Consider the following 114,189-nt stretch of genomic DNA (forward strand, 5'->3'; position numbering starts at 1 on the left):
ACAGCACGTGCAGCGTGAGGAGAAACCCGTGACCGAGCGCGTCGTACTCGCCTATTCCGGCGGTCTGGACACCTCCGTCGCCATCGGCTGGATCGCCGAGGAGACGGGCGCCGAGGTCATCGCCGTCGCGGTGGACGTCGGCCAGGGCGGCGAGGACCTGGACGTCATCCGCAAGCGCGCCCTCGCCTGCGGTGCCGTCGAGGCCGAAGTGGCCGACGCCAAGGACGAGTTCGCCGACGAGTACTGCCTCCCGGCGATCAAGGCCAACGCCCTCTACATGGACCGCTACCCGCTGGTCTCGGCCCTCTCCCGGCCGGTGATCGTCAAGCACCTGGTCGCCGCCGCCGAGAAGCACGGCGCCACCACCGTCGCCCACGGCTGCACCGGCAAGGGCAACGACCAGGTCCGCTTCGAGGCCGGCATCGCCGCCCTCGCCCCCGACCTGAAGTGCATCGCCCCGGTCCGCGACTACGCGATGACCCGGGACAAGGCGATCGCCTTCTGCGAGGCCGAGCAGCTCCCGATCGCCACCACCAGGAAGTCCCCGTACTCCGTCGACCAGAACGTCTTCGGACGCGCCGTCGAGACGGGCTTCCTGGAGGACATCTGGAACGCCCCGATCGAGGACATCTACGAGTACACCGCCGACCCTGCGGCACCCCGCGAGTCCGACGAGGTGATCATCACCTTCGAGGAGGGCGTCCCGGTGGCGATCGACGGCGGGCCGGTCACCGTCCTGCAGGCGATCCAGCAGCTCAACGAGCGCGCCGGCGCCCAGGGCATCGGCCGGATCGACATGGTCGAGGACCGTCTCGTCGGCATCAAGTCCCGCGAGGTGTACGAGGCTCCCGGCGCGATCGCCCTGATCACCGCACACCAGGAGCTGGAGAACGTCACCGTCGAGCGCGAACTCGCCCGCTACAAGCGCCAGGTCGAGCAGCGCTGGGGCGAACTCGTCTACGACGGCCAGTGGTTCTCCCCGCTCAAGCGCGCCCTGGACGGCTTCATCGACGAGGCCGGCCGGCACGTGAGCGGTGACATCCGGATGATCCTGCACGGTGGCCGCGCGGTCGTCACCGGCCGCCGCTCGGCCGAGTCCCTGTACGACTTCAGCCTGGCGACGTACGACACGGGCGACACCTTCGACCAGTCCGCGGCCAAGGGCTTCATCGACATCCACAGCCTGTCCTCGAAGATCGCCGCCCGGCGCGATCTGCGGGCATAGCCTGACGCACACCTCGCCCGACCGACCCACTTCCCTAGGAGCAGCGCAAGTGAGCAGCAACAGCGGTGACGTACGGCTCTGGGGCGGCCGTTTCGCCGACGGGCCCGCCGAGGCCCTGGCGAAGCTGTCCGCGTCCGTCCACTTCGACTGGCGGCTCGCGCCGTACGACATCGCCGGTTCGCGTGCCCACGCGCGCGTGCTGCACCAGGCCGGCCTCCTCACCGAGGACGAGCTGCAGCGCATGATCGCCGGGCTGGACCGGCTGGAGGCCGACGTCGCGTCCGGTGACTTCGTGGGCACCATCGCCGACGAGGACGTGCACACCGCCCTGGAACGCGGCCTGCTGGAGCGCCTCGGCCCCGACCTCGGCGGCAAACTCCGCGCCGGCCGGTCCCGCAACGACCAGGTCGCGACCCTCTTCCGCATGTACCTGCGCGACCACGCCCGGACGATCGGCGGCCTGATCGCCGACCTCCAGGACGCCCTGATCGGCCTCGCCGAGGCCCACCCGGACGTCGCGATGCCGGGCCGCACCCACCTCCAGCACGCCCAGCCGGTGCTCTTCGCCCACCATGTCCTCGCCCACGTCCAGTCCCTGTCCCGGGACGCCGAGCGCCTGCGTCAGTGGGACGAGCGCACGGCCGTCTCCCCGTACGGCTCCGGGGCCCTCGCGGGCAGCAGCCTGGGCCTGGACCCGGAGGCCGTCGCCCGGGACCTCGGCTTCGAGCACGGCAGCGCCGGCAACTCCATCGACGGCACGGCCTCCCGGGACTTCGTGGCGGAGTTCGCCTTCATCACCGCGATGATCGGCGTGAACCTGTCCCGGATCGCCGAGGAGATCATCATCTGGAACACGAAGGAGTTCTCCTTCGTGACCCTGCACGACGCGTTCTCCACCGGCTCGTCGATCATGCCGCAGAAGAAGAACCCGGACATCGCCGAGCTGGCGCGCGGCAAGTCGGGCCGCCTGATCGGCAACCTGACCGGCCTGCTGGCGACCCTCAAGGCCCTGCCGCTGGCCTACAACCGCGACCTCCAGGAGGACAAGGAGCCGGTCTTCGACTCCTGCGACCAGCTGGAGGTCCTGCTCCCCGCCTTCACCGGCATGATCGCCACCCTCACGGTCAACCGCGAGCGCATGGAGGAACTGGCCCCGGCCGGCTTCTCGCTCGCCACCGACATCGCCGAGTGGCTGGTCAAGCAGGGCGTGCCGTTCCGCGTGGCCCACGAGGTCGCGGGGGAGTGCGTCAAGGTCGCCGAGTCCGAGGGCAAGGAACTGGACGACCTCACGGACGAGCAGTTCGCGAAGATCTCCGCCCACCTCACCCCCGAGGTCCGGTCCGTCCTCAACGTCCCGGGCGCCCTCGCATCCCGGAACGGCCGCGGCGGTACGGCACCCAGCGCGGTCGCCGTACAGCTGGCGGAGGTGAAGGCCGACGTGGCGGTCCAGCACGAGTGGGCACAAGCCAAGAAGAAGAGCTGAGCCGCGGCGCCCCTGAAAGGGGCGCCGGGAACTGCGCGACAAGCCAGCACGCACCCGCACCCGCACATGTACCGCACGACCCGTGCTGTGGGGCGGACCCGAAGGGCATCCCGGGTTACGTTGGTCGGAAACCGTACCGGAGCCGACCGAACGGAAGCCGCGATGCCCTTCTCCCGCCTCGCAACAGCAACCACGCCGACCTGCCACATCGGCCTCGGCCTGGCCGCGGTGGGTCGCCCCGGCTACATCAACCTCGGCCGCGAAGAAGACCTCGGAGACAACCGCAGCGCGGACGCACTGCGTACCCGAACCCACGAACTCCTCGACGCCGCCTACGCCCAGGGCGTCCGCTACTTCGACGTGGCCCGCTCCTACGGCCGTTCGGAGGAATTCCTCGCCGACTGGCTGAACGCCCGCCCCGACATCGACGACGTGGTCGTCGGCAGCAAGTGGGGCTACACCTACACCGCCGGCTGGTCGGCGGACGCCGAGACGCACGAGGTCAAGGACCACAGCCTCGCCGCGTACGAGCGGCAGCGCGCCGAGACCGACGCCGTGCTCGGCGACCGGCTCGACCTCTACCAGATCCACTCGGTGACCCCGGACAGCCCGGCCCTCACCGACAAGGAGCTGCACGCCCGGCTCGCCGAGGCCGCCGCCCAGGGCCTGACCATCGGCCTCTCCACCAGCGGCCCCGCCCAGGCTGACGCGATCCGCGCCGCACTCCAGGTGACGGCCGACGGCGAGCCCCTCTTCCGTACCGTCCAGTCGACGTACAACGTACTGGAGACCTCGGCGGCCCCCGCGCTGGCCGAGGCGCACGACGCCGGGCTCACCGTGATCGTCAAGGAGGGCCTGGCCAACGGCCGGCTGGCCGCACCGCACGCCCCGGAGATGCTCGAGGCCGTCGCCGAGGAGACCGGCCTCGGCTGCGACGCGGTGGCCCTCGCCTGGATCCTGCGCCAGCCCTGGGCCGGCGTCGTCCTGTCGGGCGCGGCGACGGTCACCCAGCTCGTCTCCAACCTCCACGCGCCCGCCGTCGACCTCGACGCGGACCAGATGACCCGCCTCGCCACGCTCGCCGAGGACCCGCACGCCTACTGGGAGCGGCGCGGACAGCTGCCCTGGCACTGACGTCACTCGCGCCGACCGGTGGGTTTGAGTCACCCGTGCCCAGTGTGAGACAAAGTTGTCTCACCTGGGCTATCTTTGTCTCATGGCTCTCGACCGTGACCAGGTACTGCGCAGCGCGGCCGCCCTGCTGACCCGCAAATCCACCGCGACCATGGACGAGGTCGCCAAGGCCGCCGGGATCAGCCGCGCCACGCTGCACCGCCACTTCGCCGGGCGCGACGCTCTCGTGCGGGCGCTGGAGGCACTCGGCATCGAGGAGTGCGAGGCGGCGCTGGATGCGGCCCGCCTGGACGAGGGCCCGGGGAGCGAGGCCGTTCGCCGCCTGGTCCGTGCCATCGAACCCTCGGCCGGACTGCTCGCCTTCCTCTACACCGAGAACCAGCTGTTCGAGGGCGAGGAGCAGAACCAGGGCTGGGCCCGCATCGACGAACGCCTGACGGCCCTGTTCCGGCGCGGTCAGGAGAGCGGCGAGTTCCGCATCGACCTCACCCCCGCCTGGCTCACCGAGGCGCTGTACGGCCTGCTGGCCTCCGGTGCCTGGGCGGTGGCGGAGGGCCGGGTGGCCACGAAGGACTTCACCTACATGATCGTCGAGCTGCTGCTCGGCGGCGTACGACGTACGAACGCGGACGTACGAACGCGTAAGAAGAGAGAGGAATCATGACCAGCACCCTGCAGCCGGCCGCGACGACGGAGGCGGTGAGGCGCCCGGGCCGCTGGCTCGCGCTCTCCGTCCTCGTCCTGGCCGTGCTGCTGGTGGCCGTCGACGCCACCGTCCTCGGCCTGGCGACCCCTTACATCAGTGAAGACCTGAACCCCTCGGGCACCCAGCTCCTGTGGATCGGTGACGTCTACTCCTTCGTCATCGCCGGTCTGCTGGTCTCCATGGGCAGCCTCGGCGACCGCATCGGCCGCAAGCGGATCCTGCTCGGCGGTGCCACGGCGTTCGGCGCGATATCGGTCCTCAACGCCTACGCCACCACACCGGAGTTGATGATCCTGGCGCGGGCGCTGCTCGGTGTCGCGGGCGCGACCCTGATGCCCGCCACCCTCGCCCTGATCCGCAACCTCTTCCACGACCCGCGCGAGCGCAGCCTCGCCGTGGGCATCTGGGGCGCCACCGCCTCCGCCGGCACGGCCGTCGGCCCGATCGCCGGCGGATTCCTCCTCGAACACTTCTGGTGGGGCTCGGTCTTCCTGATCAACCTGCCGGTGATGGCGGTCCTGGTCCTGGTCGGGATCCGCACCCTGCCCGAGTCCCGCAACCCGAACCCCGGCCCGTGGGACCTGATCAGCGTCGTGCTGTCGCTGGTCGGCATGATCGGCGTCGTCTACGCGGTCAAGGAGGCCGCCGCACACGGCTTCACCTGGCCGGCGCTCGCCACGGCGCTGCTGGGCGCGACGGCCCTCTACGGCTTCGTCCACGGCCAGCTCACCATGCCGACCCCGCTGCTGGACATGCGGCTGTTCCGGTGCCGCGGCTTCAGCGGGGCGGTGCTGGCCGACCTGCTGACCGTGCTCGGCATGTCCGGCCTGGTGTTCTTCCTCTCCCAGTACCTGCAACTCGTCCAGGGCCGGCGCCCGTTCGAGGCGGGCCTGGCCGAACTGCCCGCCGCGGTCGGCGCAGTGGCGGCGGGCCTGGTCGCGGGCCGCGCGGCCCGCCGCTTCTCGGTCCGCGCCGTGGTCTCCGGCGGCCTCGCGGCGGTCGGCCTGGCCCTGGCCGTGCTGACGGCACTCGGCCGGTCCACCGGCTACCCCGTCCTCGGCGCCGCGCTCCTGGTCGTGGGCATCGGCGCGGGCTTCTCCTTCACCGTCACCGCCGACGTGATCCTCTCCAGCGTGCCCAAGGAACAGGCGGGCGCCGCCTCGGCGGTCTCCGAGACGGCGTACGAACTGGGCGCGGCCCTCGGTATCGCCCTGCTCGGCTCCATCGTCACGGGCGCTTACCGCGACTTCACCGGCCCGGCCGGCACCCCGGCCCAGGCGCACGAATCACTGGGCGCGGCGGTGGAGGCGGCGACAAAGATGCCCCCGCACACTGCGGAGGCACTCCTGACCGCGTCCCGGGACTCCTTCCTCCACGGCCTGCACCTGGCATCGGGCGCGGGAGCGGCGGTCCTGCTGGGAACGGCGGTGGCGGCGTGGTTCTTGCTGAAGGGACAGAACCTGGAAAGCGCCGGGTGAGTGAAGCGCCCCGAAGGGGCGCGGGGAACTGCGCGAGAAGCGATCACTCACCCGCACACGAATAACCGGCCGAACTGCCGGCGGCGCTACGCGGCCTTGGCCTTCGTCGCGTACATATCGACGTACTCCTGCCCCGACAGCCGCATGACCTCGGCCATCACGGAGTCGGTGACGGCCCGCAGCACGTACCGGTCCCGGTCCATGCCCTCGTAGCGGGAGAACTCCATCGCCTCACCGAACCGCACGGTCACGCGGCCGGGCCGCGGCATCCCCGCCCCGCCCGGCTGCAGCTTGTCCGTGCCGATCATCGCGAAGGGGACCACGGGCGCGCCCGTCATCAGCGTGAGGCGGGCGATGCCCGTACGGCCACGGTAGAGGCGGCCGTCGGGAGAGCGCGTGCCCTCCGGGTAGATGCCGAAGATCTTGCCTTCTTCGAGGATGCGCCGCCCGGTCATCAGCGCCGCCACACCACCGCGCCCGCCGTCCCGGTCCACCGGGATCATGCCGACACCCGTGAAGAACCACGCCATCAGCCGCCCCTTGAGGCTCTTGCCGGTGACGTACTCGTCCTTGCCGATGAAGAAGACCTGCCGGTCGCACACGAGCGGAAGGATCATCGAGTCGATGAACGTGAGGTGATTGCCGGCCAGGATCACCGGGCCGTCGCCGGGGATGTGCTCCACGCCCTCCACCTGTGGGCGGAACATCAGGCGCATGATCGGTCCGAGCACTGCCTTGATGAGCGCGAAGCGGGACAACGGGGCCTCCGATGTCGAGGGTCGATATGAGTCTGTGCAGGTGAGGACATTACTCGCGGCCCCGGGCCCGGCGCACATCGGGTACGGCCGGTTCACCGAGGTCTTACGAACTGTTGACGCGGGTTTACCTGCGGTGACGTCCTGGGGACGCCCCGTAACACCGCTGCGACGGTGTGACGGAGATCGCGCGAACCCTCACCCACTCGGCTGCCCGGTCCCCGCCGCCGATGCGACGGGCCGTCACCACGCGCCCCTCACCGGACATTCGACGTCACCCGGGCGTTCCGTCCGGGGACTCCCTTCGGTCATGTGCACGCACCTACGATCGGCGCGACTCAAGAGCGGACGGCAGGAGGGCGCTGATGGGCAGCGACCAGGCGAACGAGAAGACGCAGGGCACCACCGGGCGGCGGGCGATCCTCGGCGCGGCGGTGTTCGGGGTGAGCGGAGCGGCCCTCGGGCTGCCGGGCGCGGCCGAGGCCGCCGAGACCCGCCCGGCCGGGCCGGGCGGACGGGGCCTGAAGAGCCTGCCGGTGCCGACGATCATCGGTCACCGCGGCGCCAGCGGCTACCGCCCGGAGCACACCTTCGGCTCGTACGACCTGGCCCTGGACCTCGGCGCCGACGTCGTCGAGGCCGGCGACCTGGTGCCCACCAAGGACGGCCATCTGGTCTGCCGGCACGAACCGGAGATCGGCGGCACCACGGACGTCGCCGCGCACCCGGAGTTCGCCGACCGCAAGACCACCAAGATGCTGGACGGGGTCGCCACCACCGGCTGGTTCACCGAGGACTTCACCCTCGCCGAGCTGAAGACCCTGCGCGCGGTCGAGCGCATCCCGGCCAACCGGCCGCACAACACCCTCTACAACGGGCGCTGGGAGATACCCACGTTCGAAGAGGTCCTGAAGTGGCAGGACGAGCAGACCCGCGAGCGCGGCAGGCAGGTCTGGATCTACCCCGAGACCAAGCACCCCACCTACTTCCGCAAGCTGGGCCTCGGCCTGGAGGAGCGGGTCGCGAAGCTGCTGCGCAAGTACGGCAAGGACGGCCGGAACTCGCCCGTCATCCTGCAGTCCTTCGAGCCCACCAGCATCCAGAAGCTGAACCAGCTGGTCGACAACCCGCTCGTCGTGCTGCTCTCCTCGGCGGACAGCCGCCCCTACGACTTCGTCGAGGCGGGCGACCCGCGCACGGTCGCCGACCTGATCACGCCCAAGGGTCTGCGGGAGATCGCCGGCTATGCCCAGGGCATCGGCCCGACCCTGGACCTGGTCATCCCCAAGAACGCGGACGGCACCCTCGGCAAGCCGACGACCCTGGTCTCCGACGCGCACAAGGTGGGCCTGATCCTGCACCCCTACACCATGCGCAACGAGAACCCCTTCCTCCCGGCCGAGTACCGCAAGGGCAGCGCGGCCGACGGCTACGGCGCCCCCTTCGGCGCCTTCAAGACGTACTTCGCGACCGGTATCGACGGCGTCTTCACCGACAACGCCGACACCGGCCTGCTCGCCCGCGCCGACTTCCTGGGCGGCTGACGCCGTCAACTCACAGCACCATTGCCACCCCCGTTCGGGGTGACTCGCGCCGCCCCGGAAACCTGCTCCCGGGGCGGTGCGTCGTTCTGCATATGACGCACGACTTGGTAGCCGCCCTCGGCCCGCTGCTCACCGCCGAGGCCTCGGCCGAGGCATATGCCGCCGGGAGCGAGCCGGGCGACCTGGAGCAGGCCGTCTGGCTCCGCCTGCTGGAGCGGCTGGAGACCGAAGGGCCGCCGCCGGACCCGCAGGGCTGGCTGCGCAGGGCCGTCCGCGCCGAGGCCCGCCGGAGCCGCCGTACCACCCGCCGGGAACGCCCGTACGGCGCCGAGCCGGCCGACGACGCCCGCACCGACCCGGAGAGTCACGTCCTCACGGCCGCCCGGCACCGCGCGCTGCGCGAGGCGGTGCGCCGGCTGCCCGGCCGCTGCCCCCGGCTGATCGAGGCCCTGCTGTCCCCGAAGGACCTGACATACCGGGAGATCGCGGGGGAGTTGGGTATCTCACAGGGCAGTCTCGGCCCGGAACGCTCCAGATGTCTGGGATGTCTGCGTCGATTGCTCGCGCCGGAGGTTGCGGCCCGCGAAGTGCGGGGATAGGAGTGAGGGACGACAGGTGATCAGGTGAGCGGGAGGCGTGCGCACATGGGCATGAGCGTGACCATCTCGGCGGCGACCGAGCAGGACGCGGAGCAGATCTTCAGGCTTCAGTACCTGTGCTTCCAGAGCGAGGCGGCGCTGTACGGCAACTACCGCATCGACCCGCTCGTCCAGACCCTGGACTCCGTCCGCCAGGAGGTCGTCTCCGACTGCGTCTTCGTCGCCCGGCTCGGCGAGGAGGTGGTCGGCTCGGTGCGCGGCAAGCTCGCCGAGGACGGCGCGGCCGCCATCGGCACGCTCTGCGTCCACCCCCGCCTGCAGGGCCACGGCATCGGCGCGCGGCTGCTGCGCGCGGCCGAGGCGGCACTGGCGGCGGAGCGTGGCGCCACCCGCTTCCGCCTCTTCACCGGCCACCGCAGCGAGGGCAACCTCCGCCTCTACCGCCGCTCCGGCTACGAGACGGTGGGCAGGTCCAAGGGCGCGGACGGGGTCGAGATGATCATCCTGGAGAAGCAGGCGGGGACGTACGCGGCTACGGCTTGACGGCGTTCCGCGCCTTGCGCAACCAGTACATCGCGGAGACCGGCAGCAGCACCGGGATGAAGATGTAGCCGGCCCCGTAGTACGACCACACGGTCGCGTCCGGGAACGCCGACCGGTCGACCAGGGTCCAGGTACCGACGATCAGCACACCCGCGAGCTCGGCGGCGCAGCACACCAACGCCGCCCGCCGAGCGGTCTCCCCGCCCCGGATCAGGGTGTACGTGATGAATCCGTACACCAGGCCCGCCACCGCCGACAGCGCATAGGCGAGCGGTGCCCGGTCGAACTCCGTGGAGATCTGGTACGCCGACCGCGACACCGCGCCGACCACCATCACTCCGTAGAACCAGACGAGCAGCATGCCCGGCCCGCTGATCAACCGGGTCGGCTTCTCCTCCACCGCCGTCATCTCAGCCTCCCCAGATGTCGAAGAGCCGCACTTCCAGTACGGCCAGCACCACTCCGCCGGCGGCGACCGTCACCGAGCCCCACTTGGTCCGCTCGGCCAGGGACATGAACCCCGCCGCCGGAACGCACGCGAACGCGCCCAGCAGATACGCCACGAAGATCGTCGTGCCCTGTGCCGGCTTCTCGCCCCGCGCCAGCTGCACGATCCCGACCACCAGCTGGACCACGGCCAGCAGCGACACCACGGCCATGCCGATGAAGTGCCAGTCCTTGGTCGGCTGGTCCCGGTAGGCGGCCCAGCCGCACCAGGCGGCGAGCAGGAGCGCGGCGACTCCGGTCACCAGCGTCAGGGCATTGAGCATGCGGTGACCTTATTACGGCCGAAACGGGCGCACGTCCCCGACCCCGCCCGTGGGCCATGGGGTCTAGACCACACCGTAGGGTCGAGGCATGACGATCCACGCGCACGCCCTCCTGTTCGACAACGACGGCACCCTCGTCTCCTCCCTCGACTCCGTCGAGCGCTGCTGGACCCGCTGGGCCCGGGAGTACGGGATCACCGCCGAGGAGTTCGGGCGCGTGGCACTGCACGGGCGGCCCGCCGCCGAGATAGTCGCCGACCTGCTGCCCGCCCACCTGGTCCCCGAGGCGGTCGCCCGGGTCGAGCAGCTGGAGGTGGACGACGTACCCGGCGGAGGCGTACGGCTGCTGCCCGGCACCCGTGACTTCCTGGACTCCCTGCCGGCCGACCGCTGGGCCGTCGTCACCTCCGCCACCCGGCGACTCGCCGAGGCCCGGCTGGACGCCGTCGGTATCCTGCCCAAGACGCTCGTCACCTCCGACGACATCACGCGCGGCAAGCCCGACCCCGAGCCCTATCTGCTCGCCGCCCGGCAGCTCGGCGTCGACCCGGCCCACTGTGTCGTCTTCGAGGACGCCCCGGCCGGGCTCCAGGCGGGCCGCGCCGCCGGAATGACCACGGTGGCGTTGGCCACAACCCATCGCGCCGAGGAACTCGACGCCGACCTCGTGGTGACGGACCTGTCGGCCTTGTCGGCACTGGTCACCGACGGGGGCGTGGAGATCTCCGTCCGCCGCTGAGTGCCCGGTCCCCACTGTCCGCCGCTGTCCACCATCCGGACAACGGCGGCCGGTCAGGACCATACGTCTGCTTTACTGATCGCATGACCACGACGAGCTGCCGCACCCTTGCGACCGAGGCGACCATGACGCCCGGTGCTCGTTGTATGTGTCGCCTGATGTGTCGAATGTGCGCCTTCTAGAGGGCCCCCGCATCAGCTGAGCCTCGCGCCCCGAAGCGAGAGCCGTGGCATGTCCGTGCGCCGCATCCCGTACGAGACACAACTCCACTCTCCATGCCTGAAACCGCATGCACCCGTGCCCGGGCACACCCACGCCCGCGCACTCGACAGTGACGGAAATCCTGTGATCACCACCTCGGGCCTGACGAAAATCTACCGGGCCAACCGCTCCCGCGGCCGTGAGGTCACCGCCCTCGACGGCGTCGATCTGCACGTCCGTGAAGGCGAGGTCTACGGCGTCATCGGCCAGTCCGGCGCCGGCAAGTCCTCCCTCATCCGCTGCGTCAACCTGCTGGAGCGCCCCACCTCCGGCACCGTGACCGTGGCCGGGCAGGACCTCACCGCCCTCGCCGGCCGCGGCCCGCGCGCCGGCAAGGAGCTGCGCCGGGCGCGCAGCCGTATCGGCATGGTCTTCCAGCACTTCAACCTGCTCTCCTCGCGGACCGTCCAGGAAAACGTCGAGCTGCCGCTGGAGATCCTCGGCACGTCCGGCAAGGAACGCTCCCGCAAGGCGCTGGAGCTGCTCGACCTGGTCGGCCTCGCCGACAAGGCCAAGGCCTACCCGGCCCAGCTCTCCGGCGGCCAGAAGCAGCGCGTCGGCATCGCGCGCGCCCTCGCCGGCGACCCCAAGGTGCTGCTCTCCGACGAGGCCACCAGCGCCCTCGACCCCGAGACCACCCGCTCCATCCTCCAGCTGCTGCGCGACCTGAACCGGCAGCTGGGCCTGACCGTCCTGCTCATCACCCATGAGATGGACGTCGTGAAGGCGGTCTGCGACTCCGCCGCCCTCATGGACAAGGGCCGGATCGTGGAGTCCGGCACGGTCAGCGAGCTGCTGGCCACCCCGGGCTCCGAACTGGCCGCAGCGCTGTTCCCGGTGAGCGGCGAGCGCACCGGCGCCGACCGGACCGTCATCGACGTCACCTTCCACGGCGAGGCCGCGACCCAGCCGGTCATCTCCCAGCTCGCGCGCACCTACAACATCGACATCTCGATCCTCGGCGCCGCCATCGACACCGTCGGCGGCCTGCAGATCGGCCGCATGCGCATCGAACTGCCCGGCCGCTACGAGGACAACGTGGTGCCGATCGGGTTCCTGCGCGAACAGGGCCTGCAGATCGACGTCGTGGGCCAGGAGGCTCTGCTGGTGAAGGAAGGTGTCAAGTGACCTGGACCGATTGGTCCGCGATGCAGCCGCTGCTGTCGCAGGCGTGTACCGAGACGTTCCAGATGGTGCTGTGGTCCACCCTGATCGCCGTCGCCGCCGGCCTCCCGCTCGGCATCCTCCTCGTCCTCACCGACCGGGGCGGCCTGCTGCAGAACGTCCTCGCCAACAAGGTGATCGGCCAGATCGTGAACATCGGCCGGTCGATGCCGTTCATCATCCTGATGGTCGCGCTGATGAGCTTCACGCGCTGGGTCACCGGGACGACGATCGGTACGACCGCGGCGATCGTGCCGCTCGCCATCGGCGGCATCCCCTTCTTCGCGCGGCTGGTCGAGACGGCTGTCCGCGAAGTGGACAACGGTCTCGTCGAGGCCGTGCAGTCCATGGGCGGCAACACCTGGACGATCGTCCGCAAGGCCCTCGTCCCCGAGGCCCTGCCCTCCCTGATCGCCTCCACCACCACCACGATCATCGCGCTCATCGGCTACTCCGCGATGGCCGGCACGGTCGGCGGCGGCGGCCTCGGCGACCTCGCCGTCCGCTACGGCTACCAGCGTTTCGAGACCGAGCTGATGTGGATCACCGTCGCCATCCTCGCCGTCGTGATCTCCCTGATCCAGTTCGCCGGCGACTTCGCGGCCCGCTCCCTGTACAGCCGCGGCGGCCGCTCCGGCCCGGCGCCGAAGCTGCGCCTGCTGAAGGCGACGGAGCCTGCGGCGGCCGACGCCGGCAAAACCGCCTGAGCGCCTCTCAAGACTCCCCGTACACCCATACACGGGGTCGCACCACCCTTAAGGAAAGGCACTTTTCGTGCGTAACACCGCCAAGTTCACCACCGCCGTCCTCGCCGCCGGAGCCCTCACCTTCGGGCTGACCGCCTGCGGCTCCGGCAGCTCCTCCGCCTCCCACGACTACAGCGGCCCGCTCGTCGTCGCCGCGAGCCCGACCCCGCACGCCGAGATCCTGAACTTCGTCAAGCAGAACCTGGCGAAGAAGGCGGGCCTCGACCTGGAGGTCAAGGAGTTCACGGACTACATCACGCCGAACACGGCGACCGAGGACGGCTCGGTGGACGCCAACTACTTCCAGAACCAGCCGTACCTGGACGACTTCAACGCCAAGCGCGGCACTCACATCGTGCCCGTCGTCACGGTGCACCTGGAGCCGCTCGGCCTGTACTCCCACAAGGTCAAGAAGGCCGACGCCCTGAAGAGCGGTGCGACCGTCGCCGTCCCGAACGACGCCGTCAACGAGGCCCGCGCCCTGAAGCTGCTCGCCGACAACGGGCTCATCACCCTCAAGTCCGGCGTGGGCAACGAGGCGACCCCGCAGGACATCACCAAGAACCCCAAGAACCTCAAGTTCAAGGAGGTCGAGGCGGCCCAGACCCCGCGCTCCCTGGACGACGTGGACGCCGCCGTGGTCAACGGCAACTACGCCATCTCCGCCGGCCTGAAGCCCGCCAAGGACGCGGTGGTCCTGGAGTCCGCGAAGAACAACCCGTACGGCAACTTCCTCGCCGTGAAGAAGGGCGACGAGAAGGACCCGCGGGTCAAGAAGCTCGCCAAGCTCCTCGTCTCGCCCGAGGTCAAGAAGTTCATCGAGGACAAGTACCAGGGCTCGGTCATCCCGTCGTTCTGAGCCGACTCGCACACTGACGGGGTCCGCTCCCTCACCGGGGGTGGACCCCGTCGTGCGGTTCAGTGGTTCCATGCTGCATGCTGGGCAGTTCAGCAGGCCCTGAAGGTTTTTCAGAAGTTACGGAGCGGCGCATGACTGGCACCTTTCCCAACATCTCCATCAGCACGGAGCGGTTGGTCCTGCGCCCCTTCGAGGACTCCGACATCGAGGCCTTCGCCGAGATGATGAACGACGAAATGGTCACCGCCTGGACCTCGGTCCCCCAGCCCTACACCGAGGCCGACGCCCGGGACTGGATCACCACGCGAGCGCCCGCCGAGCGCGCCGACGGCCGCGGCATCGTGTTCGCCGTCGACGAGTTCCTCACCCAGCGCCTCGTCGGCACCGTCCACCTGAGCAACACCGACTGGCGGGTGCGCTCGGCGGAGATCGCCTACGTCATCGCCCCGTGGGCCCGCGGCGAGGGCTACGCCTCCGAGGCCGCCCTGGCCACCGCGCAGTGGCTGTTCCACGACCGGCAGTTCGAACGCCTGGAGCTGCGCACGGCCGCCGACAACACCGCCTCCCAGCAGGTCGCCCAGAAGATCGGCTGCATCAGCGAGGGCGTCCTGCGGGGCGCCTGGATAGCGCGCAGCAGAACAGCGGACGGCACCTGGGCCGATGTCCGCACCGATGTGATCGTCTGGAGCCTGCTGCCGGAGGACCTGGCCGGGGCCGGCGAGCAGCTGGCCGACACGGGCGGCTTCACCTCGTACTCCGACTGGAACTGAGCCCCTCAGCCTCACCAGGTACGCTCAGGGAGCCCGCTAGGGGCCCGCACCCCTGACGACCTGCGAAGACCTGGAGAGAGACGACGATGGCCGACCGGGTCACGGTGATCGGCTGGGACGGTTCGCCGCTGACCGACGCGGCACGCGCCGCCCTCGGCGCCGCCACGCTCGTGGCGGGCGCGGCCCATCACCTGGCGCTGCCCGAGGTCCCGCCCACCGCCGAACGCGTCCGCCTGGGCAGCGTCGGGCTCGCCGCCCGCCGGATCGCCGCCCACCGCGGCACCGCCGTCGTGTTCGCCGACGGCGACCCCGGTTTCTTCGGCGTCGTACGCACCCTGCGCGCCCCCGAGTTCGGCCTGGAGGTCGAGGTCGTCCCCGCCGTCTCCTCGGTGGCCGCCGCCTTCGCCCGCGCCGGCATGCCCTGGGACGACGCCCAGGTGGTCGTCGCCCACCCGCGCACCCTGCGCCGGGCGGTGAACGTCTGCCGCGCCCACACCAAGGTCGCCGTCCTCACCGCACCCGGCGCCGGACCCGCCGAACTCGGACTCCTGCTGGAAGGCGTCCACCGGACGTTCGTCATCTGCGAGGAACTGGGCACCGAACGCGAACAGGTCACCGTCGTCACCTCCGACAAGGCAGCCGACCACACCTGGCGCGACCCCAACGTCGTCATCGTCATCGGCGGACCCGTGGCAGCCGGTGACGGCGGCGGCTGGATCGCCGGGCGCGACCCGGGCGCCGGCCCGCGCGGCTGGGTGCAGCCCGACGCGTCGTACGGCGCCGGACCCGGAGGCGCTCTCGGCGAGGGCGAGACGGAGCTGCTGCGTGCCGCCCAACTGGCCCGCCTCGGACCCCGGGTCGGGGACCTCGTCTGGGACATCGGCTGCGGCTCCGGCGCGTTCGCCGCCGAGGCCGCGCGCGCCGGAGCGGCCGTCATCGCCGTCGACCGGGACCCGGGGGCCTGCGCCCGGGCCGAGTCCGCCGCGCGCCGGTACGGCGTCCAGCTGCACGTGGTCCAGGGCACCGCCCCGCACGTGCTGGAGAACCTGCCCGAACCGGACGTCGTCCGGGTCGGCGGCGGGGGAGTGGCCGTCGTCTCGGCGGTCGCCGACCGGCGCCCGCAGCGCATCGTCACGCACGCGGCGACCCGCGACGCGGCCGAACTCGTCGGCCGCGACCTGACCGAGCACGGATACCGCGTCGAGTGCGCCCTGCTGCAGTCGGTCGAACTCGACACCCGTGCCTGGACCGAGACCGAGCGCAGCGTCGTTTTCCTGCTGAGCGGCATCCTTCCGGACCGCGCCCCGTGATCCTGTTGTCGTACTGCGCGCGGTAGGCTGGCCGATCGTTGTACCGCACCGGGCGGCCCGGAACTTCGTTCGTCAATGTCCGGAAAGCGCGCCCGTTTTGGGGTGGGTGTGGTATTGCGGAACCGGAGGACGCGCAACGTGGCGCAGTCCACAGCGGGCTGTCGCGGATCATGCTGTCGCGACGGCCGAACGGCCGGGACAATGCCACTGAATGGCTTTGTCGCCTTTTCTGGAGGGTCGTTCGTGCCGCTGGGCACGGACGCTCGTTCTTCACTACGGGCGGTCGGTGCGCCGTTCCGGGTGAGCTGGTCGTAGGAGCACTAAACCGATGGGCGAGGGGTACGCATGACCGACACCGGCCAGGTCCCGGCCGAGGGGCAGCCGGAGAGCGCAGGCATGGTGGAGCAGCCGGGCGTCGCCGCGCACGGTGCGTACACCTACCTCTCCGAGGCACCCGCCGAGGACGAAGACCTGCTGCTGCCGGGTGCCCAGGGCGCGTGGGGCAACGAGGTGCCGCCACCCGCTCCGGAACCGGTCGTCGAGGCCGTCCACGAGCCGGGCCCGCACGAGACGGCCGGCCGTGACAGCGGCTCCGTCGACCTCAGCGGCGTCCGCCTGCCGAACCCGGCCGCGGCCCCCGTGCCGCCCTCGCCGATCCTCTCGGCCCCGCAAGACCAGCCGGCCGCCCCGCAGCCGGCGCGCCGTCCGCTGCACCTCGGCCCGCCGATCCCCGACGCCTCCGCCAGCCCGGTCCGCTCCCTCGCCGACCGCGGCCCGGCCGGAGCGCCGGTACGGCAGCCCGCGCCGCAGCCGACCGGCCCCGAGTACCTCGACGCCCAGCCGCTGCGCGACATCGCGCCGCAGAGCGTGGCCCCCTGGAGTGCGGCGCCCGCCGCCGCGGTGGCCGAGTCCGGCGCACCGGCAGCGGCCGCGGTGGCCCAGGCCGGCCCGCAGGCGTCGGCTGCCGAAACGGTTGACCCGGCCGCCGTCTCCGCGGTCGCCGCCGAGGCCGACCCGTCCGGCGCCGCCCAGGCCGCCGTCGCCCGCCTCGCTCACCAGGCGGCCGCACCGGCACCGGCCACCGCGCAGGTGGTCCACGGCCACGACGGCGTGCAGCCGTTGCACGGCCACGACGGTGTCTACGCGGCTCCTGCGGGCGCGGTGCCCGAAGGCGTTCAGCCGCTTGCCGCGGATCATCGGCCCGAAGGCCCCGAGGGTGTGCGGTCGCCTGTCTCCGGGCAGGGCACTGAGAACGCCCAGCAGCTCTCCGACGAGTCCGGTCAGGAAGTGACCGGTGCGCGGCCGGTGGACGCCACGGCCGCCGTGAACGGTGGCCTCGGCGCCGAGGCCGGTGCCGCCGCGCCCGTGGCCGAGCCGGAGGCCGGCCCGGCCGCCGAGAGCGCCGTGGTGGCGCCCGGCGCCGAGCAGACCGCCGCCGCGGGGGCCGGCGCCAACGATCCGGCTGCGGCCGCCCCGGTGGCCGGCACCGCCCACGCGCCGGAGACGGTGCCGGCGGACCCCGCCGCTCCGGGTGCCGCTGCTGCGGCCCAGGTCCAGGCGGTGCCGGGCGAGCCCGTGCCCGGCCAGGCGCCGGAGGACGCTCGGGCAGCCACCGGCGCCGAGCCGTCCGCGCCGGCTCAGCCCTCGGACCCCGCCCGGCCCGGCGAGGCCCCGGAGCAGGGCGAGGGCACGCTGTTCGCCGACGCCGGGCAGGCCGCATCGACCGCTTCGGTGATGGTCGCCGCACAGGGCGCCGCCGAGACCGCGGACCCCGGTCTCGCGCAGCAGACGCCGGGCGCGGCCCAGTTCGCCGAGGAGGCCGTCCCCGCTCCGGGCGAGGCCGTCGCCCCGGCACAGCCGGACCCGAACAGCCCCGTCCCCGTGGAGCCGCAGCCCGGCACGGTGGAGGAACGGACCTGGGTGACGGAGGGTCAGCCCGCCACCCAGGACGCGTCCGGAACCGTTCAGGAAGCGCTCGCGACCGCACCGGACGCGCCAGAAGCCGTCCAGGACGCGCCCGTGACCGTCCAGGACACGCCCGCCGCGGAGGCCGTACCGGCAGCCTTGCCCGAGCCCGCCATCCCGGCACCGGCCCCGACGCCCACGCCGGAACCGACGGACGCCGTGGCCGCCCAGGCCCCCGACGCCGGACCGGCCCCGGGCGCCGCCGAGGCCCCCGGCACGCCGGAGTCGCAGCCCTACCCGGCTCAGGGCCCACAGCCGGCCGAACCCGTCGCCGCCGAGGCCGTGCCCGGTCCGGCGCAGCCCGTCGTCGTACCCCAGCCCCAGCCGCAGCCCCAGCCCGAGTCGGCCACGCAGGACGCCGTCCACCAGGTCGCTGACGCCCAGGTGGCGAGCGGCCCGGACGCGCCCGCCGACCCGCCGACCCAGCCCCAGCCGCAGCCGCAGGTTCAGCCCGCCGAGGCCGAGGCGGCCGCCGCCGATGCCGTCCAGCAGGGCGCCGCTGCCACTGACGCCGTGACCGGTCCCGGCGCGCCCGCCGGCCCGCAGACGCAGCCCGGCGCGGCCGCCGCACCGGCCGCCGACGGCGTCCCCGCCCAGCCCGTGCCGGGCGCCTCCGTACCGGCCGCCGCCGAGGCCGAGCCCACGTCGGCCGACGCCGCCGACGGCCCCGCGCACCCCGGGACCGCCGAGCCGGCCGAGCCGCTCCCCTCCAACGTGCCGCCGCACCCGGAGCAGCCGCTCGGGCAGTTCGTGCAGGTCGACGGCCAGGTGCCCACGACCCCGCACCTGGCGCCGACCCCGCCGCAGCCTCTCGTCCTCCCCGCCGAGGTCACGCAGGAGCCGGTGGCCACGGTGCCGGCACCCCGCGAGGCGGAGCCCGCACCCGCGGCGGTCCCCGATGTCGTACAGCACGCGGAGGACCTGCAGACCAGGGCCGCCGACCAGGAGGAAGAGAGCACGGCCGCAGTGGCGGAAGCATCCCAGCCCACCGGCCCCGCCGCGCCCGGCTACGCCGACGCCGAGCGCGAGGCCGTCCTGAAGGTCATGCGCGAACGCCGCGACATCCGCAACGGCTTCCGCAGCGACCCCATCCCGCACGAGGTGCTGCTGCGCGTCCTGGAGGCCGCCCACACGGCGCCCTCCGTGGGCCACTCACAGCCCTGGGACTTCGTCGTCATCCGCTCCGCCGAGACCCGTCGGACGATGCACGAACTGGCGATGTGTCAGCGCGAGGCCTACGCCAAGTCGCTGCCGAAGGGCCGGGCCAAGCAGTTCAAGGAACTGAAGATCGAGGCCATCCTCGACACCCCGGTCAACATCGTCGTCACCGCCGACCCCACCCGCGGCGGCCGGCACACCCTCGGCCGTCACACCCAGCCGCAGATGGCGCCCTACTCCTCGGCGCTCGCGGTGGAGAACCTCTGGCTCGCCGCCCGCGCCGAAGGCCTCGGCGTCGGCTGGGTCAGCTTCTTCGACGAGCGGGAGATGGTCCGCGCGCTCGGCCTGCCCGAACACCTGGAGGTCGTCGCCTACCTGTGCGTCGGGTACGTCGACGAGTTCCCGGACGAGCCCGAGCTGATGCAGGCCGGCTGGTCCAAGCGACGCCCCCTGTCCTGGGTGGTGCACGAGGAGACGTACGGCCGCCGCGCCCTGCCCGGAGAGGAACCCCACGACCTGCTTGCCGAGACCGTCGCCCAGATCCGCCCGCTCGACGCCAAGGCCCTCGGTGAGGCCTGGGAGCGCCAGAAGCGCATGACCAAGCCGGCCGGCGCGCTCGGCATGCTGGAGATCATCTCCGCGCAGCTGTCCGGGCTCTCCCGCCAGTGCCCGCCGCCGATCCCGGAGCCCGCCGCCGTCGCCATCTTCGCCGGCGACCACGGCGTCCACGCCCAGGGCGTCACCCCCTGGCCGCAGGAGGTCACCGCCCAGATGGTGGCCAACTTCCTCGGCGGGGGAGCGGTCTGCAACGCCTTCGCGGGCCAGGTCGGCGCCGAGGTGTGCGTCGTGGACGTCGGTGTCGCCGCCGACCTCCCGGCCACCCCCGGCCTGCTGCCCCGCAAGATCCGCGGCGGCACCTCCGACATGACCACCGGCCCCGCGATGACCCGCGAGGAGGCCAAGCAGGCCATCGAGGTCGGCATCGAGACCGCCCGCGACCTGGTGGCGGCCGGCAACAAGGCGCTGCTCACCGGCGAGATGGGCATCGCGAACACCACGGCATCGGCCGCCCTCATCTCGGTCTTCACGGGCGCCGACCCGGCCGAGGTCACCGGCCGCGGCACCGGCATCAACGACGAGACGCTGGCCCGCAAGACCGAGGTCGTCCGCCGCGCCCTGGAACTCCACCAGCCCGACCCGGCCGACCCCATCGGCGTTCTCGCGGCCATCGGCGGCTTCGAGCACGCGGCCATGGTCGGCCTGCTCCTCGGCGGCGCCTCGCTGCGCACGCCGGTGATCCTGGACGGTGTCAGCGCCGGCGCCGCTGCCCTGGTCGCCCGCGCCATCGCCCCCGAGGTGCTGGCGGCCTGCATCGCCGGCCACCGCAGCGCCGAACCCGGCCACGTGGCCGCCCTCAACAAGCTGGGCCTGCGCCCACTGGTCGACCTCGACCTGCGCCTGGGCGAGGGCACGGGCGCCCTGCTGGCGCTTCCGCTGGTGCAGAGCACGGCGAGGGCGATGCACGAGGTGGCGACGTTCGACTCGGCCGGCGTCACCGAGAAGTAGGCGTCACAGGACGGGTGGTCCGGCGTTCAGCTGTCGGACCACCCGTGCCGTCTGCCCTGCACACAGCTAAAATCCGCACGTCAGGGCCGCTCCGAAGGTGCAGCGCGCCCCCATCGCACAGCTGCACGAGGAGCCGCCCCTCATGGCCGAACACCCCGCCTACCCCGTAGGCCTCCGCCTCTTCGGCCGCCGCGTGGTCGTCGTCGGTGCCGGCACGGTGGCCCAGCGCCGTCTCCCGGCACTCATCGCGGCCGGCGCGGACATCGTCGTCGTCTCTCCCGAGGCGACCCCCTCCGTCGAGGCCATGGCGGACGCGGGCGAGATCACCTGGGAGCGGCGCCGCTACATGGACGGCGACCTCGCGAACGCCTGGTACGCCCTCATCGCCACCAGCGACCCCGAGACCAACGCCGCCGCCTCCGCCGAAGCCGAGCGCCACCGCGTCTGGTGCGTGCGCTCGGACGACGCCGACCAGGCGACCGCCTGGACCCCGGCGACCGGTCACAGCGAGGGCGTCACCGTCGCCGTACTCACCACGGAGGCGCGCGGCCGCGATCCCCGGCACACCGCCGCCATCCGGGACGCGGTGGTCGAGGGCCTGCGCGACGGCACCCTGGTGGCACCCCACCACCGCACCCGCACCCCCGGCGTCGCCCTGGTCGGCGGCGGCCCCGGCGACCCCGATCTGATCACGGTCCGCGGCCGCCGGCTGCTCGCCGAGGCGGACGTCGTCATCGCCGACCGGCTCGGCCCCCGCGACCTCCTCGACGAACTCCCGCCGCACGTCGAGGTGATCGACGCGGCGAAGATCCCGTACGGCCGTTTCATGGCCCAGGAGGCCATCAACAACGCGCTCATCGAGCACGCCCAGCAAGGCAAGTCGGTCGTACGGCTCAAGGGCGGCGACCCGTACGTGTTCGGCCGGGGCATGGAGGAGGTCCAGGCGCTCGCCGAGGCCGGCGTCCCCTGCACCGTGGTCCCCGGCATCTCCAGCTCGATCTCGGTGCCGGGCGCGGCCGGCATCCCGGTCACCCACCGGGGCGTGGCGCACGAGTTCACGGTCGTCAGCGGCCATGTCGCCCCGGACGACGAACGCTCGCTGGTCGACTGGCCGGCGCTCGCCAGGCTCACCGGCACCCTCGTGATCCTGATGGGCGTCGACAAGATCGGGAAGATCGCCGAGACCCTCGTCGCGCACGGCAAGTCCCCGCAGACCCCCGTCGCGCTGGTGCAGGAGGGTACGACGGCCGCGCAGCGCCGGGTCGACGCCACCCTCGCCACGGTGGCCGAGACGGTACGGACCGAGGACGTGAAGCCCCCGGCGGTCATCGTCATCGGCGAGGTCGTGAAGGTCGGGCCGGAGCCGGTCGCCCCACCCATGGCTTGATCATGCGTAACCCGGGGTAACCTACCCGTTCCCAGCCGTTGGCAGCACACCCAGGACAAGGCAGTATCACCCTGTGGCCGATCTCATCACCGTCGAGGATCCCGACGACCCGCGCCTGCGCGACTACACAGGCCTGACCGACGTCGAGCTGCGCCGCAAGCGCGAGCCCGCCGAGGGCCTGTTCATCGCCGAGGGCGAGAAGGTCATCCGCAGGGCCAAGGAAGCGGGCTACGAGATGCGCTCCATGCTGCTCTCGGCCAAGTGGATCGACGTCATGCGCGACGTCATCGACGAACTGCCCGCCCCGGTCTACGCCGTGAGCCCTGAGCTCGCCGAGCAGGTCACCGGCTACCACGTGCACCGCGGCGCGCTCGCCTCCATGCAGCGCAAACCGCTGCCCACGGCCGGCGAACTGCTGCGCTCCGCACGCCGGGTCGTGGTCATGGAGTCGGTCAACGACCACACCAACATCGGCGCGATCTTCCGCTCGGCCGCCGCCCTCGGCATGGACGCGGTCCTGCTGTCGCCCGACTGCGCCGACCCGCTGTACCGCCGGAGCGTCAAGGTCTCCATGGGCGCGGTGTTCTCGGTGCCGTACGCCCGTCTGGAGACCTGGCCCAAGGGACTGGAGTCGGTCCGCGAGGCCGGCTTCACCCTGCTCGCGCTCACCCCGGACGACAAGGCCCGCACCCTGGACGAGGCCGCCCCGCACCGCATGGACCGGGTGGCCCTGATGCTCGGCGCCGAGGGCGACGGACTGTCCACGCAGGCCCTGGTCGCCGCCGACGAATGGGTCCGCATCCCGATGTCCCACGGCGTCGACTCGCTCAACGTGGGCGCGGCCGCGGCCGTCGCCTTCTACGCGGTGACCGCCGGCCGCCCGGAGGCCTAGCCTTCCGGGCTGCCGGTCACATCCTGAAGTCCCGGCTCGGTGCCGGCCCGTACCGCTCGGCCACCGGCCGGTCGGCGTCCGCCGACGCATGGCCGGGCTGCGCCTGCCCCTGACGTCGGAGGCCGCCGTCGCCGAGGCCGCGGGCCGGGCCCTGGCAGCCCTGCGCGACCGCGATGCCGAGCGCCACGAGCAGCGTCACCACGACGAACACGAACAGCCGCTGGCGCAGCAGCCGGGGGTTGGCCGGCCGCAGTCCGGTGCCCGTCGTACGCTGCGCCGGACGCCCGGAACCGCCCCGGCCGGCGGGACGGCTTCCGCCACCCGGGCGTGGCCCGGTGCCGCGTGGCGCCGGGGCCGGGCGCGCCGAGCCCGGCCGGGCAGGGGCACCCGCAGCATTGCCACGCGGGGTGTTGCCGGTCCGTGGGGACGCGCCGCCACGCGCCGGCGCACCGCCCCGGGCGTTGGGACCGGCGTGCGGCACCGGCGTGCCGGGCGCGGTGCGCCGCTGGGTGCGCTGCTGCTCGGGGTAGGTGTCGACGAGCCGACCGGTGGGCCGGTCCGCCTCCGCTGCGCGCGGCGCCGGCGGCCGTACGTCGGTCAGGCCCTGCGCCTCGCGGGCGGCGATCTCCTTGAGCCGCAGCGACAGCTGCAGCGTGCTGGGCCGGTCGTCGGGATCCTTCGCCAGACACGCGCGGATCAGCGGGGCGAGCGCGTCCGGTACGCCGTACAGCTGCGGTTCCTCGTGCACCACCCGGTACAGCATCACCTCGGAACTGCCGTGCCCGAAGGGCGAGTCGCCGGTGGAGGCGTAGGCGAGGGTCGCTCCCAGGGAGAAGACGTCCGTCGCCGGGGTGACGGCCGCGCCGCGCACCTGCTCGGGCGCGAGGAAGCCCGGGGAGCCTACCGCCGTACCGACGTGGGTCAGCGTGGAGGCGCCGGTTGCCCAGGCGATGCCGAAGTCGATGATCCGCGGCCCCTTCGGGGACAGCAGGATGTTGGACGGCTTGAGGTCCCGGTGGACGACACCGGCCTCGTGCACCGCGACCAGCCCCTCGGACAGCGCGGCACCGACCGCCGCGGTGTCGGCCGCGCTGAGCGCGCCCTCGTCGGCGACCTTGTCGTGCAGGGAGGGCCCGGGTACGTACTGCGTGGCGAACCAGGGCCGCTCGGCCTCCAGGTCCGCGGCGACCAGCCGGGCCGTGCAGCCGCCCCTGATCCGCCGGGCCGCCGAGACCTCACGGGCGAACCGCGACCGGAACTCCTGGTCCTCCGCCAGATCGGGCCGGATCACCTTCAGGGCGACCCGCTGCCCCTTCTTGTCGGAGCCGAGGTAGACCACACCCATCCCGCCCGCGCCGAGCCGTCGGTGAAGCCTGAACGAGCCGACGACGCGCGGGTCCTCGCGCCTCAGGCGCATCATCGCCATGTTCATCCCCGCTGCCCGGTCCCTGTGACGTGGCACAGCTTACGTTTCCACGGCCGCCTGCGCGCAGAGGCCGCGCCCTCCGGGCCGGACGGATTGTGCGGACGGCCGGTACGACATGAAACGCGGTCAGGAAGCGAGTTCGCACGGGGTCCTTGGGCCGTCAGTACCCCCAACCGATCGTCGACGTCCGGGTGTTGAGGTCACGAGACGGCAGGTGATGCCGGTGCGGGCAGCCGTCTCGCCCCCGCTGCGCACCGACCGTGGACCCGGGTCCGGGACGGGCCGCGCACCGGACGCGGCGCACCTCCCACACCCGTCCGGAGTGATCGAAGTCACTCCTCGTGGTCGTCGGACGCTTCGGAAATGACCGGACACAGTGGGTGCCCCTTCCGGGAAGACCCCGAGACCCTGACCGGCGTCTCCACCCAGGGGAGTACGTCCCGAGTTGTGGCTCATCCTCGGGGAGGCCCGGCAATCGATACGAGGGCATGACGCCCGGCAGCCGCCCCACGCCTAGATTTGAGGTCAAGCGGCGGGTGCAGCACTCGTCCCCCGAGGTCAGACACCCGCCGCTGCTGATGACAACCGACACGGTCAGGAGAGGGACCATGGCCCACACGGCACCGCGACGCCCGGCGTTCGCACCGCGCCGCACGGGCCGCCGCCACCCCCTGGTGGCGACGCTCATGGCCCTTCCTCTGGCGGCCCTGCTCCTGCTCGTCTTCGACGGCTGGGAGACGGTGGCCACACAGGCGTCGTCCGTGGGTGCGATGCTGGGGCGCTGAGCGGCGACCCCAGGCCCGGAAGAGCGGTCCGGGCGGGGACATCCATCCAGGAAACCCCGTGGGGACGGGGGTGCGGCGGACGGCACAAATGCCGGCGCAGCTGGGGAGCTGCGCCGGCATGCGCCGTTTATGGGGGCCGGTGGGGGTCTCGCCGTGGCGGTGCGGGCTCTCGCCGTGGGGGTGCGGCGTATTGCCGGCTGCGGGTCCGCCGTGGCTGGTCGCGCAGTTCCCCCCGCCCCTTGGGGAGCTGCGGTGCCGGCGCCTTCGAAGCACCGCCGCCGCGGCACGGCCGGCACCAGTACCCTCAACTGCGCAGCCCACCGTCCCGAGGCACCGTTGACCACTGACACCCCCGCGCTCATACCCGCGCTCACCGCGAAGGTCAGAGCTGCCGCCCACCCCGACACCGGCGCAGCCCCCTGCACCTGCGCGGGCGCGGGCCCCCTCGCCGACCGCCCCGACGCCACCGTCGTACGGCACGCGGACACCGTCGCCAAGGCCCACGCCCCCGATACCGCCCCCGCCGAGCTGACCCGGCGCCTCTCCGTGGCCGCCCGCCTCCCGGACGTCCTCCTGCCCCCGCTGACCGTGACCCCCACGCCCCTCCACGACCGCCTGGTGACCTTCTGGCCGTACGGCGCTCCCGTGGACCCCGACGACCGGGACGCGGCGCCCTGGGAAGCCGCCGCCACCCTCCTCGCCCGCCTGCACCGCGCGCCCCCGCCCGACGGCCTGCCCCCGATGCGCGGCCCCGTCAAGGCCGCCCGCGCCGTCGCCCGGTTGTACGCGGCCCTGCGCGTCGCGGCCGAGCCCCATCCGGCGGCCTGCCCGGTCCTCGCCGCCTGGGCCGCGCTTCCCGCCTGGGCCCGCGGCGAAGCTCCCATGCCCGGCCCGCCCGCCCTCTGCCACGGCGACCTGCACCTCGGCCAGCTCGTCCGTCACCCCGCACCGGACGGCCCCTGGCGGCTGATCGACGTCGACGACCTGGGAACCGGCGCCCCGGCCTGGGACCTCGCCCGCCCCGCCGCCTGGTACGCCTGCGGGCTCCTCCCGCCCGACGAGTGGAACCGTTTCCTCGGCGCGTACCGGCGGGCGGGCGGCCCGGCCGTACCCGCCGCCGGCGACCCCTGGCCCGCCCTGGACGTCCCGGCCCGCGCACTGAGCGTGCAGACGGCCGCCCTCGCCGTCACCAAGGCGCTCGCGGCGGGCCGCCCGCTGGACGAGGTGGAACAGGCGGTCGTCGACGCCTGTGCCCGAATGACCCCGATTCCGTACCAGTTGGCGCCCGAAGCGGCGGACTAGGCTGCAACCGGCCAGGGCTGGACGGAGTCTGTCCTGGGGAGATGTGAAGCAGGACCGACCGGCGAGGAGTTGAGCCGACCATGCATTGTCCGAAATGCCACGCGCCGATGCACACCTACAACCGCAGCGGCGTCCAGATCGAGCAGTGCAGCGGCTGCCGCGGCATCTTCCTCGACTACGGCGAGCTGGAGGCGCTGACCCAGCTGGAGGCCCAGTGGTCCAAGCCGGCCCCGCCCGCCCCGCAGGCGTACCCGGCGCCGCCCGCCCCCGCCTGGGGTGCCCCGCACGGCGGTCACCACGGTCACCATGGGCACCATGAACACCACGGCCACCACCAGAGCTGGGCGCACATGCTGTTCTCCAGCTGAGTGCATGAAGAAGCCCCCGGTCACGAGACCGGGGGCTTCCTGATGTGTGGACGATACTGGGATTGAACCAGTGACCTCTTCCGTGTCAGGGAAGCGCTCTCCCGCTGAGCTAATCGTCCGCAGGCCGTGACCCATGGGTCACAGGCAGTGCGCGATACTGGGATTGAACCAGTGACCTCTTCCGTGTCAGGGAAGCGCTCTCCCGCTGAGCTAATCGCGCGGGCGGGGATCTTCGAGAAGACCCGTGGATCTCACGAGAAGATCCAGTGGACGATACTGGGATTGAACCAGTGACCTCTTCCGTGTCAGGGAAGCGCTCTCCCGCTGAGCTAATCGTCCTTGGAGGTGGAGACGGGATTTGAACCCGTGTAGACGGCTTTGCAGGCCGTTGCCTCGCCTCTCGGCCACTCCACCAGGAGTGTAGGGGATCGGGATGACCCCTTCTTCCTTCGAGCGGACGACGAGGCTCGAACTCGCGACCTCAACCTTGGCAAGGTTGCGCTCTACCAACTGAGCTACGTCCGCCTGTCGTTTCGGTCGGCTTACGCGTCCCGGCGACGTGTTGAACTCTAGCGGATTCCCGGGCCAGTACAAAAACGCGTTTGCGCAGCGTGCTGCGCTGCCCCCGACGGACCCCGTGGTCGGCGCCGCCTCCGGGACATCCCGGGGTCACCGGTCGGACACCCGACCTAGACTCGACCACGTGCTTCACCACCCATCCGGCCTCCCTCCCCTGGCCCGCTTCGGCGACCGCGTCGCCACCGGCCTGCTCGACGTGACCAGCGATCCGGCGGCCCTGGACTCGTCCGGGTTCTGGGCTGTCTGCGCCGATTTCGAGGGTCGGCTGACCTGTGCGCGTTTCGCGGAGGTGCGTGAGGAGCCGGTGCCCGCGCCGGTGCCGGGCGGGTGGCGGGGGCCGGCGGTGGGGGACTGGGCGTCGTCCCTGGACCGGGCCGGGTACACGGCGGGCGTGCGCCGGATACGTGAGTACATCGCGGCCGGCGAGGTCTATCAGGCGAACCTGTGCCGGGTGCTGTCCGCGCCGGTCGGTGCCGAGGCGGACGTGGATGCGCTGACGGCGCTGCTGGCGCGTGGGAACCCGGCGCCGTACGCCGGGACGGTGCGGCTGCCGGGGCACGGTGTGGAGATCGCCACCGCCTCGCCCGAGCTGTTTTTGCGCCGGGTCGGGCGTGTCGTGGAGTCGGGGCCGATCAAGGGCACCGGGCGTACCGAGGCGGACCTGCTGGAGAAGGACTACGCCGAGAACGTGATGATCGTGGACCTGGTGCGCAACGACATGGGGCGGGTCTGCGCCACCGGCAGTGTGACGGTGCCGGATCTGTGTGCCGTGGAGAAGCACCCGGGCCTGGTGCACCTGGTCTCCACCGTGCGCGGCGAGCTGCGCGCGGATGCCGGCTGGGCCGAGCTGCTGGCCGCGGCCTTCCCGCCGGGCTCGGTGACGGGTGCGCCCAAGTCGAGCGCCCTGAGGATCATCGAGGAGCTGGAGGCGGCCCCGCGTGGGCCGTACTGCGGTGGTATCGGCTGGGTCGACGCCGACCGGGGCGTCGGTGTGCTGGCCGTGGGCATCCGCACCTTCTGGATCGACCGCGGTGCGGGGGTGCTCCGCTTCGGCACGGGCGCCGGGATCACCTGGGGCTCGGACCCCGAGGGGGAGTGGCGGGAGACCGAGCTGAAGGCCTCCCGGCTGCTCGCGGTAGCGTCGGGGGCGTACGAGGCAAGTGGAGGGGTGTTGTCATGAGGATCTGGCTGGACGGCGGACTGCGGGACCTGGAATCCGCCCGTGTCTCCGTCTTCGACCACGGGCTCACCGTCGGCGACGGCGTCTTCGAGACCGTGAAGGCGGTCCACGGCAGGCCGTTCGCCCTCACCCGGCACCTGGACCGGCTGACCCGCTCGGCCCGGGGCCTCGGCCTGCCCGACCCCGACCACGACGAGGTCCGCGAGGCCTGCGCGGCGGTCCTGGAGGCGAACCCGATGCCGCTCGGCCGGCTGCGGATCACCTACACCGGCGGTCACGGCCCGCTCGGCTCCGACCGCGGCGAACACGGCCCGACCCTCGTGGTCGCCCTCGGCGAGACCACCCGCCGCCCGGACACGACAGCCGTGATCACCGTCCCGTGGACCCGCAACGAGCGCGGCGCCCTCACCGGCCTGAAGACCACCTCGTACGCCGAGAACGTCGTCGCCCTCGCCCGCGCCCACGAACACGGCGCCTCGGAAGCCCTGTTCGGCAACACGGTCGGACAGCTCTGCGAGGGCACCGGGTCGAACGTCTTCGTCGTCCTCGACGGCGAGATCCACACCCCGCCGGTCGCCTCCGGCTGCCTCCCGGGCATCACCCGCGCGCTGGCCGTCGAGTGGACCGGCGCCAAGGAGACCGACCTGCCGCTGGACGTCCTGCTCCGCGCCGACGAGATCTTCCTCACCTCGACCCTGCGCGACATCCAGGCCGTCCACCGGGTCGACGACCGTGAGCTGCCCGGCACCCCGGGCGCGGCGACCGCCAAGGCCATGCGGATCTTCGACGAGCGGTCCGGGCAGGACCTCGACCCCTGAGCCGGGGGACGCGCCGACGGCGGTGCGGAAAACGGGCTGACGTGACGGCCGGCCGCGGGTAGAACACCGGTGATGACCACGACCCTGCGGCCTACCGAGCCGCTCCAGCACAATGCCGACGGCACCCGTTCCCGCCGCTACCAGGTGTGCGTGAACAGCCGTCCCGTCGGCGAGATCCACCTCGGCACCTCGCCGTCCCTCGGTGACTCGGTGGCCCGCGTCATCGACCTGCGGATCGCCGAGCCCGACCGGCGGCGCGGCCGGGGCACGGTGGCCGCGCTCGCCGCCGAGGAGGTGGCGCGCGGCTGGGGCTGCACACAGATCGAGACCCTCGTCCCCGCCTCGGCCGGCAGCGCCCTGCGGCTGTTCGGCGCCCTCGGCTACACCCTGCGCAACCGCGGCATGGAGAAGCGCCTCGGCGCCACCCCGCCCGAACTGCCGCCGGGCAGCAGGGCACGGCCCATGACCGAAGCCGACTTCACCGCGTGGCACGCGGACGAGAGCGAGCAGTACGCACGCATGTGGATAGCGCGCGGTGTCCCCGAGGCCGCGGCCTACGCCAAGGCCCGCAGGGACCACGACACGGTGCTGCCGCACGGTCTTGCGACCGACGGCATGGTCTTCAGCGTCCTGGAGCACGAGGGGACCCGGGTGGGCACGCTGTGGGTGGCCCTGCAGGACAGCAAGGCCTTCGTGTTCGACGTGGAGGCCGACGCCGCCCACCGTGGCCGGGGACACGGCCGTACGCTGATGCTGCTGGCCGAGCGCCAGGCGATCGAGGCCGGCCGGCCCGTCCTCGGCCTCAATGTGTTCGCGGGCAACGCCCCGGCCGAGCGGCTGTACGAGTCACTCGGCTACGAGACGACGGTCCGCGCCCTCGCCAAGCCCCTGCTGTAGGAGCCGGCGGGACCCTGTGGTGCGGCTCAGGCCTCCTGGCCGCCCAGCAGCCGGTCGGCGATCTCCTCGATGCGCGTCCGCAGCCCCTCCTGGCTCTCGCCGCCGTCGAGGCGTTCGCCGCCGATGACGTACGTCGGGGTGCCGGTCACCCCGATCGCCTTGCCCTCGGCCTGATCGGCGTCCACGATCAGGATGTGCCGGCCGTCGATCAGCGCAGTGTCGAACTCCTCGGCGTCCAGGCCGAGTTCACCGGCCACCTCGACCAGGAAGGACTCGCCCTCGCGGTCCAGCTTCTCGACCCGCTCCAGTACGGCCTCCACGTACGGCCAGCCCTTGCCCTGCTCCAGCGCCTCCTCCGCGGCCTGGGCGGCGGCGAAGGCGTGCTTGTGCTTCTCCAGCGGGAAGTGCCGCAGCCGCAGCTCCAGCCGGTCGCCGTAGCGGGCGCGCAGGGCGCGGACGTCGTCCAGGGCGGTACGGCAGTCGGGGCACTGCAGTTCGCACCAGACGTCGAGTACCAGGGCATCGGTGCGTTCGGGGGAGGAGTCGGGAGAGGAGTCGCTCATGCCGACCAGTCTTCCAGGCCGGAGGCGGCCGACCCAATCGGGACGGAACGGCCGTACGGCTCCGCACCGGCACTCCAGTAGGAGACGACCCCGAGATGCCCCTGAAGTCCGGCGGGGGCGTGGCACAGCGGGGACGGGGCGGTGCAGGATGGAGGAGACGGAGGCGGTGCGCCGTGCCGGTGTGCCGCGTCCGCCGAGTGCCGCCGCACCGACCGAGCCCGCCAGGAGGACCGGATGATTGCCGAGACCGTCTGTTCCGCCGTGTCCGCAGCGGGCCTGGGCATCGCGGTGGTCACGGCCTACCGCAAGCGCTTCCTCGCGGCGACCCGCATCGCGGCCTACTCGCTGGTACCGGTCGGCCTGGTGATGACCGGGGTGGTCGGCTGGCTCGCGGACACCGCCTTCAGCCCTACCGCCTGGGCGGGCTTCGGGGTGCTGGGCGCGGCCTGGCTCCTGTTCGTGGGCACCCGGGCGGTCGAACGCCGGCGCGGCGGCACCCGCGCCGAACGCAAGGCGGACCGCCGCGACCGATCGGAGGCCGTGGCCGCCGGGGCCTCCGCGCCGTCCCTGGGCCCGGGCCCCCGATCCGCGACCGGCTCCGCCACCGCCCCGCGCGCCAAGAGCTCCACAGGCGCCACCGACGACTTCAGCGACATCGAGGCGATCCTGAAGAAGCACGGCATATGACCGGCCGCAGGCAGCGGGGGCGTCCACACAGCAGACCCTCCGGACCTGGACGACGCAGGGTGTCGCGCTGACGTCAGGAACCGTTCACAACCGGAAGCAAGTCGGACGAGACGGTGCGATAGGCGGCAACTCTGGCATGTCGCCGGTATGTTGATCGCGTGCGGGGCCTCTCCTGCGCCATGATCTGCGGCGAGATGCTGGACACGAGACAGAGCGAGGCCGCGCCGCCGAAGGACGAGCCGCGCGGATGCCTCTTCGCCCTATCCCAGCCACCGCTGATGATCTTCCTTGCGGTGATCGGGTCTCTGCTCCTCATGGCTGCGCTGCACGACCTGCTGTTGCTGTGAGCCGTACACGTCGGTCCCGGCGCCACCCGCCGGGACCGACGTCGCCCTGACCTCAGCGTTCGGCCACCGCGAGATCTGGCCGACAGGCGTGCGCCTCCCCGGGACGCGGGGCTGCCACAACGGACCCGCGCCGGGCACACGGCGGCAACCCCTGCGGCGCTCTCCGGCCGATCACCCGGTCGCTTCCTTACGGCGGGCCCGGTACGCGGCGACATGCAGTCGGTTTCCGCAGGTGCGGCTGTCGCAGTAGCGGCGCGAGCGGTTGCGGGACAGGTCGACGAAGGCGCGCCGGCAGTCCGGTGCCTCGCAGCGCCGCAGCCGCTCCCGTTCCCCGGCCACGACGAAGAAGGCGAGCGCCATCCCGCAGTCCGCGGCGAGATGGTCGGCCACGGAGGCACCGGGTGCGAAGTAGTGCACATGCCAGTCGTAGCCGTCGTGGTCCGTCAGGCGCGGGGTGGTGCCCGCCGCGGCGACCAGCTCGTTGATCAGCCCGGCCGCCGAGCGGGCGTCCGGCGCGGCGAAGATCGCCGCGAAGCGCCCCCGGACCCTGCGCACCGCCGAGAGATCGAACTCCGACAGCACGCCGACATCGCTGATCTTGTGGTTTCGTACGAAATCCGCGAGAGCCGGGACGTCGGGCAGTCCGTCGGCCGCCACGTCGTCCTCCGGCGCGGTGTTCACCAGATCCACCACGGTGTCGAGGGCGCACCGGGTGTCGTGGGTGATCAGCACATTTCGCTCCCTGGCCTGAGGGTCGGGCCGACGCCCGTCGATGTTGGCCGATGGTAGCGACAACGCCGAGCACCGCACCGGTCTCTGCCCGACCTCGATTGCCGGTAGAACGCCTCCGCGCCCGAGCTGGTTCCCGCCCACGGCGCCGTGCGCACATCATGCCCGCGGAGGAACCGGTGTACAGGCCGGCGCCGTCCCGTGTGCATCGCTCACGGTGACGGCGTCGGGCTGTGCCGTATGCGGTTGTCTTGGCCCGAGCCGTCTCCCCGAGTGGACGGCGCCGGGCTGCTTTCGAGGGCCGCGACCTAGCTCTCCGCCAGGATGTGCGAGAGCTCCTGATCCAGATCGAAGTGCCGGTGCTCCGTGCCGGGCGGCACGGCGGCGTCGGTTCGCTTCAGGAAGGACTCCAGGGCCCGCGCCGGGGCCTCGAGCAGGGCCTCTCCCTCCGGGGAGCTGAGGGCGATGCAGACGACGCCCTGACCATGACTGCGCGACGGCCAGACACGGACGTCGCCGGTTCCGGTGGGCCGGTGGAGCCCCTCGGCGAGGAGGTCGCGGGCGAACACCCACTCGACGGTCTCCTCGGCTCCGGTGTGGAAGGTGGCGTGCACGGCGTAGGGGTCGGCCGTGTCGTACCGCAGGCCTGCGGGGACAGGCAGGGAGGACTCGCTCGACACAACGAGGCGCAGGTGCAGCTCGCAGCTGACCGTGGTGTTCATAAGCGCCAGGGCCTTTCGCTCAGTGTGCGCTCGGGGATTCGCACGTCGGCGAAATCGACATGCCACCTACGATGCCGTTGTAAACCCCTCTGAGGGTTTTGCGTGTCTTTACGTAACTCTTCCGGCCGAGAACTCGTACGAGATCTACGACCATTCCGGTGACTGGATTCACTCGGGTAGGGTTTGTCTATATGAATACGGGGAGTGACGAGGCGGGCGAGGTGGTTGCGGCGGCGGACAAGGCGAGGGCGGACCGGCGGGAGGCCGGGCAGGGCTCCGGGGACGACACCGGGCGCGGGACCGGTGCCGGGCTCGGCTCACGGGCGCCGGAATTCATCAAGGCCCGTCGGCTGCTGCATCTGAGCTGGCAGGTCGGCGTCTTCGTGGTGGGCCTCGCGGTCGTCGTCGCCGGCATCGTCATGCTGCCGCTGCCGGGATCCGGCTGGGTGGTGATCTTCGGCGGCATGGCGATCTGGGCGACCGAGTTCGTCTGGGCGCAGCTCGTCCTCCGCTGGACCAAGCGCAAGGTCACCGAGGCCGCCCAGCGGGCCCTCGATCCCAAGGTGCGGCGCCGCAACATCACGCTGACGGTGATCGGACTGGCGGTCGTGGCCGTGCTGGTCGGGGTCTACGTGGGGCAGTTCGGCCTCGTCATGCCGTGGAAGATCAAGGATCAGTGACGCGGCTGCGCCGCCCGGTCCTCCGCCGCCCTGCCGTGTTCGGAAGCACCGCCTGACATGGGGTAATGTTCTTCCTGCGCCCGGGCGATTAGCTCAGTGGGAGAGCGCTTCGTTCACACCGAAGAGGTCACTGGTTCGAACCCAGTATCGCCCACCCGGACCGACGGCCACCTGCGAAAAGGCAGGTGGCCGTCGGCGTATGCGCGTCTGATCCGGGCCGGTGGAGCGTTCGTCGGCCGACCCCGGCAGCGGGCACCGGCCTCGGGTTGCCTGCGGTGCTTCGAGCGACGAACAGCTGATCCAGGTCACCTGCGCGGACCCCGGCGGCGGACAGCGGCCTTTGCGCCTCGTGACCGGCTCCGGCGCGAGCACTTGCTCCAGCCCCCTGCTCCGACTCCAGATGCGAGCACAGGCCCCTGCCCCTGCCCCTGCTCCGGGGCGGGCAGCGGCTCCCAGGTCTCCGCCGAGCTTGGCGGTCGGGCCTGTCCTGGCGAGGGTGATCTCGACGTCCTGGCCGGGGAGTTCGAGCGGACGGGAGTGACCGGGGCGTTGAGCCGTCACCGCACCAGGGGCCGGGACTGGGCGGACCTGGCCGGTCGGCCCGTCACCAGGGAGCCCGGATCACGGATGCGCCGGTCACGGATAGCCCGATCACGCGGCCCTCGCTGTCCATCGGCGGCACCCCGGACACCTCGTCGGCGGCACTTTGGACGCCTCGCCTGCCCGCCCGGCGCCGTCGAGACGTACCCCGAGACCCTCCCCGGCCCGCCCGGTCTGTGCGGCCGCGTCCGTTCGGTCCGTCGGTCGTACCACGCTCACCAGCGACGACAGCCGAGACGCGACCCCCGCGCCCGCGCCGGCCGCAAGAGAATCCTGTCCGAATCATTGACGCACCCGAGCCCCTCCGTACCTTGTGCCAGCAAGCGCTTACTTGAAACGATTCACGACGACGGAGACGACGCTGCGGGGAGGGCCCCATCATGGGAACCAGCAGGAATCTTGGGAATCTTGAGAGGCGTACGATCCTGAAGGCGGCCGGCGCCTCGGCGGCCGCGCTCGGGCTCGCGGCGACGGCCGGGTGCGGAGGCGGAAGCGGTTCCGGGGATGGGACGGTGACGATCCGTTATTCCTGGTGGGGTGCCGAGGAGCGGGCCAAGAAGATCAACCAGACCATCGCCCTCTTCGAGAAGAAGTACCCGAAGATCAAGGTCAAGACCGACTTCCAGACGTACGCGTCCTTCTGGGAGAAGTTCCAGACCCAGGCCGCCGGTGGAAATCCTCCGGACGTTTTCCAAAATGCCGTCACCTTTCTCCGGAAGTATGACAAGCGAGGAATTCTCCTCGACCTCAAGTCACAGGTGCAGGCAGGTAATCTGACCCTGGATCACTTTCGGGACGGCGTGACGAAGGTCGGCGAGGTCGACGGAAAGCAGCTCGGAATTCCAGTCGGCTCCAACACCATGGCGCTCGTCGTCGACAAGAAGGTGTTCCAGAAGGCCGGCGTCGAGCCGCACCCGGGATGGACCTGGGACGACTACTTCAAGGCGCTGAAGACCATCCACGACAGGAAAAATGTCCCGGGGGACACCGGCTACTTCACCATCATGTACCTGTACGACCTCTACCTTCGCCAGAACGGCAAGGCGTTCTACACCAAGGACGGACTCGGCTTCGACAAGGCCGATCTGACGGAGTGGTGGACCGACGGCTACCACCGCGTCAAGGCGGGCATCGTCACCGACCCGAAGGTCGTCCAGCAGGACATGCCCAAGTCCTCCCTCTCCGCAGGTCACGGCGCCTCGGAGTTCACCTGGGACAACTTCACCGTCCGTTACTCGGCGGAGGGCGACAGCACCTACGGCCTCGCGCCGATCCCCACCACGGACGGCAGGCACACCGGGCAGTACCTCGCCTCCCTGATGCTCAGCGCCTCCGCCCACACCTCCCACTCCAAGGAGGTCGCCCAGTTCATCGACTTCATGGTCCACGACCCCGAGGTCGGCAGGATCATGGGCTACGACCGGGGCATCCTCGCCGGCACCGAGCAGTACGACGCGTACAAGCCGACGGACGCGGTGAACAAGGAGATCGCGCAGTATGAGGCCGACACCGCCAAGGCGGGCGTCCTCGGCGCGATCACCCCGCACCCCTCCGGTGCCGACACCATCGAGGCCGCCTTCCTGCGCATCGGCGGCGACCTCGGACAGGGCAAGACGAAGGTCGCGGACGCGGTGAAGCAGTTCTTCACCGAGTCCGAGGCCGCATTCCAGGCCTGATGGGACATGCCGTGACGCTCGTCAAGGACTCCGTGCCCGCGACCCGCAAGGCACGCTCGGCCGCCACCGCCACCCCCGGGCGGCCGGGCCGCCGCCGCGAGAACCTCGCCGGCTACCTCTTCATGTCCCCGTGGATCGCGGGCTTCCTGCTGCTGACCGCGGGCCCCATGATCGCCTCGCTGTACTTCGCCTTCACCGACTACAACCGGCACCCCGCTGAAGCTGCTGCTCGCCCTCGGGGTCGCCCTGCTGCTCGCGCAGAGCCGCCGCGGCCAGGCCTTCTACCGGGCCGCCTTCTACGCCCCCTCGCTGATCGGCGCGAGCGTCTCCGTCGGCTTCGTCTGGCGGTCGCTGTTCTCCGACGGCGCGATCGTGGACCGTACCCAGACCTTCTTCGGCTGGCACGTCGGCGGCTGGGTCGGCAACGCCGACTGGGTGCTGTACTGCCTGGTCGCGCTGACGGTGTGGCAGTTCGGTGCGCCCATGGTCATCTTCCTGGCGGGCCTGAAACAGGTGCCGAGGGAGCTGTACGAGGCCGCCGAGATGGACGGCGCGGGTACGTTCCGGAGGTTCTGGAACATCACCCTGCCGATGATCTCCCCGGTGCTGTTCTTCAACGTGCTCCTGGAGACCATCCACTCCTTCCAGATCTTCGGCTCGGCCTACGTCGTCTCCAACACCTCCTGCGGACCGGCCGACGCCACGCTCGTCTACACCTGCTACCTGTACCAGCAGGGCTTCACGAACGCCCGGATGGGCTTCGCCTCCGCCATGGCCTGGATGCTGCTGCTCGCCGTGGCCCTGGTGACGGCCGTCCTCTTCTGGTCCCAGAAGAAGTGGGTGCACTACGAGGAGGACGCCCGATGAGCACCCTCAGACTCGCCCTGACGCGCCGGCGCACCGGCTCGCTCGCCTGGCACCTCGGCGCCGTGGCCATCCTGGCCGTCATCCTCTATCCGGTCGTCTGGGTGATCGGCGCCTCGTTCAAGCCCAGCAAGGACGTCATCAACAGCCTCACGCTGTTCCCGTCCCACCCGATCCTGTCCAACTTCAAGGGCCTCGCCGACGGCATAGCGGACGTCCCGATCCGGACGTTCTTCCAGAACTCCTCTTCTGGGCCAACGACTCCACCCCCGACGCCGACACCCTGGCCCGGCAGGTGCAGCCGGTACGGGTGCTGCCGCAGCTCGCGGCCCCGCCCAAGCAGCTGATCGAGGCCAAGGTCTTCGGCCCCGGCCTGTACGCCGAGCCCGACCGCTCCACCCCGGCCAAGGCGAAGATCGAGGGCCACCTCGACTTCCTCTTCACCTACTACAAGGACCAGGTGGGGCAACGCCGTTGGTACGGCTTCTGGGACTACGGCGACTTCATGCACACCTACGACACCGTGCGCCACCAGTGGCGGTACGACGTCGGTGGCTACGCCTGGGACAACTCCGAGCTCTCGCCGGACCTGTGGCTCTGGTACGCGTACCTCAGGAGCGGCCGGTCCGACCTCTTCCGCTTCGCCGAGGCGCTCACCCGGCACACCGGCGAGGTCGACGTCTACCACCTCGGCAAGTGGGCCGGCCTCGGCACCCGGCACGGTGTGCAGCACTTCGGCGACAGCGCCAAACAGCAGCGCATCGCCAACACGACGTACCGGCGCTTCTACTACTTCCTCACCGCCGACGAACGCGTGGGCGACCTCATGCACGCCAACGTCGACTCCGACGAGACCTTCCTCGTCCTCGACCCCCAGCGCAAGGTCCGCACCGACCCCTACACCCCCGGCCGGCACGCCCTGTCGATCGGCTTCGGCACGGACTGGAGCGGCCTGGTCTCGGCCTGGCTGACGGAGTGGGAGCGCAAGGGACCCAAGTGGGAGACGGGCAAGGCGCGCGTGCTGTCCACGATGGAGGGCATCGCCGCCCAGCCCAACGGCTTCGTCCAGGGCAGTGGGCTGTACGACCTCGACACCGGCACGTTCGCCGTCGCCGACCAGCCGGTGGTCTCCGTGTCCCACCTCTCGGCCGTCTTCGGCCTCAACGAGCTGTGCGCCGAGCTGATTCACCTTGTCGACATGCCGAAGTTCAAGGAGGTCTACCTGGACTACTGCCGCTACTTCAACGCCACCAAGGCCGAACAGGCGGCCCGCTACGGCACCGACCTCGGCACGCTGCTGCTCTTCCAGGGGCACTCGCGGCTCGACGCCTACGCCGCCGTACAGACCGGTGACGCATCGCTCGCCCAGCGCGCCTGGACCAAGTTCTACGCCTCCGACGGCTACACCGAGTCCGCACCGTGGAGGACCGAGAAGCTGACCGGCCCCGTCACCCTGGTCGAGGGCAGCGAGGCGAGCTGGGTGTCCAGCAACGACACCGCGCTCTACGGCCTCGCGGCCATCGAGAACCTGGCGTTGCTCGGCGGCAGGATGCCCTAGCCGCGGTTGAGGGAGCGCCGTCGCACGGGCGGCGGCGCTCGCCCGACCGAGTCTCACCCGGCGCACGGCGCGGCGCATGAGTACGCGTACTCAGATCTCCCGCCCCGCCGGGCAGACTCGTCCCATGGACTGGACCCACTACCGCTTCCGCAGCCTGTGGTCCCTGCCCGCGCCGCCCGCCGGCGTGTACGCGGTGCTGGAGCGGCCCGAGGACTATCCGAACTGGTGGCCACAGGTCCGCTCGGTGACCCGGCTCGACGGCGAGACGGGTGTGATCACCGTCCGGTCCGTCCTGCCGTACGACATGACCTTCATCGCACGGCAGATCCGCCGCGACCCGGACGCCGGTGTGCTGGAGGTCACTCTGTCCGGTGACATCGAGGGCCGGGCGCGCTGGACGGTCACCGCCGAAGGCTCCGGGACCCTGGCCCGCTACGACCAGGACGTGGACGTGCACAAGCCGCTGCTCCGCCGGCTCGCCGTACCCGGCCGGCCGGTCTTCCGCGCCAACCACCGCCTGATGATGCGGTCCGGGCGGCGCGGACTGCTGCGTCACCTGCAAGCGGTTTGAAGGATCGGCGCCGGGACCTGTATTGTTCACTGCGTTCCCGGGCGATTAGCTCAGTGGGAGAGCGCTTCGTTCACACCGAAGAGGTCACTGGTTCGAACCCAGTATCGCCCACCGGGAAAGAGCCGGTCCGCAGCTGCGGACCGGCTCTTTTGATGCCATGGGGGGCGTCATGGGCAAGGAACGGGGCGGGGAAGGACCGAGACTTGGCGCGCGGGTGCGCAGGCTCCGGGTCCGCAGTCCGGTCGGGATCTGTCTGCCCGAAGTGGTGCTGGGCGCCGTCGTGGCGCCGGCCGGGATCACCTTCAACACGTAACGGGTGACCACGATGTGGGTCGGGGCGCGGATCGCCGCCGACGGCAGTGCCCGGATCACCGAGGTCATCGACTACGACTTCGGCTACCCGCACACGGCACGGCACGGCATCTACCGCGACCTGCCGGACCTGCCCTTCGACGAGGACGCGGCCCACGTCGCCGTCAGCATGGACGGCCATCGCGTCCCCCGGGAACTCACCGCGGGCGACTACTACGCGCGCCGGGGAACTGCACCGGCGCACCCCCGAGGGCAGCGCGCAGTGGCTGCGGGTCGAGGCGTTCCGGCGCTACCTCGCCGATCCGTCCGCCCTGCCCGGCCCCGAACCGCTCGCCGACGACCAGGTGCGGCTCTGCACGGCCTGGCGGTCGCCCTCGGCCTGGACGGCAGCCGGCGGCATGCCGTCGAGACGACCGCCGTACCCACCCGGCGGCCCGCCTCGCGCGCCGTACGGCTGGCGCCGGCGCCGGCCGCCGGACTCGTCGTGTCGGCCACGCTCGCGTCCTCGACGTCGTCTCCGGCGGCGGCACCGGGAGCGGCTCCGGCGGGAGAGGCTCTTCCGGAGGCGTCGGCGGGGGAGGCTCCTGGTGACCGCCGTGCAGCGGGCGCCTGTGCCGTGATCCCGAGACCTATGCCGCGGCGGGCAGCTCCGGCCTCAGCGGCCAGTCCGTGCTGACGATCTCGTCCGAACCGCTGCGCGCGAACCAGGCCTGCAGCCCGCGGGCCTGCGCCGCGTGCCAGTTGGCCTGCAGCGCGTGCAGCTCGGCGGGGGTCAGGCGCTCCAGGCGGGTCGCGAAACGGCGGCCCAGGGCCCGTACGACGTCCAGCGCGGCCAGCGCGTCCGCCGCCGCGTCATGCGCGTCCTGCAGCGTCACGTCGTAGTGCGCGCACAGGTCGGTCAGCGTGCGGCGGCCCTTGCGGTAGCGGTCCAGATGCTTGTCCAGGACGCGGGGGTCCAGCACCTGCAGCGGCACCGACGCGAACCAGCGGTCCAGCGAGGACGCCCGATGCCGGCGCAGCTCCCGGTCCAGCAAGGTGAGATCGAAGGGCGCGTTCATCACCACCAGCGGCCGGCCCATCGCCGCGTGCTCCGCCAGCTGCTCGGCTATCTCGTACATCACCGGCGCCGGCCAGCGGCCGTTGCGCTGCAGGTGCTCCTCCGTCAGCCCGTGCACCGCCGTGGCCTCCTCGGGCACCGGCACACCCGGGTTCACCAGCCAGCGAGTGACCCGGGGCCGGGTCCCCGGCGCGTCCTGGACGACGACGGCGGCCGACACGATCCGGTCGGTCTCGACGTCCACGCCCGTCGTCTCCGTGTCGAAGGCGGCCAGCGGCCCCTCGTACCAGTACGTCATCCCAACCCAACTCCTCGTTCACCCGAGGCAGGTGACGTTCCGTCTTCTGCCCGTTTGGTGATACCCGGGCCGTTTGCGCCGTACGCGGGCAGGAGACAACAGGAGTACGGGTCTTTGCAGTTCAGCAGCCCGTAGCGGGGAAACTCTTGGCTTGGAAGGCTGTTGGTCATGGCCATAGCGCAGCCCGAGCGGGGCGGGCTGCTGCCCGATCGCACGGGCCCCCTTCGCGGCACGCTCGCCACCACCGCCTGCATGGAGACACTGCAGGTCGGCTATCTGCACGCGGTCGCCGCCGCGGCCGGCTGCTCGCTGTCCCAGCCCTTCCCGGACAACGGCATCGACTGGCACGTCAGCCACAGCGCGCCCGGGCACACCGTCGACGACGAGGTCACCATCAAGGTGCAGCTGAAGGCCACGTACCAGGTCGCGCCGAACCCTCCGGGGCGCACCTTCTCCTTCACCCTCGACAACGACCATCTGCGCAAGCTCGCCCGCACACCCGTGTCGGTGCACAAGATCCTGGTCGTCATGCTCGTCCCGCGCTCGCAGGACGACTGGCTGCGCGCCAGCCACGACCGGCTCGACCTCAGGCACTGCTGCTACTGGGTCAACCTGGCCGGCCACCCCATCACCGGCCGGCACCGGACCACCGTGCGGATACCGACCACACGCATCTTCGACGACCGGGCGCTCTGCGAGATCATGACGCGGGTCGGGACGGGAGGCAGGCCATGAGGAGCCGTCCGTACGAGGAGCTGCCGCGCCAGGCCCGGCCGCATCCCGACGACCTCGCCTGGCACCGGCCCCCGGACCCCGCCGAGGTCGACCCCGCCGTGCTCGGCGCCCTGCTGCACCGGCACGGCTGGCAGCGGCGCGGCGGAGCCCCCGGGCGCTACGGCCGCTGGACCCCACCGGGGCCGGGCGCCGGCGGGACCAGCCTGCTGGTGCCGGAGAGCCGCGCCTTCCCCGACAGCGACGACCTGCTCGGCGAGGCCCTCGACGCCCTCGCCCGCAGCGGGACGCCCGCCGCCCGCGAGGTGCTGATCTCCCTCGCCGTGCCCAGCGACGAGATCCGCTGGTGGCGGGACACCCCGGGCGGACCCGTCGGCGCCGCGCCCTGGACGGCCGACGAGCAACTGCGCGCCGCCGCCCGGCAGATGCTGCTCGCCGGCGCGCTCGCCACACGCGCGCGTGCCGGGTACTACGGCGCCCGCCACCGCCGCTCCGCCGCCGCACTCCTTCAGGACGTCCTCGTCGGCCCCGCCGCCGAGGGCCGGCACCTCACCGCGTTCGTGCCCGTGCCCACCGGCCGCCCGCTCGCCGTCCGCCTCCACCAGGCCCTGAACGCCGCCCGCGAGGCCGTCGACTACCGGCGGGCCACCGGCGGCATGGACGCCTTCGACGGCGCGGTCGAGGCCGGCGTCAGCCGCGAGCTGACCGAGGCGCTGGCCGTGCTCGTGCGGGGCACCGAGGGCGCCCGGATCGCCGTCGCCTGGGCACCCGGCGCCGGGGTTCCCGAGGGCTGCGCCCCCTCCGCCGAGCCCGTCGAGTTCTCACCCGGCGACCTGCCCGTGCTGCGCGAGGCCGCCGCCCGCTATCTGCGCGAGGAACCCTCCGTACCGGTCCGCGTCACCGGCGCCGTCGTCCGCATGCGCCGCTCCGGACCCGGCGGCGAGGGCACCGTACGGCTGCGCGTCCTCGCCGGAGCCGACGTCCCGCACGTCCGCGTCACCCTGGACGAGGAGGACTACCGCATCGCCGGCCACGCCCACCTCGTCGGGCTCCCGGTGCGGGTGCACGGCCGGCTGGAGCGCCGGGGCGGCTTCCGCCGGCTCACCGGCGCCTCCGGGGTCGTACCCGTGCAGGTGGAGGAGGGCGAGCGGGACCGGTTGATGAAGTCGCTGCAGGAGAACCTCGACTTCTTCGAGGAGGCGTGCGGGGAGGCGTACGGGGACGAGGACTGAGGTGTAGGGGAGCGCGGACCGAGGGTGACCGTTTCGCGGTCGGGGCCATCGGGTCGGTACGATCGCCTGTGCGCGCGCTCCTGGTATGGCGCCGCACCCCACCTTCAGTCAGGAGAGACCGGTGTCAGACGTCCGTGTGATCATCCAACGCGATTCCGAGCGGGAAGAACGCGTGGTGACGACGGGCACTACGGCCGCCGACCTCTTCGCGGGCGAGCGCTCGATCATCGCCGCGCGTGTCGGGGGCGAGCTGAAGGACCTCGCCCACGAGGTCGAGGACGGCGAGACCGTCGAGGGCGTCGAGATCTCCTCCGAGGACGGTCTGAACATCCTGCGCCACTCCACCGCGCACGTCATGGCGCAGGCCGTGCAGGAGATCTTCCCCGAGGCCAAGCTGGGCATCGGCCCGCCCGTCAAGGACGGCTTCTACTACGACTTCGACGTGGAGAAGCCGTTCACGCCCGAGGATCTCAAGGCCATCGAGAAGAAGATGCAGGAGATCCAGAAGCGCGGGCAGCGCTTCTCCCGCCGTGTCGTCACCGACGAGGCGGCCCGCGAGGAGCTGGCCGCCGAGCCGTACAAGCTGGAGCTGATCGGCCTCAAGGGGTCGGCCTCCTCCGACGACGGCGCGGACGTCGAGGTCGGCGCCGGTGAGCTGACGATCTACGACAACCTGGACGCCAAGACCGGCGAGCTGTGCTGGAAGGACCTCTGCCGTGGTCCGCACCTGCCCTCGACCCGCCTGATCCCGGCGTTCAAGCTGATGCGCAACGCGGCCGCCTACTGGCGCGGCAGCGAGAAGAACCCGATGCTCCAGCGCATCTACGGCACCGCCTGGCCGTCCAAGGACGAGCTGAAGGGGTACCTGGACTTCCTCGCCGAGGCCGAGAAGCGCGACCACCGCAAGCTCGGTACCGAGCTCGACCTCTTCTCCATCCCGGAGCAGATCGGCTCCGGCCTCGCGGTCTTCCACCCCAAGGGGGGCATCGTCCGCCGGGTCATGGAGGACTACTCGCGGCGCCGCCACGAGGAGGAGGGCTACGAGTTCGTCTACACCCCGCACGCCACGAAGGGGAAGCTCTTCGAGACGTCCGGGCACCTGGACTGGTACGCCGAGGGCATGTACCCGCCCATGCAGCTCGACGAGGGCGTGGACTACTACCTCAAGCCCATGAACTGCCCGATGCACAACCTGATCTTCGACGCGCGCGGCCGCTCCTACCGCGAACTGCCGCTGCGTCTCTTCGAGTTCGGGACCGTGTACCGGTACGAGAAGTCGGGCGTCGTGCACGGCCTGACCCGCGCCCGCGGCTTCACCCAGGACGACGCGCACATCTACTGCACCCGTGAGCAGATGTCCGAGGAGCTGGACAAGACGCTCACCTTCGTCCTCGGCCTGCTGCGCGACTACGGCCTGACCGACTTCTACCTGGAGCTGTCCACCAAGGACCCGGAGAAGTCCGTCGGCTCCGACGAGGTCTGGGAGGAGGCGACCGAGACCCTGCGCCAGGTCGCCGAGAAGCAGGGCCTGCCCCTGGTGCCCGACCCGGGCGGCGCCGCGTTCTACGGCCCGAAGATCTCCGTCCAGGCCAAGGACGCCATCGGCCGCACCTGGCAGATGTCGACCATCCAGCTCGACTTCAACCTGCCGGAGCGCTTCAACCTGGAGTACACCGGCCCGGACGGCTCCAAGCAGCGCCCTGTGATGATCCACCGCGCGCTGTTCGGCTCCATCGAGCGGTTCTTCGCCGTCCTGCTGGAGCACTACGCGGGTGCCTTCCCGGCCTGGCTGGCCCCGGTCCAGGCGCTCGGCATCCCGATCGGCGACGCACACGTGGAGTACCTGGAGAAGTTCGCCGCCGCGGCCCGGAAGAAGGGCCTGCGCGTCGAGGTGGACTCCTCCTCGGACCGCATGCAGAAGAAGATCCGCAACGCCCAGAAGCAGAAGGTGCCCTTCATGGTCATCGCGGGCGACGAGGACATGTCGAACGGCTCGGTGTCGTTCCGCTACCGCGACGGCTCGCAGGAGAACGGCATCCCGTTCGACGCGGCCATCGCCAAGATCGCGCAGATCGTTCAGGATCGGGCCCAGGTCTGATCCGGCGCCCGCTCCGCACGAAGGCCCCCGGGGAGGTTCATCTCCCCGGGGGCCTCTCGTCTCCCTCGCGGGTGAAGGTCTGCATCAGCCAGGACGAGAACGAGCCCGTCACCGCGCCGAGCAGGGCGAGGCCGCCGATCATCATCCCGATGGCGATCGCCCGGCCCATCGGGGTGACCGGGGTGATGTCCCCGTAGCCGACCGTGGTGAGGGTCGACGCCGCCCACCACACGGCGTCCCCGAACGTGCGCATGGTGGCTCCGGGGGCGCCGCGCTCCGCCTGGTAGACCGCGAGGGCGCCGGAGAAGCCGAGCAGCAGGGTGGACAGGCCGGCGTAGGAGATCACGCGCGCGTGCAGCGAGAGCCGGGGCTGTCCGGACTTCCGCTGCACCGCCTCGTACAGGGGAACGATCCGCAGCGGCCGCAGCAGCGGCAGGACGACCACCACCGTGTGCAGCATGTGCGTGGGGACGAACCGCAGACCCTGTCCGCTGAGCCGCCAGCGCACCGCGTAGTCCGCGGCGAACACCAGCCAGAGGCCGAGCATCACGGACAAGCACACGACGTGCCAGAAGGGGGGCAGGTCCGTGGCCAGGACATGCGTGGCATACGCGGCCAGGAAGACCAGGGACGCCACGAAGAGGGGGATCTCGGTGCGCTGCGTCCAGCGCACCGAACGGCTGTCGTCGTCCACCGGCCAAGCTTGTCCGGTGAACGTCTTCCCGTCGCCCCGGCGACACGCCGCGTACGGGCGAAGCCATATGCTGCCTAGCATGACGAGTGAGCCGGAGCAGCAGATCGGAGTGGGGACGCAGGACGCGTTCCAGCGCCTGTGGACGCCCCACCGGATGGCCTACATCCAGGGCGAGAACAAGCCGACCGGTCCGGGGGCCGACGACGGCTGCCCCTTCTGCTCGATCCCGGCCAAGTCCGACGAGGACGGACTGATCGTCCGGCGCGGCGAGCAGGTGTACGCGGTGCTCAACCTCTACCCGTACAACGGCGGCCATCTGATGACGGTCCCGTACCGCCACGTCGCCGACTACACGGACCTGACCGGCCCGGAGACGGCGGAGCTCGCCGAGCTGACCAAGCAGGCCATGACGGCGCTGCGCACCGCGTCCGGCGCGCACGGCTTCAACATCGGCATGAACCAGGGCACGGTCGCGGGCGCCGGCATCGCCGCCCACCTGCACCAGCACATCGTCCCGCGGTGGGGCGGCGACACGAACTTCATGCCGGTGGTCGGCCACACCAAGGTGCTGCCGCAGCTGCTGGCCGACACCAGGAAGATGCTGGCGGAGGCCTGGCCGGCGTAGCCGCGGCGTGCCCTCTGCCGAGGGCACCGCTCACGCGTCGTACAGGTCGGCCTTCTTCGGCGTGGGGTCCTGGACCAGGCCGCTGAGGATGCCCGACCGCGTCCCGAACTGCTCCGTGTCCACGCCGTTCTCCTCCAGCACGCTGATCGCCGCCGCGTGCACCACCCGGAGCACCGGCGTGGCCGCGCGCAGCGCGTCGTCGGCCATGAAGCGGTGCCGCCAGGGCTGGTCGGCCCAGGCGTGCCGCAGACCGAACGGCTCGGGCAGGACGAGCGAGCCGCCGAGCCAGTTGAGTATCGGCGGGTACCAGGTCAGCGGGGCGCGCGCGGCGAGCCGTACCACCTCGTCGGTGGTGACCAGCGGAAGCATGATCTTCCGGGTCTCCCAGGGCTTGAGGGACTTGGCGACCTCCTTGCTCGGCGGCTCCGGCTTGGAGGTGAACAGCGGGTTCACCGGTCCCAGCGCGTGCCCGGTCACCTCGATGCGCAGCGTCTCGTGCAGCACCGTGACCGTGATCAGCATGGTGAGGACCAGCTGCCCGTCCCACAGCGTCCACTGCACGCCCAGGTAGTGCCGGTCGCCGCTGCCGAACTGCTGCTTGTTGCAGATCTCCTGTATCGCGTGCGGCCTGACCTGGAAGGCCTCGACGTCGGTGCCCTCGGGCCGGGACACCTCCGTGGCCTTCTCGCCGATCGGCGTGACGATCCAGTGCTTGATGGACGGCTTGGGGAAACCGCCGGTGTTCAGCGGGCCGCGCTCCAGCAGGGCGAGCTGGTCGTGGATCGCGCGTATGACGTCCCAGCTGCGGAACGGGTGGATCTCCCGCGTAGGGTCGGCGGGCACCAGATTCTCGGCGAGCTGCCAGGCGCCCCAGCGGGTGCCCATGCCGAGTATGCCCTTGGGGCCGGCGTAGAAGACCGAGTTGGACTGCTGTTCCGCGCTGAGCCGGGCCAGCGACTGGCGCAGCTCCTCGGCCGCCGTCTGATTGGGGCCGCGCGGCACCGCCTCGGGGACCTTCGCACCGACGCTGGTGCCCGAGAGCAGGCCGCCCCAGCGGGCCCGCAGATCCTTGGCCGTGCGCTCACAGATCTGCTTGGCCCAGAACCAGCCGAGCACCGGGAGCACGACACACGCCCGGGCATACCATGCCCAGAAGCCGCTGAACGGCATCTTGATCAGGAACAGTGCGGCCAGCACGCCGACACCCAGGAGCAGGGCGGTGGCGAGCGCACCCGCCCGCCTGTCCTCGCGCGTGGCGACGAACGTGCGCAGCTGGAAGACGAGCAGCCAGGCGATCAGCCCGGGCAGGAAGAGCACTCCGCACAGGACCGTCACGGCGGTCAGGCGGTTGTCGCGCTCCCGGCGGATGTTGTTGGCCGCGAGGCAGTGCTCGACGACGAACTGCGGCTCGGACCCGAAGGACTGGATGAGCGGCTTGCGGCCGGGAGCGAGCATCCGGGCGACCACGGCCCGCGAGAACGCCTCACCGAGATTGGGCCTCAGCAGCGCGATCCTGCCCGGCTTGAGAGTCGACTCGTGCCACTCGTTGTCGGCCTTCTTGATCTCCTCCATCGGGCTGTCCCGGTACGCCGCGGAGGCCAGCGCGGCGGTCGCCGCCTGACTCGCGTCGCCCGAGACGGGCACCTGGGGCCCGTCCCACTCCGTTCCCAACGACATTCCCGCCCCCATCGCCGCCGGTGTCGCTTCTGCGGCCTTCCCGACTTCCTCGCTCCGCACACCTGTTGAACAGGCCGTCGTGTCGATCACCCGTCACAACCGGACGACTGCGGCACGACGCGATCAGGTGATCAGCGTATCCGCCGCCACCGACAACCGGCGGGCGGACGGCCGAAGCCGCCCGCCCGCGCACCCGGCTCGCGGGTGCCGAACTACGCGTTCTCACCCGCCTGTTCGCGGATCCGCTCGGCGATCTGCGGCGGCATCGGCTCGTGCCGGGCGTAGGAGCGGTCGAACCGTGCCGTGCCGTGCGACAGCGAGCGCAGGTCGACGGCGTACCGGCCGATCTCGAACTCGGGCACCTCGGCCTTGATCAGGGTCCGCCCGGAGCCCACCTGTTCGGTGCCGAGCACCCGGCCGCGCCGGCTGGACAGGTCGCTCATGACGGCGCCCACGTAGTCGTCGCCGACCAGCACGGACACCTCGGCCACCGGCTCCAGCAGATGGATCCGCGTGTCGGCCGCGGCCTCGCGCAGCGCCAGCGCGCCCGCGGTCTGGAAGGCGGCGTCGGAGGAGTCCACCGAGTGCGCCTTGCCGTCGAGCAGCGTGACCCGCACGTCCACCAGCGGGTATCCCGCGGCGACCCCCTTGGCGGCCTGCGCCCGTACGCCCTTCTCCACGGACGGGATGAACTGGCGCGGTACGGCACCGCCGACCACCTTGTCCACGAACTCGATGCCCGAGCCACCGGGCAGCGGCTCCACCTCGATCTCGCAGATGGCGTACTGCCCGTGCCCGCCGGACTGCTTGACGTGCCGCCCGCGACCGCCGGCCTTGTTCGCGAACGTCTCCCGCAGGGAGACCTTGTGCGGGACGACGTCGACCTGGACGCCGTAGCGGCTGCGCAGCCGTTCCAGGGCGACGTCCGCATGGGCCTCGCCCAGGCACCACAGCACCACCTGGTGGGTGTCCTGGTTCTGCTCCAGACGCATGGTCGGGTCCTCGGCCACCAGCCGGGACAGGCCCTGCGAGAGCTTGTCCTCGTCGGCCTTGCTGTGCGCCTGGATGGCGAGCGGCAGCAGCGGGTCGGGCATCCGCCAGGGCTCCATCAGGAGCGGGTCGTCCTTCGCGGAGAGGGTGTCCCCGGTCTCGGCCCGGCCGAGCTTGGCCACGCACACCAGATCACCGGCGACGGCATGCGTCACCGGGCGCTGCTGCTTGCCGAAGGGCATGGACAGGGCGCCGACCTTCTCGTCGACGTCGTGGTCCTCGTGGCCGCGGTCGGCCAGCCCGTGCCCGGAGACGTGCACCGTCTGGTCGGGGCGCAGGGTGCCGGAGAAGACACGCACCAGGGAGACCCGGCCGACGTAGGGGTCGGAGGAGGTCTTGACGACCTCGGCGACCAGCGGCCCGCCCGTGTCGCACGGCTTCAGCTCGCGCGCCTTCCCGTCGACAGTGGTGACCTCGGGCAGCGGGTGCTCGAACGGGGTCGGGAACCCGCCGGTGACCAGCTCCAGCAGCTCCACCGTGCCGAGCCCCTGTTTGGCGCCGTCGGCGGCGGGGGCGGCCGCCAGGACGGGGAAGAACGAGCCGCGGGCCACGGCCCGCTCCAGGTCCTGGATCAGCGTCTGGACGTCGACCTGCTCGCCGCCGAGATAGCGGTCCATGAGGGTCTCGTCCTCGCTCTCGGCGATGATCCCCTCGATGAGCCGGTTGCGGGCCTCCTCGATGTCCGGCAGCTGGTCCTCGCCGGGTTCGGAGTCCTTGCGTTCCCCGGTCGAGTAGTCGAACAGCTGCTGCGACAGCAGTCCGACCAGCCCGGTCACGGGCGCGTGCCCGTCGGGACCCTCCGGGCCGCGCAGCGGCAGATACAGCGGCAGCACGGCATCCGGGTCGTCGCCGCCGAAGGCCTCCGCACAGATCCGGGTCATCTCCTCGAAGTCCGCGCGCGCGGCCTCCAGGTGCGTGATCACGATCGCCCGCGGCATGCCGACGGCCGCGCACTCCTCCCAGACCATCCGGGTGGAGCCGTCCACGCCGTCCGAGGCCGAGACGACGAAGAGGGCCGCGTCCGCGGCGCGCAGACCGGCCCTGAGCTCCCCGACGAAGTCGGCGTATCCGGGGGTGTCCAGCAGGTTGATCTTGATGCCGTCCCATGCGACCGGCACCAGGGAGAGCTGTACGGAGCGCTGCTGCCGGTGCTCGATCTCGTCGTAGTCCGAGACGGTGCCGCCGTCCTCCTTGCGGCCCGCCCGGTTCACCGCCCCCGCGGCCAGCGCGAGGGCCTCCACCAGAGTCGTCTTGCCCGAACCGGAGTGGCCGACCAGCACCACGTTCCGTACGGATGCGGGCTGGTCGGCCTCGAGAGCCCTGCCGGCGGCCCCGGGGTGGTGTGTCTGAGTCTTGTCGCCCATGATCCTGCCTCCCGTGCACGGTGAGGTCATGTGTGGGCGCGGACGCGCGGTCCCGCGTGCACTGGCGGCTCCGGCGACGCCCGCGGTTATTCGAGCTTTCCACTCCCGTCACGCTGCGTCCATACGAACGACAGCCACGGCCGCCGATCGCGCCGCGCGCGCCCCGCGCACGGCGGCGCACACCGGTCCGCGCGACGGGCCGCGGGTGCCCGCCCGCCGCGCGCACGCGCGCGTGGCTACGATGGGCCAGCCGGAGGCCACCAGGGGCCGCGGCGACACCGACCGTCGGGAAGGCCATGCTGAACAAGTACGCGCGTGCATTCTTCACGCGTGTCCTCACGCCGTTCGCCGCGTTTCTCATCCGCCGGGGCGTGAGCCCCGACACGGTCACGCTCATCGGCACGGCCGGGGTGGTCGCGGGCGCGCTGGTCTTCTATCCCCGGGGCGAGTTCTTCTGGGGCACGGTCGTGATCACCCTGTTCGTCTTCTCCGATCTGGTCGACGGCAACATGGCCCGCCAGCTGGGCCGCTCCAGCCGCTGGGGCGCCTTCCTGGACTCCACCCTCGACCGGGTCGCCGACGGCGCGATCTTCGGTGGCTTCGCGCTCTGGTACGCGGGCGACGGGAACAACAACGTGCTGTGCGCCGTCTCGATCTTCTGCCTGGCCAGCGGCCAGGTGGTGTCGTACACCAAGGCGCGCGGCGAGTCGATCGGACTGCCGGTCGCCGTCAACGGGCTCGTCGAACGCGCTGAGCGCCTGGTCATCTCGCTGGTCGCGGCCGGTTTCGCGGGCCTGCACAAATTCGGTGTGCCGGGCATCCAGTGGTTGCTGCCGATCGCCCTGTGGATCGTCGCCGTCGGCAGCCTCGTCACGCTGATCCAGCGGGTCGTCACCGTCCGCCGGGAGTCCGCCGAGGCCGAGGCCGCCGCGGCCCGGCAGAGCCCCAGCGAGGCCGCGCAGTGAGCGCCGCGGAACGGCTCACCGACGGGCTGTACGGGCTCGGCTGGAGCACCGTCAAGAAGCTCCCCGAACCCGTCGCGGTCCGGCTCGGGCAGACCATCGCCGACCTCGCCTGGAAGCGGCGCGGCAAGGGCGTGCAGCGCCTGGAGTCGAACTACGCGCGCGTGCTGCCCGACGCCGGGCCGGAGCGCCTCGCCGAGCTCTCGCGCGCGGGCATGCGCTCGTACCTGCGCTACTGGATGGAGTCCTTCCGGCTGCCCGCCTGGAGCGCCGAGCGGGTGAAGGCGGGCTTCGACCCGAAGGACATACATTTCCTGACCGACGCTCTGGCCTCGGGCAAGGGCGTGATCCTCGCCCTGCCGCACCTGGCCAACTGGGACCTGGCCGGCGCCTGGGTGACCACCAAGCTGGAGACGCCGTTCACGACGGTTGCCGAGCGGCTCAAGCCCGAGACCCTTTACGACCGCTTCGTCGCCTACCGCGAGGGCCTCGGCATGGAGGTCCTGCCGCACAGCGGCGGCTCCGCCTTCGGCACCCTGGCCCGCAGGCTGCGCGACGGCGGCCTGGTCTGCCTGGTCGCCGACCGTGACCTGTCCGCCTCCGGCGTCGAGGTCGACTTCTTCGGCGAGAAGGCCCGGATGCCCGCGGGCCCGGCCCTGCTCGCCCAGCAGACCGGCGCGCTGCTGCTCCCGGTCACGCTCTGGTACGACGACTCGCCCGTGATGCAGGGACAGGTCCATCCCCCGGTCGAGGTACCCGAGTCAGGTACGCGGGCCGAGAAGACGTCTGTCATGACACAGGCGCTGGCCGACGCCTACGCCACCGGGATCGCCGACCATCCGGAGGACTGGCACATGCTGCAGCGGCTGTGGCTCGCCGACCTCGACCCCGCGAAGGGACCCTCGTGAGAATCGGGATCGTCTGCCCGTACTCCTGGGACGTGCCCGGTGGTGTCCAGTTCCACATCCGCGACCTCGCCGAGTACTTCCTCCGCCTCGGCCACGACGTCTCCGTGCTCGCCCCGGCCGACGACGACACCCCGCTGCCGCCGTACGTCGTCTCGGCCGGCCGCGCGGTCCCGGTGCCGTACAACGGCTCGGTGGCCCGCCTCAACTTCGGCTTCCTGTCGGCCGCGCGGGTGCGGCGCTGGCTGCACGAGGGTGCCTTCGACGTGGTCCACATCCACGAGCCGACCTCGCCCTCGCTGGGCCTGCTGACCTGCTGGGCGGCCTCCGGTCCGATCGTGGCCACCTTCCACACCTCCAACCCGCGCTCGCGCGCGATGATCGCCGCGTACGCCATCCTCCAGGCGGCCCTGGAGAAGATCAGCGCCCGGATCGCGGTCAGCGAGTACGCCCGCCGGACGCTGGTCGAGCACCTCGGCGGGGACGCGGTGGTCATCCCCAACGGCGTCGACGTGGACTTCTTCGCCAAGGCCGAGCCGAAGCCAAAGTGGCAGGGCGACACCATCGGCTTCGTCGGCCGCATCGACGAGCCCCGCAAGGGCCTGCCGGTCCTGATGAAGGCCCTGCCGGAGATCCTGGCCGCCCGCCCGCAGACCCGCCTCCTGGTCGCGGGGCGCGGCGACGCGGAGGCGGCGGTGGCGGACCTCCCGAAGGAGCTGCACGCGCGCGTGGAGTTCCTCGGCATGATCAGCGACGAGGACAAGGCGCGCTTCCTGCGCAGCGTCGACCTGTACGTCGCGCCCAACACCGGCGGCGAGAGCTTCGGCATCATCCTGGTCGAGGCGATGTCGGCGGGCGCGCCCGTGCTCGCCTCCGACCTGGACGCCTTCGTGCAGGTCCTCGACCAGGGCGAGGCCGGCGAGGTCTTCGCCAACGAGGACGCCGACGCGCTCGCCGAGGCTGCCCTACGCCTCCTGGCGGACCCGGACCGCCGCACCGAGCTGCGCGAACGCGGCAGCGCCCATGTGCGGCGCTTCGACTGGTCCACGGTCGGCGCCGACATCCTGTCCGTCTACGAGACGGTGACGGCCGGCGCGGCAGCGGTCGCGGCGGACGAGCGCACGACAGGACTCAGGGCACGCTTCGGCCTGGCCCGGGACTGAGGCCGCGGCCCACGGGTCTGGCCGGCCGGGGACCGAGGCTGTGCGGTCCTGGGCCGACTCGGGACGGCGGCTGTGCGCGGTTCGCTCCGCCTTTCAGGGCGGGAGGACAACCGGCGTGTGTTCGGGCCGGGGCGGCGTTGTGGGCATGGGGGGCGGCCGGGGCCGAGCGCGCGGTTCGCGCCCGGTCCGGGACGGCTGTGGGCACGGGCCGGCGGGCTGGTACCGGTCGGATGCGCCACACGACGGCCCCACGCCCGGCGCCCATCCCCTGAGCCTGCGAGTCGCAGGACAACCGGATGCTCCGCAGGACCCGAGTGCCGGTTCCCCATGGCCCGGCGCCCCCGCGTCACTCCGCACGGAGGTGAGTCTCAGCCCGGGCCGGTCCGATGCGGCGGAAGTTTCAGTCGCCTACCCGGTCCGAACCATCCACAGCACCTTCGGGGCGGGCCGGCCGAGTTGCCCGAAGGGCGGCCGGAACCGGTGTGGGACAGCCAGGAGGGGCCGGTTCCCGCAGCCGATAGCCTTCCGGCGTGACCGCAACCCTCATCTGGATCCTTGTCGCACTCGTCGCGATCGGCGTGTACCTGAGCTGGACGGCCGGGCGGCTGGACCGGCTGCACGTGCGGATGGACGCCGCGCGGGCCGCGCTCGACGCGCAGCTGCTGCGGCGCGCCTCCGTCGCGCAGGAACTGGCCACCTCGGGCGTGCTGGACCCGGCCGCCTCGATCGTGCTGTACGAGGCCGCGCACGCCGCCCGGCAGGCCGAGGAGGAGCAGCGGGAGGTCGCCGAGAGCGAGCTGAGCCAGGCGCTGCGCGCGGTCTTCGAGGACCCGGCCCAGGTGGAGGCCGTACGCGAGGCCCCAGGAGGGGAGGAGGCGGCCCGTGAGCTGGCGGAGGCGGTGCGCCGGGTACCGATGGCCCGCCGCTTCCACAACGACGCCGTAGGAGCCGCCCGCAGGCTCCGCGAGCACCGCAAGGTCCGCTGGTTCCGGCTGGCGGGCCACGCCCCGTTCCCGCTGGCCGTCGAGATGGACGACGAGCCTCCCGCGGCCCTCGTGGAGCGGGCTTCCTGAACCCCGGGGGAACCGTCCCTGGACGAAAAGGATCCACCGGCTTGCCATTGGCCCTTGCTGTGGCCTGGTCCACTCGCGTTTCCTCGATGCTGCAGAGAAACCCTTTCACTTCAGTGAGGTCACCCGTGTCCACCATCGAGAACCAGGCTCCCGAGACCGGCACCGCCCGCGTGAAGCGCGGTATGGCCGAGCAGCTCAAGGGCGGCGTGATCATGGACGTCGTCACGCCGGAGCAGGCGAAGATCGCCGAGGACGCGGGCGCCGTCGCCGTCATGGCCCTGGAGCGGGTCCCGGCCGACATCCGCAAGGACGGCGGCGTGGCCCGTATGTCCGACCCGGACATGATCGAGGGCATCATCGACGCCGTCTCGATCCCGGTCATGGCCAAGTCCCGCATCGGCCACTTCGTCGAGGCCCAGGTCCTGCAGTCCCTCGGCGTCGACTACATCGACGAGTCCGAGGTCCTCACCCCGGCCGACGAGGTCAACCACTCCGACAAGTGGGCCTTCACCACCCCGTTCGTGTGTGGCGCCACCAACCTGGGCGAGGCCCTGCGCCGCATCGCCGAGGGTGCCGCGATGATCCGCTCCAAGGGCGAGGCCGGCACCGGCAACGTCGTCGAGGCCGTCCGCCACCTGCGCCAGATCAAGAACGAGATCGCCAAGCTGCGCGGCTTCGACAACCACGAGCTGTACGCCGCCGCCAAGGAGCTGCGCGCCCCGTACGAGCTGGTCAAGGAGGTCGCCGAGCTGGGCAAGCTCCCGGTCGTCCTCTTCTCCGCCGGCGGCGTCGCCACCCCGGCCGACGCGGCCCTGATGCGTCAGCTCGGTGCCGAGGGCGTGTTCGTCGGCTCCGGCATCTTCAAGTCCGGCGACCCGGCCAAGCGCGCCGCCGCCATCGTGAAGGCCACCACCTTCTACGACGACCCGAAGATCATCGCGGACGCGTCCCGCAACCTCGGCGAGGCCATGGTCGGCATCAACTGCGACACCCTCCCCGAGACCGAGCGCTACGCGAACCGCGGCTGGTAATCCACCCCGGCACACCTCCAGAGGACTGCACGAAGAACATGACTGACGCACCCGTCATAGGCGTCCTGGCCCTCCAGGGCGACGTACGGGAGCACCTCATCGCCCTGGCCGCGGCCGACGCCGTGGCCAGGCCGGTGCGGCGCCCCGAGGAACTCGCCGAGGTCGACGGCCTCGTCCTGCCCGGCGGCGAGTCCACCACCATCTCCAAGCTGGCCGTCCTCTTCGGCGTGATGGAGCCCCTCCGCGCGCGCGTGGCCGAGGGCATGCCCGTCTACGGCACCTGCGCCGGCATGATCATGCTCGCCGACAAGATCCTCGACCCGCGCTCGGGCCAGGAGACCATCGGCGGCATCGACATGATCGTGCGCCGCAACGCCTTCGGCCGGCAGAACGAGTCCTTCGAGGCCGCGGTCGACGTCAAGGGCGTCACGGGCGATCCTGTGGAGGGCGTCTTCATCCGCGCCCCCTGGGTGGAGTCCGTGGGCGCCCGGGCCGAGGTGCTCGCCGAGCACGAGGGCCACATCGTCGCCGTCCGCCAGGGCAACGCGCTCGCCACGTCGTTCCATCCGGAACTGACCGGCGACCACCGCGTGCACTCCCTGTTCGTCGACATGGTGCGCGCCGACCGAGCGTGAGAGTCCTTGTAGGATCTCTGACGTTCGTACAGAGATTGGTTACGCGAAGGAGACAGGCAGATGTCCGGCCACTCTAAATGGGCCACGACGAAGCACAAGAAGGCCGTGATCGATGCCAAGCGCGGCAAGCTCTTCGCGAAGCTGATCAAGAACATCGAGGTCGCGGCGCGGATGGGCGGTGTCGACCTCGACGGCAACCCGACCCTCTACGACGCCGTCCAGAAGGCCAAGAAGCAGTCGGTCCCGAACAAGAACATCGACTCCGCAATCAAGCGCGGCGGTGGTCTCGAGGCCGGCGGCGCCGACTACGAGACGATCATGTACGAGGGCTACGGTCCGAACGGCGTCGCGGTGCTCATCGAGTGCCTCACCGACAACCGCAACCGCGCCGCCTCCGACGTCCGTGTCGCCATGACCCGCAACGGCGGCTCCATGGCCGACCCGGGCTCGGTGTCGTACCTGTTCAACCGCAAGGGCGTCGTCATCGTCCCCAAGGGTGAGCTGACCGAGGACGACGTGCTCGGCGCCGTCCTGGACGCCGGTGCCGAGGAAGTCAACGACCTCGGCGAGAACTTCGAGGTCATCAGCGAGGCCACCGACCTGGTCGCGGTCCGCACCGCCCTTCAGCAGGCGGGCATCGACTACGAGTCCGCCGAGGCCAACTTCGTCCCGACCATGCAGGTCGAGCTGGACGAGGAGGGTGCCAAGAAGATCTTCAAGCTCATCGACGCCCTCGAGGACAGCGACGACGTGCAGAACGTCTTCGCCAACTTCGACGTGAGCGACGAGATCATGGAGAAGGTCGACGCGTAACGCTCCGCGGGTCAGCGGATTTCCGGCGGGCCGGTGGGACACGTCCCACCGGCCCGCCGTCATTGTCAGTGGCACCCGATAGCCTGCACAAACACGTGATCGAGGCGATCGGAGGGAGGGGCCCCGTGCGCGTACTGGGGGTGGACCCCGGGCTGACCCGGTGCGGTGTCGGCGTCGTCGAAGGCGTCGCGGGCCGCCCGCTCACCATGCTCGGCGTCGGTGTCGTACGCACGCCTGCGGACGCCGACCTCAGCCACCGTCTCCTCGCCGTCGAGCAGGGCATAGAGCAGTGGCTGGACGAGCACCGGCCCGAGTTCGTCGCCGTCGAGCGCGTCTTCAGCCAGCACAACGTGCGCACGGTGATGGGCACCGCCCAGGCCAGCGCCGTCGCCATGCTGTGCGCCGCCCGGCGCGGCATCCCCGTCGCGCTGCACACCCCGAGCGAGGTCAAGGCGGCCGTCACCGGCTCCGGACGCGCCGACAAGGCGCAGGTCGGCGCCATGGTCACCCGGCTGCTCCGGCTCTCCGCGCCGCCGAAGCCGGCCGACGCCGCCGACGCCCTCGCGCTCGCCATCTGCCACATCTGGCGCGCCCCCGCCCAGAACCGGCTCCAGCAGGCGGTCGCCCGCCACACAGTCCATGCAACGAAAGGCCGTACGGCATGATCGCCTTCGTCAGCGGCACGGTCGCCGCGCTCGCCCCCGACGCCGCGGTCGTCGAGGTCGGCGGCGTCGGCATGGCCGTCCAGTGCACGCCGAACACGCTGTCCACGCTCCGCATGGGCCGGCCTGCCAAGCTGCACACCTCGCTCGTCGTCCGCGAGGACTCGCTGACCCTGTACGGCTTCGCCGACGACGACGAGCGCCAGGTCTTCGAGCTGCTGCAGACCGCGAGCGGCGTCGGTCCGCGCCTGGCCCAGGCCATGCTCGCCGTGCATACCCCGGACGCGCTGCGCAGAGCCGTCGCCACCGGCGACGAGAAGGCACTCACCGCCGTCCCCGGCATCGGCAAGAAGGGCGCACAGAAGCTGCTGCTGGATCTGAAGGACCGGCTCGGCGAGCCCCTCGGCGCCCCTGCGGTCGGCGCCCCGGTCACCCAGGGCTGGCGCGACCAGCTGCACGCGGCCCTCATCGGCCTCGGCTACGCCACCCGCGAGGCGGACGAGGCCGTGGCCGCGGTGGCGCCCCAGGCCGAGGCCGCAGGCGGCACCCCGCAGGTCGGGCAGCTGCTGAAGGCCGCCCTGCAGACCCTGAACCGCGCCCGCTGACCCCCGAGCCGAAGGCACACTTCACATGAACTGGGACGACACGACCGACACGCCCGCCTCCGAGCGGCTCGTCGGTGCGTCCGCCGACCGGGAGGACCAGGCCGTCGAGGCCGCGCTGCGTCCCAAGGACCTCGGCGAGTTCATCGGCCAGGAGAAGGTCCGCGAACAGCTCGACCTCGTCCTGCGGGCCGCACGCGCGCGCGGCGCAACCGCCGACCATGTGCTGCTCTCCGGCGCGCCCGGCCTCGGCAAGACCACCCTGTCGATGATCATCGCTGCCGAGATGGGCGCCCCCATCCGCATCACCTCGGGTCCCGCCATCCAACACGCCGGCGACCTCGCCGCGATCCTCTCCTCCCTCCAGGAGGGCGAGGTCCTGTTCCTCGACGAGATCCACCGCATGTCCCGGCCCGCCGAGGAGATGCTGTACATGGCGATGGAGGACTTCCGCGTCGACGTCATCGTCGGCAAGGGCCCCGGCGCCACCGCCATCCCGCTCGAGCTGCCGCCGTTCACCCTGGTCGGCGCCACCACGCGCGCGGGCCTGCTGCCGCCCCCGCTGCGCGACCGCTTCGGCTTCACCGCGCACATGGAGTTCTACGAGCCCCGCGAGCTGGAGCGGGTCGTGCACCGCTCGGCGCATCTGCTGGACGTCGAGATCGAGCCGGACGGCGCCGCCGAGATCGCCGGCCGCTCCCGGGGCACGCCTCGCATCGCCAATCGCCTGCTGCGCCGCGTCCGCGACTATGCGCAGGTCAAGGCGGACGGCGTGATCACCCGTGACATCGCCGCGGCCGCCCTCGCCGTCTACGAGGTCGACGCGCGCGGCCTCGACCGTCTCGACCGCGCGGTCCTGGACGCCCTGCTGAAACTCTTCGGCGGCGGTCCGGTCGGCCTGTCCACGCTCGCCGTCGCGGTGGGGGAGGAGCGGGAGACCGTCGAGGAGGTCGCCGAACCGTTCCTCGTCCGGGAGGGACTGCTCGCCCGCACCCCGCGCGGCCGGGTCGCCACGCCGGCCGCCTGGGCGCATCTCGGCCTGACCCCGCCCCGCTCGGCGAGCGGCGGAGCGACCGGGGGAAACGGACAACAGGACCTGTTCGGGACCTGACGGCGCGATGATGTATGCGGGACGGCGCAGACATTGGCCCGGGCAGGAACTCAGGTGCGATGCTGAGCGTTGTTCCATGCACGCGGACTCGCTTAGACTCCGCCGATGCCGCCCTTGCGGGCGGTGCCGACATACACCCCCATCAACAGGCCGCTCTCCGTCGCGGTCGCGCGAAGGAAACCCCGTCCCGTGAATGCCTTTACCCTTCTCCCCTTCATCGTGCTCATCGCGGCCATGTTCCTGATGACGCGCTCTGCCAAGAAGAAGCAGCAGCAGGCCGCCAGTATGCGGAACGAGCTGCAGCCCGGCTCCGGTGTCCGCACGATCGGGGGAATGTACGCGACGGTCAAGGAGGTCAACGAGGACACCGTCCTCCTCGACGCCGGCCCGGGCGTCGAGCTCCTCTTCGCCAAGAACGCGATCGGCGCCGTCCTCACCGACGACGAGTACAACCGCATCGTCCACGGCATCGAGCACGACCTGAAGTCCGACGCGGACATCGTCCCGGACGACGCCTCCTCCCTCACCGAGACCGACGACTCCGACTCGCCCGCTGCCGCCGCCTCCGACGACAAGGCCGTCGACCTCGGTAAGAAGGACGCCGACGAGGACAGCACCGACACGGCCGAGGCCGTCGCGGCCGAGGCGGACGACAAGCCGAAGAAGACCGACGGCGACTCCGACGCGAAGTAGTCACGCCCCGGTGGTGCACTGCGCGGCATGATCCCGCCCCGCGCACCACCGGGCGCGTCTGTTTCCCGCACGGAACAGCCCGACACCATGTCATGGCCGACCGCGCCCACCGGCGTGGAGCGGCCCGAGAGGGAGTACGAGAAGGTGGCAGCACCTAAGAGGGGCCGGAGCGCGAGCGCCCAGAGCAAGCCAGGGCGCTCGCTGGCCCTCATCCTGATCGCCATCGTGGCGCTCACCGGAGGCATGTTCCTGTCCGGGAACAAGACTCCGCGTCTCGGCATCGACCTCGCCGGTGGCACGAGCATCACGCTCAAGGCGAAGGCCGACCAGGGGTCCGCGGTCAACAAGGCCAACATGGACACCGCGGTCGACATCATGAACCGCCGTGTCAACGGTCTCGGCGTCTCCGAGGCGGAGGTGCAGACCCAGGGGAACGACAACATCATCGTCAACATCCCCAAGGGCACCAACTCCAAGGAAGCCCAGCAGCAGGTCGGCACCACCGCCAAGCTGTACTTCCGCCCGGTCCTGGCCAGCGAGCCCAGCGGCGGCGCCACGCAGAGCCCGTCGCCGAGCGCGACCCCCAGCGGCAGCTCCTCGCCGAAGCCGAGCGGGAGCGCGAGCCCCTCCGCCTCTTCCTCCTCCCAGGAGAAGGCGTCCTCGTCCTCCACCGCGTCCCCCACGGCCTCGGCGACCTCCCAGGGCCGTGCCGTCACCGACGCGCTGAAGGCAGGCTCCACCCCCACGCCGAGCACGTCCGCCTCCGGCAGCTCCAAGCCGTCGGGCACCCCCTCGGCAACCCCGTCGGCCTCCTCCAGCGCCGGCACCGCCGCCGCCAAGCTCCAGGCCCAGTACGCCGCCCTGGACTGCACCAAGCCCGCCGAGCGGGCCAAGGTGGGCGGCGCCGCCAAGCCGGGCGAGCCCACGGTGGCCTGCGGCCAGATCAGGAAGGTCTGGTACAAGTACGTGCTCGGCCCGGCCGCCGTCGACGGCACCGAGGTGAAGAAGGCGCAGGCCGTCTTCGACACCCAGGGCGCCTCCGGCTGGCAGGTCCAGATGACCTTCAGCTCCAGCGGCGCCAAGAAGTTCGCCGACATCACCGGCGAGCTGGCGAAGAACCAGTCCCCGCAGAACGAGTTCGGCATCGTCCTGGACGGCGAGGTCGTCTCCAGCCCGTACGTGCAGCAGGCCATCACCGGCGGCCAGGCGGAGATCTCCGGCAGCTTCACCCAGCAGGACGCCCAGAGCCTCGCGAACATGCTGTCGTACGGCGCCCTGCCGCTGTCCTTCCAGGAGCAGTCCGTCACCACCGTCACCGCCGCGCTCGGCGGTGAGCAACTGCACGCCGGTCTGCTCGCCGGCGCGATCGGCCTCGCCCTGGTCGTGATCTACCTGGTCGCCTACTACCGCGGCCTGTCGCTCGTCGCCATGGCCTCGCTGGTGGTGTCCGCGATCCTCACCTACGTGATCATGTCGCTGCTCGGCCCGGCCATCGGCTTCGCGCTGAACCTGCCGGCCGTCTGCGGTGCCATCGTCGCCATCGGTATCACCGCGGACTCGTTCATCGTGTACTTCGAACGCATCCGGGACGAGATCCGCGAGGGCCGCTCGCTGCGCCCCGCCGTCGAGCGTGCCTGGCCGCGTGCCCGGCGCACCGTCCTCGTCTCCGACTTCGTGTCGTTCCTGGCCGCCGCGGTCCTGTTCATCGTGACCGTCGGCAAGGTCCAGGGCTTCGCGTTCACGCTGGGCCTGACCACCCTGCTCGACGTGGTCGTCGTCTTCCTGTTCACCAAGCCGCTGATGACCCTCCTCGCCCGCCGCAGGTTCTTCGCGAGCGGCCACAAGTGGTCCGGTCTCGACCCGAAGAGCCTGGGTGCCAAGCCGCCGCTGCGCCGTACCCGCCGTCCCGCCGGCCCCGCCGCCGGCTCTGTCGACCCGAAGGAGGCCTGAGCAATGTCGAAACTCGGCAACCTCGGCGCTCGACTGCACCGCGGCGAGATCTCGTACGACTTCGTCGGCAAGCGCAAGATCTGGTACGGCGTCTCCATCCTGATCACCATCACGGCCATCCTCGGCCTGGCGGTGCGCGGCCTGAACATGGGCATCGAGTTCAAGGGCGGCGCGGTCTTCACCACGCCGACCCACATGAGCACCTCGGTGACCCAGGCGGAGACCTACGCCAAGGACGCCTCCGGTCATGAGGCGATCGTGCAGAAGCTCGGCAACGGCAGCCTGCGCATCCAGATCGCCGGCATCGACACCGGCCAGTCCGACAAGATCAAGCAGGAGCTGGCCAAGGACCTGAACCTCAACCCCGAGAAGCTCGCCGCCGACCTGGTCGGCCCGAGCTGGGGCCAGCAGATCGCCAACAAGGCCTGGGAAGGCCTCGGCATCTTCATGGTGCTCGTCGTGATCTACCTGGCCATCGCCTTCGAGTGGCGCATGGCCATCGCGGCCCTGGTCGCGCTGATCCACGACATCACGATCACGACCGGCATCTACGCCCTCGTCGGCTTCGAGGTCACGCCCGGTACGGTCATCGGTCTGCTGACGATCCTCGGTTACTCGCTCTACGACACGGTCGTCGTCTTCGACAGCCTCAAGGAGCAGACGAAGGACATCACCAAGCAGACCCGCTGGACCTACAGCGACATCGCCAACAGGTCGATCAACGGCACGCTGGTCCGATCGATCAACACCACGGTCGTCGCCCTGCTGCCGGTCGCGGGCCTGCTGTTCATCGGCGGTGGCTTCCTCGGCGCCGGCACGCTGAACGACATCTCGCTGTCGCTGTTCGTCGGCCTCGCGGCCGGTGCCTACTCGTCGATCTTCATCGCCACGCCGCTCGTCGCCGACCTCAAGGAGCGCGAGCCGGCGCTGAAGGCCCTCACCAAGCGTGTCATGGCCAAGCGTGCCCAGGCCGCCGCCGAGGAGGACCTCGCCGCGGAGCGCGCGGCCGACGACGACGATGCGGCCCCCGCCGTCGTGGGCCCCCGCAACCAGCCCGCGTCCCGCAGCCGGGGCCGTGGCCGACCCTCCGGGAAGCGCCGATGACCGAGCTCGCCGACATCTCGGGGCTGCTGCTCAGCCGCATCCGTGACGTCGCCGACTACCCGGAGCCGGGTGTGATGTTCAAGGACATCACCCCGCTCCTGGCGGACCCGGCCGCGTTCACGGCGCTCACCGACACGCTGGCCGAGATCGCCGCGAACACCGGCGCGACCAAGGTCGTCGGCCTGGAGGCCCGGGGCTTCATCCTGGGCGCCCCGGTCGCCGTGCGCGCGGGCCTCGGCTTCATTCCGGTCCGCAAGGCGGGCAAGCTGCCAGGGGCGACGCTGCGCCAGGCGTACGACCTGGAGTACGGCTCGGCCGAGATCGAGGTGCACGCGGAGGATCTCGCCTCCGGCGAGCGGGTCCTGATCGTGGACGACGTCCTGGCCACGGGGGGTACGGCCGAGGCCGCGATCCAGCTGATCCAGCGCGCCGGTGCGGAGGTTTCCGGTCTGGCGGTGCTGATGGAGCTGGGCTTCCTGGGCGGCCGGGTCCGGCTGGAGCCGACGCTCGGCGGTGCCCCGCTGGAGGCGCTGCTCCAGGTCTGAGCGACTGCGCTGCACAAGCGGCCTCGGCTTCGCCGTAGGCCGCTTTGTGTTTCCCGCCCGCACCACGGCCATCCCCAGGACACCCTCCGCACGCTCCCGAATCACCCGGAATCCACCTCCCGGAATCCGGCAGGAGCCCCCCGCGTTGCACAGGTGGACGGTCCTCACTTCCGCTTGAAGGCGATGACCAGCCGCAGGATCGCTACCATGGGGTTTCCGGAGCCTGACCGGGGGACCCGGATCGCGCACGAGGAGCCCTCTTGCCAGACGAGGCCCAGCACCTGACCGCCGCAAAGCCCGAGCCCGCCTCGGCCGCCACGGCGAAGCCCGCGCCGCACGTGTCCAACGCGAAGAACGACACCCGCGGGCCGATCGAGCACGCCCAGTCCGCGCCCGTCGAGAAGGCGGCCGAAGCCTCGCGCCCCAAGCCCGCACCGTCCGAGCGCCCCGCCCAGCCGCCCGTCGTGCGCCCGCCCGTCGTCCAGCCCGGCCGCACCGGCTCCTCCAACCGCGTCCGCGCCCGCCTGGCCCGCCTCGGCGTGCAGCGCGCGAACCCCTACAACCCGGTTCTCGAACCGCTGCTGCGCATAGTGCGCAGCAACGACCCGAAGATCGAGAACTCGACCCTGCGGCAGATCGAGCGCGCCTACCAGGTCGCCGAGCGCTGGCACCGGGGGCAGAAGCGCAAGAGCGGCGACCCTTACATCACGCATCCGCTCGCCGTGACCACCATCCTCGCCGAGCTGGGCATGGACCCGGCCACGCTCATGGCGGGGCTGCTGCACGACACCGTCGAGGACACCGAGTACGGCCTCGACCAGCTGCGCCGCGACTTCGGCGACACCGTCGCCCTCCTCGTCGACGGTGTCACCAAGCTGGACAAGGTAAAGTTCGGCGAGGCCGCCCAGGCCGAGACCGTGCGCAAGATGGTCGTGGCGATGGCCAAGGACCCGCGCGTCCTGGTCATCAAGCTCGCCGACCGCCTGCACAACATGCGCACCATGCGCTACCTCAAGCGCGAGAAGCAGGAGAAGAAGGCGCGCGAGACGCTCGAGATCTACGCGCCGCTCGCCCACCGGCTGGGCATGAACACCATCAAGTGGGAGCTGGAGGACCTCGCGTTCGCGATCCTCTACCCGAAGATGTACGACGAGATCGTCCGGCTGGTGGCCGAGCGGGCGCCCAAGCGGGACGAGTACCTGGCCATAGTGACCGACGAGGTCCAGGCCGATCTGCGGGCCGCCCGGATCAAGGCGACCGTCACCGGGCGCCCGAAGCACTACTACAGCGTCTACCAGAAGATGATCGTGCGGGGCCGCGACTTCGCCGAGATCTACGACCTGGTGGGCATCCGTGTCCTCGTCGACACGGTCCGCGACTGCTACGCCGCCCTCGGCACCGTGCACGCGCGATGGAACCCGGTCCCCGGCCGGTTCAAGGACTACATCGCGATGCCCAAGTTCAACATGTACCAGTCGCTGCACACGACGGTCATCGGGCCCAACGGCAAGCCGGTCGAACTGCAGATCCGCACCTTCGACATGCACCGCCGCGCCGAGTACGGCATCGCCGCGCACTGGAAGTACAAGCAGGAGGCCGTCGCCGGCGCCTCCAAGGTCCGCACGGACGTGCCCAAGGCCTCCGGCAAGGACAAGGACGCCATCAACGACATGGCGTGGCTGCGGCAGCTGCTGGACTGGCAGAAGGAGACCGAGGACCCGGGCGAGTTCCTGGAGTCCCTGCGCTTCGACCTGTCCCGCAACGAGGTCTTCGTCTTCACCCCCAAGGGCGACGTCATCGCCCTGCCCGCGGGGGCCACGCCCGTCGACTTCGCCTACGCCGTCCACACCGAGGTCGGCCACCGCACCATAGGGGCACGGGTCAACGGCAGGCTCGTACCGCTCGAATCCACCCTGGACAACGGCGACTTGGTGGAGGTCTTCACCTCCAAGGCGCCCGGCGCTGGCCCCTCCCGCGACTGGCTCGGCTTCGTCAAGTCGCCCCGGGCGCGCAACAAGATCCGGGCCTGGTTCTCCAAGGAGCGCCGGGACGAGGCGATCGAGCAGGGCAAGGACGCGATCGTACGGGCGATGCGCAAGCAGAACCTGCCGATCCAGCGCATCCTCACCGGCGACTCCCTCGTCACGCTCGCCCACGAGATGCGCTACTCGGACATCTCCGCGCTGTACGCGGCGATCGGCGAGGGCCATGTCTCCGCGCAGCACATCGTGCAGAAGCTGGTGCAGGCGCTCGGCGGCGAGGAGGCCGCCACCGAGGAGATCGACGAGACGGTCCCGCCGTCCCGCACCCGTGGCCGCAAGCGCCGCTCCAGCGCCGACCCGGGCGTCGTCGTGAAGGGCGTCGACGACGTGTGGGTCAAGCTGGCCCGCTGCTGCACGCCCGTCCCCGGCGACCCGATCATCGGGTTCGTCACGCGCGGCAGCGGCGTATCGGTTCACCGCAGCGACTGCGTCAACGTCGACTCACTGTCCCGCGAGCCCGAGCGCATCCTCGACGTCGAGTGGGCGCCCACCCAGTCCTCGGTCTTCCTGGTCGCCATCCAGGTCGAGGCGCTGGACCGCTCCCGCCTGCTGTCGGACGTCACCCGCGTCCTGTCCGACCAGCACGTCAACATCCTCTCGGCGGCCGTCCAGACCTCCCGCGACCGGGTGGCCACCTCACGGTTCACCTTCGAGATGGGCGACCCGAAGCACCTCGGCCACGTCCTGAAGGCCGTACGGGGCGTGGAGGGCGTCTACGACGTGTATCGCGTGACCTCGGGACGCTCCCGGTCGTAAGCAGCCATGGAGAAGGCCCCGTACGCGCCGTACGGGGCCTTCTCCATGTGCGCCGGGGTGATCAGCCGCCGAACTCCTGCAGGCCCTTCAGAGCCTGGTCCAGGAGCGCCTGGCGGCCCTCCAGCTCGCGCTCCAGCTTGTCGGCCCTGGCGTTGTTGCCCTGGGCGCGGGCCTGGTCGATCTGCGTCCTCAGCTTGTCGACGGCGGCCTGCAGCTGACCGGTCAGACCCTCGGCACGCGCGCGTGCCTCCGGGTTCGTCCGGCGCCACTCGGCCTCCTCGGCGTCCTGCATCGCCCGCTCGACCGCATGCATACGGCCCTCGACCTTCGGCCGCGCGTCCCGGGGGACGTGGCCGATGGCCTCCCAGCGCTCGTTGATCGAGCGGAAGGCGGCCCGCGCGGACTTCAGGTCGCCGATCGGCAGGAGCTTCTCGGCCTCCTCGGCCAGCTCCTCCTTCAGCTTCAGGTTCTCCGCCTGTTCCGCGTCCCGCTCGGCGAACACCGAGCTGCGGGCGGCGAAGAACACGTCCTGGGCGCCCCGGAAGCGGTTCCACAGGTCGTCCTCGTGCTCGCGCTGGGCGCGGCCGGCGGCCTTCCACTCCGTCATCAGCTCGCGATAACGCGCCGCCGTCGGACCCCAGTCCGTCGAACCCGACAGCGCCTCGGCCTCAGCGACCAGGCGCTCCTTGGTCCGGCGGGCCTCCTCGCGCTGCGCGTCCAGCTGCGCGAAGTGCGCCTTGCGCCGCTTGGAGAACGCCGAGCGGGCGTGCGAGAAGCGGTGCCACAGCTCGTCGTCGGACTTGCGGTCCAGACGCGGCAGACCCTTCCAGGTGTCCACCAGCGCCCGCAGCCGCTCACCGGCGGCCCGCCACTGGTCGGACTGCGCCAGCTGCTCCGCCTCGGTGACCAGGTCCTCCTTGGCCTTGCGGGCCTCGTCGGACTGCTTGGCCCGCTGCGCCTTGCGCTCCTCGCGGCGCGCCTCGACGGTCTCCACCAGCTTGTCCAACCGCTTGCGCAGCGCGTCCAGGTCGCCGACCGCGTGGTGCGCGTCCACCTGCTCGCGCAGATGGGCGATCGCGGTCTGGGCGTCCTTCGCCGACAGGTCGGTGGTCTGCACGCGCTTCTCGAGGAGGCCGATCTCGACAACCAGGCCCTCGTACTTGCGCTCGAAGTAGGCCAGCGCCTCCTCAGGGGAGCCGGCCGCCCAGGAACCGACGACCTGCTCGCCGTCGGCCGTACGCACGTACACGGTCCCCGTCTCGTCGACGCGGCCCCACGGGTCGCTGCTCACAGCGCCTCCTCCACATGATGCCTGCGGGGGCTCAGCGCCCCCGGGCATCGTCCACAGTTTCGTCACGGCCAACATAGGCGACCAGCGGGTTACCTGTCCGCATCCAGCGCGACCGAAATTCCGCAGATGGCCGTCTTGGTCATCAGGTCGATGTCAGGACTTCGTCACCGTCGCCTTGTTGATCACCACGGTCGCGTTGGGAGCGGTGTTGCCGGACGTCGGGTCGGCCGCCTGGGCACCCGCCGCGGCGATCTTCTGCAGCACCTTCATGCCCGCCTGCGACACCGTGCCGAACGGTGTGTAGCTGGGCGGCAACGGACTGTCCTTGTAGACCAGGAAGAACTGGCTGCCACCGGTGTGCTTCTGACCGGTGTTGGCCATCGCCACCGTGCCCGCCGGGTACTTGTTGCCCTTGAGGCTCTTGTCCTTCAGGTTCTCGTCCGGGAGCGTGTAGCCGGGCCCGCCCATGCCGGTGCCCTGCGGGTCGCCGCACTGGAGCACGAAGATGCCGTCCGTGGTCAGACGGTGGCACTTGGTGTGGTCGAAGTAGCCCTGGCCCGCCAGGAAGTTGAACGAGTTCACCGTGTGCGGGGCCGCCGCCGTCTTCAGCGCGACGTCGATGTCACCGCACGTCGTGGCGAGCTTCATCGTGTACTTCGCCGACGTGTCGATCGTCATCGCCGGCTCCTTCTTCCAGCTCAGCTTCTTCGCCGCGCCGGCCGCCGGCTTCGCGCACGGATCCGGCGCCTTGCTGGTCGGCGTTGCGCTCGGCGTGACGTCCGCGGCGGTGTTGGTCTTCTTGTCGTCGTTGTTCTTCAGCACCCCGGTCGTGTACAGCGCGACGCTGCCGATCACGACCACGCCCAGTACCGACGCGATCACGGAGTTGCGCACGGCCGCCTTGCGGCGCGCCTGGGTGCGCCGCTGCTGCTGCCGCAAGAACTTCTCCCGGGCGAGCTGACGCCGCCGCTGCTCCTGGCTGACCACCGGGTTCTCTCCTCATACGTGTCGAAGCGTGTGTGTCGACCGGTACGCGTGCGTGCTCGTGAGCCGACCGCTGTGTGTAGCCCCGTACCGTATATGGGTTCGCTGAGGAAACGGCAGCGCCGGTAGGCTCTGGACCACAGCTTGTGACCGCCCGAATCGACACAACGAAGGACGATCGTGCTCATTGCCGGGTTCCCCGCCGGGGCCTGGGGGACGAACTGTTATCTCGTCGCCCCCGCCGCCGGTGCGGAGTGCGTGATCATCGACCCCGGCCACCAGGCCGCCGAAGGCGTCGAGGAAGCACTGAAGAAGCATCGGCTCAAGCCCGTCGCCGTCGTCCTCACCCACGGGCACATCGATCACGTGGCCTCTGTCGTCCCGGTCTGCGGCGCGCACGACGTGCCGGCCTGGATCCACCCCGAGGACCGGTACATGATGAGCGACCCGGAGAAGTCGCTCGGCCGGTCCATCGGCATGCCCCTGATGGGCGAGCTGACCGTGGGGGAGCCGGACGACGTCCGCGAGCTGACGAACGGCACCACCCTCGAACTGGCCGGCCTGGAGTTCTCCGTCGCGCACGCGCCGGGCCATACCAAGGGGTCGGTGACCTTCCGGATGCCCGAGACGGCCGACGTCCCGTCGGTGTTCTTCTCCGGGGATCTGCTGTTCGCCGGCTCCATCGGACGCACCGACCTGCCGGGCGGATCCATGGAGGACATGATCGAGTCGCTGGCCCGCGTGTGCCTGCCGCTCGACGACTCCACCGTGGTGCTGTCCGGGCACGGCCCCCAGACGACCATCGGCCAGGAGCGCGCCACCAACCCCTATCTGCGGCAGGTGGCCGCCGGCCAGGGAGCCTCCCCGGCTCCCCGACGAGGAATGTGACGAGAGATTTCCGTGAGCACTTTCAAGGCCCCCAAGGGCACGTACGACCTGCTGCCGCCGGACAGCGCCAGATTCCTGGCCGTGCGCGAGGCGATCGCCGCGCCGCTCAGGAGCTCCGGTTACGGCTACATCGAGACGCCCGGTTTCGAGAACGTGGAGCTGTTCGCACGCGGCGTCGGTGAGTCCACCGACATCGTGACGAAGGAGATGTACGTCTTCGAGACCAAGGGCGGCGACAAGCTGGCCCTGCGCCCGGAGACGACCGCGCCCGTGCTGCGCGCGGTCCTCGAGGCCAACCTGTACAAGACGGGCAACCTCCCGGTGAAGGTCTGGTACTCGGGCTCGCAGTACCGCTACGAGCGCCCGCAGAAGGGCCGTTACCGGCACTTCTCCCAGGTCGGCGCCGAGGCGATCGGCGCGGAGGACCCGGCGCTGGACGCCGAGCTGATCATCCTGGCCGACCAGGCGTACCGCTCGCTGGGTCTGCGCGACTTCCGGATCCTGCTGAACAGCCTCGGCGACAAGGAGTGCCGTCCGGTGTACCGGGCCGCGCTGCAGGACTTCCTGCGCGGCCTGGACCTGGACGAGGACACCCGCCGGCGCGTCGACATCAACCCGCTGCGGGTCCTCGACGACAAGCGCGAGTCGGTGCAGAAGCAGCTGACCGGCGCCCCGCTGCTGCGCGACTACCTGTGCGACGCCTGCAAGGCGTACCACGAGGAGGTCCGTGAGCTGATCACGGCGGCCGGGGTGTCCTTCGAGGACGACCCGAAGCTGGTGCGCGGCCTGGACTACTACACCCGCACCACCTTCGAGTTCGTGCACGACGGCCTCGGCTCGCAGTCCGCGGTGGGCGGCGGCGGCCGCTACGACGGACTGTCCGAGATGATCGGCGGCCCCTCGCTGCCGTCGGTCGGCTGGGCCCTCGGCGTCGACCGCACGGTCCTCGCCCTGGAGGCGGAGGGCGTGGAGCTGGACCTCCCGTCCACGACGTCGGTGTACGCCGTCCCGCTGGGCGAGGAGGCCCGTCGGGTGCTGTTCGCGAAGATCACCGAGCTGCGCAAGGTCGGCATCTCGGCGGACTTCGCGTACGGCGGCAAGGGCCTGAAGGGTGCGATGAAGAACGCCAACCGCAGCGGCGCCCGCTACACGCTCGTGGCCGGCGAACGCGACCTCGCCGAGGGCGTCGTCCAGCTCAAGGACATGGACTCCGGTGAGCAGACGGCGATCGGTGTCAACGAGATCGTGGCGGAACTGGAGTCCCGGCTCGGCTGAGTCGCGCGACGACGACAAGAGGGCGCCGGGCACTCCCGGCGCCCTCTCACTGTTCCAGCAAGCCGTACCGCATCGCGCTCGTCACCGCCGCCGTGCGGTCGTCCACCCCCAACTTGCCGAAGATCCGCAGCAGATGGGTCTTCACCGTCGACTCGCCTATGAACAGCCGGCGTCCGATCTCCGCGTTCGTGCAGCCCTCGGCCACCAGGCGCAGCACGGCCGTCTCCCGCTCCGACAGCCGGGGGCGCTCCGGCCTGGTGCGCAGCTGGTCGACCAGGCGGGCCGCCACCGAGGGGGCCAGTACGGTCTCGCCGCGCGCCGCCGCCCGTACCGCGTCGGCCAGTTCACGGCGGGGCAGGTCCTTCAGCAGGTAGCCCGCCGCTCCTGCCTCCACGGCCCGCAGGATGTCCCGGTCCGTCTCGTACGTCGTCAGCACGATCACCCGGCACGGCAGCCCCGCCGCGGTCATCCGCCCGATCGAGTCCACGCCACCGCCGCCCGGCATCCGCAGGTCCATCAGCACGATGTCCGGCCGCACTTCGGCGGCCAGCGCCTCCGCCTGCGGGCCGCTCGCCGCGTCGCCGACCACCTCGAAGTCCGGCTCGGCGCTCAGCATGGCGCGCAGTCCCTCCCGTACGACGGGGTGGTCGTCGGCCAGGACGATCCGGATCACGGGGTATCCCTCCTCACGGCGGAAGCCGTCGTCGCGGGGACGGGCAGGCGTACGGTCACCGTCGTACCGTCGCCGGGTGCGCTGCGCACCGACGCGGTGCCGCCCACCTCGGCGGCGCGGGCGCGCAGCCCCGCAAGACCGTATCCCGTCGATGCGGCAGCCGGGTCGAAGCCGCAGCCGTCGTCGCGGACGGAGACGGTCAGCCTCTCGCCGGTGTAGTCGAGCCCGACCTCGGCCCGTGCCGAACTCCCTGCGTGCTTCCGGGAGTTGGTCAGGGCTTCCTGACAGGCGCGCAGGGCCACCACCTCCACGCCGGCGGGCAGGGTGCGCACCGGGCCGGTCACCTCCAGCCTCGCCCCGTGCCGCGCGGCCAGGCGGTCCAGGGCGTCGGGCAGCGAGGCTCCCGCCAGGTCGGCGGGCGCGCCGCCGGCCACCAGGGCACGGGCCTCGGCGAGGTTCCGGCGGGCCGTCTCGTCCATCAGGGCGAGGTGGCGGCGGGCCTGTGCGGGATCCGTGTCGAGCTCGGCCTCCACGGCCTGGACCAGCATCAGCAGGCTGGTGAAGCCCTGCGCGAGGGTGTCGTGGATCTCCCGGGCCAGCCGCTCGCGTTCGGCGAGGGCGCCGTGCGCGGCCGACAGCCGGGAGATCTCGTGCCTGCTGGCGTCGAGCTCGGCGATGAGCTCGGCCCGTTCCAGGCTCTGCTCGATGATCCGGATGATCCAGCCGCCGACCACCGCCGAGAACACCAGGGTCACCAGCGCGGACAGCGTGTTGACCAGCAAGTCCTCGGCGCCCGGCCGCCACAGCAGGGCCCAGCCCGCGACCGGGACCACGTTGGTCACGGTCACCGCGACCAGCGCATCGCGCATGCGCAGGGTCATGAAGCACTGCGGGATCAGGGCGAAGGCCAGGATCCGGGTCTCACCGGCCAGTACCGCGGACGGCAGGAACAGGACCAGCGCGCCCGCCAGGTAGTACCGGGCGCGGCGCTCGTCCTGCGGGTCCTCGCCGAGGAGACGGCGCCCCACGACCGCGTACCAGGGCACCAGCGGCACGAGGAGACCGGCCGCGACGGCCCGGACCGACCACACCGGATGCCCGGCGCCCAGCAGCATGGTCTGCGTGGCCAGCCAGGCCACCGCGAAGTACACGTCCCAGAGCAGGATCGAACGGTCCCAGGCGTGGACTCCGCGGGCCCTGTCACCCGTCACCCGTCGCGCCGGTTCTTCCACCGGAAGGTCAGCAAGCACAGGACCGATCCTCCGACGCACCAGGCGGCCAGCACCAGCGCTGTCCGCCCGAACTCCCAGGCGTGCGCCTGCTCCAGGACCTTCGCCGAGTCCGGCAGGAACACGCCCCGCAGCCCCTGGCACATCCACTTCAGCGGGAACAGGGCCCCGAAGTCGAGCATCCAGCCGGGGATGGTGTCGATCGCGATGTACACCCCGGAGACGAACTGCAGGACCAGGAAGGGGAGTACGACGACGGAGCTGGCACTCTTCGCCGACTTCGGCACCGAGCTGATGGCGATGCCGAGCAGCGCGCACGCGGTCAGGCCCAGCACGAAGATCCAGGCGAAGTCGAACCAGCGGCCGGGGTCGGACGGCAGGTGGACGCCGTAGCACGCCGTGCCGACGGCCAGCAGGATCGCGGTCTCCAGGGCACCGGTGAACAGAACCAGCCAGATCTTGCCCAGGAAATAGGCCGCGGGCGGCATCGGCGTGCCCCGCAGCCGCCGCAGCACCTTCTCGTCCCGTTCCACGGCGATGGAGATGCCCAGCGACTGGAAGCTCGTCGACATGATCCCGGAGGCCATCATCGCGGGAACGTACAGCTGGGAGGCGGTGACCCCGGTGTGCCCGACGTGGTTGCGGAAGATCGACGCGAACAGGAACAGGAACACCACCGGGAAGGAGAAGGTGAACACCACCTGCTCGCGCAGCCGGAAGAACTGCTTGATCTCCAGGGCCCCCCGCAGCAGCCCCAGCGTCCAGGCGCCGGGGACGGTTGCGGCGGAGTCGCGGGCAGTGGCCCGCACGGTGGTCGTGGTCATCGGGCGGCCTCCTGGCCGGTCAGCCGGAGGTAGACGTCCTCCAGGGTGGGACGGGTCACGGTCAGTCCCGGTATCTCGCCGTCGAAGCGGGTCAACAGTCCCGCGACCGTCCTGGTCGGCGTGTCGGTGAGTTCCGTGCGCGGGGAGCCGTCGCGTTCGGTCCAGGTGACGCTGGCCTCGCTGCCGTACCGCTCGCGCAGCTCACCGGGCCGGCCCACGGCGACCACCCGGCCCCTCGCGACCACGGCGAGCCGGTCCGCGAGGCTCTCGGCCTCCTCCAGGTAGTGCGTGGTGAGCAGGATCGTCGTGCCCTCGTCGGCGAGCAGCCGGATCAGGTCCCAGAACTGCCGCCGGGCGGCCGGGTCGAAGCCGGTGGTCGGCTCGTCCAGGAGCAGCAGCTCGGGATCGCCGATCACACCGAGCGCCACGTCGAGGCGGCGCCGCTGGCCGCCGGAGAGGGCCTTGATCCGGCTGTCCGCCTTCGCCTCCAGGCCGACCAGGCGGATGACCTCCTGGGGGTCGCGCGGGCGCGGGTAGTAGCGGGCGAAGTGCCGTACGGTCTCGCCGACCGTCAACTCCGCGGGGGTCGATTCGTCCTGCCAGACGATTCCCACACGGGATCTCCATGCGCGCGTGCCGGTCGCCGGGTCCGCGCCGAGGACGGACACCTCGCCCCCGTCCCGTGACCGGTTGCCCTGGAGGATCTCCACCGTGGTGCTCTTGCCGGCGCCGTTGGGCCCGAGCAGGCCGAACACCTCACCGCGCCGGATGCCGAGATCGAGCCCGTCCACCGCGGTCACGCCCCCGTACCGCTTGCGCAGCCCCCGGACGTCCACCGCGAGATCGTTCGCATGTGCTGTCATGCAACCGATCATCGGCGAGAACCGAACGGTCCGTGACCACCGTGCGTACCTCCTTATGTCCACCGAACGGTGGACACACACGTGCGTGCGGCACAATGTGCCGTGCCCGAAGATGGTCCAACTCTCAAGTGACGGAATCGGCGTGATGAGCAAGACGACAGTCAACGACGTCTCCACGGGGTCGGGTCCCGAGCGTGCCGCCGACGCCCCGCGCGCGGTGGGCGGCAGCCGTGCCTTCGCGATCCTGCTGGTGATCACCGGCGCGGCCGGACTGCTGGCCGCCTGGGTCATCACGCTCGACAAGAACAAGATCCTCGAGGCGAAGCTCGCCGGGAAGACGTTCACGCCGGGCTGCAGCGTCAACCCGATCGTGTCCTGCGGCAGCGTCATGGAGAGCAAGCAGGCGGCCGCCTTCGGCTTCCCGAACCCCTGGCTCGGCCTGGTCTGCTACGGCATCGTGATCTGCGTCGGCATGAGCCTGCTGGCCCGCGCCCGCTTCCCGCGCTGGTACTGGCTGACCTTCAACTTCGGCACGCTCTTCGGCGTCGGCTTCTGCACCTGGCTGCAGTTCCAGTCCCTGTACCGGATCAACGCGCTGTGCCTGTGGTGCTCGCTGGCCTGGGTCGCCACGATCACCATGTTCTGGTACGTGACCTCCTTCAACATCCGCAACGACTTCCTGCGGGCACCTCGTTGGCTGAAGTCCTTCTTCGGCGAGTTCACCTGGGTGGTGCCGGTCACGCACTGCGGCATCATCGCCATGCTGATCCTGACCCGCTGGGGCAGCCAGCTCTGGGCCTGACCGCCCGGCCCGGCCGCGTTGTCAGTGCGGTGATTTAGGGTTCATGACGTGGAACCCGACCTGTTCACCGCCGCAGCGGAAGAACGCCAGGAGAAGGACCCGGCGGCCAGCCCCCTGGCGGTGCGGATGCGCCCGCGCACGCTCGACGAGGTGGTGGGCCAGCAGCATCTGCTGAAGCCCGGCTCCCCGCTGCGCCGGCTGGTCGGCGAGGACTCCGGCGGCCCGGCCGGACCGTCCTCGGTGATCCTGTGGGGCCCGCCCGGCACCGGCAAGACCACCCTGGCGTACGTCGTCTCCAAGGCGACGAACAAGCGGTTCGTGGAGCTGTCCGCGATCACCGCGGGCGTCAAGGAGGTCCGCGCGGTCATCGACGGCGCCCGCCGCGCCACCGGCGGCTTCGGCAAGGAGACCGTCCTCTTCCTGGACGAGATCCACCGTTTCAGCAAGGCCCAGCAGGACTCCCTGCTCCCGGCGGTGGAGAACCGCTGGGTGACCCTGATCGCGGCCACCACGGAGAACCCGTACTTCTCGGTGATCTCGCCGCTGCTGTCCCGTTCGCTCCTGCTGACCCTCGAACCGCTCACCGACGACGACATCCGGGGCCTGCTGGGGCGCGCCCTGACGGACGAGCGGGGCCTGAGGGACGCCGTCGGCCTCCCCGAGGACACCGAGGAGCACCTGCTGCGCATCGCCGGCGGCGACGCCCGCCGTGCCCTGACCGCCCTGGAGGCAGCCGCCGGAGCCGCCCTGGACCAGGGCGAGAGCGAGATCAGCCTGCAGACGCTGGAGCAGACGGTCGACCGGGCGGCGGTGAAGTACGACCGCGACGGCGACCAGCACTACGACGTGGCCAGCGCCCTCATCAAGTCCATCAGGGGCTCCGACGTCGACGCGGCCCTGCACTACCTGGCCCGCATGATCGAGGCCGGCGAGGACCCCCGCTTCATCGCCCGCCGCCTGATGATCTCCGCCAGCGAGGACATCGGCCTGGCCGATCCGAACGCCCTGCCCCTCGCGGTCGCCGCCGCCCAGGCCGTCGCCATGATCGGCTTCCCAGAGGCCGCCCTCACCCTCAGCCACGCCACCATCGCCCTCGCGCTGGCCCCCAAGTCCAACTCGGCGACCACCGCGATCGGCGCCGCCATGGAGGACGTGCGCAAGGGCCTGGCCGGCCCGGTTCCGCCGCACCTGCGCGACGGGCACTACAAGGGCGCCGCCCAGCTCGGCCACGCCCAGGGGTACGTGTATCCGCACGACCTGTCCGAGGGCATCGCCCAGCAGCAGTACGCGCCGGACGCGCTGAAGGACCGCGAGTACTACACCCCGGGCCGGCACGGCGCCGAGGCCCGGTACGCGGACGCGGTGGAGTGGACCCGCAAGCACCTCGGTCGCAGGCGGTCGTGAGCGCCCTGTAGACTTCTCCGAAGTGCTGAGTCCCGCGCAGTCAGAGCGGGACACCCAGCCGGAGTCCGGCCCCCGGGGCCAGTCCTCGGGAAAACGGACTCCAGGAGCGTCGCGCACCGTCGAACGGTGTCGCGGGCAGCCCACCACCACCCGGAGTTCCGGGACGGTCGGTGGGCCACTCGCGTGCTGCATGTATGTGCCCAGACCAGGGGAGCGGCTGCCCGGCAGGTCCCTCGCGGACCCGGCGGGTTTCCCCGGCTGCGGATGCGACCTCCCTCAACCCTGACGAGCCGAAAACTACGAAAGAGATTGAGACAGTGGCGAACCAGTCCCGTCCCAAGGTCAAGAAGTCGCGTGCCCTCGGCATCGCGCTGACCCCGAAGGCCGTCAAGTACTTCGAGGCCCGTCCCTACCCGCCGGGCGAGCACGGCCGCGGCCGCAAGCAGAACTCGGACTACAAGGTCCGTCTGCTGGAGAAGCAGCGTCTGCGCGCGCAGTACGACATCTCCGAGCGCCAGCTGGTCCGCGCCTATGAGCGCGCGTCCAAGGTCCAGGGCAAGACCGGTGAGGCCCTGATCGTGGAGCTCGAGCGCCGTCTCGACGCCCTGGTCCTGCGTTCGGGCATCGCCCGCACCATCTACCAGGCCCGTCAGATGGTCGTCCACGGCCACATCCAGGTCAACGGCCAGAAGGTCGACAAGCCGTCCTTCCGTGTCCGTCCGGACGACGTCGTGCAGGTCCGCGACCGCTCCAAGGAGAAGACGCTCTTCACGATCGCCCGCGAGGGTGGCTTCGCCCCCGAGGGTGAGACCCCGCGCTACCTGCAGGTGAACCTCAAGGCCCTGGCGTTCCGCCTGGACCGTGAGCCGAACCGCAAGGAGATCCCGGTGATCTGCGACGAGCAGCTCGTCGTCGAGTACTACGCCCGCTGACCCCAGCCACGGCGTAATACCTCAGCCCGCCGTCTCCCTGCCCGGCCCTGCCGGGCGGGCGAGGCGGCGGGTTTGCGTTTTCCGGCCTCCTCACGCTGTGGGCAGGTCCGGTCGTTCGGATGGTGCGGATCTGTGGAGGCTGGTCGCGCCCCGCGGCGGAACCGCATGTTGATTCGGCCCCGCGCCCCTTCCGGGCGCCGGCACCGCCCCCAACGGCCGTACCCTCTCATGCCCCAGCGCACGCGCCACGGCGTCCGCGCGGTCCAGTCGGGCACCTTCCCGCACGCACTCCTCGTAGCGCGCGTCCCCCAGCGACTGCCGCGCCATCGCCTCGCACTGCTCGTGCGGGGCGTTGTAGTACGCCGAGCCGAACAGGGGCAGCCCCACGGAGGGCCACATCCGAGCCGCGGCCCCCTGGAGCAGCGCCGCCTCGGCCGGTTCGCCCTCGGTCGCCGTCACCAGTGCCAGCAGCTCCAGCGACAGCACGGAGCCGAGCAGGTCGTGGAAGGCGTGGGCATTGCGCAGACAGTCCGAGAGCAGCTCGCGCGCCGTGTCCTGGGCGCCCTCCCGCCAGGCCGCGTACGCCAGCACGTAGAGCGCGTACGAACGGGCCCAGCGCTCCCCGTGGTCCTCGCACACCCGACGCACGTCCTCGCACAGCCGTACCGCGTCCGGCAGGTCCCCCTGGAAGGCCCGCGTCATCGCCAGTTCCACCTGGCCCATCAGCACGTTGCTGTTGAGCTCGCCGATCTCCTGATAGCGGTGCAGCGCCGACCGCAGCAGCGTTTCTGCTCGGGCCATGTCATCGGTGACCAGGGCCAGACAGCCGGTGCGGTGCTCGGCGTACGCCACCGCCGTCGGATCCGCGACCCGCTCGGCCTGCTCCCGGCACTCCTGCAGCGCCGCCAGCGCCGGCACGGTGTCGCCCTGGAGGATCGCCACATAGCCGAGCACCCACAGCGCCTTCAGCCGCGACTGCTCGTACTCCGACTCCAGCTCGACGCTGCGCTCCAGCCAGCGGCGGCCCTCCGCGAGCCGCCCGCAGCCCACCCAGCAGAACCACAGCGACCCCGCGAGGTACTGCCCGAGGTGGGCCTCCTGAGGCTCGGCCAGACAGCACTCCAGCGCCGCCCGCAGATTGGGCAGTTCCGCCTCGACCCGCGCGGCGACCTCGCCCTGCCGGGGCGAGAACCAGTCCAGCTCGCACCAGGTCGCCAGGCCCAGGTACCAGTCCCGGTGCCGCCTGCGCAGCCGGCCCGCGTCCCCGATCCGCTCCAGCCACTCGGCGCCGTAGGCCCGGACCGTGTCCAGCATCCGGTAGCGGGGGCCGGCCGGGCTCACCTCGCGGGTGACGACCGACTGGGCCAACAGCTCCGACAGCACGTCCAGGACGTCCTCGGCGGGCAGTCCGTCCCCGCTGCACACGTACTCGGCAGCCTCCAGGTCGAAGGTCTGCGCGAACACCGAAAGACGCGCCCACAGCAGCCGTTCGGCGGGCGTGCACAGCTCATGGCTCCAGCCGATCGCCGTGCGCAGCGTCCGGTGGCGCGCCGGAGGTCCCCCCGGTACCGACTGCGGGCCGGAGCCTGTCGTCAGCAGCCGGAACCGGTCGTCCAGCCGCTGCAGCAGCTGCGCCGGGGACAGCGCCCGGAGCCGGCCGGCCGCCAGCTCCAGCGCCAGCGGGATCCCCTCCAGCCGCCGGCACAGCTCGCGCACCTCGGGGCCGTCGGACACCTCGAGGCCCTGCTCCCGGGCCCGGTCGGTGAACAGTTCCACCGCCTCGTCCTCGCCGAGCGGCGCCAGCGGCGACAGCCGCTCGCCCGCAACCCCGAGCGGACGGCGGCCCACCGCCAGCACCCGAAGCTCCGGCAGCCTGCGCAGCAGCTCCGCCGTCAACTCGGCGCAGGCGTCCAGCAGATGCTCGAACCCGTCCAGCACCAGCAGGGCCGGCCGCCCGGCGAGATGTTCCAGCAGCGTCTCCCGGGGCGGCCGGGCCGTGTGGTCGGTCAGCCCCAGCGCCTCCGCCACCGCGTACTCCACGAACTGCGGATCGCGCACCGGCGCCAGCTCCACCCGCCCCGCCCCGGACTCCCAGCCGGCGGCGACCCGCGCGGCCAGCCGGGACTTGCCGACCCCGCCGACCCCGGTCACGGTCACCAGCCGCGCCCCGCCGAGCACGTCGGTCAGCCCGGCGAGCTCGGCCTCGCGTCCGACGAACGTGGTCAGTTCCAGGGGCGGATCGCCGGCGGGGAAAGGATCTGGGCGCTGAGGACCTCGCATGGGACACGGAGCGTACTGAAGCGTGTTCAACGCGTACAATCGCTTCCCGCAACTCCGTCCCCGCCACCCGGTAATCCGGTACGGAGCCCTGGCCCCGGCGCGATAGGCTCGGACACGACTTTTTCGATGGTGAGGCACGTTTCAGGGAGCGGGTGCGCACAGTGTCCGGTGGAGAGGTGGCCGGGATCCTGGTGGCCGTCTTCTGGGCGATCCTGGTCTCCTTCCTCGCGGTGGCTCTCGCGAGGCTGGCCCAGACGCTCAAGGCGACCACCAAGCTGGTGGCGGACGTGACCGACCAGGCCGTCCCGCTGCTCGCCGACGCCTCCCAGGCGGTGCGCTCCGCGCAGACCCAGATCGACCGCGTCGACGCGATCGCCTCCGACGTCCAGGAGGTCACGTCGAACGCCTCCGCGCTGTCCACCACGGTCGCCTCCACCTTCGGCGGCCCGCTGGTCAAGGTCGCGGCGTTCGGCTACGGCGTCCGCCGGGCGCTGGGCGGCCGCAAGGAGGACGCGCCCGCGAAGGCGCCCCGGCGTACCGTGATCGTGGGCCGCACGGTCCCTGCCGCACGACGCAAGCGGAAGTAAGGACTGAGACCGAGCGATGTTCCGCCGTACGTTCTGGTTCACCACCGGTGTCGCCGCCGGTGTGTGGGCGACCACCAAGGTCAACCGCAAGCTCAAGCAGCTGACCCCGGAGAGCCTCGCCGCCACCGCGGCGAACAAGGCCCTGGAGACCGGTCAGCGGCTGAAGGACCGCGCGGTGGGCTTCGCGCTCGACGTCCGCGACAACATGGCCCAGCGGGAGTCCGAGCTGGAGGAGGCCCTGGGGATCCACGAGAACCCCGAACTTCCCGCGCCCCGGCGCCACACCGCCATCGAGAACGACCGCAGCACACCGAAGTACATCGAAACGTCGTTTTCTTCGCAAGCGAAGCACTCGTACAACCGGAATGAGGACCACTGATGGAGTCGGCCGAGATTCGCCGCCGCTGGCTGAGCTTCTTCGAGGAGCGCGGGCACACCGTCGTCCCTTCGGCGTCGCTCATCGCGGACGACCCGACTCTGCTCCTCGTCCCCGCCGGCATGGTGCCCTTCAAGCCCTACTTCCTGGGTGAGGTCAAGCCGCCCTTCCAGCGCGCCACCAGCGTGCAGAAGTGCGTGCGCACGCCCGACATCGAAGAGGTCGGCAAGACCACGCGGCACGGCACGTTCTTCCAGATGTGCGGCAACTTCTCCTTCGGCGACTACTTCAAGGAAGGCGCCATCAAGCTCGCCTGGGAGCTGCTCACCAGCCCCCAGGACAAGGGCGGTTACGGCCTCGAGCCGGAGAAGCTCTGGATCACCGTCTACAAGGACGACGACGAGGCCGAGCGCATCTGGCACGAGGTCGTCGGTGTGCCGAAGGAACGCATCCAGCGCCTCGGCATGAAGGACAACTACTGGTCCATGGGCGTCCCCGGCCCCTGCGGCCCCTGCTCCGAGATCAACTACGACCGCGGCCCCGAGTTCGGCGTCGAGGGCGGCCCCGCCGTCAACGACGAGCGGTACGTGGAGATCTGGAACCTCGTCTTCATGCAGTACGAGCGCGGCGAGGGCACCGGCAAGGACAACTTCGAGATCCTCGGGGACCTGCCCAGCAAGAACATCGACACGGGCCTCGGCATGGAGCGCCTCGCCATGATTCTGCAGGGCGTGCAGAACATGTACGAGATCGACACCTCCATGGCCGTCATCGACAAGGCCACCGAGCTGACCGGTGTCCGCTACGGCGACGCCCACGACTCCGACGTGTCCCTGCGTGTCGTGACCGACCACATGCGTACGGCCACCATGCTCATCGGTGACGGCGTCACCCCCGGCAACGAGGGCCGCGGGTACGTCCTGCGGCGCATCATGCGCCGCGCCATCCGCAACATGCGCCTGCTCGGCGCCACCGGTCCGGTCGTCAAGGACCTCCTCGACACCGTGATCCGGATGATGGGCCAGCAGTACCCCGAGCTGGTCACCGACCGCGAGCGCATCGAGAAGGTCGCCATCGCCGAGGAGAACGCCTTCCTCAAGACGCTGAAGGCCGGCACCAACATCCTCGACACCGCCGTCACCGAGACCAAGCAGGCCGGCGGCACGGTCCTCTCCGGCGAGAGGGCCTTCCTGCTCCACGACACCTGGGGCTTCCCGATCGACCTCACCCTGGAGATGGCCGCCGAGCAGGGCCTCTCCGTGGACGAGGAGGGCTTCCGCCGCCTGATGAAGGAGCAGCGGGAGCGCGCCAAGGCCGACGCCCAGGCCAAGAAGACCGGCCACGCCGACATGGGTGCCTACCGCGAGATCGCCGACACGGCCGGCGAGACCGACTTCATCGGCTACACCGACACCGAGGGCGAGTCCACGATCGTCGGCATCCTCGTCGACGGCGCCTCCTCGCCGGCCGCCACCGAGGGCGACGAGGTCGAGATCGTCCTGGACCGCACCCCGTTCTACGCCGAGGGCGGCGGCCAGATCGGCGACACCGGCCGCATCAAGGTGGACTCCGGTGCCGTCATCGAGATCCGCGACTGCCAGAAGCCGGTCCCGGGCGTGTACGTCCACAAGGGCGTCGTCCAGGTCGGCGAGGTGACCGTCGGCGCCAAGGCCCAGGCCTCGATCGACGCCCGCCGCCGCAAGGCCATCGCCCGCGCCCACTCGGCCACCCACCTGACCCACCAGGCGCTGCGCGACGCCCTCGGCCCGACGGCCGCCCAGGCCGGCTCCGAGAACCAGCCCGGCCGCTTCCGCTTCGACTTCGGTTCCCCGTCCGCCGTCCCGACGGCCGTGATGACCGACGTCGAGCAGAAGATCAACGAGGTGCTCGCCCGCGACCTCGACGTGCACGCCGAGGTCATGGGCATCGACGACGCCAAGAAGCAGGGCGCCATCGCCGAGTTCGGCGAGAAGTACGGCGAGCGGGTCCGCGTCGTGACCATCGGCGACTTCTCCAAGGAGCTGTGCGGCGGCACGCACGTGCACAACACCGCCCAGCTGGGCCTGGTGAAGCTGCTCGGCGAGTCCTCCATCGGCTCGGGTGTCCGCCGTATCGAGGCCCTGGTCGGCGTGGACGCCTACAGCTTCCTCGCCCGTGAGCACACGGTCGTCAACCAGCTGACCGAGCTGCTCAAGGGCCGCCCGGAGGAGCTGCCCGAGAAGGTCTCCTCGATGCTCGGCAAGCTGAAGGACGCCGAGAAGGAGATCGAGAAGTTCCGCGCCGAGAAGGTGCTGCAGGCCGCCGCTGGTCTCGCCGAGTCCGCCAAGGACGTGCGCGGCGTGGCCGTCGTCACCGGCCAGGTCCCGGACGGCACGACCCCCGACGACCTGCGCAAGCTGGTCCTCGACGTGCGCGGCCGCATCCGGGGCGGGCGCGCCGCGGTGGTGGCCCTCTTCACGGTCAACAACGGCAAGCCGCTGACGGTCATCGCCACCAACGAGGCCGCCCGCGAGCGTGGCCTCAAGGCCGGTGACCTGGTCCGCACCGCCGCCAAGACCCTCGGCGGCGGCGGTGGCGGCAAGCCGGACGTGGCCCAGGGCGGCGGACAGAACCCGGCCGCCGTCGGTGAGGCCGTGGACGCCGTCGAGCGCCTGGTCGCCGACACCGCCAAGTAACGGGCACGCAAGGAAACGGTCAGAAATGCGCAGAGGACGTCGACTCGCGATCGACGTCGGGGACGCCCGGATCGGGGTCGCCTCGTGCGACCCCGACGGGATCCTCGCCACCCCGGTGGAGACCGTCCCCGGCCGGGACATCCCCGCCGCCCACCGCCGCCTTCGGCAACTGGTGGAGGAGTACGAGCCGATCGAGGTCGTCGTCGGACTCCCTCGCTCCCTCAAGGGGGGCGAGGGTCCGGCCGCCGTCAAGGTCCGCGCCTTCGCCCAGGAGTTGGCCAAGGGCATCAAGCCGGTGCCGGTGCGCCTGGTGGACGAGCGGATGACGACCGTGACGGCCGGCCAGGGACTGCGCGCCTCGGGCGTGAAATCCAAGAAGGGCCGCTCGGTCATCGACCAGGTGGCAGCCGTCATCATCCTGCAACAGGCCCTGGAATCCGAACGAGTGTCAGGTAAAGCACCCGGCGAGGGCGTCGAAGTGGTCATCTGATCGCGATACGGTAACGTTCCGCGCGATGTGCCGGTGTTCGAACAGCCGGCACACAACAAGAGGCGGAGCGGAAGCGGGCCCACCGGCCGCGTGACCGGTCGGCCTCGCGGCTCTAGGGGATCGATGACTGAGTATGGCCGGGGCCCGGGCTCCGAACCGTGGCATCCGCAGGACCCGTTGTACGGGGACGGCGGATGGGAAGGGCAGCAGGCCGACATGGGCCAGCAGCCTGCCTACGGCGGCCAGCCGCAGCAGCAGTACCCGCAGCAGCCGCAGCCGCAGTACGGCGACTGGAACCAGCAGCACCAGCCCGGGTACGGCCACGACCAGTACGCGTACTACGACGAACAGGGCCATCAGCACTACGCCGGCCAGCCCCCGCAGCAGTACCAGCACCAGGGCGGCTGGAACGCGGCCGGTCCCCAGGGTCAGATGCCGTACAACCCCGACCCCGGTGACCCGTACGGCCAACAGCAGCCCGTCGCCTACGGCGGGGACCAGCCCGACTTCTACGGCACCGAGGACGCCTACCCGCCGCCCGTGCCGCCGGGCCGCAGGCACCCCGAGCCGGAACCGGATCCCGAGACCGCGCCCGAGCAGGAGGAGCACCCCTTCTTCACGGGAGGCGGCGACGATGACGACGACGAGGAGCACGAACTCCAGAACCGTCGCGACCGACGTGGCAATGGGAAGAAACCCGGCAAGAAGGGTCAGAAGCGACGTAACGGCTGTGCCTGCATGGTCGTCGCCCTGGTCCTCGGCGGCGGTGCCGCAGCAGCGGCCTACTACGGCTACGAGTTCTACCAAAATCGTTTCGCCCCGGCGCCCGACTACACAGGCGACGGCATCGACCAGAGCGTGACGGTCGAGATCCCCAAGGGCGCGGGCGGCTGGGACATCGGCAACCGGCTCAAGGAGGCCGGGGTCGTCAAGAGCGCCGAGGCGTTCGTGCACGCGCAGAGCGACATCCCGGGCGCCGGCAGAATCCAGGCCGGCGCATATGTCCTGAAGAAGGAGATGTCCGCCGCCAGCGCCGTGAAGCTGATGCTGGACCCGAAGAGCCAGAGCTATGTCATCGTGAGGCCCGGCGAGCGCAACGCGGGTGTCTACGCGGACATCGACAAGAAACTCGGACTCACCGACGGCACCACCAAGAAGGTCGGCACGGCGGAGTACAAGAACCTCGGCATGCCCGCCTGGGCGCAGAAGAGCGGCGGCATCAATGATCCGCTGGAGGGCTTCCTCTTCCCGGGCAACTATCCGGCCGCCAAGGGCATGAAGCCGGACGCGATCCTGAAGCAGATGGTCGCCGAGGCCAAGTCCAAGTACGACGCCTACGGTCTCACCGCGAAGGCGCAGGCCTTGGGCATGAAGAACGCGTTCGAGCTGGTCACGGTCGCGAGCCTGGTACAGGCGGAGGGCAAGACGCACGACGACTTCCGCAAGATGGCCGAAGTGGTCTACAACCGCCTCAAGCCCACCAACACCGAGACGAACCAGTTCCTGCAGTTCGACTCGACCTACAACTACGCCAAGGGCACCAGCCACATCCATATCTCCCTCAAGGAGATCAACAGCGACCCGAGCCCGTACAACACGTACACCCACAAGGGGCTCCCGCCCGGTCCGATCGGCAACCCCGGCGAGGACGCGCTCAAGGCGGCACTGAATCCGACGCACGACGGCTGGATGTATTTCGTGGCGACCGACGGAGTGAACAACACCGAATTCGCCAAGACCCTCGCCGAATTCCAGCGACTCAAGGAAAAGTTCGATGCCAGCTCGGGCAACTGACGCCCGCCGGGCCGCCGTGCTCGGTAAGCCCATCGCCCACTCGCTCTCCCCGGTGCTGCACCGGGCCGCGTACGACGAGCTCGGGCTCGCCGACTGGTCGTACGAACGCTTCGAGGTCGACGAGGCCGGACTGCCCGGCTTCCTCGAGAAGCTGGGTCCCGAGTGGGCGGGGCTGTCGCTGACCATGCCGCTGAAGCGGGCGGTCATCCCGCTGGTCGACGAGATCAGCGAGACGGCCGCCTCGGTCGACGCCGTCAACACGGTCGTCCTCACCGAGGACGGCCGGAGGATCGGGGACAACACCGACATCCCGGGCATCGTGGCCGCCCTGCGAGAGCACGGCATCGAGCAGGTCGACTCTGCCGCGATCCTCGGCGCAGGCGCCACCGCCTCCTCCGCGCTCGCCGCCCTCGCCCGGATCTGCGCCGGTGAGGTCGTCGCCTACGTCCGCAGCGAGGCCCGCGCCGCCGAGATGCGGCGGTGGGGCGAGCGGCTCGACGTGGGGGTGCGTACGGCGGACTGGGCGGACGCCGAGCAGGCGCTGCGCGCCCCGCTGGTGATCGCCACCACGCCCGCCGGCACCACCGACGCCCTCGCCGCCGCCGTACCCGAGCGCCCCGCCACCCTCTTCGACGTGCTCTACGACCCGTGGCCCACCGAGCTGGCGGCCCGCTGGTCCATGTTCGGAGGCGCCGTGGTCGGCGGCCTCGACCTGCTGGTCCACCAGGCCGTCCTGCAGGTCGAGCGGATGACCGGCCGGTCCCCGGCGCCCCTGGACGCCATGCGCCGCGCCGGTGAACAGGCGCTCGCCGCCCGCTGATCGCTTCCCACGCGTCCGCCTTGTGGACCTGTCGCCGGATTCCGGCCCCGGACGTGGGAGGATCGGAGGTGGCGGACCGGGGTCGCGCACCCGGTCGCCGTCGCCGTACGCGAGGACGTGCGTACACAGGGGCAGTACCGGGCGCGAACACGACAGGAGCACCGTTGAGCAGGCTGCGTTGGCTGACCGCGGGGGAGTCCCACGGTCCCGCACTTGTCGCGACGCTGGAGGGGCTTCCCGCCGGCGTGCCGATCACCACGGAGATGGTGGCGGACCACCTGGCGCGGCGGCGGCTCGGCTATGGCCGCGGTGCGCGGATGAAGTTCGAGCGCGACGAGGTCACCTTCCTGGGCGGCGTCCGGCACGGTCTCACACTCGGCTCCCCGGTCGCGATCATGGTGGGCAACACGGAGTGGCCCAAGTGGGAGCAGGTCATGGCGGCCGACCCGGTGGACCCGGAGATCCTCGCCGGCCTGGCCCGCAACGCCCCGCTGACCCGCCCGCGTCCCGGTCACGCGGACCTCGCCGGCATGCAGAAGTACGGCTTCGACGAGGCCCGCCCGATCCTGGAGCGCGCCTCCGCCCGTGAGACGGCCGCCCGGGTGGCGCTGGGCGCGGTGGCGCGGTCGTACCTGAAGGAGACGGCCGGCATCGAGATCGTCTCGCACGTCGTCGAGCTGTGCTCCGTGAAGGCTCCGCAGGGCGCCTACCCCACGCCGGCCGACGTCGAGAAGCTGGACGCCGACCCGCTGCGCTGCCTGGACGCGGACGCCTCGAAGGCGATGGTCGCGGAGGTCGACCAGGCCCACAAGGACGGCGACACGCTCGGCGGCGTGGTCGAGGTGCTGGCGTACGGCGTCCCGGTCGGCCTCGGTTCGCACGTGCACTGGGACCGCAAGCTGGACGCCCGGCTCGCCGGGGCCCTGATGGGCATCCAGGCGATCAAGGGCGTCGAGATCGGTGACGGCTTCGAGCTGGCCCGGGTGCCCGGCTCCAAGGCGCACGACGAGATCGTGAGCACGCCCGAGGGCATCCGGCGCGTCTCCGGCCACGCCGGCGGCACCGAGGGCGGGCTGAGCACGGGCGAGCTGCTGCGGGTGCGCGCGGCGATGAAGCCGATCGCGACGGTGCCGCGCGCCCTGAAGACGGTGGACGTCGCCACCGGCGAGGAGGCCCAGGCCCACCACCAGCGCTCCGACGTCTCCGCCGTGCCGGCCGCGGGCATCGTCGCCGAGGCCATGGTGGCGCTCGTCCTCGCGGACGCGGTCGCCGAGAAGTTCGGCGGCGATTCCGTGGCCGAGACCCGCCGCAACGTGCAGTCGTACCTCGACAACCTGCGGATCCGGTGAGCGCCGTGCCCGCTGTCGTCCTGGTCGGCCCGATGGGTGTCGGCAAGTCCACCGTCGGCCGGCTGCTCGCCGACCACCTCGGCCTCGGCTACCGGGACACCGACGAGGACATCGTCGCCGCCGAGGGCCGCACCGTCGCCGAGATCTTCGTCGACGAGGGCGAGCCCGCCTTCCGCGCCATCGAGAAGCGGGCCGTGCACACCGCGCTCGCCGAGCACGAGGGCGTCCTCGCGCTCGGCGGCGGCGCGATCCTCGACGCCGACACGCGCGCGTTGCTCGCCGGGCAGCGGGTGGTCTACCTCTCGATGGACGTGGAGGAGGCCGTCAAGCGCACCGGCCTGAACGTGGCGCGGCCGCTGCTCGCCGTCAACCCGCGCAAGCAGTGGCGCGAGCTGATGGAGGCCCGGCGGCACCTGTACGAGGAGGTCGCCACCGCCGTCGTGGCGACGGACGGCCGTACCCCCGAAGAGGTCACCCGAGCAGCGCTTGACGCACTGGAGTTGAAGGAAGCATGAGCGAGGCAGTCACCCGGATCCAGGTCGCCGGCACGGCGGGCACCGACCCCTACGAGGTGCTGGTCGGGCGCCAACTGCTCGGTGAGCTGGGCGGGTTGATCGGCGCCAAGGCCAAGCGGGTCGCGGTGATCCACCCGGAGGCGCTGGCCGAGACGGCTGACGCGCTCCGCGCCGACCTGGCCGGGCAGGGCTACGAGGCGATCGCCATCCAGGTGCCGAACGCCGAGGAGGCCAAGACCGCCGAGGTCGCCGCCTACTGCTGGAAGGCGCTCGGCCAGTCCGGCTTCACCCGCTCCGACGTCGTCGTCGGCGTGGGCGGCGGCGCGACCACGGACCTCGCCGGCTTCGTCGCCGCGACCTGGCTGCGCGGGGTGCGCTGGATCGCCGTCCCCACCACGGTGCTCGCCATGGTGGACGCGGCGGTCGGTGGCAAGACCGGCATCAACACCGCCGAGGGCAAGAACCTCGTCGGCGCCTTCCACCCGCCGGCCGGCGTCCTGTGCGACCTGGCCGCGCTGGACTCCCTGCCGGTCAACGACTACGTCTCCGGGCTCGCCGAGGTCATCAAGGCCGGCTTCATCGCGGACCCGGTGATCCTCGACCTGATCGAGTCCGACCCGGAGGCCGCCCGGACCCCGGAGGGCCCGCACACGGCCGAGCTCATCGAGCGCTCGATCCGGGTGAAGGCGGAGGTCGTCTCCTCGGACCTGAAGGAGTCGGGCCTGCGCGAGATCCTCAACTACGGCCACACGCTCGGCCACGCCATCGAGAAGAACGAGCGCTACAAGTGGCGGCACGGCGCGGCGGTCGCGGTCGGCATGCACTTCGCCGCCGAACTCGGCCGTCTGGCGGGCCGGTTGGACGACGCGACGGCGGACCGGCACCGCTCGGTCCTGGAGGCGGTCGGCCTCCCGCTGCACTACCGCTACGACCAGTGGCCCAAGTTGCTGGAGACGATGAAGATCGACAAGAAGTCCCGCGGCGACCTGCTGCGGTTCATCGTCCTCGACGCTCTCGCCAAGCCGACCGTCCTGGAGGGCCCGGACCCGGCCGTCCTGCTCGCCGCGTACGGAGAAGTGGGCCAGTAGGCCTTCGGCGGGGGAGCGGTCCCGTACGTCCTCCGCTGTTCCGTTCGCCCGGTTCCTGGCCTCCGCTCCCTGCCTCGACTTCCTCTGCGGAACGGGCACTTCGGGCCGCCCCCGGCCGTTTCACCAAACGACGGCGGGGGACGGTACCGTTCGGTAGGCGGCGGGCTCACCCCCGCTGCCAGCACGAATTGCCTTGTACGAGACGGAGTGGCAACGGATGCAGCACGCAGTGGGGTCACCGCTGCCGCCGCCCCACCAGCCGGGGCAGCTGCCGCACGCCGGCTGGGCGTCGGCCGCCCACCACCCGGGCCCGCACTCGGGAGCCTCCCGGGGGCCCGTCCCCGTGCCCCCGCCACCGGGCTTTCCGGCCCCGGCCGGCGCCGTTCCGCCGACGTCCCCGCAACCTTTCGTGCCCCAGCCGCCGGTGCCCCAGCCTCCGGGCGCGCAGCCCGCCGTCCCGCCGGCCCCCGACACCACCGGTCACGTCCCGCTGCCGCCCGGCGGCCCGGTCGGCGTGCCCATGGTGCCCCCTGCTCCCGCCGCGGCCCCCGACCCGGCGACCACCACGCTGGCCGTGCTGCTGATCGGCCCGGCCGGCGCGGGCAAGACGAGCGTCGCCAAGTACTGGGCCGACCACCGCCGCGTGCCCACCGCCCACATCAGCCTGGACGACGTGCGCGAATGGGTGCGCTCGGGCTTCGCCGACCCCCAGTCCGGCTGGAACGACAACTCCGAGGCCCAGTACCGCCTGGCCCGCCGCACCTGCGGCTTCGCCGCCCGCAACTTCCTCGCCAACGGCATCTCCTGCATCCTGGACGACGCGGTCTTCCCGGACCGCCCGGTCGTCGGCCTCGGCGGCTGGAAACGCCACGTCGGCCCCGGCCTGCTGCCCGTCGTCCTCCTCCCGGGCCTGGACATCGTCCTGGAGCGCAACGCCGAACGCACCGGCAACCGCCGCCTCACCGACGAGGAGGTGGCCCGCATCCACGGCCGTATGGCCGGCTGGTACGGCTCGGGCCTCCCGATCATCGACAACTCGCAACTCGACATCCCGGCCACGGCACGAGTCCTGGACGAGGTCCTGGCACGAGCCATGGCGAGCCCGCCGAGCTGGTAAGCCGATCCACGGCGACCACCCCCCACAAACCCCACTCGGCCCCTAAAAATCGGCACAACCCGCCCAAAACTCCTACGCTCATCTCATGTCAGAGGTGTACGCCACCCGCCGTTCCCGGCTGAGAGACCACTTCACCGCGGCCGGCACCGCGGCAGCGCTCGTCACCCGTCCAGCCAACGTGCGCTACCTCGCCGCCGCAGCCCCGCAGGGCTCCGCGCTGCTGCTCGGCAAACGCGAGGACCTCCTCGTATGCGTCGGCCAGCCCGACGACCGCCCCGCCGAGGGCCGCCCGGACGAGAACCTGCGCCTGCACGTCCTCCCGCCGAACGCCGCCGTGGGTGCCGGCACCGGTGCCGGCACCGGCGCCGACGCGGCGGTCGTCGCGGCGGACCTCGCCGTGGCCCAGGACGCCGACTCCCTGGCCGTCGAGGAACACCACCTCACGGTCACCCGGCACAGAGCCATCGCCTCCGCGGCCCCCACGCTCCGGCTCGGCGGCCTCGGCGGAGCCGTGGAACAGCTCAGGGTGGTCAAGGACGAGGAGGAGATCTCCTGTCTCCGCATCGGCGCCGAGATCGCCGACCAGGCACTCGGCGAGCTGCTGGAGTCCATCCTGGTCGGCCGCACCGAACGGCACCTCGCGCTGGAGCTGGAGCGCCGCCTGGTCGACCACGGCGCCGACGGGCCCGCCTTCCCCACCTCCGTCGCCACCGGGCCGAACTCCGGCCGCCGCGGGCACCGCCCCACCGACCGGCGGGTGGAGGAGGGCGACTTCCTCACCGTGTGCCTGGGCGCCACCTACCGCGGCTACCGCTGCGAGATCGGCCGTACCTTCGTGATCGGCACCTCGCCGGCCGACTGGCAGATCGAGCTGTACGACCTCGTCTTCGCCGCCCAGCGCGCCGGACGCGAGTCCCTGGCACCTGGCGCCGGCTACGCCGATGTGGACCGCGCGGCTCGCCAGGTACTGGACTCCGCGGGCTATGCGGAGGCGCTGCCACCGCTGACCGGACACGGTGTCGGACTCGAAATCGACGAGGACCCGCAGTTGGCCCCCGCCGCCATGGGTAAACTGGACGCTTGCGTGCCGGTCACCGTCGAACCCGGGGTCCACCTCCCGGGCCGGGGCGGCGTCCGGATCGATGACACGCTCGTCGTGCGCCCCGAGGCGGACGGCGGACCCGAGCTACTCACCATCACGACCAAGGAGCTGCTCGCGCTGTAGCGCGTGACCCGGGGTCGTACGTCAGTCCAGGAGATTCCGCAACCGTGGCTTCCACGAACGACCTCAAGAACGGCATGGTGCTCAAGCTCGAAGGCGGCCAGCTCTGGTCCGTCGTCGAGTTCCAGCACGTCAAGCCCGGCAAGGGCCCGGCCTTCGTGCGCACCAAGCTGAAGAACGTGCTGTCCGGCAAGGTGGTCGACAAGACCTTCAACGCCGGCGTCAAGGTCGAGACCGCCACTGTCGACAAGCGCGACATGCAGTTCTCGTACATGGACGGCGAGTACTTCGTCTTCATGGACATGGAGACCTACGACCAGCTGCACATCGACCGGAAGGCCGTCGGCGACGCCGCGAACTTCCTGGTCGAGGGCTTCACCGCCACCGTCGCGCAGCACGAGGGCGAGGTTCTCTTCGTCGAACTGCCCGCCGCGGTCGAGCTGACCATCGCCGAGACCGAGCCGGGCGTCCAGGGCGACCGCTCCACCGGTGGCACCAAGCCCGCCACCCTGGAGACCGGCCACCAGATCCAGGTCCCGCTCTTCATCACCACCGGTGAGAAGATCAAGGTCGACACCCGTACGAGCGACTACCTCGGCCGGGTGAACAGCTAACCGTGGCTGCCCGCAACACGGCCCGCAAGCGCGCCTTCCAGATCCTCTTCGAGGGCGACCAGCGCGGCGCCGACGTCCTGACGGTCCTCGCGGACTGGATCCGGCTGTCCCGGTCCGACACCCGGCAGCCGCCGGTCAGCGAGTACACGATGCAGCTGGTCGAGGGATACGCCGAGCATGTGAGGCGGATCGACGAGCTGATCGCCCAGTACGCGGTCGGCTGGACGCTCGACCGGATGCCGGTCGTGGACCGCAACATCCTGCGGCTGGGCGCGTACGAGCTGATCTGGGTCGACGAGACCCCGGACGCCGTCGTCCTGGACGAGATGGTGCAGCTGGCGAAGGAGTTCTCGACCGACGAGTCGCCCGCGTTCGTCAACGGGCTGCTGGGCCGCCTGAAGGAGCTCAAGCCTTCGCTCCGCCGGGACTAGCGCGGCAGAGCCGACAAAGGGGCGCCGTGGGACTGCGGCAGCCAGGCGACCTGCGGGTCGTCGATGGCTGGTCGCGCCCACGCGGCGGAGCCGCATATCGACTCCGCCCCGCGCCCCTTAGGCATGCTTGCCCTCCCCGGCACCTGGAAGGCGCCGGTACAAGCGCAAAGAAGCCGCCGGGGTGGCCGGAACCGCAAAGTTCCGGCCACCCCGGCGGCACGTTTCTGCTGAGGCAGTCGAAGCGGTTACGCCTCTTCGTGCGTGGCCACCGCGCGGCGCGCGTCCGCGTCCAGGACGCCCCAGCTGATCAGCTGCTCGGTGAGGACCGAGGGGGACTGGTCGTAGATGACGGCGAGCGTGCGCAGGTCGTCCTGGCGGATGGAGAGCACCTTGCCGTTGTAGTCACCGCGCTGGGACTGGATCGTGGCCGCGTAGCGCTGCAGGGGGCCCGCCTTCTCGGCCGGCACGGTGGCCAGCCGCTCCAGATCCAGGACCAGCTTCGGCGGCGGCTCGGCGGCCCCGCCCGGCGTGGTGCCCGGCAGCAGCTCCTGCACCGGAACGCCATAGAAATCGGCCAGCTCGGCGAGCCGCTGGACGGTCACCGCACGGTCGCCACGCTCGTAGGACCCGACCACCACGGCCTTCCAGCGACCCTGGGACTTCTCCTCGACACCGTGGAGGGAAAGGCCCTGCTGGGTGCGGATGGCCCGGAGCTTGGCCCCGAGCTGTTTGGCGTATTCGCTGGACATATAGCTCCCCGGACACTGTGTCGACGCGGCCGGACTGGCTTCCCGCCGCGCGGCTGGTAACTCACTGTGAGGTTACGCAGCGTGACTCTGATGCGTCAAGCCGAATGGTCCACACCGACTCTTCCGTGGTAGCGACGGCCCGCTAGGCCAGGGGGGTGACCGGGGGCCTCCCCATGACCTGCTAGGGTTGATGGCGCAAATCAGGCGTCCTTTAAGGTCCGTCCCGTGAGGCGGAGAAGGAGGTCCTTTTCGTATGGACAAGCAGGACTCGCACGCCACCCCGCCCGCGTCCGATGCGCGGCCCGTTCTCGAGGGCCCCGACATCGCACGGGTGCTGACCCGTATCGCCCACGAGATCGTCGAGCGCGCCAAGGGCGCCGACGACGTGGTGCTCCTCGGCATTCCGACCAGGGGCGTCTTCCTCGCCCAGCGGCTCGCCGTCAAGCTGGAGCAGATCACCGACCGAAAGATGCCGGTCGGCTCGCTCGACATCACCATGTACCGCGACGACCTGCGCATGCACCCGCCGCGTGCGCTGGCCCGCACCGAGATCCCCGGTGACGGCCTCGACGGCAAGCTGGTCGTCCTCGTCGACGACGTGCTCTTCTCCGGCCGCACCATCCGCGCCGCACTCGACGCCCTGAACGACATCGGGCGCCCGCGCGCGGTCCAGCTCGCGGTCCTGGTCGACCGCGGCCACCGCGAACTGCCCATCCGCGCCGACTACGTCGGCAAGAACCTCCCCACGTCGCTGCGGGAGACGGTCAAGGTCCAGCTCGCCGAGGAGGACGGTCGCGACACCGTGCTGCTCGGCGTGAAGCAGACCGGCCACTAGCGGATCCGGCGCACGGCCGCTTCGGCGTGCCCACACGCGCACGGACTGCCTGAAATCTCCCGATTGAACTGCCTTACGGAGCCTGACAGATGCAGCGTCATCTCATCTCGGCCGCCGACCTCACCCGCGACGACGCCGTCCTGATCCTCGACACCGCCGAGGAGATGGCCCGGGTCGCCGACCGGCCGATCAAGAAGCTGCCGACCCTGCGCGGCCGCACGATCGTCAACCTCTTCTTCGAGGACTCCACCCGCACCCGGATCTCCTTCGAGGCCGCCGAGAAGCGCCTCTCCGCGGACGTCATCAACTTCTCCGCCAAGGGGTCGAGCGTCTCCAAGGGCGAGTCCCTGAAGGACACCGCCCAGACCCTGGAGGCCATGGGCGTCGACGCCGTCGTCATCCGGCACGGCGCCTCCGGAGCCCCGTACCGCCTCGCCAACTCCGGCTGGATCGACGCGGCGGTCATCAACGCCGGCGACGGCACCCACCAGCACCCCACCCAGGCCCTGCTGGACGCCTTCACCATGCGCCGCCGCCTCGTCGGCCGGGACGCCGGGCTCGGCCAGGACCTCTCCGGCAGGCGCATCACGATCGTCGGCGACGTCCTGCACAGCCGGGTCGCCCGCTCCAACGTCGATCTGCTGCACACCCTCGGCGCCGAGGTCACCCTGGTCGCCCCGCCCACCCTGGTCCCGGTGGGCGTCGAGACCTGGCCGTGCGAGGTGTCGTACGACCTCGACAGCACGCTGCCCAAGAGCGACGCCGTGATGATGCTCCGCGTCCAGCGCGAGCGGATGAACGCCGCCTTCTTCCCGACCGAGCGCGAGTACTCCCGCCGCTACGGCCTCGACGGCGACCGCATGGCCCGGCTGCCCGAGCACGCCATAGTGATGCACCCCGGCCCGATGGTGCGCGGCATGGAGATCACCGCCGAGGTCGCCGACTCCGACCGCTGCACCGCCGTCGAGCAGGTCGCCAACGGCGTCTCCATCCGGATGGCCGTGCTGTACCTGCTGCTCGGTGGCAACGAGCCCGCCGTCACCCACTCTCGTACCGAGGAGAAGTAACACCCATGAGCAAGATCCTGATCCGTGGTGCGAAGGTGCTCGGCGGCGAGCCGCAGGACGTGCTGATCGACGGCGGGACGATCGCCGAGGTGGGCACCGGTCTCAGCGCCGAGGGCGCCGAGACCGTGGAGGCGTCCGGCAAGGTGCTGCTCCCCGGCCTGGTCGACCTGCACACCCACCTGCGCGAGCCGGGCCGCGAGGACTCCGAGACGGTCCTGACCGGCACCCGCGCGGCGGCGTCCGGCGGCTACACGGCCGTCTTCGCCATGGCCAACACCTTCCCCGTCGCCGACACCGCCGGTGTGGTCGAGCAGGTCTGGCGGCTCGGCAAGGAGCACGGCTACTGCGACGTGCAGCCCATCGGTGCCGTCACCGTCGGCCTGGAGGGCAGGAAGCTCGCCGAGCTGGGCGCGATGCACGAGTCGGCCGCCGGGGTCACCGTCTTCTCCGACGACGGCAAGTGCGTGGACGACGCGGTGATCATGCGCCGCGCGCTGGAGTACGTGAAGGCCTTCGGCGGAGTCGTCGCCCAGCATGCCCAGGAGCCGCGGCTGACCGAGGGCGCCCAGATGAACGAGGGCGTCGTCTCCGCCGAGCTGGGCCTGGGCGGCTGGCCGGCCGTCGCCGAGGAGTCGATCATCGCGCGGGACGTGCTGCTCGCCGAGCACGTCGGCTCCCGCGTGCACATCTGCCACCTGTCGACCGCCGGGTCCGTGGAGATCGTCCGCTGGGCCAAGTCGCGCGGCATCGACGTCACCGCCGAGGTCACCCCGCACCACCTGCTCCTCACCGACGAGCTGGTGCGCACGTACAACCCCGTCTACAAGGTCAACCCGCCGCTGCGCACCCAGCGCGACGTGCACGCGCTGCGCGAGGCCCTGGCCGACGGCACGATCGACATCGTCGCCACCGACCACGCCCCGCACCCGCACGAGGACAAGGACTGCGAGTGGGCCGCCGCCGCCATGGGCATGGTGGGCCTGGAGACCGCGCTGTCGGTGGTCCAGGAGACCATGGTCGACACGGGCCTGCTGGACTGGGCTGGCGTCGCCGACCGGATGTCCGTCAAGCCCGCGCAGATCGGACAGGCCACCGGACACGGCCGTCCCGTCTCGGCTGGTGAGCCCGCCAACCTCACCCTCGTCGACACGGCATACCGTGGCCAGGTGGACCCCGCGGGCTTCGCCTCGCGCAGCCGCAACACCCCGTACGAGGGTCGTGAGCTGCCGGGCCGTGTGACGCACACGTGGCTGCGGGGCAAGGCCACGCTCGTCGACGGGAAGCTCACGTGACACCTGTAATCCTGCTGGCGGCGGCCAAGAAGTCGGCCGACGTCACCAACTGGCCGGCCCGCATCGGCTGGCTCGTCGGACTCCTGCTCTTCATCGCGCTCGTCTACTGGCTGATGCGCGAGGGCTGGAAGTGGCGCGGCACCCTCCAGAGCGACCTGCCCGCGCCGCCCGGCGCGCCGGAGGAGACCGGCCCGGCCAGACTGAGCATGAGCGGCCGCTACCACGGCTCCACCACGGCCGGCCAGTGGCTGGACCGCATCGTGGCCCACGGCCTGGGCACCCGCAGTCGGGCCGAGCTCACCCTGACCGACGAGGGGCTGGAGGTCGAGCGTCCCGGAGCGAGCGACTTCTTCGTCCCGACCGCCGCACTGCGCGGGGCCCGGCTGGACAAGGGCATCGCCGGCAAGGTCCTCACCGAGGGCGGACTGCTGGTGGTGACCTGGGCGCTCGGCGACAAGCTGATCGACTCCGGCTTCCGCTCCGACCACGCGGCCGAGCACACCGAGTGGGTCGACACCCTGAACCACATGATCAACGACACGGAAGGCGCACGATGACGACCTCCACAAGGGGAGCCGCCAGGGTTCCCGCCGTACTCGTCCTGGAGGACGGCCGCACCTTCCGCGGCCGTGCCTACGGGGCGGTGGGGGAGACCTTCGGCGAGGCCGTGTTCTCCACCGGTATGACCGGCTACCAGGAGACCCTGACCGACCCGTCGTACGACCGCCAGATCGTCGTCGCGACCGCCCCGCAGATCGGCAACACCGGCTGGAACGACGAGGACGACGAGTCGGGCCGCATCTGGGTCTCCGGCTATGTGGTGCGCGACCCCGCGCGCGTGCCGTCCAACTGGCGCGCCAAGCGCTCCCTGGACGACGAGCTGGAGCGGCAGGGCGTGGTCGGCATCTCCGGCATCGACACCCGGGCCCTCACCCGCCATCTGCGCGAGCGCGGCTCGATGCGCGCCGGCATCTTCTCCGGCGAGGCGATCGCCGCCGAGTCCGAACTCCTCACGCGCGTGCTGGCCCAGCCGCACATGAAGGGCGCGAGCCTCTACGAGGAGGTCGCGACCCAGGAGGCGTACGTCGTCCCCGCGATCGGCGAGAAGCGCTTCACCGTCGCCGCGATCGACCTCGGCATCAAGGGCATGACCCCGCACCGCATGGCCGAGCGCGGCATCGAGGTCCACGTCCTGCCCGCGACCGCCACGGCCGACGAGCTCTACGCCGTCAATCCGGACGGCGTGTTCTTCTCCAACGGCCCGGGCGACCCGGCGACCGCCGACGGGCCGGTGGCCCTGATGACCGCCGTCCTGGAGCGGAGGACGCCGCTGTTCGGCATCTGCTTCGGAAACCAGATCCTCGGCCGCGCCCTCGGCTTCGGCACCTACAAGCTGAAGTACGGCCACCGGGGCATCAACCAGCCGGTCCAGGACCGTACGACCGGCAAGGTCGAGGTCACCGCGCACAACCACGGCTTCGCCGTGGACGCGCCGCTCGACAAGGTCAGCGACACGAAGTTCGGCCGCGCCGAGGTCTCGCACGTCTGCCTGAACGACGACGTCGTGGAGGGGCTGCAGCTGCTCGACCAGCCGGCCTTCTCCGTCCAGTACCACCCCGAAGCGGCAGCGGGTCCGCACGACGCCGCCTACCTGTTCGACCGCTTCGTCTCCCTGATGGAGGGCCAGCGTGCCTAAGCGCACCGATATCCAGTCCGTCCTGGTCATCGGCTCCGGCCCGATCGTCATCGGCCAGGCCGCCGAGTTCGACTACTCCGGCACCCAGGCGTGCCGCGTGCTCAAGGCCGAGGGCCTGCGCGTGATCCTCGTCAACTCCAACCCGGCGACGATCATGACCGACCCGGAGATCGCCGACGCCACCTACGTCGAGCCGATCACCCCGGACTTCGTCGAGAAGATCATCGCCAAGGAGCGCCCCGACGCCCTGCTGCCCACCCTGGGCGGCCAGACGGCCCTGAACACCGCCATCTCGCTGCACGAGAACGGCGTCCTGGCCAAGTACGGCGTGGAGCTGATCGGCGCCAAGCCCGAGGCGATCCACAAGGGCGAGGACCGCGACCTGTTCAAGGCCGTCGTGGACGCCGTCAAGGCCAAGATCGGCCACGGCGAGTCCGCCCGCTCGGTCATCTGCCACTCCATGGACGACGTCCTCAAGGGCGTCGAGCAGCTCGGCGGCTACCCGGTCGTCGTCCGCCCCTCCTTCACCATGGGCGGCGCCGGCTCCGGCTTCGCCCACGACGAGGAGGAACTGCGCCGCATCGCGGGCCAGGGCCTCACGCTCTCCCCGACCACCGAGGTGCTCCTGGAGGAGTCCATCCTCGGCTGGAAGGAGTACGAGCTGGAGCTGATGCGCGACAAGCACGACAACGTCGTGGTCGTCTGCTCCATCGAGAACTTCGACCCCATGGGCGTGCACACCGGCGACTCGATCACCGTCGCCCCGGCGATGACGCTGACCGACCGCGAGTACCAGATCCTGCGCGACATCGGCATCGCCGTGATCCGCGAGGTCGGCGTCGACACCGGCGGCTGCAACATCCAGTTCGCGGTGAACCCCGAGGACGGCCGCGTGATCGTCATCGAGATGAATCCGCGCGTGTCGCGGTCCTCGGCGCTCGCCTCCAAGGCCACCGGCTTCCCGATCGCCAAGATCGCCGCCAAGCTGGCCGTCGGCTACACCCTGGACGAGATCCCGAACGACATCACGCAGGAGACCCCGGCCTCCTTCGAGCCCACGCTCGACTACGTGGTCGTCAAGGCCCCCCGCTTCGCCTTCGAGAAGTTCCCGCAGGCCGACTCCACGCTGACCACCACCATGAAGTCGGTCGGCGAGGCCATGGCCATCGGCCGCAACTTCCCCGAGGCCTTCCAGAAGGCGCTGCGCTCGCTGGAGAAGAAGGGCAGCCAGTTCACCTTCGTCGGCGAGCCCGGCGACAAGGAAGCCCTGCTGCGCGAGGCCGTACGGCCCACCGACGGCCGCATCAACACGGTCATGCAGGCCATCCGCGCGGGCGCCACGCCCGAGGAGGTCTTCGCGTACACGAAGATCGACCCCTGGTTCGTGGACCAGCTCTTCCTGATCAAGGAGATCGCGGACGAGCTGTCCGAGGCCTCCGAGCTGACCGCCGAACTGCTCGCGGAGGCGAAGCGGCACGGCTTCTCCGACCACCAGATCGGTGAGATCCGCGGCCTGCGCGAGGACGTCGTCCGCGAGGTCCGGCACGCCCTCGGCATCCGCCCGGTCTACAAGACGGTCGACACCTGCGCCGCCGAGTTCGCCGCGAAGACGCCGTACTTCTACTCGTCCTTCGACGAGGAGACGGAGGTCGCGCCCCGCGAGAAGCCGGCCGTCATCATCCTCGGCTCCGGCCCCAACCGCATCGGCCAGGGCATCGAGTTCGACTACTCCTGTGTCCACGCCTCCTTCGCACTGAGCGACGCGGGCTACGAGACCGTGATGGTCAACTGCAACCCGGAGACCGTCTCCACCGACTACGACACCTCCGACCGGCTGTACTTCGAGCCGCTCACGCTGGAGGACGTGCTGGAGATCGTCCACGCCGAGCAGCAGGCCGGGCCGGTCGCGGGCGTGATCGTGCAGCTGGGCGGCCAGACCCCGCTCGGCCTGTCCCAGGCACTGAAGGACAACGGCGTGCCGGTCGTCGGTACGTCCCCCGAGGCCATCCACGCGGCCGAGGACCGCGGCGCCTTCGGCCGTGTCCTGAAGGAGGCCGGCCTGCCCGCCCCGAAGCACGGCACGGCCACCACCTTCGCCGAGGCCAAGGCCATCGCCGACGAGATCGGCTACCCGGTCCTGGTCCGGCCGTCGTACGTCCTCGGCGGGCGCGGCATGGAGATCGTCTACGACGAGACCCGCCTCGCCTCCTACATCGCCGAGTCCACCGAGATCAGCCCCTCCCGGCCGGTCCTCGTCGACCGGTTCCTGGACGACGCGATCGAGATCGACGTCGACGCCCTCTACGACGGCGAGGAGCTGTATCTCGGCGGCGTGATGGAGCACATCGAGGAGGCCGGCATCCACTCCGGCGACTCGGCGTGCGCCCTGCCCCCGATCACCCTCGGCGGCTTCGACATCAAGCGGCTGCGCGCCTCGACCGAGGCCATCGCCAAGGGTGTCGGCGTGCGCGGACTGATCAACATCCAGTTCGCGATGGCGGGCGACATCCTCTACGTCCTGGAGGCCAACCCGCGCGCCTCCCGCACGGTCCCCTTCACCTCCAAGGCGACCGCGGTGCCGCTCGCCAAGGCCGCCGCGCGGATCTCGCTGGGCGCGACCATCGCCGAGCTGCGTGCCGAGGGCCTGCTGCCCAGGACGGGCGACGGCGGCGAGCTGCCGCTGGACGCGCCGATCTCGGTCAAGGAGGCCGTCATGCCCTGGTCGCGGTTCCGCGACATCCAGGGCCGCGGCGTGGACACCGTCCTCGGCCCGGAGATGCGCTCCACCGGCGAGGTCATGGGCATCGACTCCGTCTTCGGCACGGCGTACGCCAAGTCGCAGGCGGGTGCGTACGGCCCGCTGCCCACCAAGGGCCGCGCGTTCATCTCGGTCGCCAACCGCGACAAGCGCTCGATGATCTTCCCGGCACGCGAGCTGGTCGCCCACGGCTTCGAGCTGCTCGCCACCTCCGGCACCGCCGAGGTACTCAAGCGCAACGGCATCAACGCCACGGTCGTGCGCAAGCAGTCCGAGGGCACCGGCCCGAACGGTGAGCGGACGATCGTCCAGCTGATTCACGACGGCGAGGTCGACCTCATCGTCAACACCCCGTACGGCACCGGCGGCCGCCTCGACGGCTACGACATCCGTACGGCCGCGGTGGCCCGCTCCGTGCCGTGCCTGACCACGGTCCAGGCGCTCGCCGCGGCGGTCCAGGGCATCGACGCCCTCAACCACGGTGACGTGGGCGTCCGTTCGCTCCAGGAACACGCGGAACACCTGACCGCGGCCCGCGACTAGCAGCCCTGAGGGGGACACCGGGAACGGTGTCCCCCTCTTCACGAGGACACCATGTACAAGATCCTTTTCAGTCTGGTCTTCAAGCGCATGGATCCCGAGAAGGCCCACCACCTGGCCTTCCGCTGGATCCGCCTCGCCGTCCGCATCCCGGTGCTGCGCACCTTCGTCGCGGCCGCCCTCGCGCCCCGCTACAAGGCACTGCGCACGGAGGCCTTCGGGCTGCGCATGCACGGCCCCTTCGGGCTGGCGGCCGGCTTCGACAAGAACGCCGTCGCGATCGACGGCATGTCGATGCTGGGGTTCGACCACGTCGAGATCGGCACGGTCACCGGCGAGGCGCAGCCCGGCAACCCCAAGAAGCGGCTGTTCCGGCTCGTCGCGGACCGCGCGCTGATCAACCGCATGGGGTTCAACAACGACGGCTCGCTGGCCGTGGCGGCCCGCCTCGCCACCCGGGAACCGGTCTTCAGGACGGTCGTCGGTGTCAACATCGGCAAGACCAAGGTCGTCCCGGAGGCGGAGGCCGTCGGCGACTACGTGAAGTCGGCCGAGCGCCTCGCGCCGTACGCGGACTACCTGGTCGTCAACGTCTCCTCGCCGAACACCCCCGGGCTGCGCAATCTGCAGGCGGTGGACCATCTGCGCCCGCTGCTGACCGCCGTGCGCGAGGCCGCCGACCGCACGGTCGCCAACCGGCGCGTGCCGCTGCTGGTGAAGATCGCCCCGGACCTCGCCGACGAGGACGTCGACGCCGTCGCCGACCTGGCCGTGGAGCTGGGCCTGGACGGCATCATCGCGACCAACACCACCATCGCGCGCGAGGGACTCGGTCTGAAATCCCAACCCTCCCTGGTGAAGGAGACCGGCGGGCTGTCCGGCGCCCCGCTCAAGGCGCGCTCCCTGGAGGTCCTGCGCCGCCTGTACGCGCGCGTGGGCGACCGGATCACCCTGGTGGGCGTGGGCGGCATCGAGACCGCCGAGGACGCCTGGCAGCGCATCCTGGCCGGCGCCACGCTGGTCCAGGGCTACAGCGCCTTCATCTACGAGGGCCCGTTCTGGTGCCGCGCGATCCACAAGGGCCTCGCCGCCCGACTGCGCACCAGCCCGTACGCCACCCTCGCCGACGCCGTCGGCGCCGACGTGAGGAAGCCCGCATGACCTCGTACGAGCCCTTCGGCGCCCGGCTGCGCCGCGCCATGGACGAGCGCGGCCCGCTGTGCGTCGGCATCGACCCGCACGCGTCCCTGCTCGCCGAGTGGGGCCTGAACGACGACGTGGCCGGTCTGGAGCGGTTCAGCCGCACGGTCGTCGAGGCGGTGGCCGACCGGGTCGCCGTGATGAAGCCGCAGAGCGCCTTTTTCGAGCGCTTCGGCTCCCGTGGCGTCGCCGTGCTGGAGACGGTCGTCCAGGAGGCGCGCGGAGCCGGCACCCTCGTCGTGATGGACGCCAAGCGCGGCGACATCGGCTCGACCATGGCCGGGTACGCCGAGGCGTACCTGCACAAGGACGCGCCGCTGTTCTCCGACGCGCTGACCGTCTCGCCGTACCTCGGCTACGGCTCGCTCAGCCCGGCCGTCGCACTGGCCCGGGAGAGCGGCGCCGGCCTGTTCGTGCTGGCGCTGACCTCCAACCCCGAGGGTCCCGAGGTCCAGCACGCGGTCCGCGCCGACGGCCGGACCGTGGGCGCGACCATGCTGGCCCACCTGGCCGCCGAGAACGCGGGGGAGGAGCCGCTGGGCTCCTTCGGCGCCGTCGTCGGCGCCACGGTCGGCGAGCTGTCGTCGTACGACCTCGCCATCAACGGCCCGCTCCTCGCGCCCGGCGTCGGGGCGCAGGGGGCGACCGCGGCCGACCTTCCCAGGGTGTTCGGGTCGGCGGTGCGCAACGTCGTGCCGAACGTCAGCCGGGGCGTGCTGCGGCACGGGCCCGAGGTGGGGGCCCTGCGGGCGTCCGCGGAGCGCTTCGCGGAGGAGATCCGGGCAGCCGTCGCGGGTGCCTGAGCCCTCCTCGGGGCCCTCGGAGAACGGCGGCGCGGCGACTTGAGTGTGAATACATCCTCAAATCGGGGGCATTATGTCTGAAATGTCCGGCCTGGCGGAGGCTGACCAGGACTTTTCCGCTGTTCTCGCTGACTCTGGCGGACTTGACCGCTAGTCTCCGAGCAGAGTGAACGGGCGAAGCGTGTTGCTCGTAGCTCCCCAGGTGTGGGGCGACTAGGTTCCTCACCGGTCCGTATCCGACAGTTCGACATCCGAGGTGACGTAGGCGTGGCTCTTCCGCCCCTTACCCCCGAACAGCGCGCAGCCGCGCTCGAAAAGGCCGCCGCGGCTCGCCGGGAGCGGGCCGAGGTCAAGAATCGACTCAAGCACTCCGGCGCCTCCCTGCACGAGGTCATCAAGCAGGGCCAGGAGAACGACGTCATCGGCAAGATGAAGGTCTCCGCGCTGCTCGAGTCGCTGCCGGGCGTGGGCAAGGTCCGCGCCAAGCAGATCATGGAGCGTCTGGGCATCTCCGAGAGCCGCCGCGTGCGCGGTCTCGGTTCCAACCAGATCGCTTCCCTGGAGCGTGAGTTCGGCAGCACCGGCTCCTGAGGCCGTCCTCCCGGTACAGGGGAAGGCGGACCGGGAGTCCCGGGCACTCCGGGATTGCTGGAATAATCGCTGCATGAGTGAACGTCCGCGGCTGACCGTGCTCTCCGGCCCCTCGGGGGTCGGCAAGAGCACGGTCGTCGCCCATATGCGCAAGGAACACCCCGAGGTCTGGCTCTCGGTGTCGGCCACCACCCGCAGGCCGCGCCCCGGCGAGAAGCACGGAGTCCACTACTTCTTCGTCACCGACGAGGAGATGGACAAGCTGATCGCCAACGGCGAGCTGCTGGAGTGGGCCGAGTTCGCCGGCAACCGCTACGGCACGCCCCGCGCGGCCGTGCTGGAGCGGCTGGAGAAGGGCGAGCCGGTGCTGCTGGAGATCGACCTCCAGGGCGCCCGGCAGGTCCGAGAGTCGATGTCCGACGCCCGGCTGGTGTTCCTGGCTCCACCCTCCTGGGAGGAGCTGGTGCGCAGGCTGACCGGCCGGGGCACCGAGCCGCCCGAGGTCATCGAGCGCCGCCTGGAGGCGGCCAGGACCGAGCTGGCGGCCGAGCCGGAGTTCGACACGACCTTGGTCAACACCTCCGTCGAGGACGTGGCTCGCGAGCTGCTAGCCTTGATGGATGTTGTGTGATCACGAGTGTGTGATCACGATGATCTTTTCCCACCCATCGGAAGGTAGAGCGTGTCCTCTTCCATCACCGCGCCCGAGGGCATCATCAACCCGCCGATCGACGAGCTTCTCGAGGCCACCGACTCGAAGTACAGCCTCGTGATCTACGCGGCAAAGCGTGCCCGCCAGATCAACGCGTACTACTCGCAGCTCGGCGAGGGCCTCCTCGAGTACGTCGGTCCGCTCGTCGACACCCACGTCCACGAGAAGCCGCTCTCGATCGCCCTGCGTGAGATCAACGCGGGTCTGCTGACCTCCGAGGCCGTCGAGGGCCCCGTCCAGTAGCACCGCGGAGTACTGCGCAGTAGTACTTTCAGACTGCGAACGATTTATCCACAGGCCCGGCAGTCACTCTGCCGGGCCTGTGGTGTGTCATGGGTGTTGCAGGGTTCCTAGTCCGGGGAGTGAGCGTGGACAAGCCGAAGGTCGTTCTGGGGGTCAGCGGCGGCATCGCCGCCTACAAGGCCTGTGAGCTGCTGAGAAGGTTCACGGAGTCGGGCCACGACGTCCGCGTGGTGCCCACCGCCTCCGCGCTGCACTTCGTCGGCGCCGCCACCTGGTCCGCCCTGTCCGGCAACCCCGTCTCGACGGAGGTCTGGGACGCCGTCCATGAGGTCCCGCACGTCCGCATCGGCCAGCACGCCGACCTGGTGGTCGTCGCACCCGCCACCGCCGACATGCTCGCCAAGGCCGCCCACGGCCTCGCCGACGACCTGCTGACGAACACGCTCCTGACCGCCCGCTGCCCGGTGGTCTTCGCACCCGCCATGCACACCGAGATGTGGGAGCACCCGGCCACCCAGGAGAACGTGGCCACGCTGCGCCGGCGCGGCGCCGTCGTCATCGAGCCCGCGGTCGGCCGGCTCACCGGCGTCGACACCGGCAAGGGCCGGCTGCCCGACCCGGTGGAGATCTTCGAGGTCTGCCGCCGGGTGCTGGCCCGCGGCATCGCCGAGCCCGACCTCGAAGGGCGGCACGTCGTCGTCTCCGCCGGCGGCACCCGCGAGCCGCTCGACCCGGTCCGCTTCCTCGGCAACCGCTCCTCCGGCAAGCAGGGCTACGCCCTCGCCCGCACCGCCGCCGCCCGCGGCGCCCGGGTCACCCTGATCGCGGCCAACACCGGCCTGCCCGACCCGGCGGGCGTGGACGTCGTGCCGGTCGGCACGGCCGTCCAACTGCGCGAGGCCGTCCTGAAGGCGGCGGCGGACGCCGACGCGGTCGTCATGGCCGCCGCGGTCGCCGACTTCCGGCCGGCCGCCTACGCCACCGGCAAGATCAAGAAGAGGGACGGCCAGGACCCCGACCCGATCGTCCTGGTGCGCAATCCGGACATCCTCGCGGAGATCTCGGCCGAGCGTGCCCGCCCCGGCCAGGTGGTCGTCGGCTTCGCCGCCGAGACCGACGACGTCCTCGCCAACGGCCGCACCAAGCTCGCCCGCAAGGGCTGTGACCTGCTCGTGGTCAACGAGGTGGGGGAGCGCAAGACGTTCGGCTCCGAGGAGAACGAGGCCGTGGTGCTGGGCGCCGACGGCAGCGAGACGCCCGTGCCGTACGGTCCGAAGGAGGCCCTGGCCGACACCGTCTGGGACCTGGTCGCACCGCGTCTGGGCTGATGTCCGGGCGACCTCGGCGGCGGGTTCACGCCACGCCGAATAGGGGTGTGGCGCCCCTGGCCAAGGTCGCCCGGCATTGTGCAGAATGCCCGTGCCGCAGGTCACAGCACTCCCGAGAGGCGAGACGGGTGACCCATCGGCCGAGTGCGACCGATAAACTGTTCACGGTCGACGCCGGGCGCAGCCCCGCGCGTCGCCGCAAATGATCAGCCAGCAGCCGCTGCAACCACAGGGAGCGTTGTGTCCCGTCGCCTGTTCACCTCGGAGTCCGTGACCGAGGGTCACCCCGACAAGATCGCTGACCAGATCAGCGACACCATTCTCGACGCGCTTCTGCGCGAGGACCCGACCTCCCGGGTCGCCGTCGAGACGCTGATCACCACCGGCCTGGTGCACGTGGCCGGCGAGGTGACGACCAAGGCCTACGCGGACATCGCGACCCTGGTCCGCAACAAGATCCTCGAGATCGGCTACGACTCCTCCAAGAAGGGCTTCGACGGCGCCTCCTGCGGTGTGTCCGTGTCCATCGGCGCGCAGTCCCCGGACATCGCGCAGGGCGTGGACACGGCTTACGAGACCCGTGTCGAGGGCGACGACGACGAACTGGACAAGCAGGGCGCCGGCGACCAGGGCCTGATGTTCGGCTACGCGTCGGACGAGACGCCGACCCTGATGCCGCTGCCGATCTTCCTGGCGCACCGCCTGTCGAAGCGCCTGTCCGAGGTCCGCAAGAACGGCACGATCCCCTACCTGCGCCCGGACGGAAAGACGCAGGTCACCATCGAGTACGACGGCGACAAGGCCGTCCGCCTCGACACGGTGGTGGTCTCCTCGCAGCACGCCTCCGACATCGACCTGGAGTCGCTGCTGGCGCCCGACATCCGCGAGTTCGTCGTGGAGCCCGAGCTGAAGGCGCTCCTGGACGAGGGCATCAAGCTGGACACCGAGGGCTACCGCCTGCTGGTCAACCCGACCGGCCGCTTCGAGATCGGCGGCCCGATGGGCGACGCCGGCCTGACCGGCCGCAAGATCATCATCGACACCTACGGCGGCATGGCCCGCCACGGCGGCGGCGCCTTCTCCGGCAAGGACCCGTCCAAGGTGGACCGCTCGGCCGCGTACGCGATGCGCTGGGTCGCCAAGAACGTGGTGGCGGCCGGCCTGGCCTCCCGCTGCGAGGTCCAGGTCGCCTACGCCATCGGCAAGGCCGAGCCGGTGGGTCTGTTCGTGGAGACGTTCGGCACCGCCAAGGTCGACGCCGAGAAGATCGAGAAGGCGATCGACGAGGTCTTCGACCTCCGCCCCGCCGCGATCATCCGCGACCTCGACCTGCTGCGCCCGATCTACGCCCAGACGGCCGCCTACGGCCACTTCGGCCGCGAGCTGCCCGACTTCACCTGGGAGCGCACGGACCGCGTGGACGCCCTGCGCGCCGCCGTGGGCCTGTAGAGCCCGACCATCCTGCTCGCCGAGGCCCGGTTCCCCTTCACGGGGGGCCGGGCCTCGGCGTGCCGGGGATCAGCCGGCCGGCGCCCGTCCGGTCCGCCCAGGTCGTCGACGTGCACCAGGCCCTCCACGTCCTGGGCGATGCGGACGAAGGCGCCGAAGGGGAGCGTCTTGGTCACCGGGCCCCCCGCGATGCCCCCGACGCCCATGGCGAGCCGGTCCCGGGGGTCCGGCTGGGGGGCCTTGAGCGAGAGCGAGACCTGGCCCTGCCGGGTGTCCGCGACCAGCACCTCGCCGGTGATGTGCTGCCCCGGCCACACCACCTCAGCCGGATGATCGCAGCGCGACCACGACAGCTCCGGGACACGGACGAAACCGGTTCCGTCGAGGACCGGGTGCGCGGGCTCGCCGTCGATCCGCACGAAGACGCCGAAGGAGTGCACCGAGGACGCCGTCCCCGTGAGCACGCTTCCGTGCTCGATGCCGAGCAGGAAGCGGCGCAGTGGCTCGCACTCGCAGGCCTTCGCGGACAGCAGGACCCGGCCCTGTCCGTCCGCCCCCACCACCTCGCCCGTGATCCGCTGCCCCGTGCCAAAGATCTCCGACGGGTGCTCCACCCGGCGCCAGGACAGCTCGTGCCGGGGGACGCGGCCGGACGGGACGTCCGGGTCGTCGTCCAGTCGTACGACCACGTCGTCCCCGTCGAATCCGACAACGGTGCCGGACCTCACCTCCCCACGGACGGCCAGGCGGTGCCCTAGGCGTTCCAGCGGGTCCGGTGTCGGCTCGGTCATGGCCGCGAGCCCAGGCCCGCCGTTCCGCCCCCGGTGCCGAATTGACTGGCGGGCCCGGCCCGGCGGTGCCTACCCTGACGCCGTCGGCGCCGCCCGGTGCGAAGGCCGCGGTTACTTCGTGGAGTGCGCCCTGCGGGGCGTGCGGTGAAGCTGAATCCGTACCGCTGCCGATCCGGATCTCGGGCGGGCGTCGGTTGTCAGCGCCGTTTGGTAAGAATGCAAACGTGAGCAGCGAGAACGGGGTGCCCCGGCCGGACGGGGACGGCGGAGCCGAAGGGGCGCCGCCGGAGCAGCTCGCGCTCATCCGGGAGAGCGTGCGGAAGGCGAAGGTGCCGCGGGCCAAGCCGCGCACCTGGCGGGGGGCCGCGGTAGCCCCGCAGCTGCCCGTCGCCCGGGTGCTGGTCGACAAGGGTGTGCTGCACCTCGACCGGTACTTCGACTACGCCGTGCCGGCCGAGCTGGACGAACAGGCGCAGCCCGGCGTGCGGGTCCGGGTGCGGTTCGGGGCCGGGCGGGGCCGGGTCCGGGAAGGGCGCCGCGAGGGCGGCGGGCTCATCGACGGGTTCCTCGTGGAGCGGCGGGCCGAGTCCGACTACTCCGGGCCGCTGGCCGCGCTGGCCCAGGTCGTGTCGCCGGAGCCGGTGCTGAGCGAGGAGCTGCTGGGCCTCGCGCGGGCCGTGGCCGACCGGTACGCCGGAAGCCTCGCCGACGTGCTCCAGCTGGCCGTGCCGCCGCGCAGCGCCCGGGCCGAACAACGGCCGTCGCCCGCGCCGCTGCCCCCGCCGACCGAGCCGGAGACGGCCTCCTGGGGGCGGTACGAGCACGGGGACGCATTCCTCCACGCCCTGGCCTCCGGCGGGTCGCCCAGGGCCGTCTGGAACGCCCTGCCGGGCCCGCTGTGGAGCGAGGAACTGGCCCGCGCCGTCGCCGCCACGCTCGCCTCCGGACGCGGCGCCCTCGTCGTCGTACCGGACGGGCGGGCCGCCGCGCGGGTCGACGCCGCGCTCACCGCACTGCTCGGCACGGGCCGGCACGTGCTGCTCACGGCCGACGCGGGGCCCGAGAAGCGGTATGCGCAGTGGCTCGCGGTGCGCCGGGGATCCGTACGGGCCGTGGTCGGGACCCGGGCAGCCATGTTCGCGCCCGTGCAGGACCTGGGGCTCGTCGCCATCTGGGACGACGGCGACGACAGCCACAGCGAGCAGCACGCCCCGCAACCGCACGCCCGGGATGTACTGCTGTTGCGGGCGGCTCTGGACAAGTGCGCCTATCTGCTGGGGAGTTGGAGCTGCACCGTGGAGGCCGCCCAGCTCGTCGAGAGCGGCTGGGCGCGGCCGCTGGTCGCCGGGCGGGAGCAGGTGCGGCGGGCCGCCCCTCTTGTCCGCACGGTCGGGGACGGCGACCTCGCCCGCGACGAGGCCGCCCGCGCCGCCCGGCTGCCGACCCTCGCCTGGCAGGCGGCCCGCGACGGGCTGCGGCACGGACCGGTGCTCGTCCAGGTGCCGCGCCGCGGCTACGCCCCCCGCATGGCCTGCGACCGGTGCCGGGCGCCCGCCCGGTGCCGGCAGTGCTCCGGGCCGCTCCAGGGGCAGGACGCGGAGGTGCTGCGGTGCGGCTGGTGCGGGCGGGAGGAGAGCGCCTGGCACTGCCCGGAGTGCGGCGGCTTCCGGCTGCGGGCCCAGGTCGTGGGGGCGCGGCGGACGGCCGAGGAGCTGGGGCGCGCTTTCCCCGCCGTCCCCGTGCGCACCTCGGGCCGGGAGCATGTGCTGGACACGGTGCCGGGCACACCCGCCCTCGTCGTGAGCACACCGGGAGCCGAACCGGTCGCCGAGGGCGGCTACGCGGCGGCCCTCCTGCTGGACGGCTGGGCCATGCTCGTACGCCCCGACCTGCGGGCCGGCGAGGACGCGCTGCGCCGGTGGATCGCGGCGGGCGCGCTGGTACGGCCGCAGAGCGAGGGGGGCACGGTGGTCGTGGTGGCCGAGCCGACCCTGCGGCCGGTGCAGGCGCTGGTGCGCTGGGATCCCGTCGGGCACGCGGTGCGGGAACTGTCGGAGCGGGCCGAGCTGGGCTTCCCGCCGGTGTCGCGGATGGCGGCCGTGTCCGGGACGCCCGCGGCCGTCGCCGAGTTCCTGGCCTCGGTCGAACTGCCGCCGGACGCGGAGGTGCTGGGGCCGGTGCCGATACCGCCGACGCATCCCGGCGGGTCCCGCAGGCCCGGAGCGCCGCCGCCGGGCGAGCACTGGGAGCGGGCCCTGGTCCGGGTGCCGCCGGGCCGTGGGGCCGCGCTGGCCGCCGCGCTGAAGACCGCCCAGGCCGCGCGCATGGCACGGGGGAGCGGGGAGGCGGTGCGGGTGCGGATCGATCCGCCGGACATCGGGTGACGGGGGGTGTTCCGGGTGGTGTCCGGGTGGTGTCCGGGTGGTGTTCAACCCGTGGGGTTGCTCGCCGTCGGCGGCCGTCCGGTGGTTGTGCGGTCGCGCCGGTTCGTCCGTCCAAGCGCGTGTCTGCCCTCCCGGGCGTCCGAGAGGGCAGGGGGATGCGTCAGCCGTCGCCCAGCGTCGCCGAGCGTTGCTCAGCCGTTGCGCGGGCCGGGGAAGGCCGTCGGGCGGGCCTCGTCGCGCTCGCGCAGGGCCGGGCTGCCCGCGGTCGGCTGCGTGGGCATCGAGCGGGCCGCGGGGACCGTCGGGACCGCGGGCAGGCCGGTGTTCACATTGAGCGTGCGGGAGCCGGCCGGCTCCGTGGCCGGCTCGGCCTCGGCGGGTGCCTGGGCCGCGGCGCGGCGGGCACCGTAACGTCGGTGCACCGCCTGCTTGGTGACGCCGAGCGCCGAGCCCACCGCGTCCCACGAGAAGCCGAGTGAGCGGTCGAAGTCCACGGCGGCCGTGACCAGGGTTTCGACACTGTCCCGGAGTTCCTGGGCAAGGCGCACCGTCGGGGCGGGGGCGCGTCCGTAGACGACGAAGCCCGTGGACGGGCCGGAGCGGCGCGGACGGTAGACGTTGCCCAGCTGGGCGGTGAGTGTGCGCAGCGCGTCCACCTGCCGGCGGACTCGCTCGATGTCCCGCACCAGCAAGTGCAGGCTGGCCCGGGCCTGGGCGTCGTGGGTTGCGTGGTCGGCCATGAACAAGCCTCTCGAACCGGCGTTGAAAGGAATTGGGCCGAGAAAGCGGCCCTAAGTGGTCAACTCTTTCTTGACCAACGCGTGTGCGCTCCGCTGGTCACGGGGTGGGGGCGTACGGGCATATGCATACGCCGGTCGTTGGGGTGCGCGCCGTGTGGGGTTTGGGTTTTTTGTTCTCCCACCCGCGCACCACCCGTTTCCGGTCGGCCGAGAGGCTGGACGACCTGTGGGGGTTGTCCGCCGTCGGCGTCTGCGGGGCTGCTTCGCCGGTCGTCATCGGGCCCGGTGGCCGTCTGGACTCCGCTCGTCCGTCTGTGCGTCCGCCGTCCGATTGTGCGTACGGCCTTGGCCGTCAGCCGTCAGCCGTCAGCCGTCAGCCGTCAGCCGTCCGTCTCCGTCCTGGTCTACGTCCGCGCGGGTCCCCGTCCGTTGCGTGTCCGCCGTCCGCATGCGCGGCCGTTCGTGCGGGTGGGTTGTCGGGGGTCGCTTGGTCATAGACTGGTGCGCTGCCCGTTCAACCCCCGCCCGAGAGGCCCGAACCCGCCCATGAAGCTTGTCTTCGCCGGTACACCTGAGGTCGCCGTTCCCGCTCTGGACGCTCTGATCGCTTCCGGGCGGCACGAGGTGGCCGCCGTCGTCACGCGGCCCGACGCGCCGGCCGGGCGTGGGCGCCGGCTGGTCGCGTCGCCCGTGGCCGAGCGGGCGGAGGAGGCCGGGATCGAGGTGCTGAAGCCGGTCAGGCCGCGGGACCCGGAGTTCCTGGAGCGGCTGAAGGAGATCGCGCCGGACTGCTGTCCGGTCGTGGCCTACGGCGCCCTGCTGCCCCGCGTGGCCCTCGACATCCCCGCCCATGGCTGGGTCAACCTGCACTTCTCGCTGCTGCCCGCCTGGCGGGGAGCAGCTCCCGTGCAGCACTCCATCATGGCCGGCGACGAGATCACCGGGGCGTCGACGTTCCTCATCGAGGAGGGTCTCGACTCCGGTCCCGTCTACGGCACCGTGACCGAGCAGATCCGGCCCACCGACACCAGCGGCGACCTGCTCACCCGGCTCGCCTTCGCCGGTGCGGGGCTGCTCGCGGCCACCATGGACGGTATCGAGGACGGCACCCTGAAGGCCGTACCGCAGCCGGCCGAGGGCATCACCGACGCGCCGAAGATCACCGTCGAGGACGCCAAGGTCGACTGGGCCGCGCCCGCGCTGCGCGTCGACCGGGTCGTGCGCGGCTGCACCCCGGCGCCCGGCGCCTGGACCACCTTCCGCGGCGAACGGCTCAAGCTCATCCAGGTCACCCCGGTGCCGGAGCGCACCGACCTGGCCCCGGGGCGGATGGCGGCCGGCAAGAACAGCGTGCACGTGGGCACCGGTTCGTACGCCGTCGAGCTGCTGTGGGTGCAGGCACAGGGCAAGAAGCCGATGCGGGCGGCCGACTGGGCGCGCGGCGTGCGGATCGCCGAGAGCGAGACGCTCGGCGGCTGAGGCCCGGGCGGTGAGGGTGGCGGTGCGCCGACGTAGGCTGGACACCGCACCCCTTCTTCACATCCGGAGCACCTTTTTCGTGAGCGAGCAGTCCCGGCGGCCCCGCAGGCCCGCCAAGCCCTACCGCCGTCCGCAGAAGGACCCCGTCCGCATCCTGGCCTTCGAGGCGCTGCGCGCGGTCGACGAGCGGGACGCGTACGCCAACCTCGTGCTGCCTCCGCTGCTGAGGAAGGCCCGCGACAAGGGCGACTTCGACGCGCGGGACGCCGCCCTCGCCACCGAGCTGGTCTACGGCACGCTGCGCCGGCAGGGGACGTACGACGCGGTGATCGCCGCCTGTGTCGACCGGCCGCTCCGCGAGGTCGACCCGCCGGTGCTCGACGTGCTCAGCCTCGGTGTGCACCAACTGCTCGGGAC

Annotated in this window: 104 protein-coding genes, 7 tRNA genes and 3 pseudogenes (1 of these 114 cut by a window edge); 88 read left to right on the forward strand and 26 right to left on the reverse strand. The window is 71.3% G+C overall.

The genetic code is table 11. The annotated features are described in order from the left end of the window. The first annotated feature begins 28 nt into the window (after positions 1–28). The 5 genes from SRB17_RS35145 to SRB17_RS35165 all read left to right on the forward strand — a co-directional run bounded on the left by SRB17_RS35145 (position 29) and on the right by SRB17_RS35165 (position 6,026). Positions 29–1,225, forward strand: a complete 1,197-nt coding sequence (locus SRB17_RS35145) for an argininosuccinate synthase (protein ID WP_323376764.1) — start codon at positions 29–31, stop codon at positions 1,223–1,225. A 49-nt stretch (positions 1,226–1,274) separates the two neighbouring features. After that, positions 1,275–2,708, forward strand: a complete 1,434-nt coding sequence (gene argH / locus SRB17_RS35150) for an argininosuccinate lyase (RefSeq protein WP_323376765.1) — start codon at positions 1,275–1,277, stop codon at positions 2,706–2,708. 162 nt (positions 2,709–2,870) lie between these two features. Beyond that, positions 2,871–3,842, forward strand: a complete 972-nt coding sequence (locus tag SRB17_RS35155) for an aldo/keto reductase (RefSeq protein WP_153544576.1) — start codon at positions 2,871–2,873, stop codon at positions 3,840–3,842. Between the two features lie 82 nt (positions 3,843–3,924). Then, entirely contained in the window at positions 3,925–4,506 is a 582-nt protein-coding gene (locus SRB17_RS35160) for a TetR/AcrR family transcriptional regulator (RefSeq protein WP_194294233.1), read from the forward strand. Next, positions 4,503–6,026, forward strand: a complete 1,524-nt coding sequence (locus SRB17_RS35165) for an MFS transporter (protein ID WP_153544578.1) — start codon at positions 4,503–4,505, stop codon at positions 6,024–6,026. The genes SRB17_RS35160 and SRB17_RS35165 overlap by 4 nt, the downstream gene beginning before the upstream one ends. A gap of 86 nt (positions 6,027–6,112) precedes the next feature. Here SRB17_RS35165 and SRB17_RS35170 read toward each other — a convergent pair whose 3' ends face one another. Continuing rightward, positions 6,113–6,784 carry a lysophospholipid acyltransferase family protein gene (locus SRB17_RS35170; protein ID WP_153544580.1) on the reverse strand — a complete coding sequence of 224 codons (672 nt, stop codon included), beginning with the start codon at positions 6,782–6,784 and terminating at the stop codon, positions 6,113–6,115. Positions 6,785–7,146: 362 nt separating this feature from the next. Between SRB17_RS35170 and SRB17_RS35175 the strand changes: the two genes are divergently transcribed. From SRB17_RS35175 to SRB17_RS35185, 3 genes are all read left to right on the forward strand, one after another. Next, positions 7,147–8,325: a glycerophosphodiester phosphodiesterase gene (locus tag SRB17_RS35175; RefSeq protein ID WP_153544582.1), complete on the forward strand. Its 1,179-nt coding sequence runs from the start codon at positions 7,147–7,149 to the stop codon at positions 8,323–8,325. A gap of 92 nt (positions 8,326–8,417) precedes the next feature. Then, complete coding sequence (locus tag SRB17_RS35180) at positions 8,418–8,924, forward strand: sigma-70 family RNA polymerase sigma factor (RefSeq protein WP_153544584.1); 507 nt, start codon at positions 8,418–8,420, stop codon at positions 8,922–8,924. 45 nt (positions 8,925–8,969) lie between these two features. Further along, the gene (locus tag SRB17_RS35185; protein WP_153544975.1) at positions 8,970–9,467 is read left to right on the forward strand and encodes a GNAT family N-acetyltransferase; all 498 of its coding nucleotides are present in this window, start codon (positions 8,970–8,972) and stop codon (positions 9,465–9,467) included. Here the strand turns inward: SRB17_RS35185 and SRB17_RS35190 are convergent. Both SRB17_RS35190 and SRB17_RS35195 read right to left on the reverse strand, forming a co-directional pair. After that, on the reverse strand, positions 9,457–9,876 hold the full coding sequence (locus tag SRB17_RS35190) for a hypothetical protein (protein WP_153544586.1): 420 nt from the start codon (positions 9,874–9,876) through the stop codon (positions 9,457–9,459). The two genes, SRB17_RS35185 and SRB17_RS35190, sit on opposite strands and share 11 nt — an antisense overlap. A gap of 1 nt (position 9,877) precedes the next feature. Next, the gene (locus SRB17_RS35195; protein ID WP_153544588.1) at positions 9,878–10,237 is read right to left on the reverse strand and encodes a hypothetical protein; all 360 of its coding nucleotides are present in this window, start codon (positions 10,235–10,237) and stop codon (positions 9,878–9,880) included. Between the two features lie 88 nt (positions 10,238–10,325). Here SRB17_RS35195 and SRB17_RS35200 point away from each other — a divergent pair, with 88 nt between their 5' ends. The 9 genes from SRB17_RS35200 (at position 10,326) to SRB17_RS35240 (ending at position 23,054) form a co-directional block, all read left to right on the forward strand. Beyond that, positions 10,326–10,976 (forward strand): HAD family hydrolase, encoded by a 651-nt coding sequence (locus SRB17_RS35200; protein ID WP_153544590.1) that lies wholly within the window; start codon positions 10,326–10,328, stop codon positions 10,974–10,976. A gap of 345 nt (positions 10,977–11,321) precedes the next feature. After that, positions 11,322–12,365 (forward strand): methionine ABC transporter ATP-binding protein, encoded by a 1,044-nt coding sequence (locus SRB17_RS35205; protein ID WP_323376767.1) that lies wholly within the window; start codon positions 11,322–11,324, stop codon positions 12,363–12,365. A 20-nt stretch (positions 12,366–12,385) separates the two neighbouring features. Next, positions 12,386–13,108 (forward strand): methionine ABC transporter permease, encoded by a 723-nt coding sequence (locus SRB17_RS35210; RefSeq protein WP_153544979.1) that lies wholly within the window; start codon positions 12,386–12,388, stop codon positions 13,106–13,108. A 67-nt stretch (positions 13,109–13,175) separates the two neighbouring features. After that, positions 13,176–14,006: a MetQ/NlpA family ABC transporter substrate-binding protein gene (locus SRB17_RS35215; protein WP_323376769.1), complete on the forward strand. Its 831-nt coding sequence runs from the start codon at positions 13,176–13,178 to the stop codon at positions 14,004–14,006. A 131-nt stretch (positions 14,007–14,137) separates the two neighbouring features. After that, entirely contained in the window at positions 14,138–14,776 is a 639-nt protein-coding gene (locus SRB17_RS35220) for a GNAT family N-acetyltransferase (protein WP_153544592.1), read from the forward strand. A gap of 86 nt (positions 14,777–14,862) precedes the next feature. Then, on the forward strand, positions 14,863–16,086 hold the full coding sequence (gene cbiE, locus SRB17_RS35225) for a precorrin-6y C5,15-methyltransferase (decarboxylating) subunit CbiE (protein WP_153544594.1): 1,224 nt from the start codon (positions 14,863–14,865) through the stop codon (positions 16,084–16,086). Between the two features lie 345 nt (positions 16,087–16,431). Then, complete coding sequence (gene cobT, locus SRB17_RS35230; protein ID WP_153544596.1) at positions 16,432–20,775, forward strand: nicotinate-nucleotide--dimethylbenzimidazole phosphoribosyltransferase; 4,344 nt, start codon at positions 16,432–16,434, stop codon at positions 20,773–20,775. A 142-nt stretch (positions 20,776–20,917) separates the two neighbouring features. Then, positions 20,918–22,162: a uroporphyrinogen-III C-methyltransferase gene (gene cobA, locus SRB17_RS35235; RefSeq protein WP_153544598.1), complete on the forward strand. Its 1,245-nt coding sequence runs from the start codon at positions 20,918–20,920 to the stop codon at positions 22,160–22,162. A gap of 73 nt (positions 22,163–22,235) precedes the next feature. Then, positions 22,236–23,054 (forward strand): RNA methyltransferase, encoded by an 819-nt coding sequence (locus SRB17_RS35240; protein WP_323376771.1) that lies wholly within the window; start codon positions 22,236–22,238, stop codon positions 23,052–23,054. Positions 23,055–23,070: 16 nt separating this feature from the next. Here the strand turns inward: SRB17_RS35240 and SRB17_RS35245 are convergent, their stop codons facing one another. Next, the gene (locus SRB17_RS35245) at positions 23,071–24,486 is read right to left on the reverse strand and encodes a serine/threonine-protein kinase (protein WP_153544600.1); all 1,416 of its coding nucleotides are present in this window, start codon (positions 24,484–24,486) and stop codon (positions 23,071–23,073) included. A gap of 602 nt (positions 24,487–25,088) precedes the next feature. Between SRB17_RS35245 and SRB17_RS45615 the strand changes: the two genes are divergently transcribed. The 3 genes from SRB17_RS45615 (at position 25,089) to SRB17_RS35255 (ending at position 26,935) form a co-directional block, all read left to right on the forward strand. Beyond that, entirely contained in the window at positions 25,089–25,265 is a 177-nt protein-coding gene (locus SRB17_RS45615; protein WP_030343942.1) for a hypothetical protein, read from the forward strand. A 336-nt stretch (positions 25,266–25,601) separates the two neighbouring features. Further along, positions 25,602–26,567, forward strand: a complete 966-nt coding sequence (locus tag SRB17_RS35250; protein WP_153544602.1) for a phosphotransferase family protein — start codon at positions 25,602–25,604, stop codon at positions 26,565–26,567. Between the two features lie 80 nt (positions 26,568–26,647). Next, the gene (locus tag SRB17_RS35255; RefSeq protein WP_153544604.1) at positions 26,648–26,935 is read left to right on the forward strand and encodes a zf-TFIIB domain-containing protein; all 288 of its coding nucleotides are present in this window, start codon (positions 26,648–26,650) and stop codon (positions 26,933–26,935) included. Between the two features lie 47 nt (positions 26,936–26,982). On the opposite strand, the gene SRB17_RS35260 is transcribed toward SRB17_RS35255, so the two are convergent. The 5 genes from SRB17_RS35260 to SRB17_RS35280 all read right to left on the reverse strand — a co-directional run bounded on the left by SRB17_RS35260 (position 26,983) and on the right by SRB17_RS35280 (position 27,460). Further along, a tRNA-Val gene (locus SRB17_RS35260) sits at positions 26,983–27,054 on the reverse strand. A 29-nt stretch (positions 27,055–27,083) separates the two neighbouring features. Further along, positions 27,084–27,155, reverse strand: a tRNA-Val gene (locus tag SRB17_RS35265). A 47-nt stretch (positions 27,156–27,202) separates the two neighbouring features. Then, positions 27,203–27,274: transfer RNA gene (locus SRB17_RS35270), tRNA-Val, on the reverse strand. Between the two features lies 1 nt (position 27,275). After that, positions 27,276–27,349 (reverse strand) — tRNA-Cys (locus SRB17_RS35275). Between the two features lie 38 nt (positions 27,350–27,387). Beyond that, a tRNA-Gly gene (locus tag SRB17_RS35280) sits at positions 27,388–27,460 on the reverse strand. A gap of 178 nt (positions 27,461–27,638) precedes the next feature. Here SRB17_RS35280 and SRB17_RS35285 point away from each other — a divergent pair. The 3 genes from SRB17_RS35285 to SRB17_RS35295 all read left to right on the forward strand — a co-directional run bounded on the left by SRB17_RS35285 (position 27,639) and on the right by SRB17_RS35295 (position 30,409). After that, entirely contained in the window at positions 27,639–28,694 is a 1,056-nt protein-coding gene (locus SRB17_RS35285) for a chorismate-binding protein (protein WP_323376773.1), read from the forward strand. Then, entirely contained in the window at positions 28,691–29,512 is an 822-nt protein-coding gene (locus SRB17_RS35290; RefSeq protein WP_153544606.1) for an aminotransferase class IV, read from the forward strand. The genes SRB17_RS35285 and SRB17_RS35290 overlap by 4 nt, the downstream gene beginning before the upstream one ends. Positions 29,513–29,584: 72 nt before the next feature. Next, entirely contained in the window at positions 29,585–30,409 is an 825-nt protein-coding gene (locus SRB17_RS35295; protein WP_153544608.1) for a GNAT family N-acetyltransferase, read from the forward strand. Positions 30,410–30,435: 26 nt separating this feature from the next. On the opposite strand, the gene SRB17_RS35300 is transcribed toward SRB17_RS35295, so the two are convergent. Then, entirely contained in the window at positions 30,436–30,972 is a 537-nt protein-coding gene (locus SRB17_RS35300) for a DsbA family protein (RefSeq protein ID WP_153544610.1), read from the reverse strand. Between the two features lie 234 nt (positions 30,973–31,206). On the opposite strand from SRB17_RS35300, the gene SRB17_RS35305 reads away from it, so the two are divergent. Then, positions 31,207–31,659 (forward strand): hypothetical protein, encoded by a 453-nt coding sequence (locus SRB17_RS35305; protein WP_153544612.1) that lies wholly within the window; start codon positions 31,207–31,209, stop codon positions 31,657–31,659. Between the two features lie 158 nt (positions 31,660–31,817). Next, positions 31,818–32,006 carry a hypothetical protein gene (locus SRB17_RS35310; RefSeq protein WP_153544614.1) on the forward strand — a complete coding sequence of 63 codons (189 nt, stop codon included), beginning with the start codon at positions 31,818–31,820 and terminating at the stop codon, positions 32,004–32,006. A 171-nt stretch (positions 32,007–32,177) separates the two neighbouring features. On the opposite strand, the gene SRB17_RS35315 is transcribed toward SRB17_RS35310, so the two are convergent. Together SRB17_RS35315 and SRB17_RS35320 are read right to left on the reverse strand one after the other, a co-directional pair. Beyond that, positions 32,178–32,738: a CGNR zinc finger domain-containing protein gene (locus tag SRB17_RS35315; protein WP_323376775.1), complete on the reverse strand. Its 561-nt coding sequence runs from the start codon at positions 32,736–32,738 to the stop codon at positions 32,178–32,180. Between the two features lie 305 nt (positions 32,739–33,043). Then, entirely contained in the window at positions 33,044–33,457 is a 414-nt protein-coding gene (locus SRB17_RS35320; protein WP_004002642.1) for an SsgA family sporulation/cell division regulator, read from the reverse strand. Between the two features lie 191 nt (positions 33,458–33,648). Here SRB17_RS35320 and SRB17_RS35325 point away from each other — a divergent pair, with 191 nt between their 5' ends. The 10 genes and pseudogenes from SRB17_RS35325 to SRB17_RS35370 all read left to right on the forward strand — a co-directional run bounded on the left by SRB17_RS35325 (position 33,649) and on the right by SRB17_RS35370 (position 40,394). Further along, positions 33,649–34,137 carry a TIGR02611 family protein gene (locus SRB17_RS35325; protein ID WP_153544616.1) on the forward strand — a complete coding sequence of 163 codons (489 nt, stop codon included), beginning with the start codon at positions 33,649–33,651 and terminating at the stop codon, positions 34,135–34,137. Positions 34,138–34,219: 82 nt separating this feature from the next. After that, positions 34,220–34,291: transfer RNA gene (locus tag SRB17_RS35330), tRNA-Val, on the forward strand. An 826-nt stretch (positions 34,292–35,117) separates the two neighbouring features. After that, positions 35,118–36,413, forward strand: coding sequence for an ABC transporter substrate-binding protein (locus SRB17_RS35335; protein WP_153544618.1), 1,296 nt, complete (start codon positions 35,118–35,120; stop codon positions 36,411–36,413). Next, positions 36,413–37,280 (forward strand): annotated as a pseudogene (locus SRB17_RS35340) (carbohydrate ABC transporter permease). Before SRB17_RS35335 ends, SRB17_RS35340 begins: the two are co-directional and overlap by 1 nt. Continuing rightward, positions 37,277–37,522 (forward strand): annotated as a pseudogene (locus SRB17_RS35345) (carbohydrate ABC transporter permease); the annotation flags it as partial. The pseudogenes SRB17_RS35340 and SRB17_RS35345, both read left to right, overlap by 4 nt. After that, a pseudogene (locus tag SRB17_RS35350) lies at positions 37,516–38,835 on the forward strand (Tat pathway signal sequence domain protein); the annotation flags it as partial. The pseudogenes SRB17_RS35345 and SRB17_RS35350, both read left to right, overlap by 7 nt. 124 nt (positions 38,836–38,959) lie before the next feature. Beyond that, positions 38,960–39,406, forward strand: coding sequence for an SRPBCC family protein (locus SRB17_RS35355; protein ID WP_153544988.1), 447 nt, complete (start codon positions 38,960–38,962; stop codon positions 39,404–39,406). Positions 39,407–39,445: 39 nt separating this feature from the next. Next, positions 39,446–39,517: transfer RNA gene (locus tag SRB17_RS35360), tRNA-Val, on the forward strand. A gap of 58 nt (positions 39,518–39,575) precedes the next feature. Next, positions 39,576–39,719: a hypothetical protein gene (locus SRB17_RS35365; RefSeq protein WP_153544620.1), complete on the forward strand. Its 144-nt coding sequence runs from the start codon at positions 39,576–39,578 to the stop codon at positions 39,717–39,719. A 12-nt stretch (positions 39,720–39,731) separates the two neighbouring features. Beyond that, on the forward strand, positions 39,732–40,394 hold the full coding sequence (locus tag SRB17_RS35370) for a DUF2207 domain-containing protein (RefSeq protein WP_323376861.1): 663 nt from the start codon (positions 39,732–39,734) through the stop codon (positions 40,392–40,394). Here SRB17_RS35370 and SRB17_RS35375 read toward each other — a convergent pair. Next, positions 40,348–41,073, reverse strand: coding sequence for a 3'-5' exonuclease (locus SRB17_RS35375; protein WP_153544625.1), 726 nt, complete (start codon positions 41,071–41,073; stop codon positions 40,348–40,350). The genes SRB17_RS35370 and SRB17_RS35375 overlap by 47 nt on opposite strands. A 168-nt stretch (positions 41,074–41,241) precedes the next feature. On the opposite strand from SRB17_RS35375, the gene SRB17_RS35380 reads away from it, so the two are divergent. From SRB17_RS35380 to thrS, 3 genes are all read left to right on the forward strand, one after another. Then, complete coding sequence (locus SRB17_RS35380; protein WP_055708375.1) at positions 41,242–41,808, forward strand: DUF4365 domain-containing protein; 567 nt, start codon at positions 41,242–41,244, stop codon at positions 41,806–41,808. Further along, complete coding sequence (locus tag SRB17_RS35385; RefSeq protein WP_153544627.1) at positions 41,805–43,037, forward strand: hypothetical protein; 1,233 nt, start codon at positions 41,805–41,807, stop codon at positions 43,035–43,037. The genes SRB17_RS35380 and SRB17_RS35385 overlap by 4 nt, the downstream gene beginning before the upstream one ends. A gap of 121 nt (positions 43,038–43,158) precedes the next feature. Further along, positions 43,159–45,135 (forward strand): threonine--tRNA ligase, encoded by a 1,977-nt coding sequence (thrS, locus tag SRB17_RS35390; protein ID WP_323376780.1) that lies wholly within the window; start codon positions 43,159–43,161, stop codon positions 45,133–45,135. 37 nt (positions 45,136–45,172) lie between these two features. Here the strand turns inward: thrS and SRB17_RS35395 are convergent, their stop codons facing one another. After that, positions 45,173–45,829 (reverse strand): potassium channel family protein, encoded by a 657-nt coding sequence (locus SRB17_RS35395; RefSeq protein WP_323376782.1) that lies wholly within the window; start codon positions 45,827–45,829, stop codon positions 45,173–45,175. Between the two features lie 67 nt (positions 45,830–45,896). On the opposite strand from SRB17_RS35395, the gene SRB17_RS35400 reads away from it, so the two are divergent. After that, positions 45,897–46,454 (forward strand): HIT family protein, encoded by a 558-nt coding sequence (locus tag SRB17_RS35400; RefSeq protein ID WP_153544633.1) that lies wholly within the window; start codon positions 45,897–45,899, stop codon positions 46,452–46,454. 30 nt (positions 46,455–46,484) lie between these two features. Here the strand turns inward: SRB17_RS35400 and SRB17_RS35405 are convergent, their stop codons facing one another. After that, positions 46,485–48,131, reverse strand: coding sequence for a DUF412 family protein (locus tag SRB17_RS35405; protein ID WP_153544635.1), 1,647 nt, complete (start codon positions 48,129–48,131; stop codon positions 46,485–46,487). A gap of 212 nt (positions 48,132–48,343) precedes the next feature. Continuing rightward, positions 48,344–50,545: an elongation factor G-like protein EF-G2 gene (locus SRB17_RS35410; protein WP_153544637.1), complete on the reverse strand. Its 2,202-nt coding sequence runs from the start codon at positions 50,543–50,545 to the stop codon at positions 48,344–48,346. Positions 50,546–50,841: 296 nt separating this feature from the next. Here SRB17_RS35410 and pgsA point away from each other — a divergent pair, with 296 nt between their 5' ends. The 15 genes from pgsA to SRB17_RS35485 all read left to right on the forward strand — a co-directional run bounded on the left by pgsA (position 50,842) and on the right by SRB17_RS35485 (position 66,592). Further along, complete coding sequence (gene pgsA, locus SRB17_RS35415) at positions 50,842–51,510, forward strand: phosphatidylinositol phosphate synthase (protein ID WP_153544639.1); 669 nt, start codon at positions 50,842–50,844, stop codon at positions 51,508–51,510. Continuing rightward, positions 51,507–52,415, forward strand: a complete 909-nt coding sequence (locus tag SRB17_RS35420) for a phosphatidylinositol mannoside acyltransferase (protein ID WP_323376784.1) — start codon at positions 51,507–51,509, stop codon at positions 52,413–52,415. The genes pgsA and SRB17_RS35420 overlap by 4 nt, the downstream gene beginning before the upstream one ends. Then, positions 52,412–53,575, forward strand: coding sequence for a glycosyltransferase family 4 protein (locus tag SRB17_RS35425; protein ID WP_323376785.1), 1,164 nt, complete (start codon positions 52,412–52,414; stop codon positions 53,573–53,575). Before SRB17_RS35420 ends, SRB17_RS35425 begins: the two co-directional genes overlap by 4 nt. Positions 53,576–54,105: 530 nt before the next feature. Next, entirely contained in the window at positions 54,106–54,648 is a 543-nt protein-coding gene (locus tag SRB17_RS35430) for a hypothetical protein (RefSeq protein ID WP_323376786.1), read from the forward strand. A gap of 125 nt (positions 54,649–54,773) precedes the next feature. After that, entirely contained in the window at positions 54,774–55,679 is a 906-nt protein-coding gene (gene pdxS / locus SRB17_RS35435; protein ID WP_069781943.1) for a pyridoxal 5'-phosphate synthase lyase subunit PdxS, read from the forward strand. Between the two features lie 38 nt (positions 55,680–55,717). Next, the gene (gene pdxT, locus SRB17_RS35440) at positions 55,718–56,314 is read left to right on the forward strand and encodes a pyridoxal 5'-phosphate synthase glutaminase subunit PdxT (RefSeq protein ID WP_153544645.1); all 597 of its coding nucleotides are present in this window, start codon (positions 55,718–55,720) and stop codon (positions 56,312–56,314) included. A 60-nt stretch (positions 56,315–56,374) separates the two neighbouring features. Continuing rightward, a complete protein-coding gene (locus SRB17_RS35445; RefSeq protein WP_153544647.1) occupies positions 56,375–57,127 on the forward strand; it encodes a YebC/PmpR family DNA-binding transcriptional regulator in 753 nt (250 codons plus the stop codon). A 125-nt stretch (positions 57,128–57,252) separates the two neighbouring features. Further along, the gene (ruvC, locus tag SRB17_RS35450) at positions 57,253–57,792 is read left to right on the forward strand and encodes a crossover junction endodeoxyribonuclease RuvC (protein ID WP_323376788.1); all 540 of its coding nucleotides are present in this window, start codon (positions 57,253–57,255) and stop codon (positions 57,790–57,792) included. Next, on the forward strand, positions 57,789–58,394 hold the full coding sequence (gene ruvA, locus SRB17_RS35455) for a Holliday junction branch migration protein RuvA (protein WP_153544649.1): 606 nt from the start codon (positions 57,789–57,791) through the stop codon (positions 58,392–58,394). Before ruvC ends, ruvA begins: the two co-directional genes overlap by 4 nt. A gap of 25 nt (positions 58,395–58,419) precedes the next feature. Then, positions 58,420–59,502, forward strand: a complete 1,083-nt coding sequence (gene ruvB / locus SRB17_RS35460; RefSeq protein WP_153544651.1) for a Holliday junction branch migration DNA helicase RuvB — start codon at positions 58,420–58,422, stop codon at positions 59,500–59,502. Positions 59,503–59,691: 189 nt separating this feature from the next. Next, the gene (yajC, locus tag SRB17_RS35465; RefSeq protein ID WP_323376789.1) at positions 59,692–60,195 is read left to right on the forward strand and encodes a preprotein translocase subunit YajC; all 504 of its coding nucleotides are present in this window, start codon (positions 59,692–59,694) and stop codon (positions 60,193–60,195) included. Positions 60,196–60,339: 144 nt separating this feature from the next. After that, positions 60,340–62,145 (forward strand): protein translocase subunit SecD, encoded by a 1,806-nt coding sequence (secD, locus tag SRB17_RS35470; protein WP_323376862.1) that lies wholly within the window; start codon positions 60,340–60,342, stop codon positions 62,143–62,145. 3 nt (positions 62,146–62,148) lie between these two features. Continuing rightward, complete coding sequence (secF, locus tag SRB17_RS35475) at positions 62,149–63,249, forward strand: protein translocase subunit SecF (protein ID WP_153544657.1); 1,101 nt, start codon at positions 62,149–62,151, stop codon at positions 63,247–63,249. Further along, a complete protein-coding gene (locus SRB17_RS35480) occupies positions 63,246–63,794 on the forward strand; it encodes an adenine phosphoribosyltransferase (protein ID WP_153544659.1) in 549 nt (182 codons plus the stop codon). The genes secF and SRB17_RS35480 overlap by 4 nt, the downstream gene beginning before the upstream one ends. Before the next feature lie 260 nt (positions 63,795–64,054). Beyond that, positions 64,055–66,592 (forward strand): RelA/SpoT family protein, encoded by a 2,538-nt coding sequence (locus tag SRB17_RS35485; protein ID WP_153544661.1) that lies wholly within the window; start codon positions 64,055–64,057, stop codon positions 66,590–66,592. 61 nt (positions 66,593–66,653) lie between these two features. Here the strand turns inward: SRB17_RS35485 and SRB17_RS35490 are convergent, their stop codons facing one another. After that, on the reverse strand, positions 66,654–67,883 hold the full coding sequence (locus tag SRB17_RS35490; protein WP_323376790.1) for a DUF349 domain-containing protein: 1,230 nt from the start codon (positions 67,881–67,883) through the stop codon (positions 66,654–66,656). A 153-nt stretch (positions 67,884–68,036) separates the two neighbouring features. After that, positions 68,037–68,870 (reverse strand): peptidylprolyl isomerase, encoded by an 834-nt coding sequence (locus SRB17_RS35495; RefSeq protein WP_323376791.1) that lies wholly within the window; start codon positions 68,868–68,870, stop codon positions 68,037–68,039. Positions 68,871–69,047: 177 nt separating this feature from the next. Here SRB17_RS35495 and SRB17_RS35500 point away from each other — a divergent pair, with 177 nt between their 5' ends. Next, positions 69,048–69,755, forward strand: a complete 708-nt coding sequence (locus SRB17_RS35500) for an MBL fold metallo-hydrolase (RefSeq protein ID WP_323376792.1) — start codon at positions 69,048–69,050, stop codon at positions 69,753–69,755. Positions 69,756–69,767: 12 nt separating this feature from the next. After that, positions 69,768–71,030, forward strand: coding sequence for a histidine--tRNA ligase (hisS, locus tag SRB17_RS35505; RefSeq protein ID WP_323376793.1), 1,263 nt, complete (start codon positions 69,768–69,770; stop codon positions 71,028–71,030). A gap of 46 nt (positions 71,031–71,076) precedes the next feature. Here hisS and SRB17_RS35510 read toward each other — a convergent pair whose 3' ends face one another. Genes SRB17_RS35510 through SRB17_RS35525 form a run of 4 tightly spaced genes read right to left on the reverse strand, consistent with a single transcriptional unit; the run spans position 71,077 to position 74,619 of the window. Continuing rightward, a complete protein-coding gene (locus SRB17_RS35510) occupies positions 71,077–71,703 on the reverse strand; it encodes a response regulator transcription factor (protein WP_323376794.1) in 627 nt (208 codons plus the stop codon). Next, on the reverse strand, positions 71,700–72,914 hold the full coding sequence (locus tag SRB17_RS35515) for a sensor histidine kinase (RefSeq protein ID WP_323376795.1): 1,215 nt from the start codon (positions 72,912–72,914) through the stop codon (positions 71,700–71,702). Before SRB17_RS35515 ends, SRB17_RS35510 begins: the two co-directional genes overlap by 4 nt. After that, the gene (locus SRB17_RS35520) at positions 72,911–73,756 is read right to left on the reverse strand and encodes an ABC transporter permease (RefSeq protein WP_153544665.1); all 846 of its coding nucleotides are present in this window, start codon (positions 73,754–73,756) and stop codon (positions 72,911–72,913) included. Before SRB17_RS35520 ends, SRB17_RS35515 begins: the two co-directional genes overlap by 4 nt. After that, a complete protein-coding gene (locus SRB17_RS35525) occupies positions 73,753–74,619 on the reverse strand; it encodes an ABC transporter ATP-binding protein (protein ID WP_153544667.1) in 867 nt (288 codons plus the stop codon). Before SRB17_RS35525 ends, SRB17_RS35520 begins: the two co-directional genes overlap by 4 nt. 145 nt (positions 74,620–74,764) lie before the next feature. Between SRB17_RS35525 and SRB17_RS35530 the strand changes: the two genes are divergently transcribed. From SRB17_RS35530 to rpsD, 3 genes are all read left to right on the forward strand, one after another. Continuing rightward, positions 74,765–75,421 (forward strand): vitamin K epoxide reductase family protein, encoded by a 657-nt coding sequence (locus SRB17_RS35530; RefSeq protein ID WP_153544669.1) that lies wholly within the window; start codon positions 74,765–74,767, stop codon positions 75,419–75,421. A 48-nt stretch (positions 75,422–75,469) separates the two neighbouring features. Further along, positions 75,470–76,825: a replication-associated recombination protein A gene (locus SRB17_RS35535; RefSeq protein WP_323376797.1), complete on the forward strand. Its 1,356-nt coding sequence runs from the start codon at positions 75,470–75,472 to the stop codon at positions 76,823–76,825. 317 nt (positions 76,826–77,142) lie between these two features. Further along, positions 77,143–77,757, forward strand: coding sequence for a 30S ribosomal protein S4 (gene rpsD, locus SRB17_RS35540; protein ID WP_031161776.1), 615 nt, complete (start codon positions 77,143–77,145; stop codon positions 77,755–77,757). A 90-nt stretch (positions 77,758–77,847) separates the two neighbouring features. On the opposite strand, the gene SRB17_RS35545 is transcribed toward rpsD, so the two are convergent. Further along, a complete protein-coding gene (locus SRB17_RS35545) occupies positions 77,848–80,037 on the reverse strand; it encodes an ATP-binding protein (RefSeq protein WP_228396442.1) in 2,190 nt (729 codons plus the stop codon). 152 nt (positions 80,038–80,189) lie between these two features. On the opposite strand from SRB17_RS35545, the gene SRB17_RS35550 reads away from it, so the two are divergent. The 13 genes from SRB17_RS35550 (at position 80,190) to nusB (ending at position 93,115) form a co-directional block, all read left to right on the forward strand. After that, positions 80,190–80,624 carry a DUF948 domain-containing protein gene (locus SRB17_RS35550; RefSeq protein ID WP_323376799.1) on the forward strand — a complete coding sequence of 145 codons (435 nt, stop codon included), beginning with the start codon at positions 80,190–80,192 and terminating at the stop codon, positions 80,622–80,624. 16 nt (positions 80,625–80,640) lie between these two features. Continuing rightward, entirely contained in the window at positions 80,641–81,003 is a 363-nt protein-coding gene (locus tag SRB17_RS35555) for a hypothetical protein (RefSeq protein WP_153544671.1), read from the forward strand. Further along, positions 81,003–83,675 carry an alanine--tRNA ligase gene (alaS, locus tag SRB17_RS35560; RefSeq protein WP_153544673.1) on the forward strand — a complete coding sequence of 891 codons (2,673 nt, stop codon included), beginning with the start codon at positions 81,003–81,005 and terminating at the stop codon, positions 83,673–83,675. Before SRB17_RS35555 ends, alaS begins: the two co-directional genes overlap by 1 nt. A 25-nt stretch (positions 83,676–83,700) precedes the next feature. After that, the gene (gene ruvX / locus SRB17_RS35565; RefSeq protein ID WP_153544674.1) at positions 83,701–84,165 is read left to right on the forward strand and encodes a Holliday junction resolvase RuvX; all 465 of its coding nucleotides are present in this window, start codon (positions 83,701–83,703) and stop codon (positions 84,163–84,165) included. Between the two features lie 123 nt (positions 84,166–84,288). Next, the gene (gene mltG / locus SRB17_RS35570; RefSeq protein WP_228396443.1) at positions 84,289–85,959 is read left to right on the forward strand and encodes an endolytic transglycosylase MltG; all 1,671 of its coding nucleotides are present in this window, start codon (positions 84,289–84,291) and stop codon (positions 85,957–85,959) included. Beyond that, on the forward strand, positions 85,940–86,779 hold the full coding sequence (locus tag SRB17_RS35575; protein WP_153544676.1) for a shikimate dehydrogenase: 840 nt from the start codon (positions 85,940–85,942) through the stop codon (positions 86,777–86,779). The genes mltG and SRB17_RS35575 overlap by 20 nt, the downstream gene beginning before the upstream one ends. 164 nt (positions 86,780–86,943) lie before the next feature. After that, entirely contained in the window at positions 86,944–88,128 is a 1,185-nt protein-coding gene (aroC, locus tag SRB17_RS35580) for a chorismate synthase (RefSeq protein WP_153544678.1), read from the forward strand. 32 nt (positions 88,129–88,160) lie between these two features. Then, a complete protein-coding gene (locus SRB17_RS35585; RefSeq protein WP_153545010.1) occupies positions 88,161–88,643 on the forward strand; it encodes a shikimate kinase in 483 nt (160 codons plus the stop codon). Beyond that, on the forward strand, positions 88,640–89,731 hold the full coding sequence (gene aroB, locus SRB17_RS35590) for a 3-dehydroquinate synthase (protein WP_153544680.1): 1,092 nt from the start codon (positions 88,640–88,642) through the stop codon (positions 89,729–89,731). Before SRB17_RS35585 ends, aroB begins: the two co-directional genes overlap by 4 nt. 217 nt (positions 89,732–89,948) lie before the next feature. Then, the gene (locus SRB17_RS35595) at positions 89,949–90,848 is read left to right on the forward strand and encodes a Pro-rich N-terminal domain-containing protein (protein ID WP_153544682.1); all 900 of its coding nucleotides are present in this window, start codon (positions 89,949–89,951) and stop codon (positions 90,846–90,848) included. 85 nt (positions 90,849–90,933) lie between these two features. Next, the gene (locus tag SRB17_RS35600) at positions 90,934–92,073 is read left to right on the forward strand and encodes an aminopeptidase P family protein (protein WP_153544684.1); all 1,140 of its coding nucleotides are present in this window, start codon (positions 90,934–90,936) and stop codon (positions 92,071–92,073) included. A gap of 44 nt (positions 92,074–92,117) precedes the next feature. Continuing rightward, positions 92,118–92,684, forward strand: coding sequence for an elongation factor P (gene efp, locus SRB17_RS35605; RefSeq protein WP_014671526.1), 567 nt, complete (start codon positions 92,118–92,120; stop codon positions 92,682–92,684). Between the two features lie 2 nt (positions 92,685–92,686). Further along, positions 92,687–93,115, forward strand: coding sequence for a transcription antitermination factor NusB (gene nusB / locus SRB17_RS35610; RefSeq protein WP_323376801.1), 429 nt, complete (start codon positions 92,687–92,689; stop codon positions 93,113–93,115). 245 nt (positions 93,116–93,360) lie between these two features. On the opposite strand, the gene bldD is transcribed toward nusB, so the two are convergent. Next, the gene (gene bldD / locus SRB17_RS35615) at positions 93,361–93,864 is read right to left on the reverse strand and encodes a transcriptional regulator BldD (protein WP_014671524.1); all 504 of its coding nucleotides are present in this window, start codon (positions 93,862–93,864) and stop codon (positions 93,361–93,363) included. A gap of 253 nt (positions 93,865–94,117) precedes the next feature. Between bldD and pyrR the strand changes: the two genes are divergently transcribed. The 13 genes from pyrR (at position 94,118) to metK (ending at position 108,378) form a co-directional block, all read left to right on the forward strand. After that, the gene (gene pyrR, locus SRB17_RS35620; RefSeq protein WP_153544686.1) at positions 94,118–94,699 is read left to right on the forward strand and encodes a bifunctional pyr operon transcriptional regulator/uracil phosphoribosyltransferase PyrR; all 582 of its coding nucleotides are present in this window, start codon (positions 94,118–94,120) and stop codon (positions 94,697–94,699) included. Positions 94,700–94,788: 89 nt separating this feature from the next. Next, positions 94,789–95,766, forward strand: coding sequence for an aspartate carbamoyltransferase catalytic subunit (locus tag SRB17_RS35625; protein ID WP_153544688.1), 978 nt, complete (start codon positions 94,789–94,791; stop codon positions 95,764–95,766). A gap of 5 nt (positions 95,767–95,771) precedes the next feature. Beyond that, a complete protein-coding gene (locus SRB17_RS35630; RefSeq protein ID WP_153544690.1) occupies positions 95,772–97,058 on the forward strand; it encodes a dihydroorotase in 1,287 nt (428 codons plus the stop codon). After that, positions 97,055–97,615: a hypothetical protein gene (locus tag SRB17_RS35635; RefSeq protein WP_323376803.1), complete on the forward strand. Its 561-nt coding sequence runs from the start codon at positions 97,055–97,057 to the stop codon at positions 97,613–97,615. Before SRB17_RS35630 ends, SRB17_RS35635 begins: the two co-directional genes overlap by 4 nt. Then, positions 97,612–98,754 carry a glutamine-hydrolyzing carbamoyl-phosphate synthase small subunit gene (gene carA / locus SRB17_RS35640; RefSeq protein WP_153544692.1) on the forward strand — a complete coding sequence of 381 codons (1,143 nt, stop codon included), beginning with the start codon at positions 97,612–97,614 and terminating at the stop codon, positions 98,752–98,754. The genes SRB17_RS35635 and carA overlap by 4 nt, the downstream gene beginning before the upstream one ends. Beyond that, complete coding sequence (gene carB / locus SRB17_RS35645) at positions 98,747–102,055, forward strand: carbamoyl-phosphate synthase large subunit (protein ID WP_323376805.1); 3,309 nt, start codon at positions 98,747–98,749, stop codon at positions 102,053–102,055. Before carA ends, carB begins: the two co-directional genes overlap by 8 nt. Positions 102,056–102,106: 51 nt before the next feature. After that, positions 102,107–103,213, forward strand: a complete 1,107-nt coding sequence (locus SRB17_RS35650) for a quinone-dependent dihydroorotate dehydrogenase (protein ID WP_153544694.1) — start codon at positions 102,107–102,109, stop codon at positions 103,211–103,213. Then, positions 103,210–104,055 (forward strand): orotidine-5'-phosphate decarboxylase, encoded by an 846-nt coding sequence (gene pyrF / locus SRB17_RS35655; RefSeq protein WP_153544696.1) that lies wholly within the window; start codon positions 103,210–103,212, stop codon positions 104,053–104,055. The genes SRB17_RS35650 and pyrF overlap by 4 nt, the downstream gene beginning before the upstream one ends. Positions 104,056–104,322: 267 nt before the next feature. Continuing rightward, complete coding sequence (locus SRB17_RS35660) at positions 104,323–104,646, forward strand: integration host factor (protein WP_003977346.1); 324 nt, start codon at positions 104,323–104,325, stop codon at positions 104,644–104,646. A gap of 73 nt (positions 104,647–104,719) precedes the next feature. Beyond that, a complete protein-coding gene (gmk, locus tag SRB17_RS35665; RefSeq protein ID WP_153544698.1) occupies positions 104,720–105,277 on the forward strand; it encodes a guanylate kinase in 558 nt (185 codons plus the stop codon). Between the two features lie 51 nt (positions 105,278–105,328). Beyond that, on the forward strand, positions 105,329–105,601 hold the full coding sequence (gene rpoZ, locus SRB17_RS35670) for a DNA-directed RNA polymerase subunit omega (protein ID WP_030493615.1): 273 nt from the start codon (positions 105,329–105,331) through the stop codon (positions 105,599–105,601). Between the two features lie 125 nt (positions 105,602–105,726). Then, on the forward strand, positions 105,727–106,929 hold the full coding sequence (gene coaBC, locus SRB17_RS35675) for a bifunctional phosphopantothenoylcysteine decarboxylase/phosphopantothenate--cysteine ligase CoaBC (RefSeq protein ID WP_323376809.1): 1,203 nt from the start codon (positions 105,727–105,729) through the stop codon (positions 106,927–106,929). Positions 106,930–107,169: 240 nt separating this feature from the next. Next, positions 107,170–108,378 carry a methionine adenosyltransferase gene (gene metK, locus SRB17_RS35680; RefSeq protein WP_323376811.1) on the forward strand — a complete coding sequence of 403 codons (1,209 nt, stop codon included), beginning with the start codon at positions 107,170–107,172 and terminating at the stop codon, positions 108,376–108,378. On the opposite strand, the gene SRB17_RS35685 is transcribed toward metK, so the two are convergent. Then, positions 108,291–109,169, reverse strand: a complete 879-nt coding sequence (locus tag SRB17_RS35685) for a S1 RNA-binding domain-containing protein (RefSeq protein ID WP_153544702.1) — start codon at positions 109,167–109,169, stop codon at positions 108,291–108,293. The genes metK and SRB17_RS35685 overlap by 88 nt on opposite strands. Before the next feature lie 224 nt (positions 109,170–109,393). Here SRB17_RS35685 and SRB17_RS35690 point away from each other — a divergent pair, with 224 nt between their 5' ends. Then, positions 109,394–111,553 carry a primosomal protein N' gene (locus SRB17_RS35690; RefSeq protein WP_323376813.1) on the forward strand — a complete coding sequence of 720 codons (2,160 nt, stop codon included), beginning with the start codon at positions 109,394–109,396 and terminating at the stop codon, positions 111,551–111,553. A gap of 191 nt (positions 111,554–111,744) precedes the next feature. On the opposite strand, the gene SRB17_RS35695 is transcribed toward SRB17_RS35690, so the two are convergent. Beyond that, the gene (locus tag SRB17_RS35695) at positions 111,745–112,293 is read right to left on the reverse strand and encodes a hypothetical protein (protein WP_153544706.1); all 549 of its coding nucleotides are present in this window, start codon (positions 112,291–112,293) and stop codon (positions 111,745–111,747) included. 546 nt (positions 112,294–112,839) lie between these two features. Between SRB17_RS35695 and fmt the strand changes: the two genes are divergently transcribed. Next, positions 112,840–113,772, forward strand: coding sequence for a methionyl-tRNA formyltransferase (gene fmt / locus SRB17_RS35700; RefSeq protein ID WP_153544708.1), 933 nt, complete (start codon positions 112,840–112,842; stop codon positions 113,770–113,772). A gap of 79 nt (positions 113,773–113,851) precedes the next feature. Beyond that, positions 113,852–114,189, forward strand: the beginning of a protein-coding gene (locus SRB17_RS35705) for an RsmB/NOP family class I SAM-dependent RNA methyltransferase (protein ID WP_323376815.1). It continues 1,081 nt past the right edge of the window; the window shows 338 of its 1,419 coding nt (coding positions 1–338); it begins with the start codon at positions 113,852–113,854; its stop codon lies beyond the right edge, outside the window.

Source organism: Streptomyces sp. RB17 (assembly GCF_009604455.1).
GTDB lineage: Bacteria > Actinomycetota > Actinomycetes > Streptomycetales > Streptomycetaceae > Streptomyces.

Excerpts from the sequence above, each read along its gene's own strand:
- SRB17_RS35650 (WP_153544694.1), top strand. The coding sequence starts at position 102,107 with ATGTACAAGATCCTTTTCAGTCTGGTCTTCAAGCGCATGGATCCCGAG.
- pgsA (WP_153544639.1), top strand. The coding sequence starts at position 50,842 with ATGCTGAACAAGTACGCGCGTGCATTCTTCACGCGTGTCCTCACGCCG.
- SRB17_RS35220 (WP_153544592.1), top strand. The coding sequence starts at position 14,138 with ATGACTGGCACCTTTCCCAACATCTCCATCAGCACGGAGCGGTTGGTC.
- SRB17_RS35410 (WP_153544637.1), bottom strand. The coding sequence starts at position 50,545 with ATGGGCGACAAGACTCAGACACACCACCCCGGGGCCGCCGGCAGGGCT.
- SRB17_RS35180 (WP_153544584.1), top strand. The coding sequence starts at position 8,418 with ATGACGCACGACTTGGTAGCCGCCCTCGGCCCGCTGCTCACCGCCGAG.
- SRB17_RS35545 (WP_228396442.1), bottom strand. The coding sequence starts at position 80,037 with ATGCGAGGTCCTCAGCGCCCAGATCCTTTCCCCGCCGGCGATCCGCCC.
- bldD (WP_014671524.1), bottom strand. The coding sequence starts at position 93,864 with ATGTCCAGCGAATACGCCAAACAGCTCGGGGCCAAGCTCCGGGCCATC.
- ruvA (WP_153544649.1), top strand. The coding sequence starts at position 57,789 with ATGATCGCCTTCGTCAGCGGCACGGTCGCCGCGCTCGCCCCCGACGCC.
- SRB17_RS35600 (WP_153544684.1), top strand. The coding sequence starts at position 90,934 with ATGTCAGAGGTGTACGCCACCCGCCGTTCCCGGCTGAGAGACCACTTC.
- SRB17_RS35335 (WP_153544618.1), top strand. The coding sequence starts at position 35,118 with ATGGGAACCAGCAGGAATCTTGGGAATCTTGAGAGGCGTACGATCCTG.
- SRB17_RS35185 (WP_153544975.1), top strand. The coding sequence starts at position 8,970 with ATGGGCATGAGCGTGACCATCTCGGCGGCGACCGAGCAGGACGCGGAG.
- SRB17_RS35400 (WP_153544633.1), top strand. The coding sequence starts at position 45,897 with ATGCTGCCTAGCATGACGAGTGAGCCGGAGCAGCAGATCGGAGTGGGG.
- carA (WP_153544692.1), top strand. The coding sequence starts at position 97,612 with ATGACGACCTCCACAAGGGGAGCCGCCAGGGTTCCCGCCGTACTCGTC.
- SRB17_RS35585 (WP_153545010.1), top strand. The coding sequence starts at position 88,161 with ATGGGTGTCGGCAAGTCCACCGTCGGCCGGCTGCTCGCCGACCACCTC.
- pyrR (WP_153544686.1), top strand. The coding sequence starts at position 94,118 with ATGGACAAGCAGGACTCGCACGCCACCCCGCCCGCGTCCGATGCGCGG.
- SRB17_RS35165 (WP_153544578.1), top strand. The coding sequence starts at position 4,503 with ATGACCAGCACCCTGCAGCCGGCCGCGACGACGGAGGCGGTGAGGCGC.
- SRB17_RS35325 (WP_153544616.1), top strand. The coding sequence starts at position 33,649 with ATGAATACGGGGAGTGACGAGGCGGGCGAGGTGGTTGCGGCGGCGGAC.
- SRB17_RS35380 (WP_055708375.1), top strand. The coding sequence starts at position 41,242 with ATGGCCATAGCGCAGCCCGAGCGGGGCGGGCTGCTGCCCGATCGCACG.
- SRB17_RS35625 (WP_153544688.1), top strand. The coding sequence starts at position 94,789 with ATGCAGCGTCATCTCATCTCGGCCGCCGACCTCACCCGCGACGACGCC.
- SRB17_RS35385 (WP_153544627.1), top strand. The coding sequence starts at position 41,805 with ATGAGGAGCCGTCCGTACGAGGAGCTGCCGCGCCAGGCCCGGCCGCAT.
- SRB17_RS45615 (WP_030343942.1), top strand. The coding sequence starts at position 25,089 with ATGGCCCACACGGCACCGCGACGCCCGGCGTTCGCACCGCGCCGCACG.
- pyrF (WP_153544696.1), top strand. The coding sequence starts at position 103,210 with ATGACCTCGTACGAGCCCTTCGGCGCCCGGCTGCGCCGCGCCATGGAC.
- SRB17_RS35375 (WP_153544625.1), bottom strand. The coding sequence starts at position 41,073 with ATGACGTACTGGTACGAGGGGCCGCTGGCCGCCTTCGACACGGAGACG.
- gmk (WP_153544698.1), top strand. The coding sequence starts at position 104,720 with ATGAGTGAACGTCCGCGGCTGACCGTGCTCTCCGGCCCCTCGGGGGTC.
- SRB17_RS35200 (WP_153544590.1), top strand. The coding sequence starts at position 10,326 with ATGACGATCCACGCGCACGCCCTCCTGTTCGACAACGACGGCACCCTC.
- SRB17_RS35575 (WP_153544676.1), top strand. The coding sequence starts at position 85,940 with ATGCCAGCTCGGGCAACTGACGCCCGCCGGGCCGCCGTGCTCGGTAAG.
- SRB17_RS35695 (WP_153544706.1), bottom strand. The coding sequence starts at position 112,293 with ATGGCCGACCACGCAACCCACGACGCCCAGGCCCGGGCCAGCCTGCAC.
- SRB17_RS35195 (WP_153544588.1), bottom strand. The coding sequence starts at position 10,237 with ATGCTCAATGCCCTGACGCTGGTGACCGGAGTCGCCGCGCTCCTGCTC.
- SRB17_RS35295 (WP_153544608.1), top strand. The coding sequence starts at position 29,585 with ATGACCACGACCCTGCGGCCTACCGAGCCGCTCCAGCACAATGCCGAC.
- SRB17_RS35520 (WP_153544665.1), bottom strand. The coding sequence starts at position 73,756 with ATGACCACGACCACCGTGCGGGCCACTGCCCGCGACTCCGCCGCAACC.
- alaS (WP_153544673.1), top strand. The coding sequence starts at position 81,003 with ATGGAGTCGGCCGAGATTCGCCGCCGCTGGCTGAGCTTCTTCGAGGAG.
- SRB17_RS35370 (WP_323376861.1), top strand. The coding sequence starts at position 39,732 with ATGTGGGTCGGGGCGCGGATCGCCGCCGACGGCAGTGCCCGGATCACC.
- SRB17_RS35555 (WP_153544671.1), top strand. The coding sequence starts at position 80,641 with ATGTTCCGCCGTACGTTCTGGTTCACCACCGGTGTCGCCGCCGGTGTG.
- SRB17_RS35595 (WP_153544682.1), top strand. The coding sequence starts at position 89,949 with ATGCAGCACGCAGTGGGGTCACCGCTGCCGCCGCCCCACCAGCCGGGG.
- SRB17_RS35155 (WP_153544576.1), top strand. The coding sequence starts at position 2,871 with ATGCCCTTCTCCCGCCTCGCAACAGCAACCACGCCGACCTGCCACATC.
- SRB17_RS35530 (WP_153544669.1), top strand. The coding sequence starts at position 74,765 with ATGAGCAAGACGACAGTCAACGACGTCTCCACGGGGTCGGGTCCCGAG.
- pdxT (WP_153544645.1), top strand. The coding sequence starts at position 55,718 with ATGACTGACGCACCCGTCATAGGCGTCCTGGCCCTCCAGGGCGACGTA.
- SRB17_RS35685 (WP_153544702.1), bottom strand. The coding sequence starts at position 109,169 with ATGACCGAGCCGACACCGGACCCGCTGGAACGCCTAGGGCACCGCCTG.
- SRB17_RS35480 (WP_153544659.1), top strand. The coding sequence starts at position 63,246 with ATGACCGAGCTCGCCGACATCTCGGGGCTGCTGCTCAGCCGCATCCGT.
- ruvB (WP_153544651.1), top strand. The coding sequence starts at position 58,420 with ATGAACTGGGACGACACGACCGACACGCCCGCCTCCGAGCGGCTCGTC.
- SRB17_RS35160 (WP_194294233.1), top strand. The coding sequence starts at position 3,925 with ATGGCTCTCGACCGTGACCAGGTACTGCGCAGCGCGGCCGCCCTGCTG.
- cobA (WP_153544598.1), top strand. The coding sequence starts at position 20,918 with ATGGCCGAACACCCCGCCTACCCCGTAGGCCTCCGCCTCTTCGGCCGC.
- cbiE (WP_153544594.1), top strand. The coding sequence starts at position 14,863 with ATGGCCGACCGGGTCACGGTGATCGGCTGGGACGGTTCGCCGCTGACC.
- SRB17_RS35290 (WP_153544606.1), top strand. The coding sequence starts at position 28,691 with ATGAGGATCTGGCTGGACGGCGGACTGCGGGACCTGGAATCCGCCCGT.
- SRB17_RS35175 (WP_153544582.1), top strand. The coding sequence starts at position 7,147 with ATGGGCAGCGACCAGGCGAACGAGAAGACGCAGGGCACCACCGGGCGG.
- SRB17_RS35630 (WP_153544690.1), top strand. The coding sequence starts at position 95,772 with ATGAGCAAGATCCTGATCCGTGGTGCGAAGGTGCTCGGCGGCGAGCCG.
- ruvX (WP_153544674.1), top strand. The coding sequence starts at position 83,701 with ATGCGCAGAGGACGTCGACTCGCGATCGACGTCGGGGACGCCCGGATC.
- SRB17_RS35305 (WP_153544612.1), top strand. The coding sequence starts at position 31,207 with ATGATTGCCGAGACCGTCTGTTCCGCCGTGTCCGCAGCGGGCCTGGGC.
- SRB17_RS35320 (WP_004002642.1), bottom strand. The coding sequence starts at position 33,457 with ATGAACACCACGGTCAGCTGCGAGCTGCACCTGCGCCTCGTTGTGTCG.
- SRB17_RS35210 (WP_153544979.1), top strand. The coding sequence starts at position 12,386 with ATGCAGCCGCTGCTGTCGCAGGCGTGTACCGAGACGTTCCAGATGGTG.
- SRB17_RS35300 (WP_153544610.1), bottom strand. The coding sequence starts at position 30,972 with ATGAGCGACTCCTCTCCCGACTCCTCCCCCGAACGCACCGATGCCCTG.
- SRB17_RS35255 (WP_153544604.1), top strand. The coding sequence starts at position 26,648 with ATGCATTGTCCGAAATGCCACGCGCCGATGCACACCTACAACCGCAGC.
- SRB17_RS35365 (WP_153544620.1), top strand. The coding sequence starts at position 39,576 with ATGGGCAAGGAACGGGGCGGGGAAGGACCGAGACTTGGCGCGCGGGTG.
- SRB17_RS35190 (WP_153544586.1), bottom strand. The coding sequence starts at position 9,876 with ATGACGGCGGTGGAGGAGAAGCCGACCCGGTTGATCAGCGGGCCGGGC.
- SRB17_RS35525 (WP_153544667.1), bottom strand. The coding sequence starts at position 74,619 with ATGACAGCACATGCGAACGATCTCGCGGTGGACGTCCGGGGGCTGCGC.
- cobT (WP_153544596.1), top strand. The coding sequence starts at position 16,432 with ATGACCGACACCGGCCAGGTCCCGGCCGAGGGGCAGCCGGAGAGCGCA.
- SRB17_RS35445 (WP_153544647.1), top strand. The coding sequence starts at position 56,375 with ATGTCCGGCCACTCTAAATGGGCCACGACGAAGCACAAGAAGGCCGTG.
- mltG (WP_228396443.1), top strand. The coding sequence starts at position 84,289 with ATGACTGAGTATGGCCGGGGCCCGGGCTCCGAACCGTGGCATCCGCAG.
- SRB17_RS35245 (WP_153544600.1), bottom strand. The coding sequence starts at position 24,486 with ATGAACATGGCGATGATGCGCCTGAGGCGCGAGGACCCGCGCGTCGTC.
- SRB17_RS35405 (WP_153544635.1), bottom strand. The coding sequence starts at position 48,131 with ATGTCGTTGGGAACGGAGTGGGACGGGCCCCAGGTGCCCGTCTCGGGC.
- aroB (WP_153544680.1), top strand. The coding sequence starts at position 88,640 with ATGAGCGAGGCAGTCACCCGGATCCAGGTCGCCGGCACGGCGGGCACC.
- secF (WP_153544657.1), top strand. The coding sequence starts at position 62,149 with ATGTCGAAACTCGGCAACCTCGGCGCTCGACTGCACCGCGGCGAGATC.
- fmt (WP_153544708.1), top strand. The coding sequence starts at position 112,840 with ATGAAGCTTGTCTTCGCCGGTACACCTGAGGTCGCCGTTCCCGCTCTG.
- SRB17_RS35355 (WP_153544988.1), top strand. The coding sequence starts at position 38,960 with ATGGACTGGACCCACTACCGCTTCCGCAGCCTGTGGTCCCTGCCCGCG.